This window comes from Ruegeria sp. CDSB013 (assembly GCF_059611165.1).
In genome coordinates, this window is the sequence record NZ_JBXWPA010000012.1 from 1 (window position 1) to 112,360 (window position 112,360).

Annotated in this window: 116 protein-coding genes (1 of these 116 cut by a window edge); 46 read left to right on the plus strand and 70 right to left on the minus strand. The window is 56.5% G+C overall.

Going from position 1 to position 112,360, the window contains the following annotated elements; translation table 11 throughout:
* Positions 1–104: 104 nt before the first annotated feature.
* Complete coding sequence (locus tag AC2FJF_RS18365; RefSeq protein WP_496726648.1) at positions 105–695, minus strand: YceI family protein; 591 nt, start codon at positions 693–695, stop codon at positions 105–107.
* Between the two features lie 124 nt (positions 696–819).
* Here AC2FJF_RS18365 and AC2FJF_RS18370 point away from each other — a divergent pair, with 124 nt between their 5' ends.
* Positions 820–1,401: a TetR/AcrR family transcriptional regulator gene (locus AC2FJF_RS18370; protein ID WP_496726649.1), complete on the plus strand. Its 582-nt coding sequence runs from the start codon at positions 820–822 to the stop codon at positions 1,399–1,401.
* 520 nt (positions 1,402–1,921) lie between these two features.
* Here the strand turns inward: AC2FJF_RS18370 and AC2FJF_RS18375 are convergent.
* Positions 1,922–2,794, minus strand: a complete 873-nt coding sequence (locus AC2FJF_RS18375) for a bile acid:sodium symporter family protein (protein ID WP_010443188.1) — start codon at positions 2,792–2,794, stop codon at positions 1,922–1,924.
* Between the two features lie 194 nt (positions 2,795–2,988).
* Between AC2FJF_RS18375 and AC2FJF_RS18380 the strand changes: the two genes are divergently transcribed.
* The 4 genes from AC2FJF_RS18380 to AC2FJF_RS18395 all read left to right on the plus strand — a co-directional run bounded on the left by AC2FJF_RS18380 (position 2,989) and on the right by AC2FJF_RS18395 (position 6,268).
* Positions 2,989–3,999 carry an AraC family transcriptional regulator gene (locus tag AC2FJF_RS18380; RefSeq protein WP_170686482.1) on the plus strand — a complete coding sequence of 337 codons (1,011 nt, stop codon included), beginning with the start codon at positions 2,989–2,991 and terminating at the stop codon, positions 3,997–3,999.
* A 161-nt stretch (positions 4,000–4,160) separates the two neighbouring features.
* Entirely contained in the window at positions 4,161–5,027 is an 867-nt protein-coding gene (locus AC2FJF_RS18385; protein WP_058282012.1) for a cysteine hydrolase family protein, read from the plus strand.
* A 48-nt stretch (positions 5,028–5,075) separates the two neighbouring features.
* Complete coding sequence (locus AC2FJF_RS18390; protein WP_496726650.1) at positions 5,076–5,561, plus strand: YHS domain-containing (seleno)protein; 486 nt, start codon at positions 5,076–5,078, stop codon at positions 5,559–5,561.
* 137 nt (positions 5,562–5,698) lie between these two features.
* Positions 5,699–6,268 (plus strand): carboxymuconolactone decarboxylase family protein, encoded by a 570-nt coding sequence (locus AC2FJF_RS18395; protein WP_496669818.1) that lies wholly within the window; start codon positions 5,699–5,701, stop codon positions 6,266–6,268.
* A 19-nt stretch (positions 6,269–6,287) separates the two neighbouring features.
* Here the strand turns inward: AC2FJF_RS18395 and AC2FJF_RS18400 are convergent, their stop codons facing one another.
* Positions 6,288–7,253 carry a LysR family transcriptional regulator gene (locus tag AC2FJF_RS18400; protein ID WP_246097326.1) on the minus strand — a complete coding sequence of 322 codons (966 nt, stop codon included), beginning with the start codon at positions 7,251–7,253 and terminating at the stop codon, positions 6,288–6,290.
* Between the two features lie 82 nt (positions 7,254–7,335).
* Between AC2FJF_RS18400 and AC2FJF_RS18405 the strand changes: the two genes are divergently transcribed.
* From AC2FJF_RS18405 to AC2FJF_RS18420, 4 genes are all read left to right on the plus strand, one after another.
* Complete coding sequence (locus tag AC2FJF_RS18405) at positions 7,336–7,962, plus strand: pyridoxamine 5'-phosphate oxidase family protein (RefSeq protein WP_281995598.1); 627 nt, start codon at positions 7,336–7,338, stop codon at positions 7,960–7,962.
* A 60-nt stretch (positions 7,963–8,022) separates the two neighbouring features.
* Entirely contained in the window at positions 8,023–9,003 is a 981-nt protein-coding gene (locus tag AC2FJF_RS18410; RefSeq protein ID WP_281995597.1) for an alpha/beta fold hydrolase, read from the plus strand.
* A gap of 18 nt (positions 9,004–9,021) precedes the next feature.
* Entirely contained in the window at positions 9,022–9,969 is a 948-nt protein-coding gene (locus AC2FJF_RS18415) for a PhzF family phenazine biosynthesis protein (RefSeq protein WP_496699576.1), read from the plus strand.
* A gap of 408 nt (positions 9,970–10,377) precedes the next feature.
* The gene (locus tag AC2FJF_RS18420; protein ID WP_496726651.1) at positions 10,378–13,746 is read left to right on the plus strand and encodes a DEAD/DEAH box helicase family protein; all 3,369 of its coding nucleotides are present in this window, start codon (positions 10,378–10,380) and stop codon (positions 13,744–13,746) included.
* On the opposite strand, the gene AC2FJF_RS18425 is transcribed toward AC2FJF_RS18420, so the two are convergent.
* The 4 genes from AC2FJF_RS18425 to AC2FJF_RS18440 are packed head-to-tail and all read right to left on the minus strand — an operon-like array spanning position 13,743 to position 19,107.
* Positions 13,743–15,572 carry a TniQ family protein gene (locus AC2FJF_RS18425; RefSeq protein WP_496705834.1) on the minus strand — a complete coding sequence of 610 codons (1,830 nt, stop codon included), beginning with the start codon at positions 15,570–15,572 and terminating at the stop codon, positions 13,743–13,745. The two genes, AC2FJF_RS18420 and AC2FJF_RS18425, sit on opposite strands and share 4 nt — an antisense overlap.
* The gene (locus AC2FJF_RS18430) at positions 15,544–16,524 is read right to left on the minus strand and encodes a TniB family NTP-binding protein (protein ID WP_496726652.1); all 981 of its coding nucleotides are present in this window, start codon (positions 16,522–16,524) and stop codon (positions 15,544–15,546) included. The genes AC2FJF_RS18425 and AC2FJF_RS18430 overlap by 29 nt, the downstream gene beginning before the upstream one ends.
* Positions 16,505–18,457, minus strand: coding sequence for a transposase family protein (locus AC2FJF_RS18435; RefSeq protein WP_496705836.1), 1,953 nt, complete (start codon positions 18,455–18,457; stop codon positions 16,505–16,507). Before AC2FJF_RS18435 ends, AC2FJF_RS18430 begins: the two co-directional genes overlap by 20 nt.
* A complete protein-coding gene (locus AC2FJF_RS18440) occupies positions 18,454–19,107 on the minus strand; it encodes a hypothetical protein (RefSeq protein ID WP_496726653.1) in 654 nt (217 codons plus the stop codon). The genes AC2FJF_RS18435 and AC2FJF_RS18440 overlap by 4 nt, the downstream gene beginning before the upstream one ends.
* Positions 19,108–19,231: 124 nt before the next feature.
* Here AC2FJF_RS18440 and AC2FJF_RS18445 point away from each other — a divergent pair, with 124 nt between their 5' ends.
* A complete protein-coding gene (locus tag AC2FJF_RS18445; RefSeq protein WP_170746949.1) occupies positions 19,232–20,053 on the plus strand; it encodes a hypothetical protein in 822 nt (273 codons plus the stop codon).
* A gap of 357 nt (positions 20,054–20,410) precedes the next feature.
* Here AC2FJF_RS18445 and AC2FJF_RS18450 read toward each other — a convergent pair whose 3' ends face one another.
* The 4 genes from AC2FJF_RS18450 to AC2FJF_RS18465 all read right to left on the minus strand — a co-directional run bounded on the left by AC2FJF_RS18450 (position 20,411) and on the right by AC2FJF_RS18465 (position 24,284).
* Entirely contained in the window at positions 20,411–20,791 is a 381-nt protein-coding gene (locus AC2FJF_RS18450; protein WP_170337130.1) for a hypothetical protein, read from the minus strand.
* Positions 20,792–20,905: 114 nt separating this feature from the next.
* Entirely contained in the window at positions 20,906–22,084 is a 1,179-nt protein-coding gene (locus AC2FJF_RS18455) for a carbohydrate porin (protein ID WP_170337128.1), read from the minus strand.
* Positions 22,081–22,845, minus strand: coding sequence for a DUF3299 domain-containing protein (locus AC2FJF_RS18460; RefSeq protein WP_010442447.1), 765 nt, complete (start codon positions 22,843–22,845; stop codon positions 22,081–22,083). Before AC2FJF_RS18460 ends, AC2FJF_RS18455 begins: the two co-directional genes overlap by 4 nt.
* Positions 22,846–22,871: 26 nt before the next feature.
* Positions 22,872–24,284 (minus strand): metal-dependent hydrolase family protein, encoded by a 1,413-nt coding sequence (locus tag AC2FJF_RS18465; protein WP_037321800.1) that lies wholly within the window; start codon positions 24,282–24,284, stop codon positions 22,872–22,874.
* Between the two features lie 117 nt (positions 24,285–24,401).
* Here AC2FJF_RS18465 and AC2FJF_RS18470 point away from each other — a divergent pair, with 117 nt between their 5' ends.
* Positions 24,402–25,409: a helix-turn-helix domain-containing protein gene (locus AC2FJF_RS18470; RefSeq protein WP_260027311.1), complete on the plus strand. Its 1,008-nt coding sequence runs from the start codon at positions 24,402–24,404 to the stop codon at positions 25,407–25,409.
* Between the two features lie 378 nt (positions 25,410–25,787).
* On the opposite strand, the gene gyrB is transcribed toward AC2FJF_RS18470, so the two are convergent.
* Positions 25,788–28,205, minus strand: coding sequence for a DNA topoisomerase (ATP-hydrolyzing) subunit B (gyrB, locus tag AC2FJF_RS18475; RefSeq protein WP_058272964.1), 2,418 nt, complete (start codon positions 28,203–28,205; stop codon positions 25,788–25,790).
* A 125-nt stretch (positions 28,206–28,330) separates the two neighbouring features.
* The gene (locus AC2FJF_RS18480; RefSeq protein WP_496726654.1) at positions 28,331–28,903 is read right to left on the minus strand and encodes a TetR/AcrR family transcriptional regulator; all 573 of its coding nucleotides are present in this window, start codon (positions 28,901–28,903) and stop codon (positions 28,331–28,333) included.
* 99 nt (positions 28,904–29,002) lie between these two features.
* Here AC2FJF_RS18480 and AC2FJF_RS18485 point away from each other — a divergent pair, with 99 nt between their 5' ends.
* On the plus strand, positions 29,003–29,569 hold the full coding sequence (locus AC2FJF_RS18485; RefSeq protein ID WP_108861618.1) for a carboxymuconolactone decarboxylase family protein: 567 nt from the start codon (positions 29,003–29,005) through the stop codon (positions 29,567–29,569).
* Here the strand turns inward: AC2FJF_RS18485 and recF are convergent.
* The 6 genes from recF to mutM all read right to left on the minus strand — a co-directional run bounded on the left by recF (position 29,566) and on the right by mutM (position 36,189).
* On the minus strand, positions 29,566–30,663 hold the full coding sequence (recF, locus tag AC2FJF_RS18490; RefSeq protein WP_496726655.1) for a DNA replication/repair protein RecF: 1,098 nt from the start codon (positions 30,661–30,663) through the stop codon (positions 29,566–29,568). The two genes, AC2FJF_RS18485 and recF, sit on opposite strands and share 4 nt — an antisense overlap.
* 59 nt (positions 30,664–30,722) lie before the next feature.
* On the minus strand, positions 30,723–31,844 hold the full coding sequence (gene dnaN / locus AC2FJF_RS18495; protein WP_496726657.1) for a DNA polymerase III subunit beta: 1,122 nt from the start codon (positions 31,842–31,844) through the stop codon (positions 30,723–30,725).
* A 228-nt stretch (positions 31,845–32,072) separates the two neighbouring features.
* Positions 32,073–33,458 (minus strand): chromosomal replication initiator protein DnaA, encoded by a 1,386-nt coding sequence (dnaA, locus tag AC2FJF_RS18500; protein ID WP_496726659.1) that lies wholly within the window; start codon positions 33,456–33,458, stop codon positions 32,073–32,075.
* 540 nt (positions 33,459–33,998) lie between these two features.
* Entirely contained in the window at positions 33,999–34,262 is a 264-nt protein-coding gene (gene rpsT / locus AC2FJF_RS18505) for a 30S ribosomal protein S20 (RefSeq protein WP_496726660.1), read from the minus strand.
* Between the two features lie 232 nt (positions 34,263–34,494).
* On the minus strand, positions 34,495–35,271 hold the full coding sequence (acuK, locus tag AC2FJF_RS18510; RefSeq protein ID WP_496726661.1) for an acryloyl-CoA hydratase: 777 nt from the start codon (positions 35,269–35,271) through the stop codon (positions 34,495–34,497).
* 66 nt (positions 35,272–35,337) lie between these two features.
* Positions 35,338–36,189 (minus strand): bifunctional DNA-formamidopyrimidine glycosylase/DNA-(apurinic or apyrimidinic site) lyase, encoded by an 852-nt coding sequence (gene mutM / locus AC2FJF_RS18515; RefSeq protein ID WP_496726662.1) that lies wholly within the window; start codon positions 36,187–36,189, stop codon positions 35,338–35,340.
* A gap of 86 nt (positions 36,190–36,275) precedes the next feature.
* Between mutM and ubiE the strand changes: the two genes are divergently transcribed.
* Both ubiE and ubiB read left to right on the plus strand, forming a co-directional pair.
* Positions 36,276–37,028 (plus strand): bifunctional demethylmenaquinone methyltransferase/2-methoxy-6-polyprenyl-1,4-benzoquinol methylase UbiE, encoded by a 753-nt coding sequence (gene ubiE / locus AC2FJF_RS18520; RefSeq protein ID WP_058272973.1) that lies wholly within the window; start codon positions 36,276–36,278, stop codon positions 37,026–37,028.
* On the plus strand, positions 37,028–38,557 hold the full coding sequence (gene ubiB / locus AC2FJF_RS18525; protein ID WP_496726663.1) for a 2-polyprenylphenol 6-hydroxylase: 1,530 nt from the start codon (positions 37,028–37,030) through the stop codon (positions 38,555–38,557). The genes ubiE and ubiB overlap by 1 nt, the downstream gene beginning before the upstream one ends.
* 96 nt (positions 38,558–38,653) lie before the next feature.
* On the opposite strand, the gene AC2FJF_RS18530 is transcribed toward ubiB, so the two are convergent.
* Positions 38,654–39,829, minus strand: a complete 1,176-nt coding sequence (locus tag AC2FJF_RS18530; protein WP_496726664.1) for an acetyl-CoA C-acyltransferase family protein — start codon at positions 39,827–39,829, stop codon at positions 38,654–38,656.
* Between the two features lie 118 nt (positions 39,830–39,947).
* On the opposite strand from AC2FJF_RS18530, the gene AC2FJF_RS18535 reads away from it, so the two are divergent.
* The 5 genes from AC2FJF_RS18535 to AC2FJF_RS18555 all read left to right on the plus strand — a co-directional run bounded on the left by AC2FJF_RS18535 (position 39,948) and on the right by AC2FJF_RS18555 (position 44,622).
* Positions 39,948–40,511, plus strand: coding sequence for a helix-turn-helix domain-containing protein (locus tag AC2FJF_RS18535; protein WP_496726665.1), 564 nt, complete (start codon positions 39,948–39,950; stop codon positions 40,509–40,511).
* A 110-nt stretch (positions 40,512–40,621) separates the two neighbouring features.
* Positions 40,622–41,806: a glycine C-acetyltransferase gene (locus AC2FJF_RS18540; protein ID WP_496726666.1), complete on the plus strand. Its 1,185-nt coding sequence runs from the start codon at positions 40,622–40,624 to the stop codon at positions 41,804–41,806.
* A 14-nt stretch (positions 41,807–41,820) separates the two neighbouring features.
* Complete coding sequence (gene tdh / locus AC2FJF_RS18545) at positions 41,821–42,849, plus strand: L-threonine 3-dehydrogenase (protein ID WP_496724273.1); 1,029 nt, start codon at positions 41,821–41,823, stop codon at positions 42,847–42,849.
* A gap of 45 nt (positions 42,850–42,894) precedes the next feature.
* Positions 42,895–43,791, plus strand: coding sequence for a tryptophan 2,3-dioxygenase (locus AC2FJF_RS18550; RefSeq protein ID WP_496726667.1), 897 nt, complete (start codon positions 42,895–42,897; stop codon positions 43,789–43,791).
* A 3-nt stretch (positions 43,792–43,794) separates the two neighbouring features.
* A complete protein-coding gene (locus tag AC2FJF_RS18555) occupies positions 43,795–44,622 on the plus strand; it encodes an alpha/beta hydrolase (protein ID WP_496726668.1) in 828 nt (275 codons plus the stop codon).
* 154 nt (positions 44,623–44,776) lie between these two features.
* Here the strand turns inward: AC2FJF_RS18555 and AC2FJF_RS18560 are convergent, their stop codons facing one another.
* The 9 genes from AC2FJF_RS18560 to pip form a co-directional block, all read right to left on the minus strand.
* Positions 44,777–46,114, minus strand: coding sequence for a metal-dependent hydrolase family protein (locus AC2FJF_RS18560; protein WP_496726669.1), 1,338 nt, complete (start codon positions 46,112–46,114; stop codon positions 44,777–44,779).
* A gap of 269 nt (positions 46,115–46,383) precedes the next feature.
* Positions 46,384–48,867 carry a translation initiation factor IF-2 gene (gene infB, locus AC2FJF_RS18565; RefSeq protein WP_496726671.1) on the minus strand — a complete coding sequence of 828 codons (2,484 nt, stop codon included), beginning with the start codon at positions 48,865–48,867 and terminating at the stop codon, positions 46,384–46,386.
* A gap of 8 nt (positions 48,868–48,875) precedes the next feature.
* Positions 48,876–49,499 carry an RNA-binding protein gene (locus AC2FJF_RS18570; RefSeq protein ID WP_058272981.1) on the minus strand — a complete coding sequence of 208 codons (624 nt, stop codon included), beginning with the start codon at positions 49,497–49,499 and terminating at the stop codon, positions 48,876–48,878.
* A gap of 22 nt (positions 49,500–49,521) precedes the next feature.
* A complete protein-coding gene (nusA, locus tag AC2FJF_RS18575; RefSeq protein WP_496723469.1) occupies positions 49,522–51,129 on the minus strand; it encodes a transcription termination factor NusA in 1,608 nt (535 codons plus the stop codon).
* Positions 51,129–51,719, minus strand: a complete 591-nt coding sequence (gene rimP, locus AC2FJF_RS18580) for a ribosome maturation factor RimP (protein ID WP_496726672.1) — start codon at positions 51,717–51,719, stop codon at positions 51,129–51,131. The genes nusA and rimP overlap by 1 nt, the downstream gene beginning before the upstream one ends.
* Before the next feature lie 164 nt (positions 51,720–51,883).
* A complete protein-coding gene (locus AC2FJF_RS18585) occupies positions 51,884–52,054 on the minus strand; it encodes a hypothetical protein (RefSeq protein ID WP_496726673.1) in 171 nt (56 codons plus the stop codon).
* A gap of 9 nt (positions 52,055–52,063) precedes the next feature.
* Positions 52,064–52,942: a hypothetical protein gene (locus AC2FJF_RS18590; RefSeq protein ID WP_496726674.1), complete on the minus strand. Its 879-nt coding sequence runs from the start codon at positions 52,940–52,942 to the stop codon at positions 52,064–52,066.
* A gap of 132 nt (positions 52,943–53,074) precedes the next feature.
* Positions 53,075–53,896, minus strand: coding sequence for an ABC transporter substrate-binding protein (locus tag AC2FJF_RS18595; protein ID WP_496726675.1), 822 nt, complete (start codon positions 53,894–53,896; stop codon positions 53,075–53,077).
* Entirely contained in the window at positions 53,893–54,870 is a 978-nt protein-coding gene (gene pip, locus AC2FJF_RS18600) for a prolyl aminopeptidase (RefSeq protein ID WP_496726676.1), read from the minus strand. Before pip ends, AC2FJF_RS18595 begins: the two co-directional genes overlap by 4 nt.
* A 48-nt stretch (positions 54,871–54,918) precedes the next feature.
* Here pip and ubiG point away from each other — a divergent pair, with 48 nt between their 5' ends.
* Positions 54,919–55,665, plus strand: a complete 747-nt coding sequence (ubiG, locus tag AC2FJF_RS18605; protein WP_472722371.1) for a bifunctional 2-polyprenyl-6-hydroxyphenol methylase/3-demethylubiquinol 3-O-methyltransferase UbiG — start codon at positions 54,919–54,921, stop codon at positions 55,663–55,665.
* Positions 55,666–55,737: 72 nt separating this feature from the next.
* On the opposite strand, the gene AC2FJF_RS18610 is transcribed toward ubiG, so the two are convergent.
* From AC2FJF_RS18610 to AC2FJF_RS18630, 5 genes are all read right to left on the minus strand, one after another.
* Positions 55,738–56,121: a hypothetical protein gene (locus AC2FJF_RS18610; protein WP_496726677.1), complete on the minus strand. Its 384-nt coding sequence runs from the start codon at positions 56,119–56,121 to the stop codon at positions 55,738–55,740.
* 382 nt (positions 56,122–56,503) lie between these two features.
* Positions 56,504–56,944, minus strand: a complete 441-nt coding sequence (locus AC2FJF_RS18615) for a MarR family winged helix-turn-helix transcriptional regulator (protein WP_496726678.1) — start codon at positions 56,942–56,944, stop codon at positions 56,504–56,506.
* Positions 56,945–56,958: 14 nt separating this feature from the next.
* Positions 56,959–57,789: a carbon-nitrogen hydrolase family protein gene (locus AC2FJF_RS18620; protein ID WP_496726679.1), complete on the minus strand. Its 831-nt coding sequence runs from the start codon at positions 57,787–57,789 to the stop codon at positions 56,959–56,961.
* Positions 57,789–58,046 (minus strand): glutaredoxin 3, encoded by a 258-nt coding sequence (grxC, locus tag AC2FJF_RS18625; RefSeq protein ID WP_058272991.1) that lies wholly within the window; start codon positions 58,044–58,046, stop codon positions 57,789–57,791. The genes AC2FJF_RS18620 and grxC overlap by 1 nt, the downstream gene beginning before the upstream one ends.
* Before the next feature lie 37 nt (positions 58,047–58,083).
* Entirely contained in the window at positions 58,084–58,812 is a 729-nt protein-coding gene (locus AC2FJF_RS18630; RefSeq protein WP_496726755.1) for a ComF family protein, read from the minus strand.
* Between the two features lie 16 nt (positions 58,813–58,828).
* On the opposite strand from AC2FJF_RS18630, the gene AC2FJF_RS18635 reads away from it, so the two are divergent.
* Both AC2FJF_RS18635 and hemH read left to right on the plus strand, forming a co-directional pair.
* Positions 58,829–59,659: a methyltransferase domain-containing protein gene (locus AC2FJF_RS18635; RefSeq protein WP_496726680.1), complete on the plus strand. Its 831-nt coding sequence runs from the start codon at positions 58,829–58,831 to the stop codon at positions 59,657–59,659.
* A gap of 57 nt (positions 59,660–59,716) precedes the next feature.
* Positions 59,717–60,766 (plus strand): ferrochelatase, encoded by a 1,050-nt coding sequence (hemH, locus tag AC2FJF_RS18640; RefSeq protein ID WP_496726681.1) that lies wholly within the window; start codon positions 59,717–59,719, stop codon positions 60,764–60,766.
* Positions 60,767–60,842: 76 nt separating this feature from the next.
* Here hemH and AC2FJF_RS18645 read toward each other — a convergent pair whose 3' ends face one another.
* Together AC2FJF_RS18645 and AC2FJF_RS18650 are read right to left on the minus strand one after the other, a co-directional pair.
* Positions 60,843–61,025 (minus strand): hypothetical protein, encoded by a 183-nt coding sequence (locus AC2FJF_RS18645; protein ID WP_496726682.1) that lies wholly within the window; start codon positions 61,023–61,025, stop codon positions 60,843–60,845.
* Positions 61,026–61,165: 140 nt separating this feature from the next.
* Positions 61,166–61,765, minus strand: coding sequence for a L,D-transpeptidase (locus AC2FJF_RS18650; RefSeq protein ID WP_108861642.1), 600 nt, complete (start codon positions 61,763–61,765; stop codon positions 61,166–61,168).
* 169 nt (positions 61,766–61,934) lie between these two features.
* Here AC2FJF_RS18650 and dalA point away from each other — a divergent pair, with 169 nt between their 5' ends.
* Positions 61,935–62,450, plus strand: a complete 516-nt coding sequence (gene dalA / locus AC2FJF_RS18655) for a divisome-associated lipoprotein DalA (protein ID WP_496726756.1) — start codon at positions 61,935–61,937, stop codon at positions 62,448–62,450.
* Positions 62,451–62,511: 61 nt separating this feature from the next.
* Here the strand turns inward: dalA and AC2FJF_RS18660 are convergent, their stop codons facing one another.
* From AC2FJF_RS18660 to AC2FJF_RS18690, 7 genes are all read right to left on the minus strand, one after another.
* Positions 62,512–62,976 (minus strand): PTS sugar transporter subunit IIA, encoded by a 465-nt coding sequence (locus AC2FJF_RS18660; RefSeq protein WP_058273066.1) that lies wholly within the window; start codon positions 62,974–62,976, stop codon positions 62,512–62,514.
* Between the two features lie 60 nt (positions 62,977–63,036).
* Positions 63,037–63,600: a ribosome hibernation-promoting factor, HPF/YfiA family gene (hpf, locus tag AC2FJF_RS18665; protein WP_058273067.1), complete on the minus strand. Its 564-nt coding sequence runs from the start codon at positions 63,598–63,600 to the stop codon at positions 63,037–63,039.
* A gap of 253 nt (positions 63,601–63,853) precedes the next feature.
* The gene (gene lptB / locus AC2FJF_RS18670) at positions 63,854–64,612 is read right to left on the minus strand and encodes an LPS export ABC transporter ATP-binding protein (RefSeq protein WP_058272996.1); all 759 of its coding nucleotides are present in this window, start codon (positions 64,610–64,612) and stop codon (positions 63,854–63,856) included.
* Positions 64,612–65,103, minus strand: coding sequence for an LptA/OstA family protein (locus tag AC2FJF_RS18675; protein ID WP_496726683.1), 492 nt, complete (start codon positions 65,101–65,103; stop codon positions 64,612–64,614). Before AC2FJF_RS18675 ends, lptB begins: the two co-directional genes overlap by 1 nt.
* 3 nt (positions 65,104–65,106) lie before the next feature.
* Positions 65,107–65,706, minus strand: a complete 600-nt coding sequence (gene lptC / locus AC2FJF_RS18680) for an LPS export ABC transporter periplasmic protein LptC (protein WP_058272998.1) — start codon at positions 65,704–65,706, stop codon at positions 65,107–65,109.
* Between the two features lie 15 nt (positions 65,707–65,721).
* On the minus strand, positions 65,722–66,684 hold the full coding sequence (locus AC2FJF_RS18685) for a KpsF/GutQ family sugar-phosphate isomerase (protein ID WP_496726684.1): 963 nt from the start codon (positions 66,682–66,684) through the stop codon (positions 65,722–65,724).
* Positions 66,681–67,295, minus strand: coding sequence for a ribonuclease D (locus tag AC2FJF_RS18690; RefSeq protein ID WP_496726685.1), 615 nt, complete (start codon positions 67,293–67,295; stop codon positions 66,681–66,683). Before AC2FJF_RS18690 ends, AC2FJF_RS18685 begins: the two co-directional genes overlap by 4 nt.
* A 134-nt stretch (positions 67,296–67,429) precedes the next feature.
* On the opposite strand from AC2FJF_RS18690, the gene AC2FJF_RS18695 reads away from it, so the two are divergent.
* The 8 genes from AC2FJF_RS18695 to AC2FJF_RS18730 all read left to right on the plus strand — a co-directional run bounded on the left by AC2FJF_RS18695 (position 67,430) and on the right by AC2FJF_RS18730 (position 74,448).
* The gene (locus tag AC2FJF_RS18695) at positions 67,430–67,693 is read left to right on the plus strand and encodes a metal-sensing transcriptional repressor (RefSeq protein WP_496726686.1); all 264 of its coding nucleotides are present in this window, start codon (positions 67,430–67,432) and stop codon (positions 67,691–67,693) included.
* 3 nt (positions 67,694–67,696) lie between these two features.
* Positions 67,697–68,929, plus strand: coding sequence for an MFS transporter (locus AC2FJF_RS18700; protein WP_496726687.1), 1,233 nt, complete (start codon positions 67,697–67,699; stop codon positions 68,927–68,929).
* Positions 68,930–68,963: 34 nt separating this feature from the next.
* Complete coding sequence (locus AC2FJF_RS18705) at positions 68,964–69,392, plus strand: Lrp/AsnC family transcriptional regulator (protein ID WP_109311283.1); 429 nt, start codon at positions 68,964–68,966, stop codon at positions 69,390–69,392.
* Positions 69,393–69,465: 73 nt separating this feature from the next.
* Entirely contained in the window at positions 69,466–70,155 is a 690-nt protein-coding gene (locus AC2FJF_RS18710) for a lytic transglycosylase domain-containing protein (protein ID WP_496726688.1), read from the plus strand.
* A 9-nt stretch (positions 70,156–70,164) separates the two neighbouring features.
* On the plus strand, positions 70,165–72,252 hold the full coding sequence (gene flhA, locus AC2FJF_RS18715; RefSeq protein ID WP_496726689.1) for a flagellar biosynthesis protein FlhA: 2,088 nt from the start codon (positions 70,165–70,167) through the stop codon (positions 72,250–72,252).
* A complete protein-coding gene (locus AC2FJF_RS18720; RefSeq protein ID WP_496726690.1) occupies positions 72,249–73,022 on the plus strand; it encodes a flagellar biosynthetic protein FliR in 774 nt (257 codons plus the stop codon). The genes flhA and AC2FJF_RS18720 overlap by 4 nt, the downstream gene beginning before the upstream one ends.
* On the plus strand, positions 73,019–74,104 hold the full coding sequence (gene flhB, locus AC2FJF_RS18725) for a flagellar type III secretion system protein FlhB (RefSeq protein ID WP_496726691.1): 1,086 nt from the start codon (positions 73,019–73,021) through the stop codon (positions 74,102–74,104). The genes AC2FJF_RS18720 and flhB overlap by 4 nt, the downstream gene beginning before the upstream one ends.
* A complete protein-coding gene (locus AC2FJF_RS18730; RefSeq protein WP_496726692.1) occupies positions 74,104–74,448 on the plus strand; it encodes a hypothetical protein in 345 nt (114 codons plus the stop codon). Before flhB ends, AC2FJF_RS18730 begins: the two co-directional genes overlap by 1 nt.
* Positions 74,449–74,485: 37 nt before the next feature.
* On the opposite strand, the gene AC2FJF_RS18735 is transcribed toward AC2FJF_RS18730, so the two are convergent.
* Genes AC2FJF_RS18735 through AC2FJF_RS18775 form a run of 9 tightly spaced genes read right to left on the minus strand, consistent with a single transcriptional unit; the run spans position 74,486 to position 79,054 of the window.
* Positions 74,486–75,013, minus strand: coding sequence for a flagellar basal body-associated protein FliL (locus AC2FJF_RS18735; RefSeq protein ID WP_496726694.1), 528 nt, complete (start codon positions 75,011–75,013; stop codon positions 74,486–74,488).
* Between the two features lie 12 nt (positions 75,014–75,025).
* Entirely contained in the window at positions 75,026–75,757 is a 732-nt protein-coding gene (gene flgH / locus AC2FJF_RS18740) for a flagellar basal body L-ring protein FlgH (RefSeq protein WP_496726695.1), read from the minus strand.
* Complete coding sequence (gene flgA, locus AC2FJF_RS18745; protein WP_496726696.1) at positions 75,757–76,173, minus strand: flagellar basal body P-ring formation chaperone FlgA; 417 nt, start codon at positions 76,171–76,173, stop codon at positions 75,757–75,759. Before flgA ends, flgH begins: the two co-directional genes overlap by 1 nt.
* Positions 76,173–76,958: a flagellar basal-body rod protein FlgG gene (gene flgG, locus AC2FJF_RS18750; RefSeq protein WP_496726697.1), complete on the minus strand. Its 786-nt coding sequence runs from the start codon at positions 76,956–76,958 to the stop codon at positions 76,173–76,175. The genes flgA and flgG overlap by 1 nt, the downstream gene beginning before the upstream one ends.
* 21 nt (positions 76,959–76,979) lie before the next feature.
* Positions 76,980–77,690: a flagellar hook-basal body complex protein gene (locus AC2FJF_RS18755; RefSeq protein WP_496726698.1), complete on the minus strand. Its 711-nt coding sequence runs from the start codon at positions 77,688–77,690 to the stop codon at positions 76,980–76,982.
* Positions 77,690–77,962, minus strand: coding sequence for a flagellar biosynthetic protein FliQ (locus tag AC2FJF_RS18760; RefSeq protein WP_496726699.1), 273 nt, complete (start codon positions 77,960–77,962; stop codon positions 77,690–77,692). Before AC2FJF_RS18760 ends, AC2FJF_RS18755 begins: the two co-directional genes overlap by 1 nt.
* A gap of 4 nt (positions 77,963–77,966) precedes the next feature.
* The gene (fliE, locus tag AC2FJF_RS18765; RefSeq protein WP_113789169.1) at positions 77,967–78,257 is read right to left on the minus strand and encodes a flagellar hook-basal body complex protein FliE; all 291 of its coding nucleotides are present in this window, start codon (positions 78,255–78,257) and stop codon (positions 77,967–77,969) included.
* An 11-nt stretch (positions 78,258–78,268) separates the two neighbouring features.
* Complete coding sequence (gene flgC, locus AC2FJF_RS18770) at positions 78,269–78,655, minus strand: flagellar basal body rod protein FlgC (RefSeq protein WP_496726700.1); 387 nt, start codon at positions 78,653–78,655, stop codon at positions 78,269–78,271.
* Between the two features lie 12 nt (positions 78,656–78,667).
* Positions 78,668–79,054, minus strand: a complete 387-nt coding sequence (locus tag AC2FJF_RS18775; protein ID WP_496726757.1) for a FlgB family protein — start codon at positions 79,052–79,054, stop codon at positions 78,668–78,670.
* 86 nt (positions 79,055–79,140) lie between these two features.
* Here AC2FJF_RS18775 and AC2FJF_RS18780 point away from each other — a divergent pair, with 86 nt between their 5' ends.
* The 6 genes from AC2FJF_RS18780 to AC2FJF_RS18805 all read left to right on the plus strand — a co-directional run bounded on the left by AC2FJF_RS18780 (position 79,141) and on the right by AC2FJF_RS18805 (position 86,380).
* Positions 79,141–80,478: a FliI/YscN family ATPase gene (locus AC2FJF_RS18780; RefSeq protein WP_496726701.1), complete on the plus strand. Its 1,338-nt coding sequence runs from the start codon at positions 79,141–79,143 to the stop codon at positions 80,476–80,478.
* 84 nt (positions 80,479–80,562) lie between these two features.
* Positions 80,563–81,399 (plus strand): flagellar motor protein MotB, encoded by an 837-nt coding sequence (locus AC2FJF_RS18785; RefSeq protein ID WP_496726702.1) that lies wholly within the window; start codon positions 80,563–80,565, stop codon positions 81,397–81,399.
* 98 nt (positions 81,400–81,497) lie between these two features.
* Positions 81,498–82,793: a flagellar hook protein FlgE gene (locus AC2FJF_RS18790; RefSeq protein WP_496726703.1), complete on the plus strand. Its 1,296-nt coding sequence runs from the start codon at positions 81,498–81,500 to the stop codon at positions 82,791–82,793.
* Between the two features lie 34 nt (positions 82,794–82,827).
* Positions 82,828–84,279, plus strand: coding sequence for a flagellar hook-associated protein FlgK (gene flgK / locus AC2FJF_RS18795; protein ID WP_496726704.1), 1,452 nt, complete (start codon positions 82,828–82,830; stop codon positions 84,277–84,279).
* 2 nt (positions 84,280–84,281) lie between these two features.
* The gene (locus tag AC2FJF_RS18800) at positions 84,282–85,289 is read left to right on the plus strand and encodes a flagellin (RefSeq protein WP_496726705.1); all 1,008 of its coding nucleotides are present in this window, start codon (positions 84,282–84,284) and stop codon (positions 85,287–85,289) included.
* Positions 85,286–86,380, plus strand: a complete 1,095-nt coding sequence (locus AC2FJF_RS18805; protein WP_496726706.1) for a flagellar basal body P-ring protein FlgI — start codon at positions 85,286–85,288, stop codon at positions 86,378–86,380. Before AC2FJF_RS18800 ends, AC2FJF_RS18805 begins: the two co-directional genes overlap by 4 nt.
* A 62-nt stretch (positions 86,381–86,442) precedes the next feature.
* Here the strand turns inward: AC2FJF_RS18805 and AC2FJF_RS18810 are convergent, their stop codons facing one another.
* The 8 genes from AC2FJF_RS18810 to AC2FJF_RS18845 are packed head-to-tail and all read right to left on the minus strand — an operon-like array spanning position 86,443 to position 93,781.
* Complete coding sequence (locus AC2FJF_RS18810; RefSeq protein ID WP_496726707.1) at positions 86,443–87,087, minus strand: DUF1523 family protein; 645 nt, start codon at positions 87,085–87,087, stop codon at positions 86,443–86,445.
* An 11-nt stretch (positions 87,088–87,098) separates the two neighbouring features.
* Positions 87,099–87,365, minus strand: a complete 267-nt coding sequence (locus AC2FJF_RS18815; RefSeq protein WP_496726708.1) for a hypothetical protein — start codon at positions 87,363–87,365, stop codon at positions 87,099–87,101.
* Positions 87,366–88,703 carry a DUF6638 family protein gene (locus tag AC2FJF_RS18820; protein ID WP_496726709.1) on the minus strand — a complete coding sequence of 446 codons (1,338 nt, stop codon included), beginning with the start codon at positions 88,701–88,703 and terminating at the stop codon, positions 87,366–87,368.
* A complete protein-coding gene (locus AC2FJF_RS18825) occupies positions 88,703–89,329 on the minus strand; it encodes a hypothetical protein (RefSeq protein ID WP_496726710.1) in 627 nt (208 codons plus the stop codon). The genes AC2FJF_RS18820 and AC2FJF_RS18825 overlap by 1 nt, the downstream gene beginning before the upstream one ends.
* On the minus strand, positions 89,326–91,257 hold the full coding sequence (locus AC2FJF_RS18830; RefSeq protein WP_496726711.1) for an AAA family ATPase: 1,932 nt from the start codon (positions 91,255–91,257) through the stop codon (positions 89,326–89,328). Before AC2FJF_RS18830 ends, AC2FJF_RS18825 begins: the two co-directional genes overlap by 4 nt.
* A 22-nt stretch (positions 91,258–91,279) precedes the next feature.
* Entirely contained in the window at positions 91,280–92,398 is a 1,119-nt protein-coding gene (locus tag AC2FJF_RS18835; protein WP_496726712.1) for a hypothetical protein, read from the minus strand.
* Positions 92,395–92,709: a hypothetical protein gene (locus AC2FJF_RS18840; RefSeq protein WP_496726713.1), complete on the minus strand. Its 315-nt coding sequence runs from the start codon at positions 92,707–92,709 to the stop codon at positions 92,395–92,397. Before AC2FJF_RS18840 ends, AC2FJF_RS18835 begins: the two co-directional genes overlap by 4 nt.
* Positions 92,702–93,781, minus strand: a complete 1,080-nt coding sequence (locus AC2FJF_RS18845) for a coiled-coil domain-containing protein (RefSeq protein WP_058276579.1) — start codon at positions 93,779–93,781, stop codon at positions 92,702–92,704. Before AC2FJF_RS18845 ends, AC2FJF_RS18840 begins: the two co-directional genes overlap by 8 nt.
* Before the next feature lie 283 nt (positions 93,782–94,064).
* Here AC2FJF_RS18845 and AC2FJF_RS18850 point away from each other — a divergent pair, with 283 nt between their 5' ends.
* A complete protein-coding gene (locus AC2FJF_RS18850) occupies positions 94,065–95,540 on the plus strand; it encodes an NAD-dependent succinate-semialdehyde dehydrogenase (protein ID WP_496726714.1) in 1,476 nt (491 codons plus the stop codon).
* 128 nt (positions 95,541–95,668) lie between these two features.
* A complete protein-coding gene (locus AC2FJF_RS18855) occupies positions 95,669–97,852 on the plus strand; it encodes an esterase-like activity of phytase family protein (RefSeq protein ID WP_496726715.1) in 2,184 nt (727 codons plus the stop codon).
* 924 nt (positions 97,853–98,776) lie between these two features.
* Here AC2FJF_RS18855 and AC2FJF_RS18860 read toward each other — a convergent pair.
* The 6 genes from AC2FJF_RS18860 to AC2FJF_RS18885 all read right to left on the minus strand — a co-directional run bounded on the left by AC2FJF_RS18860 (position 98,777) and on the right by AC2FJF_RS18885 (position 104,987).
* Positions 98,777–99,244, minus strand: a complete 468-nt coding sequence (locus AC2FJF_RS18860) for an Hsp20 family protein (protein WP_170565179.1) — start codon at positions 99,242–99,244, stop codon at positions 98,777–98,779.
* 122 nt (positions 99,245–99,366) lie between these two features.
* Entirely contained in the window at positions 99,367–100,182 is an 816-nt protein-coding gene (locus AC2FJF_RS18865) for a trypsin-like serine peptidase (protein ID WP_496726716.1), read from the minus strand.
* Positions 100,179–100,973, minus strand: a complete 795-nt coding sequence (locus tag AC2FJF_RS18870; protein ID WP_496726717.1) for a trypsin-like serine peptidase — start codon at positions 100,971–100,973, stop codon at positions 100,179–100,181. Before AC2FJF_RS18870 ends, AC2FJF_RS18865 begins: the two co-directional genes overlap by 4 nt.
* Positions 100,974–101,091: 118 nt before the next feature.
* Entirely contained in the window at positions 101,092–102,408 is a 1,317-nt protein-coding gene (glcF, locus tag AC2FJF_RS18875) for a glycolate oxidase subunit GlcF (RefSeq protein WP_496726718.1), read from the minus strand.
* A 4-nt stretch (positions 102,409–102,412) separates the two neighbouring features.
* Positions 102,413–103,513 (minus strand): FAD-binding protein, encoded by a 1,101-nt coding sequence (locus AC2FJF_RS18880; RefSeq protein WP_496726719.1) that lies wholly within the window; start codon positions 103,511–103,513, stop codon positions 102,413–102,415.
* Between the two features lie 25 nt (positions 103,514–103,538).
* Complete coding sequence (locus tag AC2FJF_RS18885; protein ID WP_496726720.1) at positions 103,539–104,987, minus strand: FAD-linked oxidase C-terminal domain-containing protein; 1,449 nt, start codon at positions 104,985–104,987, stop codon at positions 103,539–103,541.
* A gap of 80 nt (positions 104,988–105,067) precedes the next feature.
* Here AC2FJF_RS18885 and AC2FJF_RS18890 point away from each other — a divergent pair, with 80 nt between their 5' ends.
* Together AC2FJF_RS18890 and AC2FJF_RS18895 are read left to right on the plus strand one after the other, a co-directional pair.
* Positions 105,068–105,778, plus strand: a complete 711-nt coding sequence (locus AC2FJF_RS18890) for a DUF599 domain-containing protein (protein WP_496726721.1) — start codon at positions 105,068–105,070, stop codon at positions 105,776–105,778.
* 35 nt (positions 105,779–105,813) lie between these two features.
* Complete coding sequence (locus AC2FJF_RS18895) at positions 105,814–106,161, plus strand: hypothetical protein (protein ID WP_496726722.1); 348 nt, start codon at positions 105,814–105,816, stop codon at positions 106,159–106,161.
* A 3-nt stretch (positions 106,162–106,164) separates the two neighbouring features.
* On the opposite strand, the gene AC2FJF_RS18900 is transcribed toward AC2FJF_RS18895, so the two are convergent.
* The 4 genes from AC2FJF_RS18900 to AC2FJF_RS18915 all read right to left on the minus strand — a co-directional run bounded on the left by AC2FJF_RS18900 (position 106,165) and on the right by AC2FJF_RS18915 (position 109,043).
* Positions 106,165–106,650 carry a flavodoxin family protein gene (locus tag AC2FJF_RS18900; protein WP_496726723.1) on the minus strand — a complete coding sequence of 162 codons (486 nt, stop codon included), beginning with the start codon at positions 106,648–106,650 and terminating at the stop codon, positions 106,165–106,167.
* A 1-nt stretch (position 106,651) separates the two neighbouring features.
* Positions 106,652–107,122: a 23S rRNA (pseudouridine(1915)-N(3))-methyltransferase RlmH gene (gene rlmH, locus AC2FJF_RS18905; RefSeq protein WP_496726724.1), complete on the minus strand. Its 471-nt coding sequence runs from the start codon at positions 107,120–107,122 to the stop codon at positions 106,652–106,654.
* 44 nt (positions 107,123–107,166) lie between these two features.
* Complete coding sequence (rsfS, locus tag AC2FJF_RS18910) at positions 107,167–107,526, minus strand: ribosome silencing factor (RefSeq protein WP_209599225.1); 360 nt, start codon at positions 107,524–107,526, stop codon at positions 107,167–107,169.
* A 164-nt stretch (positions 107,527–107,690) separates the two neighbouring features.
* Entirely contained in the window at positions 107,691–109,043 is a 1,353-nt protein-coding gene (locus AC2FJF_RS18915; RefSeq protein WP_496726725.1) for a mechanosensitive ion channel family protein, read from the minus strand.
* 102 nt (positions 109,044–109,145) lie between these two features.
* Here AC2FJF_RS18915 and AC2FJF_RS18920 point away from each other — a divergent pair, with 102 nt between their 5' ends.
* From AC2FJF_RS18920 to AC2FJF_RS18940, 5 genes are all read left to right on the plus strand, one after another.
* Positions 109,146–109,244: an isopropylmalate isomerase gene (locus AC2FJF_RS18920; protein ID WP_108861670.1), complete on the plus strand. Its 99-nt coding sequence runs from the start codon at positions 109,146–109,148 to the stop codon at positions 109,242–109,244.
* A gap of 52 nt (positions 109,245–109,296) precedes the next feature.
* A complete protein-coding gene (leuC, locus tag AC2FJF_RS18925; RefSeq protein ID WP_496726726.1) occupies positions 109,297–110,700 on the plus strand; it encodes a 3-isopropylmalate dehydratase large subunit in 1,404 nt (467 codons plus the stop codon).
* 37 nt (positions 110,701–110,737) lie between these two features.
* Positions 110,738–111,292 (plus strand): HdeD family acid-resistance protein, encoded by a 555-nt coding sequence (locus AC2FJF_RS18930; protein WP_109311305.1) that lies wholly within the window; start codon positions 110,738–110,740, stop codon positions 111,290–111,292.
* Positions 111,293–111,334: 42 nt separating this feature from the next.
* Complete coding sequence (gene leuD, locus AC2FJF_RS18935; RefSeq protein ID WP_496726727.1) at positions 111,335–111,940, plus strand: 3-isopropylmalate dehydratase small subunit; 606 nt, start codon at positions 111,335–111,337, stop codon at positions 111,938–111,940.
* 331 nt (positions 111,941–112,271) lie between these two features.
* Positions 112,272–112,360: the start of a hypothetical protein gene (locus tag AC2FJF_RS18940; RefSeq protein WP_496726728.1), read on the plus strand. The gene runs 742 nt beyond the window's last position; only the first 89 of its 831 coding nucleotides appear in the window; the start codon lies at positions 112,272–112,274; its stop codon lies beyond the right edge, outside the window.

The window sequence follows — 112,360 nt, forward strand, 5'->3', positions numbered from 1 at the left end:
CGTTACAGCAACCGCCAATGTTCTCAGGAACACATTCATCGCGTTGACCATCCGCCAAAATTTAAGAATAAGTGCTCAGCGCGGTATCGGTGCCCCTGCACGCATCATTCAGCTTTTAACGCTTCGATATTGATCAAGAGCTCTATCTCGTCGCTCACCGCAGGTGCAAAGGCCCCAAGTCCGAATTCAGACCGCACGATAGTCGCCGTGGCAGCCAGCCCCAAGGTCGGCGTGCCCTCTTTTGGGCCAAACGGGTATGGCGCTGACTTGTTAAGCGTTGTTTCCAGAACAACAGGCTTGGTGACGCCGTTCATGGTCAAGTCGCCAGAAATATCCGCGGAATTGTCCCCGGTCACTTCAATGCTGGTTGAGGCAAATGTGACCACGTCACCGTCGCTCGCGCTGAAAAAGTCATCGGACATGAAGTGTTGCAAACGGGCATCCCAGCCCGTGATCATGGATTTTACAGGCATAGACACTGTGACAGACGACGCAGACGGATCATCTTCGTTGAACTCTATCTCGCCGCTAAAACCTGAGAACATTCCAAATGTTTCTGAGAACCCGATGTGGTCGTAGCTGAACAATACCTGGCTGTGTCCAGGATCCAGCTCGTAGGTGCCACTCTCGGACAATGCGGTTGTCGCACCCATCGATAAGAGTACCGCCAGCGGGGTTGCTGCCACTTTGAACATTGATACGCTCCCATTTTGACAAGACTTGTTTGCGGAATTGAGTATTGAGCTTTAGTTTTTAGCTGATCACACTTATAGAACAAAATGTTCTATAGCGCAACAAAGTGTTCTACAGGAGGGGCGATTGAAAGAAGATCCTAGGCTGATCGCCACACGACAGACTGCGATTGATGCGGCGCAAAGGATACTGAGGGATGAGGGCGTGTTGCACGTAACTCATGGCGCAGTTTCGAAGGCAACTGGCATTTCGCGCAGTACACTTTACAGGCACTGGCCAGATGCGCGCAGTCTGCGTGATGCAGCGTTCAGGCGCATCGCAACACCGCCGAACATACCACCCAAAACCGATGGCCCGCTGCGATCTGACCTGCGCTGGTTACTCGGCGTACTGATGGGAGCCTTGAATGACACACCATGGGGCCAAATCGCGCCTCAGGTGGTCGCTGCTGCGTCCACCGACGAAGAAGCGCGGTTGGTGATCACTGAATTCATGAAAGACAGGTTCGCAAGTGTTGAAGCAGTATTTGCAGCCGCAATAGACCGCGGTGAGATCGCCACGAATGTTCCGGTTGAACAGCTTATAGAACTAGCAGTCGCGGCACCTTATTTCCGCAAGCTCATACGTCACGAAGCACTGGACGAGGATTGGTTGGATCGACATGTTGATCTGCTTTGCAGTATCGCGAAAACCAATTCGGGACAGTGACCATCGCCTGACTTTGCAATCAAAGCGACCTGCAACAGGCGCGAGATTTCGGCAGAGCAGCAGATTAGATCAAAAGCATATCCAGCTAGTTCCCAATAGCGGTTGCTCCAAAAGGTCTCGGCAAAGACTCGCAATGATCGTTCTTCGAATTTTGCAAAGTCCGCGTTCTGCGCATTTCTGTAATTCGGGCAACGCGCGGCATCGGCCAAAGTGGGCTCGATGCGGCCATTCTCCGCGGCTTGCATGTTTGGCAGGTCCAGCCCAATCCGGACACTTAATCCAAGACTTTGCAATTCCGACTTGCGGACAAAACTGACCTTGGCGTCTACACCTTCGCTGACGCAGGATCCACCGCACTGGCAGCAACAGCTCTTCCCTTCAACAGGGAAAATCGCCAAAGCGGCCGTTCCACAACGGGCTTTGGAGCTCCTTGATCGCTCTTTGACCAGACGGCGCTCTGGCATGGAAACAAAGGGGCTTGGCTCAGCGCATAACCAAAGCTAGCGAATAGGCGTCAGGATCATGAAATTGGGCTTCTTCGCGCAAGCAGGGCGAAGACAGGCAACATTGTTACGATCCAGACCACGCTATAAATTGCGGATGGTATGGCATATTCGCTTAACCCATTGGTGTTAGGCAACAGCAAAGTGGCAATTGCGATTCCCAAAGCTCCGTTTTGAACGCCGGTCTCAATTGAAATCGTCTTCGCCTCGATGTCTGTGCATCCGAGCATCCCTGAACTCATGATGCCAATAAACGTGAGTGACGCACCTACAACAAAAAGTGCGGGTCCAAGCCTAAGGTAGTTATCCGCGACCACCACCCAGTTTGAAATGATAGCGCCTCCGATGACCATCGCAAAAAGTAGCATAGAGACCTTGCTAAAGATTGGTTCGACCGCAGCTACAATTCGCGGCGCCAAGGATCGCGCGATCACCCCGGCTAGGATCGGTGAAGCTGTTAAAAAAAACATTGCTAAAGCCGTCGAAGAAATGTCGATAGCGGGCGCAGTTGCCCCCATGAACATCTGCATCGAAAACCCCAGGATGAGCGGTACGGTAACGACACAAGTCAGACTGAAGACTGCTGTAAGAGTAACGGACAAAGCGACATCCCAATTCGAAAGCTTGGTCACGATGTTACTGATCGCCCCGCCCGGACAGGCCGCTAAAATCATGATGCCAACGGCTGCCTCAGCGGAAATCCCAAAGATAAAAGTCACCATCAAAGCGATGCAAGGCAGCAAAATGATCTGGTTGAGAGCGCCGACGCAAAAGGCCCGTGGACGTCGTCCGATACGTTGAAAGTCAGCCGCTGTGAGTCCGAGGCCAAGGCAGAACATGATGACAACAACTGCGAGCGGCAGCAGCACAGATATGAAAATTTCGCCCATCTACCATGACCTCTATGGCTGCATGCTTCCGCACGCTTTCGGACGATACCGTTCAGAAAACCTGATGACGAGTGTTATCAGTTTGGCGCATTTATCCTCAAGCGCCCGAAGATCGAGGCTGTCTCTATTTATTATACCTATCACAGGGTTGGACGATCTGGCGTGAAAGAGCTTTCCAGTGCTAATCTCACTGTATGGCAAGTGTAACTTACGCATTCGCCCGCGCGATGGCCAACGCCGCCGGGATGACGCTAAACGACGATGGCGCCCTGATTTCGAATGGCGCTGTCGTGCTGCGTCTACCAGAAGCTCAAGACGGCCAATTGGCGGATGATGCGTATTTCGATCTGATCGATTGGATTCGTGCGCAACAAGCGGACGAGGCCGCGTTGGTTGAGGCCTATGCGAACGCGATTGCAACCGATGATCTCGGCGTCCTTGGCCTAGCCGTAAAGACAGCTCCGACCTTGCGGCAATCTTTGCAACGGATCGAGCGTTATTTTCGTCTCGTAACGGACACCGCAGTTTACAGACTTGATGAAACCGGCGATCCGGTCCTTTGGATTTTTGAGGGACAAACATCACATCGCGCTGCCTTGGAGCTGCGCAACGAATGCGCGCTTGCGGCCTTTGCGAGGAACATGCATCGGTTTGTGGGTGATGGGTTGTCGCTTGCATATGTCACGTTTCAGCATCCATGCAGACAAGAACCAGAGCGTTACGCCGAATATTTCGGGTGCCCGGTTCGATTTGGGAGCGCCCACAACGCCATTGCTATGCGCCCTGCTATGCTGGAAAGCGAAAATCGTCTTGGCGATCCGGGCTTGTCAGATTTCATGACGAAGCACCTGGATGAGGAGTTCAACTCTCGCGATGACGACACCTCACTGAGCCAAGCAATTGTCCACCGGCTTACACCGGCCTTGAGTAACGGCGCGCCGCAAGCAGCGCATGTCGCACAAGAGATGGGAATGAGCGAGCGCACGCTTTACCGCAGGTTGGCCGAAGAAGGGCTGACCTATCGCGACGTTCTTGGTCAGGCACAAGTTGCACTTGCTCGTGACCTGCTCCGTGACGGTAAGGCTTCCATAGCCGAGATCGCCTTTATGACCGGGTTTTCGGAACAGAGCACGTTCAGCCGCGCCTTCAAGCGCTGGGTTGGCCAGGCTCCGGCACGATTCAGGCAGCAAGCGACCTCCGACTAGGCACACACCTCAAGACCACATGGCAGGTTCGGCCAAAAACTTGGCAGGGCGGGCCGATACCTCAATCGATGTGGTGCATAACTTCTTCTTTGTCAGATCCACCTGGGGCGCTGCCGAGTAAAGCAAACCCATTTGCCCCTCTCAGACAAAGGAAATTTGCAATGAGCAATCATGACCACAAACATGGAGCAAGCTGCGCTTGCGACGTCACGCCCGAACGCGTTGATATGGCGCGCCGGCGACTCTTGCAACAAGCCGCCGGTGCGGCCGCGGCAGGTACAACAATAGTGGCTGGCGGGCAGGCCCTTGCCGCGACCGACGAAGCACGCGCCTACTATGCTGACCCGGAAAATCCAGGCCTTCCCCAAATCGACATGACCATCGAGCCGGGGCGTACTGCGCTTGTGGTGACCGACCCCCAGATTGATTTTTTGTCAGAGGACGGTGTGACGTGGGGCGTCGTTGGCGAAAGCGTGACCGAACAGGGCACGGTCGACAATATCGAACGGCTTTTCATTGCCGCCAAGGCTGCGGGGATGCCGGTCTTCATCTCGCCCCACTATTACTACCCACATGACCACAAATGGGAGTTCGAGGGCACTCTGGAAGCGACGATGCACAGCATCGGCATGTTTGACCGCCTGGGACCGCTCAATTTGGACAACTTCGAGGGCTCAGGTGCCGACTGGATGCCGCAATACAAGAAGTACATCGAGGATGGCGAAACCATCATTTGCTCGCCACACAAGGTTTACAGCCCTGCTCAGAATGACCTGAACCTGCAATTGCGTAAACGCAAGATCGACAAGGTGATCCTCGCGGGGATGTCGGCGAACCTGTGTACGCAGGCGCATCTCTACGAGCTGCTGGAGCTGGGCTACGAGGTCGCTGTCGTTCGCGATGCCACAGCCGGGGCCAAGGTGCCTGAAGGTGACGGGTATCTCGCCGCCATCATCAACTTCCGCATGGTCGCCAACGGCGTCTGGTGGACCGACGACGCGGTTGAGCGCATTGGCCAATCGGCCTGACCCAAATCGATCTTCAAATTTGATCCTAGCATCCTGAAAGGACATATCATGACACGCATCTTTACATTTCCAGCGCTTACAACAGCGTTGACTCTCGCCCTGGCGGCGGCGGCATTGGCTGACGATGAATACAACGTTTCGAACAGTCTTACCTTGACTGGGCAGCCCCTCGGCATGCATGGCGTCGATCCTGTATCGATGTTTGAAGCCGAAATACCCGAAATGGGCAACGCCACTTTTACATCGGCCCATGATGGAGTGGACTACTATTTTGCGTCGCAGGCAGCGAAAGCCACATTCGAGGCGGATCCGACGGCACATCTGCCTCAATTCGGCGGGTTCTGCGCCTTTGGTGTCTATGTAGGCAAGAAGCTTGATGGCGATGTTCGGTATGCCGATATCGTGGACGACAAGCTCTATCTCTTTGTGAATGAGGAAATCTTCAAGAAGTACCTTGGGGACAAAGAGACCGTGATCCAAGGCGCCCATGCCAAGTGGGCAGACATCCACCACACGCCTGTCGGCAGCCTTTGATCGAGGAATTTGGTGGCTTTTGCCGGTCGGAGCCACCGCTGCCTCTCCCCTCCCCAAAAGGCCGGCATTTCTCCAAGACGCCCTGTCCGCAATGACAATTTGCGTGCGTCGAAAACTCTTCCCAAAGGAAACCAGACATGACTGATTTTGAGACCTATACAATCGCCTCAGCCCCTGATGCCGCGAAACCAATTCTGGAAGCATCGCTGAAAGGATATGGTTTTGTGCCCAACCTTTATGCGGCCATGGCCGAAGCGCCCGCAATTTTGGAAGGCTATACGACACTTTCCAACATCTTTGGAAAGACCAGCCTGTCAGAGACTGAGCGCCAGATCATCCTTATGACTAACAACCGGTTGAACGGGTGCAAGTACTGCATGGCCGCCCATACCACTCTTTCACAGATGGCCGGTGTCCCCGAAGACGTGATCGCAGCGTTACGCGATGGCAGCCCTATCGCCGACCCCAAATTGGAAGCACTGCGCAAATTCGCCATCGTGATCAACGAAAGCCGAGGCTGGCCCAGCGACGCACAGGTCGAAGCGTTTCTGACGGCTGGTTACACACGCCGATCTATGCTGGAAGTCATCCTCGGCACAGCGTTGAAAACCCTGTCGAACTATACGAACCATGTGGCGGAAACCGCGTTGGATGATGCCTTTGTGCCAAATGCATGGATCGCCTCGGTCGCGGCAGTGGCTGAATAGCGCGACGCCCGCCCATTTGTTAATCTTGCTTTTGGACCTGTGTTTGATTCCCGACAAGAAGGGGATCTGATTTTAGACGTCCGACAGCAAAGTCAACAAAGGTGCGCACCTTCGCAGACACGGTTCGTCCCTCTTGATGCACAAGATGGATGGGGACTTCGGGTGGTTCATACGACTTTAGAACAGTCTTGAGCCGCCCATCTGCAATGTAGGGTGCGACTTGATAGGACAGAAGCCGCCCGACACCATGACCTTGCAAGGCCAACTCGATCACAGCGTCATTTGTGTTCATGCTGATGCGTGGGCTCATGCGTTTGGTGACAGTCTTTCTGCCCCGTTGAAAATGCCATTGGGCCGATGCATTCAAGGCAGTTGAATTAATGATTGCATGGCAGGATAAATCATCGGGCGTATCTGGTTCGCCATATTGGTCAAGATATTTACGGGAAGCAAACGCGACCTGCCTCACCGTACCACACCTGACAGCCATCAAACTGGAATCAGCGAGGTTGCCAATTCTGATCCCGACGTCGAGACCCTCATCAATCAGATTGACCACTCGGTCCACATAGAGCGTGCGCGCTGAGAGCTTTGGATACAGATCCAGAAATTCGCCCAAAATTGGAGTGACGAACATACGGCCAAACAGGACAGATGCAGTAACACTAATTTCCCCGGTCGGTTCGGCATAGGAACCGACAGCGGCGCGCTCGGCCTCTTCAAGGTCAGCCAGAATACGTCTGGCATCCTCAAAAAACCTTTGCCCGCTATCAGTCAGCATCACTGAGCGCGTTGTGCGTACAAAAAGACGTAGCCCGAGGCTGTCCTCAAGCATAGAAACCATTCGGGTCACTGTCGGTGGTGACATGTTGAGGTCGCGGGCCGCAGCAGCGAAACCTTTTAGTTCGGCGACCTTCACAAAGACTTTTAACGCGTGAAATCTGTCCAAGATATTATTCCATATTTTTGAATAATATATTGCCAAGTATCCAAATTCCGCAACTTGAAAGCTCCAATTAACTTCACCTCAGTCCCAGGGCATCGCCCAGGCCGAGATGGAGAATTCAATGGCACGACCCTTTGCAGAGATCAGCTTCACGCCCTCCGTTCGCGAAACGCAGGCCAAAAACGGGTCAGCTAACGGCTACGCGAAGTTTCTGGACGGCACGCGTCAGGAGGACTCAATCAGCCCGGTCGAGGCCAGGTTCATCGGGCAAAGAGACGGCTTCTATCAGGCAACAGTCTCGGAAACCGGCTGGCCCTATGTACAATTTCGCGGTGGACCAGCGGGTTTTCTGAAAGTGTTGGATGAACGGACACTTGCCTACGCCGATTTCCTCGGCAACCGGCAATATCTCAGCACTGGGAATCTGCTGGGCAATGACCGAATCTCGCTGATCCTGATGGATTATCCCAATCAGCGACGCCTCAAGATCTGGGGTCGGGCGAAACTCATTGATGCCAATGCCGATCCGGCGCTGATGCAACGCCTGAGTGAGCCGGGCTATCGCGCTCATCCTGAGCGGGCGATTGTGATCAAGCTTGAGGCGATGGACTGGAACTGCCCGCAGCACATCCCCCAACGCCTGACCCTTGAAGAATTTGAAGATTACCTCGTCCCGCTTCGCACTGAGCTGGAAGCACTGAAAGCTCGAAACGCAAGGCTCGAAGAGGCACTGGGTCAGCAAAACTGACCGATATCAAGCCCCGCGCGTTCAAGAACGCACGCCGTAACCTGAAGAAAGGAAACATCCATGTCGCGCAATCTGAAATCCGTCCTGAGCGCCAGCATTCTCGCACTTTCCATTGCTGCGCCATTTACACCGGCGCCAGCAATCGCCGCAGAGACTGGAATTGAAGCTACGCAGGCTGTCAGCTTCCGCACGGAAGAAATCGGCGACATCGCTATCGCCTATCGTGAAGCAGGAGATCCAAACAGACCTACTGTCCTGCTGCTTCACGGCTTTCCGACCTCATCACATATGTTCCGCAACCTTATCCCTGAACTGGCCAAGCACTACCACGTGATCGCACCCGATTTTCCCGGATTTGGAGCGTCGGAGATGCCAAAGGCCGAAGGCTTCGAGTATTCCTTCGCGAACATCTCCGAAATGATGACATCGCTGCTCGACCGGAAGGGAGTCGAACAGTACTCGGTCTATTTGATGGACTATGGTGCCCCGGTTGGTTTCCGAATGTTTGCGGAACAGCCCGAGCGGGTAACCGGCTTCATCATTCAAAACGGGAATGCTTACGAGGAAGGGCTGCGCGAGTTCTGGGATCCAATCAAAGCCTATTGGGCCGAGCCATCGCAAGAGAACGGCGACCAGCTTCGTGGATTCCTCACTCTGGATGCAACCAAATGGCAGTTCACCCACGGCGTTAAAAAACCGGAACTGATCAGTCCCGACAATTATTGGCATGTCCAATACCTGCTCGACCGCGAAGGTAATCAAGAGGTGCAACTTGAACTCTTCCTAGACTACGGCACCAATGTTGCCGAGTACCCAAAATGGCAAGCGCTGTTTCGGAAGCATCAACCCCCGGCGCTACTGATGTGGGGTAAGAATGATCACATCTTTCCGGTCGAAGGCGCCTATCCCTATGAACGCGATCTGAATGATCTCGAGTTTCATCTGCTCGATACGGGTCACTTCGCGCTGGAAGAATATGGGCCCGAGATTGCGGCGCAAATGACCGCCTTTCTGAACCGCATCACCGCCGCCAGCAACTGACGTAAAACTGGCCGCACCATGCTCAAAGGTGCGGCCGACGCATGGAGAAAACCAATGAATACGCAAGCAAATACTGTCAGACAGGTAACGGTTGAAATCGTACACGGCTTTGTCGACGGTGGCGCCGGTGGAAATCCCGCAGGCGTCGTCCTGGATGCTGATGAATTGGGCGAACAGGATATGCAAACCGTCGCGGCAAGGGTTGGATTGTCCGAAACGGCCTTTGTGTCGCAGTCCAAGACAGAGGGCTTCAAACTGGATTTCTTCACACCGAACAGGCGCATCGCTCATTGCGGTCATGCAACAATTGCCGCCTTCTCTCACCTTGACGCGCTGGGCCGGATTCCCAATCCCAACACCTCGAAGGAGACAGTTGATGGGCCAAGGCGCATACTAATGAAAGAGGGTGCCGCCTATATGGAACAGCTGGCCCCAAAATACGCGATACCAGAGGACTGGGTGGAAAAAGGTGTAAGCATCGACGATGTACTGAACTCCCTTGGGATCAACAGACATCATCTTGATCAGGAAATACCACCGGTTTTAGTCAATACCGGTAACAGTTTCATTGTCATCGGCCTCGCTGATGCCGATGGTCTTGCCAATGTGAAACCAGATTTTGCCAAAATCACGCAAATCAGCGAACGACTGGATTTGATCGGCTACTACGTCTTCACAAGAGACCCATCGGCGACCGACCGAGACGCTACAACCCGCATGTTTGCGCCCCGATACGCGATTGAGGAAGAAGCCGCGACGGGGATGGCTGCGGGGCCCTTAGCATGTGTATTGCACGACTTTGTCGTATCATCTCAACGATCATTTCAAATCGAACAAGGGGTGTTTATGAACCCGGCGAGTCCGAGCCTGATAAAAGTCGATCTGGAAATCGACAATGGAACAATCTCTGGCCTCTTGGCAGGTGGTTTCGGCAAGGTCATGTGCTCGCGTCGAATTAGTTTCTAGCGTTGCGCTCGCGGCGAATGGCTGGCTTGGCGGGCCGCACCGCAGCAACGACGCCCATCGGGCCACGTCCGAATTGGGCCGTCCGCTGAATTTTGCAAAGTCCGGATTCCTGCGCATCGCTGACCTTACGGCACGGACAAGCACTTTGTGTTCTCGGCTCAACGCTACAACTGATCTAGATTTCACGACTGACCGTTGTTCGGGTGCAGCAGGTGGTTGGCTGACGAGAGCGAAAACGCTGCATAATCGCGACTTATGTTAAATCTCGAAATCCCGGCTTTCTGCCACAAAACCGGTGCGAATTTCCGACAGTTTCAGGAAAACGAATGTTTCTTCCGGTGACGTCTTGAAGGACGATGCCCGCAGTATCACTATTAGACTAAGTGTCCTTAAACCAAGACTTGTTCATTGTTTTCACTCCCTGATTGGCTGCGTTCCAAGCCAAAGCAGCTCACCGAAGCAAATCAAAAGCCCGCAAGCGAGCTTGATGCCGAACCGGTTGCGAAGGTCGGCACCAATATCGACCGGCCGGTCATCAATCTTTATCGACCCCACATCACCTCCGGGGATTGTCTGATTGTCACCGGGTATCAGGACTTCTTGTCTTCGCTGTCGATTTTGATGAAGGAATTGCCCGAGCTGAGGGATCTGGAAAACGACAGCGATATCCGGATCCGGATATCGTTCGGGATCGACACGGCTAATACCAAAAGACTGACAAACCCCAAACCAGTCACCCAAGAAATGAAACTCTACTGGCTGGAGCGCTCCGGGCTTCAAGTGGAAGAGAATCACGATCTCATCGCAGTGCTGGCAAAACACGCCATCAAAACCGGGAAAATTGATCTGCGTGTCTTCGATCCGGAGCTCGCCAAACGCAAGTTGGGTATATCTGGGGATCGGCGGCTACACTCAAAAATCGTCAGTTCCCCAAAAGGTGCCGTCGCCGGGTCCGCAAACTTTTCCTACTCAGGGCTATACAGAAACATCGAGTATGCCGATGACCTGGATGCGGGCACGCATGAACTTCAGGTCGAACGCACAGAAGCCGCCGAGCAGGCTTGGGATGTGTCTGTCGATTGGAATACCGAGGCGCTGGAGATACTCGAAAAGCTTATCAAACCGGTGACCGCTGAAGACGCGATGGCGCGAACAATTTCGGAGCAAAAGGGGTTTGAACCCTGGCTCACTGGCGCCCGAAAAGAGATCACGAGCCATACGCTGTTTGGGTATCAACAGGAGCTGACCTATGAGGCGTGTTCCATCGTCTATGACCATGGCATCGCCTTCGTAGAAGCGCCAACCGGTTCAGGAAAGACAGAGATCGGCTGTCACCTGGCCGAAGCATTGTCAGAAACATTCTCAGAAGTCGTGCCCCGCTCCCCCGTCCATGGCGTTGCGCGAAAAAATGCGGCTGTAATTGCCCCGCCCAAAGTTATTCCCAGTTGGCGCAAGTATTCGACAAACTCGCTCCAACCTGTCGCGAATAGCAAACTTGCCAAACAACACCTCCGCGGCGCTGGCGATGAAGAAAAATCTGGGCTCAGGCTCGATCAATTTGGCATTCTGATAATCGATGAAAGCCACACGGTTACACCAGGCTTTGAACAAGCATCTCAAATGGCTTCAGCCATCGAACTTGCCCCACCAAGCTGGAATGTCTGTCTGTCGGCAACGCTGCTCGGGAACCGGGATGTCGACTGGTTGACCCATATGCAGGAGAAGCGGGCGTCCATTTTCATGACCCCAACCTTCATTCAGGCCATGGGTGAGTTGTTCGAGCGCGAAACCCACGTTCCCAAAGATATCTTCAACCAGGATGCACAACTGGCCGTTTTGTCAGAACCCGACACGACGCTCACGCGAGAGGCTCGCACCGAACTCGCGCAACTTGTTTCTCCGTTTTTGACACGCAGACAAAGGCGATGCATTGGCGAGGACGAAGATCCCAAGAAGCACAGTTACCCGAAACTTGAAAACCACGGGCGCCCAAAGAAACTTAAGGTGACAAAGCCTCAGCAAACACGCCTGGATGAGATTGTGGCACTCTGTAAAGAACTTGCGCCTGGCGGTAGGGTGACCGCTGTCGAGAAAAGCCGGTTCGGGCATGTCAGCACGCAACAAAGCACCCAGGACCAACTCTACATCCGCAACCTTTTGAACATTCTGCGCGTGAGCGCCGCCCAGGCCCATTGGGAGATGTCTCATGGAGCTATTGGCAAATCGCTTCGCGACTTCGAGCGTGGTGGGAAATCGAAGAAAAAGGTGCCCCACCGCGACCAGTCCGACATGTTCGAAGCATTGGGAATAGAAGCGCCTGAACCCACAAAGAAATGCGACGCGCTAAACCAAAAACTGGGTCTCAGTGTTCTCAAGGAGCTTGATGAGAAGCGGTATGAGGCATGCCTGAGAATACAAAATGAAAAAGACAGAGTCGTCTTTCTCGCAGAACGGACGGACACACTAGAGATTTTTGCAGAAGCACTGTCGCGCATAGGCCACCACACCAACTATGTCGTGGGAAACCAAACCAAGGGTGAAGATCGCGCCGTGAAGGCGATCTTTGGAGGTGGCCCCGACAGCTTCAAGCGTATCACACAGGGCAAGTCCGTTGAGTCTTACTTCCGACCTGGAGGAAAGAACGAACCAAAAGGATCTGCCTCGGTTTTTCTGACTTACAAAATGGCTGAAGGTATCAACCTTCAGTCGTCAGACACGCTGGTGTTGCTTGGCCTGACCTCGAACCTGAAAGAGCTCATCCAAGGTCTTGGTAGGATCGACAGGATCGATAGTGAGTTCGGGGTCGTCAATTACCACCTTATTGACGTGCCAGTAGGTCAGTTTGCATCTGACGAAAAAATCGCCCAGCGCATAGAGAACTATAGAACTTTGGCTGGGGAAGAGCTGATCGACGCCGTCTTAGAAGAAAGCACCGAAGACGCAGAACTGATCCTCGATAGTGTTGTTGAATATCTGCGATCCCCACGGCGGCTTCGCGACAATAACTTTCACGACGTGCTGGAACGCACCAAGCAAACAATCCCCGAAGACCGCTACAAACTCATCGACAAGGCCAAAATCCAGGGCACCTGGGGCGCCGAGTTGGCGCTCCTATCGGCCCGTGAGAAATTCACGGCGCTACATCTCAAAGGGCTTAGCAAGAGCAATAGCTTCTTTCCGCCTCGCCTGCTGCTTCTTAAGGATACTGCGCCAGGCCTTATATTGGAACGCGACCAGCTAGCCTGTGTCCAATCGCTGGAGACTGCATACGAACGGACCAGAAGCCTTGGCATGGAGCACGCCCACATGTCTCTGAAAGATCTCTCTGAAGCGCTAGAGACGATTTCAGAGCAGATCGGCAAGCTGACCGAGTGGGACTTGCGCCCGGCGCGCGTTGAGAGCCTCATGAAAGCCTGCGCCGAGTTCATGGGACGCAAAGGTGGTGTCGAACTCAGTGATCAAGAATGGTTTGGCCATCTTTCACTACCGGCCGTGGAAATGGTGTGCGAAGCGTGGAGCCGTGAGCTTGATCCCTTCTGGGAACAAGCGAAACACGAAGTGCGTGACAGCTTCGCCTATGAGGGTCTTCCCAAGGGGTACATCGCGCTTCAGGTTATCTTGGAAAAGCTCGAAAGTGATCATCAGGCGTCCGTTGAGATCCATGAAAAGATGGTCCGGGTCATCGAAGAAGCTGATCAGGTTTCACGCGGCCACGAACCCGCAATTGGACAGCGCATTTCAGTGGTGTTCTTTTCGGATGGCGCAGGCGAGCACTAGGCAGCCTCAGACAGCAGCGAAGCCAGATCACTCAGTTTTACCAAGTGTCCTCGCGTCGTCTTACCTTCCATTTGCGCACCATGGGTCTCAATCCCTTTGCTCTCAAAATCAGACAGGAGTTTTCGGGACGTAGTTCCTCTTGACCTAGCCAGTGTACCTACCGGCAAGTACTCGCTTTGAAAGATCGCAAGCTGCTGCGGTCTGACCAAGAAAGACTCGCTTGGGCCATGCGGAACTTTGCGTGATCCGAGCAGGCCCAGCTTGCACCAATGTGTCACCGCCTGAGCCTTCCAACCCGTCAACTTTGCGACATCATTTGCGGTCCAGTCTTTTGACAACCGCTGCGTCCCAAGTTCGCGGTCGATGTCGGAAACTGAAAAATGAAACTCACCAAGTCGCATGTTTTCTTCCGCAACAACAGGTTTGATAACGCCTGTGGAGATTTTCTGAAGAACATGCATCAAAGCAGCTCGATCAGTTGTCCGCCTCAGGTTGAGCTGATTGAACGGAATAGTTTCTCCCGCTTGAACTTTAGTGCAGTTTCGAATGTTTGTTGTGAGCTCTTTTAGGCTTTCACCGTCAATGCAGCCATCAACAAGTGGAGGACGGTATTCAGCAGCAACCTCGTGGATCAATTCTGACGCGCGAAGCAGATCAAATTGCTTTCTTGTAACACCAAGGTAGTCTCTGGCCTGCAACCCATCCCAATACCGCTTCCTATCCAGATAGATGTTCGAAATTTCGAAGCGTGGAATCATCGTATGCCGGTGCCCATACCCGCTACGGGCTTGCTTTCCGGCAATTTGACCTGACTGAACCTCAGCCACCAAGCGCTGTGCAGAAATTCCCAGTTCCTTGGCCGCTTGTTTAGCCGAGACCCATTCCCGAGCTTGCAACGGCGTTAGCTTTCCCAGGTAGGTTCCCTTGAACTCGGTTGAAGCAGCACGCGACACTGCATCTCTGAAAGGCTGGTACGCATCATCTTCGAACTTCATAAGTCTTTGATACCAGCTTCCGAGCATGGACGGCACAGAGTTGGATTCTGAATTTCCTGCCAGTATCAACCCTCGAACGTGTTCTTCGAACCCATTTGGCCAATGGTCAAATACAGTTGCCAACGGCTCAATCAGTTCCAACGAATCTGCAACGCTTTTGGGTGTTTGTGTTTTCCCAGACTTGCCCGTGCGGTTCTGAGCGAAACCACTCGCTAGGAAATTAATAAAAGCGCCAATGTCTTTTGGGACCTGACGCCCTCCTGCAAGGTCAAGAAACCGCTTGCCAACCGTTGAATCTCCCGCAATCAAGGCGGAGATGATCACTTCGTGGTCCTTTGCTGCCACCCGTGGGAAATTGGAGTAGCTAAAGCCACATCTGCATTTATCAAAGCCGCCGGACGTCGGACGCAATGTGGTTTTGCAGACAGGGCAAACATCTTGAAGACGCGTTTTGTGATGGTGACAGGCTGTCACCAAGTAATGACGCCAAGTTTGTTGAAAGGGTAAGCCATCGGCAAGACATGAAGGGCAAATCGGATCGCTATGATGCCGCTCGAAACGCCAGTTTAAGCTGGGTGACTCAGGTTTGGCAGAAGGGGAGATAGTAACCAACAAACCTTTCTCTAAGCCCATCTCTTGCTCAAAGTGCTCGATGTTCTCGACTAGAATTCGCCCATACTTCCGCCGGAACCGTGTCAAAAATTCAGAGACATCTCTGTATCCATTTACATGGGCTAGACGACGCAAGTATCCGATAAGGCTCTCGCCTTTCAATGGTGGTACTGCAAACAAACCCGGCACCTCATACACCTCGCATAATCGCAAGCTCATGCGACGTCATAGGCTCTACTTCGAGACCAGCATCTGCCATGACTCTGATGTATGACCTGATCAGCTCAGTATCCGATGGTGGTTCTTCTTGAAAAAACGACTGATACGGATCTCGCTCCAGGCCTGAATCCGTCGCTGCCCTGGCAATCGTTTTGGTGCTGTATTGTGAATTTTGGGCACCCAATGCCAGGGGCGCGCGCAGCACTTCCAACGCCACTGGCACACGTCCGCCGGAAACACCGTACAATCGCCGTACCATATCGTCTTGGTCAAACTCCAAAAGGATGCCGGACTCCTCAAGACAATAGAAGGCAGCAAAGATTGCATCGCAGAACGCGATACGATCAGCCTCAACGCTCCACCAATAGGGGTTCATTCGAATGGTGTTCAAACAGCGTCCCGCAAACTGCTCGTTGCTGTCCATAACCGCTTCGAACATTGGCAACCCAGCTAAAATCAGAGCGACTGAGGTTTCATCAACAATAGTCTTGAAGTGATCAGCGGCTTGTCGACGCGAGTGCCTAGTCAGAGTTTCGGCGCAATGGTTCACTTCGTCGATAATGATTGTTTGAATGCCGTGCTCAGCTACGAGCCGAAAGAGACGTTCTCGAATTTGGGCAGGTCGCTCTCGTTCTACGAAGTCAAAGCCCATGCTTCGCAAGCAGGAACCGTAATAATCCCGCTCGGAAGGCCGTGGCGCAAGTCGGCCCAGAATGACATCTGAAGATACCAGAATAGCACTTGGGCCGTGGCGGTCATTTTCAACTTGTGCCTTCAAGTCCTTTGTCAGTTCTGTCTTTCCACATCTCGTCGGCCCCAAGATTGGTATGATCCGTCCACCCTCGGTTGCTGCAATATTCAAAAGACGTTTTATCTCCGAGACAGCCCATTCGTGGCGGCTATGTCGGATGAATGCACCTTGCAGAGCTCTACTAGTTGTTTGGTCCAGCATCTTTTCTTTCGACCCTTGGCAAGTTCTTTGATCTCGTAACTGCGAGCTTGTTGTGACCAACCTCTGACCGTATTTGGTCAATTAGTTGTGGTTCTTTCAAACTTCTGTTCTGCATATCAGCGGCCCGCAACTTGTCGATTTCCGCAGAGCGGTTCCTTTGCAGTTTAGTTTTTTTGCCCTGCTTATACGTCCTGCGCGCTTGGATATCTTTGTGGATCTCCAAAGCCGTTTTGATTGGTCCGTTGTGTTTCGCCTTGGGTGACCGGCATTCTCTTAGCTCACGATAAGAAAGTGCTGCCAAGTCTTTTGCTTTGTTGGACGCGCGCACCAACTCGCCTGTATGCGGATCCACGACCAAAATTTCCCTAGCATCAAGTGGAGCATAGCGTATTTCAACACGCTGGCGCGGGCCTAGTCGTCGGTACAGCCTTGCCAAGTCTTCAGAGTTGTATTGCATACTCTCGAATTCGATACCGTAGTGCCACAGAGTTCGAGATTCGGATTGGATCATCAGCGCTGCGTGATGCTCGTCCAAAGACGGGGGTTCTGGCACTATGTGTTCATCTGCCAATCTGTCCCAAGCGGCGCTAGGTGTTTCACCCCGTTTAAAGATGTCTTGGACTTTTCTCCTCGGAGTTCTTCCATATTCGTCGTAGCGCCAGCGTTGCATTATTGAATTGAACACTCTTAGCGTCAGACGGGCTTCATCCATTGCTTTTTTGGTTCGATCCCGGTCGGGATATGCCTTTGACTTAGTCGCACCCGGAAGCTGGCTGACTTTGCTTCGAACTGCCCCGAACAAGTTTTCGATAAACGGCTTTTCCTGGGGTTTTCGAGGTTGCGCCCAATGGCCATGGACACCAGCAACTTCGATAAAAGCATCGATGGGTTCGCCCACGTTCTCTGAACCCTGATCCATTACAACCACTTTCGGCAGTGCGGCGATTTTTTTCCTGTTTACAATTTCGTGCTGTTCGAAAAAGTCTTCCTCTGGGTAGCTAATCATCTCCTTTAGAGCTTTGGCCACATGTTCTGATGATGGATCTGGTAGGAAGACCTGAAATGCGACAATCCAACTAGTAGCACAGTCAATCGCTGCACAAATCCACGGCCGACCTATTACCTCCCCGCTATCATCAACCAGCATTATGTCAGCTTTTGTGCAGTCCAATTCTATTTGATCGTAAGGTGCTGTTATATCATAGTATTTTTGGGCAATTCGCATGTGTTGGCGCGCCTCGTTACTGCCCAGTTGCCACTTTAGAACGTCAAAATGAGGGATTGTGTGCACAATCGCTTCGACTGCCTTGCGTCCGCAGCACCCAGGTTTTATGCCATTCTCATGGCAAACCAACTGGTATTGATTATAAGCGTCGCTAGACAGACTTGTTAGATTTTGTCTGTCCGACGACGTATATTGCATTTCCAATAGATCGAGCACTATCTCGTGGAAAACGCTGTCAAACCTTGGCATACGATTTCCTGAATTGCTGTGCTTGGGCAAAAGCGCTTCCGGCCCGCCGCGCCGATACAATTTGACCCAATTCTGAACAGTCGATTGCCTCGGAAAACGGTTACCCTTGATTTTGCAGGTGGGTTCTTCGGCGAACTCGCGTTGAAGTATCGGTATGCGTTTTGCCCAATGAACGCCTTCCTCCCCAAGCTTTAGTGCATTTTCCACAATGCGTAGTCTGAGCTGAGCTTCACGTGCATCTTTAGCGGTTACATTACGAGGACGTTTGTCGAAGCCTTCTTCCTTCACTAGCCCATCGTGCACATGGTCTCGATATTCTTGTCCAGATATCTCAAAAGGATCAACTTGGGAGTTCGATATCTGATATGCATCCCGCCCAGCTATCGCTCCATCGACAGCATAGGTTTCTCCCCTATATTTGATGGTTCTCTGGTGCCGCCTTTTGACAATCTGCTTCAAAATTCGATTACCTCCAGATGTCTTCGGTCGCGGTTCGCAGTATTCAGGTTCGTGGATGGCCCAAGAGCTTCACATGAAAAATCGAACACCAGATAGCCATCAAGAATAAGGCGAAGAATCTTCGCTTGGGGGATGCCAATGTTCTCTCTTAGTTCTTTGAACGTCACACGTTGCTGTTTGAGACACGCTATTTTGCTTGCAAGTTTAGGGGCGGTCTCTTCGGCTTGTCCTTGCAATAGCAGCCAAGCATTTCGATCAATCGGCCCCTGCAATAAGGACTCAGTTACAATGACAAGCGAGAGTCCGACTTCGGCAAGAAGTGAAGGATAGTCCAGGTACTCAGGTTTCTTATCTATGTGAGCGCTGTGCTTGGCGTCCAAGTAGAACAAACGGCCGTCGACAAGTGTGACTTCTAGGTCTGGTGTATAAAGCTTAGGCCTGTACCGACGCCCTTCATAAGCCTCTAGCGCCGCTTCTTTGTTTGCAAATGCTCTTCCGGTTCCCATGTCGATTGTGCAAGGCTGTGGCTTAAGCGAGACCACACGAGGGTCGACCTGCATGCAACGAACCAGTGCTGCTTCCATTTGGCTTTCGAGCTGAATGACGCCTGGGAACTTGACGCCAGACATTTTGCCAGCGCGTTTTTTCATTCCGCGCTTGTGAACGCGTCGGGCCGTCGGGGGTGCGTGTCGATCTATCCTCATACGGGCTCTATACATGCATCCATTCGCATTGGCAATGGTCTCGATGCGAATAAAATGATTGCGACCGATGATGACTGAAGACGAATTTCAAGATTTGGCCAAAACTGAAAACTGGATTGCCCTCGGAGCGTGGCTGAATCGCGTTGTCCAAGACAGCCAAGCCTGCGGGTACGCGTTTCCGGACGATGCACTCCAAAGCGTTGCCGCTATTAGAGGCACAAAGCCTGCAAGCCTTCGCAATCCGATGTCCGCGGCGAAATGGTTAGAACAGAACCGACCCGATCTTTTTGAATCAAAGCCCGACTGGCTGGCCATGATGCAAGTTATTTTGCTTTCAAGGATAGATCGGTATGACCCTAGGAAATCCAAAGAGATAGCTGATGCCGTTCTTTCAGGGGAGTTATCTCAGGCGGAAACTAAGTCTATTCTTGATGAAGTTCGATTGGCGGAGAAGCCTGCGGTCGTGATTGCTAGAGGTGGTTTTGGCGGCCAGCGAAGAGCCCGAGACTTCGAAGTAAACGCAAAAATGCTTTTCAAACAGAACACTAGTGACATCTTCAATGTGGAAAATTTGACTGTTCGAGAAGGCAGAACGTTCGAGCCTCTTGCCACAGACTTAATCGTATACAAAGGCTCGGAGCCTTTTGCGGCGATTGAGATCAAAGGCCCGAGGAATAGAATTGATCCTGGCTACTTGATTGACCAACTGGCAAGAGCAGCACTTCTTTTGAGAAAGGTTCCTCAAGTACTATACGTTGTTCCTGAGCAATCTGAGTACAAACTGGGTGAACTTGTAGCGATACGAGACAAACTCGAAATCGAAGGAATTAAATTTGGGACATTGCCGGAGAAAAGTCGGCTCGCACCAAAAGATCTAAAAGTTCTGGGATGATGCACTCTCTAATGTTGGGTGTTATGCCGTGCGCGAAGGTCTGCAATGCGCAGAAAGCAGACTTTGCAAAGTCCGGTTGACCACATTGTCCACCAAAGGCGACAGTTCTGCTTCGCGACTGGGCTATACATAGCCCTCAAAGCGTATTGTTTGCGGGACTTCAGTTGCACCGTTTTCCTGAGCGAGTAGGGCGCGTGCTGACGAAAAGGTAGCAAGCGCAAAAAGAACAAGAAGGGCCTTTATCATCGTAGCGCCTCGGATCCGGGTTTTGAACTTGGGCCGGGGTTCACAAATGATCGCCCCGGCCAGCGTCAGGGCAAACGAGGTAGTTCTTGCCCTGAAACATCGTACTTTCGCCTAATTTAGAAGATCACCGACGATGCCGACGGCATCGACCACGGTAGACAGGTCATTCGTAACTTCGAGGACTTCGTCATCGACCAGAATGTAGCGGTTTCCTTTGCCCGGCTCCCCAAGCTTCCATTTGGAAAGGTCCCCAATATCCTCGAACTCCAGGTCAGATGGGAGCTTGGCACCGCGCGTGTAGCGCTTGATCTGTCCAGGTGGTACAGCTTTTGGGCCTTTGCCGGGTTTGTCTTCTATCTGAATGCTGACATCACCGTTCTTGCCCCCCTTGTTCGGCTTTTTACCCTTGTTGTCTTTGGCATGGGCATCGCTGCCTCCAAGGATGAAAAACACAACTGCTAAGGCTGCAAGAATTCCGTATGCAATCTTCATAGATTGTTCCTTTGCTTCCCAACTTCATTCGACCGGCGTTGAAAATTCCGGCACGCGCTTGATCTCTCTTAGTTGCCCTTTGGCACACCCCTTAGTGACTGCCTTCACCCCGCATTAGAAAACGATCCGGGTTCTTAGACCGAACAGGGTAATCCGGTCCTGATCGGGATTTAGAAGCGGGTCGGAAATGAATTGTACCGATGGCGTGATCTGCAGTCCGGGTGAGATTGAAAAGCGGTAGAAAGCTTCAAGCGTGAACTGATCGCCATCTATGCCTCTTGCTTCGGCCCAGTTTAGGCCCAGACCGGCCAAATCGGTGTTGCGACCATAGTAACCGAGACCGGCAGAAATCGACCGTTCATAAAGCGCTGCGGTTCCCTTCGAGGCCCCTGCACGGAAGAACGGCATCCATTTATTGTCAACAAACCATGCGGCGGAAAACGCTGCGCCGTAATCTTCTGCTCGACTGCCATCGTCAGCCGCATCCGCATGCCAGAGGGTCAGATGGATATTGTCGAAGTAGATGCGATCAAAGCCGGACGTGTACCCAAGTTCGAGCGACTTGAAGAGATTGCCGTCGCTAAACACATCAAAGTTTGGATCGGACGGGTCGGCGTTTGCGTCTGATACGCTGGCAACGGCGTAGAGGTTCTCGCTCAGCTTTACCCCACCGGCAATACCAAGGCCTTGGTTGGGCGTGTTGATTGTCGGGTTGGTATTGAAAGACAGGTTTTGAAAACCACTGTAGGGGCTTACCAACCCGTAGATATCCACAAAGTCCGTTACATCAATCTGGCCGACTTGCAGCGCCCACGACCCATTCTCAGCCCTTTGGGTCCAGAACAAATTGGTCAGAAGCAAACCGTTGTCATTGAAGGCTGTTCCCGTGATTGAAAGGGCTCCGCCATCCAGCCCGAGAAATTGCGGAGCAACGTCAGTATAACTGTGCCTGTCTTCGATCTTGAATGTCAGAGACCCCCGTTCAGTTGCCTGCCAACTGCCGTAGAACCGCGCAATTCCGCTGGCTGCTTCGCCGGTTCCCAGATCAGCATCCGTGGTTTGGCCCAATGCCAGGTAGTCAATGTTGAACCGAAAACCACCCTCAGCCAGTCGGTCTTTCCACTGAAACCAACCCGGTGCGATGTTGCGTGGAAAATCGGAACGATATTGCGGATCGGTGAGCCCGTCTCCGGGCGCAAGATCGGCTTCGACTGAAGATGGCCCGGATAGTCCCTGAGCCGACGCTGCGCCAGCAAATGCAATGCTCAATGCGGCAACCAGAAGTCTTATCATTTTGACGCCTGTGCCCCACCGGTCTTGCGATTTCCTGCCGCGCGGATGCGATCAGCAGCACGCTGCTTCCATTCCAACCTGTCTGCCTCGGTTTCCAGAGTTTCGACACGTTCCGCCTCTAGCTGGAAAGTCGCATTCATAGGCATGAGGCCATCCACAACCATCATATTATGAACGGAAGGATCGATAGTCAGCGTGCCTGTCAGCCGAACGGGTTCGTGGAAATAGCTAGGCGCCCAGTCCCCGTTCAACCGCACACGGATCATCTGGTTAGGCGGAGGTGGAGGCATGTGGCTGCACATCCCTCTTTCTGGCACCAAATACGCCACAGGCCGGCCGTCCGGATCGCTTGGAGCAGGAATGGCAAAGCCCGCGAGTGTGATTGTTCTGCCGTCGAATTGCGGGTTTCCGCTCGTTCCAGCCTTTCTTCGACGTTCAGTCACAACCTCGCGCTGATCGAGTAACCAGTCGACGTCAATTCCGTCTGACACCAAGGCGTCTTCGGTCTCTGCTAAAAGCAATTGCCATTTCTGCCGTTCTTCGGCGCTGCCAACCTCCTGCTGCAACCTGCCGCGTATACGCACAACGAAAAGAACATCGTCGAACTGTTCGGGGCTGAGTTCACGATAGGGGTCATCAAAGACCTGCGCGGACGGGTCAGGCAGGTCAGACCAGTCCAACGCGGTTCCTGGCGTCGCCATGACAGGATGACCACACCAGACCAACCCTGCGAATACTAAGGAGCGGAACCAATGGTGCATAAATACTCTCCGGCTGTTGAGACAGGTCAATCCAGTGTGTTTTTGTAGATGACGCCGTCCTTCATGATCAGTCGGATCGTATCTGGGCTTTCAGGCCTCGGGTCGGCACCGAACCACTGATCACCCGTGCCAACAACCGAGAAGTCTTCAAGTGGGTTACCGTCGATCAGCAGGATGTCCGCATAGGCTCCTTCCTCAATCACACCCAGATTGCCCTCGGGATAGGGGTTCATGAATGGTCCGGACAAAGCGGCGATTTCACCGCCAGTAGATGTCATTGCGACCAACGAGGCGTGAGAGCCAAAGAACTCATTATTGAGATGTTTTTCATAGGCAATTTGAATATTGCAGGCGGCTACAGAACCTACGCAATCCGTGTGAAACCCTCTTTTAGCTGGGCACTCATTCATGTTTTTTATGTAGTCGCCAAAAGCCTGCGTAGCTGACTGTGCCTTTCGTAAGCTGGCTGGGACATCTCGAATGGCAGGAATATCGAAGAGATTTGGATCAAATGCGGTGAGATTGGTCGTGATGTAGGCTCCTTTCTCTTCCATCAGCGCTGATATTTCACAATCAAACATGAACCCGTGTTCAATTGATCGCACACCAGCATTCAGTGCCGCCATGATCGTTTCCTTGCGGTAGGAATGGGCCATGACGTAGCTTTCGTATTCGTTGGCAACCTGCACGGCCGCTTCTAACTCTGCCGTCGATCCTGCCAATAACTGCCACGGGTCAAACACTGAAACTACACCGCCTGATTGCATGTACTTCAGTTGTGTTGCTCCCATCCGGAAGTTGTTACGAGCAAACTTGTACATGTCAGAGACGCTGTCGACTTCTTGGGCCATATTCAGACGGCTGAAGTTCGAAGACTGGCCAACAGGCGCCGTAAAGTTGGCGAAATCAGCATGGCCACCACGCGTACTTAGAAAAGCAGCCGCAGGGTAGAAACGCGGCCCGGCAATGGTCCCGGTGTCGATTGCGCGGCGAAGACCTCCATTAGCGCCACCTGCATCTCTTACGGTGGTAAAGCCTTGCATTAAGTACATCTCAGCCATTTGAGTGCCGTGAATCGCGAGGTCTTCCCAAGTGCTGTTGGCTTCCATTGCGGGCAACGTGGGTCCTGGCAGCATCAGGTGTGCGTGATTTTCGATGAAGCCGGGGGTCAGTGTCCTCCCTTCTCCGTCAATGACCGTAGCGTCGGGGGCATCGATTGCGTCGGTTGATACGGCCTTAATCAGATTGCCCTCGACCAATACGCTGGCATTCTCGATGCGCTGTTCACTCACTCCATCGAAGATGTGCACGTTGGTAAACAACGTTTGGGGTTCTTCTTGATCCTGAGCCTGCGCGGACGCTGAAAAAGCAAGTCCTGCAGCGACAATTACCGTCGAGCAAAGCGACATTCGTAGACCGGACATAAGTACTCCCTTCATATTCATGTTTTGCCAACTATAGTCTGGAATTCATTGGCTCGGTTGCCCCTTTTGAATTAGGATGTACGAATGTGACTGCAAAAATGGCCACTTCTTAAAGCTAATCCAACAAGGGTTATGAGCTTGCCTTTCAACTCCACCTCCCGAGAGCATAGCGAGGGCTTTGTTCGCCTCTCTTTAGCCGCTCCCTTTCTGCAATATCTCACCGAACGTAAGATCAATCCGCAACCAGCATTGGATCAGGTCGGCTTGAAAGCTGAACTGATGACTAACCCATCCGTGTTCGTTCACTCCGAGTTGGTTTACGGCTTGGTAAATGCTTTCTCAGAAGTATCAGGGGATCGATACCTAGGACTGAATGTAGGGGAAGCGTTTGACCTACAAGGATGGCCGCCCTTCGCTCAAGCCTTGCAATCTACAAAAACGCTGTTCGAGTTTTTCACCCGCTTTGTTGAGCTCGTGCCGCAGGAGTCCAATTCTGTGCGGCACAGCCTTGTCATTGAAGCAGACAAAGCGACTTATCGTATCGAGAGGCAACAGGAACCAACCGTCCCACCCATTCAGGTGACCGGTTTTGGTGCCGCAATCTATGTACGCCTATTGCAGACCGTCGTCGGAGAGTCCTGGGACTCTTCCCGTGTGCGATGGGAAAGCAGATACATCAATGGGCTGCCTATCGACTACAAAGGGATCGAGGTTGGCCTTGGGACTGATCCCGGAATGCAAATTAGTTTTCCTGTGGAATGGTTGTTTTTGCACCACGTCTCTGAGGGTTCTGCCAAGCCCATAGCATCACTTCGACAAGATGAAGAAGTAACCGTGGTGGCAGCTTTGCGATCTGTCTTACGCGACAAACTGTATGAAACCGATTTGGGACCAGAGATGGTGGCTGGAATGCTGGGAATACAACCGGAACGGTTTCTGAAAGCGCTTCAAAAACAAGGCACAACGCTACCGCGCGAAATCAAACGGCTGCGTATCGATGTCGCCAAGGAGCACCTCAAACAAAACCAGATGACAATTGCAGAGATCGGACTGATGCTCGGCTATTCTGACAAGTCCCATTTCACTCGCTTTTTCCGAGGTCAGACCGGAATGACACCGACCAAGTTCCGAAGCAAGTAAATGTGGTCGAGCCAAATGAACGCTTCGAAGATTAGGTCCTCGTGGGATCAGTTCGGAGAAGTTGTAGTGCGACGTTGAACAGGTTAGTCGACGACATGAATGGTTGGTTGCCACCGCCGATACAACCTCTGCAACTGGCCGTTTCGTTGTGTATTTCGGAGTTAGCAAAGCTTGGTTGCGAAGGTCCGCTTCGGGCTGGAAGCGGCCATCCGAAAACCTTCCCCGGCAATACGGCGATGGCGCGAAACAAGCAAAGAATGAGACCCGAAGATATGGAGCCTCGAACCAAGAAAGTTGAAGGTTAATGCGCCCAAAGTTTTGGGCTAAAAATGCAACTCTTTGGGCGAAATGCAAAGCTATGGGCGCACCTACAAGATCCTAGAAATCCAGGTTCTCCACGCTCAGGGCATTTTGCTGGATGAACTCGCGGCGAGGTTCCACCACGTCTCCCATAAGCTTGGTGAACAGATCATCCGCTTCGACCATGTCGTCCACCCGCACCTGCAAAAGCGTACGTGCGTCCGGGTCCAGCGTCGTTTCCCAGAGCTGATCCGGGTTCATCTCACCCAGACCTTTGTAGCGCTGCAGCGACAGGCCCTTTTCACCTTCTTCCAGAATGGCGCGCAGCAGATCAAGCGGGCCGTGAATTGCCTGTGACCGGTCGCGACGGACCAGCGTTGCCGGGGTGTTGTAGATCTCTTGCAGACTTTGCGTGAAGCTGCCGGTCTTGCGCGCCTCACCCGAACGCAGCATCGGACCGTCCAATGTACGCACCTCTTCGACACCGCGCAAAATACGGGCCAGACGAATTCCGTGATCCTGTGTGATCCGGCCTTGCCAGCCGCGTTCGTATTCCAGCGCGATGAGGTCGAGACGCGCGGCGACTTTGTCTGCAACGCCTTGCAAATCCGCATCAACCGCGCCTGGCACAAAGGCACCTGCAACAGCGGCTTGTTCCAGGATATGGCGTGGATAGTGGGTTGGAAAGGCGTCCAAAACGCGCTTCAACTGACGCGCTTCGTCGACAATGCGCGTCAGATCCTGACCCAGGATCTCTTCGCCAGAACCGAGCTTCAGCACTGCCCCTTCGACACCCTGATTGACTAGGTATTCATCCATCGCCGCCTGATCCTTCAGGTACACTTCGGATTTTCCGCGCGCCACTTTGTAAAGCGGCGGTTGGGCGATGTAGAGATAACCGCCCTCAATCAGCTCAGGCATCTGCCGGTAGAAGAACGTCAACAGCAATGTCCGGATATGCGCACCGTCAACGTCCGCATCGGTCATGATGACGATTTTATGATAGCGCAGTTTTTCGATATTGAACTCGTCTCGCCCAATCCCGGTGCCCAACGCCATGACGAGGTTGCCGATTTCCTGAGATGACAACATTCGGTCAAACCGTGCACGTTCGACGTTCAGGATTTTACCTTTGAGAGGCAAGATCGCCTGAGTTTGCCTATCGCGGCCCGTTTGCGCTGATCCGCCTGCGGAATCACCCTCAACCAGAAAGACTTCGGTTTTGGTCGGATCCTTTTCCGAACAATCCTTGAGCTTGCCAGCCAGAAAGTTCACATCCATCGCCGTTTTGCGGCGGGTCAGCTCGCGCGCCTTGCGAGCGGCTTCACGGGCCAAAGCGGCCTCAATAATTTTGCCGACAATAATCTTGGCCACGTTCGGATTTTCTTCGAACCATTCAGCCAGCTTTTCGTTCATCAGACCTTCGACTGCAGGGCGCACTTCGGATGACACCAGCTTGTCCTTGGTCTGGGACGAGAATTTAGGGTCGGGGACTTTGACCGACAACACACAGGTCAGACCCTCGCGCGCATCGTCGCCGGTAAAGCTGACCTTTTCCTTTTTCGCGATCCCGCTGGTCTGGGCGTAATTGTTGATCGTCCGGGTCAACGCACCGCGGAAACCGGCAATATGGGTTCCACCATCGCGCTGTGGGATGTTGTTGGTGAAGGGCAGGACTGTCTCGTGATAGCTGTCATTCCACCACATGGCGATTTCGACACCGATATCGTCGCGCTCACCCTTGATGTAGATCGGTTCGGGCATCGCGGAGGTCTTGGAGCGATCCAGGTACTTGACGAATTCCTTGACGCCGCCTTCGTAAAACAGCTCGGTCTCCAACCGCTCTGCCGGGCGTTCATCAATCAGAATGATCCGCACGCCCGAGTTCAGAAAGGCCAGTTCGCGCAGACGCTTTTCCAGCGTCTCGAATGAATATTCCAGGTTTGAGAATGTATCCAACGACGCCAGAAACCGCACTTCGGTTCCGGTCCGATCACCGCATTCAGCGACAACTTTCAGATGCTCGACCGTCTCACCACCTTCGAACCGCGCAACGTGCTCCTTACCATTGCGCCAGACTCGCAATTCCAGCCAGTTGGACAGTGCGTTCACCACCGAAACGCCCACGCCGTGCAGACCGCCGGACACCTTGTAGGAATTGCTGTCGAACTTGCCGCCAGCATGCAGCTGGGTCATGATCACTTCGGCTGCGGACACACCTTCTTCGGGGTGAATATCGACTGGAATTCCGCGACCATTATCGCTGACCGAGACGCTGGAATCCGCGTGGATTTTGACGGTTACATGGTCCGCGTGACCGGCCAGCGCTTCGTCAATCCCATTGTCAACGACCTCATACACCATATGGTGCAGACCCGAGCCATCGTCCGTATCCCCGATATACATACCAGGGCGCTTTCGAACTGCCTCTAACCCTTTGAGAACTTTGATGGAATCTGCACCGTATTCCTGGGGTGCCTGTGCGTCTTCGGACATGCCGTCAGTACCTATATTATTTTGGTAACTTATACGTTTTCTGGGGGGGATTGTCACGCGCTACCCCAACATTTTGTGTCGGTCTTGCGTGATTTAGTTTCTTTCGGCAGCTGACTGCCGAATCCCTATAAACGGTCGATATCGGCCGCTATATCCGCTGCGATTTCATGGGCGTCGACATCACTGCGCTCGGCCGACAACCGCAGCCCCAAAAGGTCGGATTGATAACGCGTCGCCAGCCGGTTCGGATCGTGGTTTGGGGCAATTTCTCCGGCCTCTTGCGCCTGACGGAACAGATCTGCAAAGCAGGCCTTCATCTCGGACATGAGAACACCCGCCCGACCGGCGAGCTCGTGATCCTTGGCCTGCAATTCAGCGTAGGTCTTGGCCAACATACAAGCCTTCGCGGGCGCTCCGCTTGCCTCAATAACCAAACGCGGCTGCGCCTTTAAAGCCCCGAGCGGACCTACCCGGTCAGCCAATGCCCTCAGCCGCGCGACACCCTCTTGCGCGTAGCGGTCCAACGCCAGCCCGTAAAGCGCATCCTTGGACCCAAATGCCGCATAGAAACTGCCGGGTTTCAACTTCAACTCGCGCTCAAGGTCTTTCAGGGATGTGCCAGCCCAACCCTGACGCCAGAAGATATCCCTGGCCCGGGCAATCAGGTCATCACGGTCATATTCGGGTTTGCGAGGCATCACCTTCACCAATTCTTGAACGATTGCTCAAATATATACTTGAGTGATCACTCAAGAAAGACTATTTCTGCCTGAACGCGCCAGAAAAGGAGTTCCGACATGGCCAATTTCCCGTCACATGATCTCGAATCCGCCCCCGAAGGGTCCAAACCGTTGCTGGAGAAATCGCAGGCCGCTTTTGGTCGCCTGCCCGGCCTGCACAAGGTCATGGCCGAAAGCCCCCAGCATCTTGAAGGCTATCAAGTTCTGCACGGCCTGTTCATGCAGACCGATTTCGACAACGACGAAAAAACCGTCGTCTGGCAGACCATCAACGTGGAAAACGAATGCCACTATTGCGTACCCGCACATACCGGCATCGCCAAGATGATGAAGGTTTCGGACGAGATCACCGAAGCCCTGCGCAATGAAACCCCGCTGCCGTCGGCCAAGCTTGAAGCACTGCGCACCTTCACCCTGCAAATGATGGAAACCCGCGGCAACCCGACCGAAGCACAGCTGCAGGCGTTCTTTGATGCGGGCTACTCGCACCGCGCAGTTTTGGATGTGGTTCTCGGCCTGGCGCAAAAAACCATGTCGAACTACGTGAACCACATGGCAAAAACCCCGGTTGACGAAGTCATGCGCGGCTTCCTGTGGGAACGTAAGGTCGGCGAGCCGGCCTAAGCGGACACGACCGAGCCCTCAAAGCCATCACTCACGATCAATGTTTGGGCCCGGTCGCCCAGTTCCGCAAACAGCTCAGGCCCGGTGCCAGTCATCCAGGCCTGAGCGCCCAGCGCACAAATCTCATCATACAGCGCCGCGCGCCGATCCGCGTCCAGATGCGCCGCCACCTCGTCCAACAACACGATCGGGGGTGCGCCGATCATACTCGCCAAGGCCCGTGCGTTCGACAGGATCAATGAGACCAACAAAGCCTTCTGCTCACCGGTCGAGCAATCCTTGGCCGGGACGCCCTTGGCAGCGAACACCCCGTACACGTCCGACCGATGCGGCCCCACCAGTGTACGTCCAGCCGCCAGATCCCGGAACCGGCTTTCACTAAGTGCTTCGCGCAGATCCGCTTCCGTTTCCGGCATCGCACCTTCGGTCTGTACCAGCTCCAAGTCCGCCGATGGAAACGCGGTTTCCGCCTGATCCTGCGCCGCGCGCAGATGATCAAGCGCCGAAAGCCGCGCCGCGTGGATGCGGTGACCAGTCTCCGCCATCTGCCCTTCAAGTGCGGCATACCAATGCGCATCCCGCACCTGCTCTTTCAGCAGGCGATTCCGTTCGCGCATGGATTTTTCGTAAGTCAAAGACGCCTCAGCATGGGCTGGGTCGAAACTCAGCGCGATCCGGTCCAGAAAACGCCGACGTCCTTCGGCCCCCTCGATCCAAATCCGGTCCATTGACGGGATCAACCAGACAATCCGCGCCAGCTTGCCCAGATCAATCTGGCTGGACGCCTTGCCATCAATGCGAACCTGCCGCGCGACACCGCCCTCGGACCAGGTTTCTATCTCGTATTGTCGCCCCTGCGCCTGCAGCACCCCGGTCAGTTTCCAACCTAGCGCCTCGGGGCGTCGGGTCATCTCGGCCGCGCTGGCCCGCCGCATTCCGCGACCGGGAGAAAACAGGGACACCGCTTCCAGGATGTTTGTCTTGCCCGCGCCGTTCGGCCCGTGAATCGCAACAGGCCGACCATCCAAAGATAGTCGCGCCAGCTTGTGGGACCGAAAATGCGAGACGGTAAGCTCGGTCAGGGCCAAACCCATGACCCCTCCCTTCATCTTTTCAAAAATACTCCCGCCGGAGGCATCGCACGTCCGTGCGATCAGACGCGCATCGGCATGACGACGTACACGGCGCTCTGGTCACCGCCCTCGCGCATCAGGGTCGGGTCGGCGGCTGAATTGAACAGGAAAACGGCGTTCTCACGATCCACCTGCGAAGCGATTTCCAGCAGGTATTTTGCGTTGAACCCGATCTCCAGGCGCTCATCACCATAAGCGACTGCCAGTTCTTCCTCGGCCGCGCCGCTGTCTGGCGCGTTGACCGACAGCACCAGCTTATCGGTATCCAGCTGCAGCTTTACGGCACGAGACCGTTCGGACGACACTGTCGCAACACGGTCCACAGCCTGTGCGAACTCGGCCGCGTCAACTTCCAGCTGGCGTGTATTGCCCTGCGGAATAACGCGTGTGTAATCCGGGAACGTGCCGTCGATCACTTTTGAGGTCAGCGTGATATCCGGGGTTGCAAATCGCACCTTTGTTTCGCTGACCGACACAGCGATATCCATCTCATCGTCGTCCAGAAGCTTGCGCAGTTCGCCCACGGTTTTGCGCGGTACGATCACACCGGGCATGTCTGCAGCGCCATCGGGCAGATCCGCATCGATGCGCGCCAGTCGGTGGCCATCGGTGGCCACACAGCGCAGCACCTTGCCGCCTTCGGATCCGTCGGCCACATGCATATAAACGCCGTTCAGATAGTAACGCGTCTCTTCGGTCGAGATGGCAAATTTCGACTTATCGAACAACCGGCGCAGCAAGGCTGCCGAGGCCGTAAAGTTCGACTGGTATTCCGAGGACGCCATCACCGGGAAATCTTCCTTCGGCAGCGTCGCCAATGAGAAATTCGACCGGCCTGCTTCAACCGTCAGACGACCTGCGGCGCTGTCGGCCGTCAGTGTCACCAAGGCACCATCCGGCAGTTTGCGCACGATCTCATGTAGCGTGGTTGCCGCAACAGTGGTGGCCCCGGCCTTTTCGACCTGCGCAGGCGCTTTGTCGACCACTTCGATATCCAGGTCAGTCGCCCGGAACATCGCCTGATCGGCTTCGGCTTCGATCAAAACGTTGGCAAGTATGGGAATGGTGTTGCGACGTTCGACAACAGATTGGGCCTGGGAAACGGCCTTGAGAAGGGTGCCGCGTTCGATGCTGATCTTCATACCCTTAATTCCTCTGACTTGCGTGCCGAAATGGGCGGGACTGGCACGTTAGCGGTTCCGCCCTGAGGCACAAGGATTTTTTATGGATTTCTCGGTCGGATTGCCCAAAGCGTCAAGGGCCGCGTGGCCCAGCGGGCACAGTTCATTTCCATCCGTGGAAAATAGCGCACAAGAAAACGCCCCGGGCGTGAGGGTCCGGGGCGTTTCTAACGTGATATGGGTAGGAGCTCAGGCTTCCAGCGCGCGCCGCAGCATTTCCACATCTTCGGCAATCTGGCCGTCTGTGGTTTTCAGCTCTTCGATGCGTTTTACGCCGTGCATGACAGTCGTGTGGTCACGTCCTCCGAACCGGCGGCCGATTTCCGGCAGCGACCGGCTGGTCAGTCGCTTGCACAGATACATCGCAACCTGACGCGGGCGGGCATAAGACCGCAGGCGTTTAGGCCCAATGATGTCGGACAGGCGGATGTTGTAATAGTCTGACACTTTACGCTGAATCTCTTCGACAGTGATCTTGCGCTCGGATGCGCGCAGCACATCGGCCAGGCAGTCCTGCGTCAGCTCCATGTCGATCTCGCGCCCCACCAACGAGGCAAAAGCGAACAGACGGGTCAGAGCGCCTTCCAGCACGCGAACATTGGTTGAGATCCGGTGCGCCAGGAACTCCAGGACGCCATCGGCAATTGTCAGGTCGGGATATGTGCTGCTGTATTGCTGCACCTTGTTTTGCAGGATGCCCAGTCGCAGCTCATAGTCGGTTGGGTGCAAATCGACCACCAGACCACATTGCAGACGCGATTTCACCCGATCCTCAAGGTCTTTGATCTCACCCGGGGCGCGGTCGGCCGAGATGATGATCTGCTTGTTCTGGTCTACCAGCGCATTGAATGTGTGAAAAAACTCTTCCTGTGTCGAATCTTTGCCGGCGATAAACTGCACATCGTCCACCATCAACACGTCAACCGACCGGAACAGATGTTTGAAGTCCATCATCCGGCGTTCGCGCAAGGCCTGCACAAAGCGGTACATGAACTGTTCCGCCGACAAATAGAGCACGTTCAACTCGGGGTGCTTTGTTTTCAGCTCCCATGCAATAGCGTGCATCAGGTGCGTCTTACCCAGACCAACGCCACCGTAAAGAACCAGCGGGTTGAAGGTCACAGGACCACCTTCAGACACACGACGCGCCGCGGCATGGGCCAGTTCGTTGGGTTTGCCAACGACAAAACTGTCGAAGGTAAAGCGGGAATCCAGCGGCGCGGCCTGCAAGGACTCAAATGCCCCATTCGCGGCTTCCATCTGCGGCGCAACAGGTGCATCCCGCACAACTGTCGGCTCGGATTCGGCCTCTGCCTTAGGGCGCGCCGGTGAGTTGGCAGCGACGCGAAAGGTCAGTCGTTGAACCGTTTCCCCTGCGGTGTTCATCTCATACAATATGAGATCCGCAAAGTTCTGACTGACATAGTTGCCCATGAAATTTGTCGGCACGGAAAACACCGCTACACCGTCCTGCAGCTCTTGGAATTCAAGAGGTTCGATCCAGGTCGTGTAGTTGTTTTTTCCGATGGCCTTGAGCAACTTGTTACGTAGTAGTCCCCATTTCTCTTGTGTCATTAAGCGCCTCACGCATCCCATTCTTTATTGGCCTGTCGGCCTTATTGCTATTTTCCGGTTGCCCGGATTAAGCTTTCACACGCAAAAGGGTAACCAACGCCAAACCGCAGAAGTTTGGCGGGTGTGTTTTGGAAAGTCCGCACATCCCTATATTCCGGCGCTCCATACCCGGAACGCCCTGAAAACAGGGTTGCGCAACGCAATCTCATATTCGACAGGGCTTGGTTCCCTGGTGACCCAAGGACCGCAGCAGATTAGCAAACCAGTTGCCAACATTCGTTCCTGACCGTCCTGATGCCCGTCAGTCTAGTCGTTGGAACAGCCTGTCCCCCCAAGCGAGTGAATCGCTGTAACAGTGGTAGCAAGAGGCCAAGGCATCCGGCAACGAAACTCTGATATTGACTCGTATCTTTCGCCGAAAGAATCTCTCGGGTTTGTGAAGGCGCGGCTTTCCGGCAACAGCAAAAAAAAAGCGCCGCAGGACGCGGCGCATTTTCTATCATTTCACCTTGTTTGGTTGACCCAAGGTCAACCCAGATCTTAGCCCAGCGCTTTTACACGAGCCGACAGACGCGACATTTTACGCGACGCGGTGTTCTTGTGGAAAACGCCTTTTGTGACGCCGCGCATCAGTTCAGGCTGAGCTGCGCGCAGTGCTGCGGTTGCAGCGTCCTTGTCACCGGATGCGATCGCTTCTTCTACCTTACGCAGAAAGGTGCGGATGCGCGAACGACGTGCTTTGTTGATTGCGAAACGGCTCTCGTTCTGACGAGCGCGTTTTTTTGCTTGGGGCGAATTAGCCATGTGTGTCTCTGACCTTTGGTTCGGTACGTTGTCTAGGGTTGCGCGCCACGGAATATCCGCACCGGATCAGAAATCACGAGTGTGAGTCGGGCCAAGCGGGCCGCACGCGCATGTATAGCGGCGGTTACTACCCAAGTTGGCCGGGTTTGCCAAGCCGATTCTTTTGATGCGGATAGCTGGTATGAAAAAGGCGGGCAAAGGCCCGCCGGTTTCGATTTGATCAGGGCACCGATTACTTGTCTCGGAATTGCGCGGCGCGTTTTTCCAGGAACGCGGCCATGCCTTCCTTCTGATCCTCGGTCGCGAACATCGAATGGAACACACGGCGTTCGAACAGCATGCCTTCGCTCAGCGGCAGCTCATAGCTGCGGTTTACCGATTCCTTGGCTGCCATTGCGGTCAACTGCGATTTTTCGGCGATCTTCTGGGCTGCGCCCATCGCCTCATCCATCAGTTTCTTGGCGGGAACAACACGACTGACAAGACCAGCGCGTTCGGCTTCTTCTGCGTCCATGAAACGGCCGGTCAGGTTCATGTCCATGGATTTGGACTTGCCGACAAACCGCGTCAGGCGCTGGCTGCCCCCAAGCCCGGCAATGACGCCAAGATTGATCTCGGGCTGGCCGAATTTGGCAGTGTCCGCTGCGATGATGAAATCGCACAGCATCGCCAGTTCACACCCGCCGCCCAACGCATATCCGGCAACGGCTGCAATGATTGGCTTACGGATCGCGCACACGCGGTCGTTCAGAGCACCAAACAGGTTCGAGCTGTAGACATCCACAAAGCTCATCTCGGACATTTCCTTGATGTCCGCGCCTGCCGCGAACGCCTTGTCCGACCCGGTGATGACGATGCAGCGCACTTTGTCGTTGCTATCCGCATCTTCCAATGCGGTGCACAATTCCTGCGCCAGCTGTGAGTTCAGCGCATTCAGCGCATCGGGCCTGTCGAGCTTGATAAGGGCGACGTGGTCTTCGATTTCGACGATGATCGTCTCAAAAGCCATGAGATGAGAGTTTCCGGTTGTTCCGTTCAGGTACGATTCCTTACCACGCGAATTCGCTGGATCAAGCTATCTTTGGCATTGCGTACAGTAGAAGGATGAGCGACCGGACTGGGTGATTCTTTTGATCGGGGTACCACAACCTTCGGTCCGGCAGGGTTCGCCCTCGCGCCCATAGACGTCAAAGCTGTGCTGAAAATATCCAAGTTCTCCATCGGCTTGGCGGAAATCGCGTAGGGAAGATCCACCTGCTTCGATGGCGTCCTGCAATACCTTCCGGATGATTGGAACAAGTGCTGCGACTCGGGTCGCAGAAATTTGACCGGCTTTGCGACGTGGCGACACACGACCGCGATAAAGCGCCTCGCAGACGTAGATATTACCCAGTCCGGCAACGATTCCCTGATCTAAAAGTGCGGATTTGATCGGAGTGTTCTTTCCCCGAAACGCATCGATCAGATGTTGTTCGTGAAAATCATTACCCAGAGGTTCCGGCCCGAGGACAGACAGCAGCTTGTGATCGTCCGCAGTTGCTGTCTGCAACAGGTCCATCGCACCAAACCGGCGCGGATCGTTGAACGTGACACGTGCACCATTGGCCATGTGAAAGACCACATGGTCATGTTTTTGGGTCATCGGATGTTCATGCGCGAATTGCCCCAGCGGATCGCCGGATACGGTCATCCGGCCTGACATGCCCAAATGAATCAGCAGGGTTTCACCGCTGCTGAGATCGGCAAGAATGTATTTCGACCGTCGACGCAATCGCTGAACCGTCTGCCCGGTCAACCGCTCGGCCATCCGCTCAGGGAAAGGCCAGCGCAGATCAGGGCGATTCACTTCTGCCCGGTCGATCGCCACGCCTTCCATCGCTGGGCTCAGGCCGCGTCTTACTGTCTCGACCTCGGGCAATTCCGGCATTACACGGCTCCTATTCCAAAGGGCCGCATTGTGCCCCGGTTCCAGAGCCCTATAACAGAGGCGAAATTCGAAAAACGGCAAGGCAAATGTCCGACAACAGCGACAAGACCACTCATTTTGGGTTCGAAACCGTGCGTGAGGCTGAAAAGGCCGGGCGTGTGCAGGGCGTGTTCAACTCGGTCGCCTCGAAATACGACGTGATGAACGATGTCATGTCGATGGGCATTCACCGGGTCTGGAAGGACGCGATGATGGACTGGCTTGCGCCGCGCCCAGGCCAGCGCCTGCTGGATGTCGCAGGTGGCACCGGTGACATCTCGTTCCGATTCCTGAAACGCGCAGGCTATGGCCATGCCACCGTTCTGGATTTAACCGAACCCATGCTGGTCGAAGGCCGACAGCGCGCCGAGGCCGACCAGATGGCCGACAGCCTGAACTGGGTGGTCGGCGACGCGATGGCTCTGCCCTTCGACGACAACACATTTGACGTCTATACCATCTCGTTTGGCATCCGGAACGTGACCCGCCCGCAAGAGGCCCTGAACGAAGCATTCCGTGTGTTGAAACCCGGAGGCCGCCTGATGGTGCTGGAATTCAGCCAATTGCCTAATGACGGGCTGCAAAAGCTCTACGACCTCTACAGCTTTAACGTCATCCCGCGCATGGGGAAACTCATCGCCAATGACTACGACAGCTATCAATACTTGGTCGAATCGATCCGCAATTTCCCGGATCAGGAAACGTTTCTGGGCATGGTCCGCGCGGCCGGGTTTGAAAATGCCAAGTACCGAAACCTGAGCATGGGCATCGCCGCGCTGCATTCCGGCTGGAAAATCTGATGCGCGGACCACACAACATCATTCGCCTGATCCGCACAGGCGCCACTCTTGAGCGCACAGGCGCCATGAACGTTGTGCTGGACGCGTTCGAGGCTCCGCGCGCACTGCGGTTTCTGGCGCATGCTTTGGGAAAACCGTTCCAATGGCTAGGTTACAAAGGCGATCCCAACATGCCCCCCGCCACACGGGCGCTGACGGCGCTTGGACCGGCATACATCAAGTTTGGTCAGGTTTTGTCGACTCGTCCCGATGTTGTCGGGGATGAGTTGGCCGAACAATTGCGCGTGCTGCAGGACAAGCTTCCCCCATTCTCCAAAGCCGAAGCCATGGCCGAGGTTGAAAAGGAACTGGGCCAGCCGGTATCCGAAATGTTCAGCGAGTTCAGTGAACCCATCGCCGCGGCCTCGATTGCTCAGGTCCACAAGGCCAAGCTGGTTAGCACCGGCGAAGACGTCGCCGTCAAAGTTCTGCGCCCAAACATTGAACGTGCCTTCCGCAAGGATGTAGACGCATTTTATTTCGCCGCCCGCATCGTACAGCTATTCGCCCCCGGCGCGCGCCGCCTGCGACCGATGGAGGTGATCGAACATTTCGACGGCGTGGTCCGCGGTGAGCTCGACCTGCGGCTGGAAAGCGCAGCCGCGTCGGAATATGCGGCCAACACCAAGAACGACGCAGGCTTCTGGCTGCCCCCGGTTGTCTGGTCGCTGTCCGCCCGCCGCGTGATGACGCTCAGCTGGGCTGATGGCGTTCCGCTGGGCGACAACGCTGCGCTGGACGCCGCCGGGCACGACCGCGGCGATCTGGCGGAACGCGTGCTGCGCCTGTTCCTGCTGCACGCACTGCGTGACGGTTTTTTCCACGCTGACATGCATCAGGGCAACCTGAAAGTCGCGGCCAACGGGGACATTATTGCCTACGACTATGGCATCATGGGTCATATCGACGAATATACCCGCCGGGTTTATGCCGAGATCCTCTTTGGCTTTATTCGCCGCGACTACAAGCGCGTGGCCGAAGTGCATTTCGAAGCTGGCTATGTCCCTGCCGACAGGGACGTCGACGAGTTTGCCCGCGCCCTGCGCGCGGTCGGAGAGCCTATCTTTGGCATGGATGCCACCCATATTTCGATGGGACGCCTGCTGAATTACCTGTTCGAGGTGACAGAACGGTTCGGCATGGAAACCCGCACGGAACTGATCCTGCTGCAACGGACAATGGTGGTCGTCGAAGGCGTGGCGCGGTCACTGGACTCGCGCATCAACATCTGGGAAGTCGCCCGCCCGGTTGTCGAAGATTACATCAAGCAATCCATCGGCCCCCGGGCTGCACTACGGGATTTTGGCAAAACCGCTATGGTGCTGGCCCGCTTTGGCCCGCGCCTGCCCGCTTTGGTGGAAAATGCGCTGATCGCGCAGACGCAAAAGGACGACACTCAGAACAAAGGCCTATCGACGGCCATTCTTCCAGCAACCATCGGCGCCGCTGCGGGCGCCGCAATCGTCCTGATCCTAACGGCCTTTACGTAATGCCAATCCGCCAGCTTCATCTGGCCAAAAATATCCTCGGGGGCGCGCGCCGAAGGGCGCGATGGGGGCAGATAGCCCCCCTCTGCCCGATCCGGATCAGATCCGCTCGAAGGCAATGGCGATGCCCTGTCCGCCACCAATGCACATGGTGACCAGGCCCTTGGATCCGCCGATGCGTTCCAGTTCATACAACGCCTTAAGGGTAATGATCGCGCCTGTAGCGCCCACCGGGTGCCCCAAAGCAATTGCCCCCCCGTTTGGATTCACCTTGGCGGCATCCAGCCCCAGTTCTTTGTTTACGGCCAAGGCTTGCGACGCGAAGGCTTCGTTGCTTTCGATCACGTCAAAATCCTCGATCGACAGGCCCGTGCGCGCCAACAGGTTCTGCACGGCCGGAACCGGTCCGATCCCCATGACCTCGGGGCGAACACCGGCGTGGCCATATCCCAGAATGCGCGCCTTGGGTTTCAGACCTGCTTTCTCAGCAGCCTCTGCCGTAGCCAGAACCATCGCGGCGGCACCGTCATTGATGCCGGACGCGTTTCCAGCCGTCACCCGGCCGTCCTTCTTGAACGCCGGGCGCAGTCCTGCCAGCGCCTCGGCCGAGGTCTGCTTAGGGTGTTCGTCGACCGTGAAATTGACCATGTCGCGTTTGACTTTGACCTGCACCGGTGCGATCTGGCTTTCGAAGTAGCCGGCACCAATCGCCGCTGCCGCACGGGTCTGGCTGGCTAGGGCAAACTCATCCATTTGCTCACGCGTGATCTGATGTTCGTCTGCCACGTTTTCGGCCGTCACACCCATATGCCCGGTCCCGAAAGGACAGTTGAGCGCACCCAACATCATGTCCAGAGATTTGACATCCCCCATTTTCGCACCCCAGCGCGCCTGAGGTACGATGTAGGGGCTGCGCGACATGCTTTCGGCACCTCCGGCCACGGCAAATTCTGCATCACCCAACATCAGAGACTGCACAGCGGACACAATCGCCTGCGCTCCCGACCCGCACAGGCGGTTCACATTCATCGCAGGTGTTTCGTTCGGAATGCCCGCTTGTTTTGCAGCGGCGCGCGACAAGTACATATCGCGTGGCTCGGTGTTGATCACGTGGCCAAAAACAACGCTGCCGATCTGGGTCGGTTCGACCCCTGAACGTTCCATCGCCGCTTCCGTCACCACGGTCGCAAGATCAATCGGCGCGGTTGATGCCAGCGCCCCGCCAAAAGTACCAATCGCGGTGCGGGCACCATCAAGAATCACGATGTCTTTCATGTCTCTACTCCTCCGGACTTTGACGGCACTATGCATCTGCGGCATCAGGCTGTCCCATGGAACGTACCGTCACAAGCAGAATTGACATATGACGGACAAACGCGCATGAGATTCCGTCATGACGGAAAACCCAGACGATATCCTGACACGCCTGCCTGCCCGACTGAAAGAGGCGCGCCGCGCCAAAGGCCTTTCGCTTGAAGCCGTGGCAAATCTTAGCGGCGTATCCAGATCGATGGTCAGTCAGATCGAGCGGGGCGAAAGCAGCCCGACAATCTCGACCCTGTGGAACCTGACGCGTGCGCTGCAGGTGGATTTCGCCGGTTTACTCGAAGACGCGAACAACACGGACCAGATCGAAGTCCTTAGGAAATCCGAAGTGCCCAGCATCGACAACATGGGCCAAAACTGCCGGATTCGCATTCTGTCGCCGCCCGAGGAAGCAGGTGGTCACGAAGTCTACGACATTCAGTTCGACAAAGACGGCGCACTGAACAGCCAGCCCCACGCCCGTGGAGCACGCGAGCAGTTGACCGTGCTGGAAGGCGCGGTTCGTGTGACTTCGGGATCTGCCATCAGCGACTTGAAACAGGGTGATACGGCGCGTTATTCGGCGGACATCGCGCATTCGATCGTCGCCAATGGGCCTGCGCGGGTTTTCCTGATCGTCAAAAACGCCTAATTCCAGCGAAATTCCGTCTTCGCGGATTTTTTTCTCGTATATTGTAATTCCCCCATTTGGGAATTATGTCCGTTATGTTAGATATGCGACTCAGACAAACGGAGACCGCCATGGCTGATGCATTCCTGTCCCACATCACGGACACCCTCGCGCAGATCGAATCTGAGGGTCTGTATAAACGCGAACGAATGATCACCTCGCCTCAGGGTGGTGAGATTACGGTGGGCGACAAACAAGTCATCAACTTGTGCGCCAACAACTATCTGGGTCTGGCCGATCACCCCGCTCTGATCGATGCCGCCAAAGGCGCTATGGAACCCAAGGGATTCGGCATGGCCTCGGTCCGGTTCATCTGCGGCACGCAAGACATCCACCGTGAGTTGGAACAGAAGCTGGCCAAATTCCTGAACAAGGATGATTCGATTCTGTTCGCCGCCTGTTTCGATGCCAATGGCGGACTGTTTGAGCCTTTATTAGGGCCTGAAGACGCCATCATCTCGGACAGTTTGAACCACGCCTCGATCATCGACGGCGTGCGCTTGTGCAAGGCCAAGCGCTATCGGTACATGAACAATGACATGAACGATCTTGAGGCTTGGTTGAATCAAGCGCGTGAGGATGGTGCGCGGCACATCATGATCGCGACCGATGGCGTGTTCTCAATGGATGGCTATCTGACCAACCTGCCAAAAATTCGCGAGCTGGCGGACAAATACGATGCCATCGTCATGGTGGATGACTGCCACGCCACCGGCTTCATGGGGCCAAACGGGGCGGGCACGTCGGATCACTTCGGTGTCGACGTGGACATTCTGACGGGAACCTTGGGCAAGGCACTAGGCGGGGCAATCGGCGGTTACATCGCCGGGCCGCAGCCAGTGATTGATCTGCTGCGGCAGCGGGCGCGGCCCTATCTGTTCTCAAACTCGCTGCCACCCTCCATCGTCGCCGCCGGATTGGAAGCAATCCGCCTGGTCGAAGAGGGCGACATGCTGCGCGCGCAACTGTTCGGCAACGCGAAATACTGGCGTGCAGGATTGGAAAATCTGGGCTTTGACCTCCTGCCCGGTGAGCATCCAATTATCCCTGTCATGCTGGGCGAGGCGCAACTGGCGCAAGATATGGCGTCGCGCCTGTTCGACGAAGGCGTCTATGTTTCGGGCTTCTTTTTCCCAGTGGTCCCACGTGGACAGGCACGGATCAGAACACAGATGAATGCGGCTCTAACAAAGGACGAATTGGACCGTGCGCTGACCGCCTTTGGCAAGGTCGGCAAAGAATTGGGAGTGATCTGATGCGCCCCAACACAATGAAAGCTTTGGAGAAATCCAAACCCGAGGAAGGCCTGTGGATGGTGCAGGCTCCGGTGCCCGAAATCGACGCGGACGAGGTTCTGATCCGCATCAACAAGACCGGCATTTGCGGGACAGATATCCATATCTGGAACTGGGATGACTGGGCTGCAGCCACCGTGCCGATCCCGATGATCACGGGCCACGAATTCGCGGGTGAGATCGTCGAAATCGGGCGCAATGTCACCGGTCTGGAGATCGGCCAGCGCTGTTCTGGCGAAGGTCATCTGATCACAACCGACAGTCGCCAAAGCCGCGCGGGCAAGTTCCATCTGGATCCTGGTACACGGGGCATCGGTGTAAACGAACAGGGGGCTTTTGCCCAATACTTGAAACTTCCTGCCTTCAACGTGGTGCCTTTGCCTGAAGACGTACCTGACGAAATCGGAGCCATTCTCGATCCTTTGGGCAACGCCGTTCATACTGCGCTCAGCTTCGACCTGCTGGGCGAAGACGTTCTGATCACGGGCGCAGGCCCTATCGGTATCATGGCAGCCGCTGTCGCCCGGCATGCAGGCGCGCGGCATGTGGTGATCACCGATATTAACCCGGATCGTCTAAAGCTGGCTGAACACGTCGTGCCCACCGTGCGGTCCGTGGATGTCAGCAAGGAAGACCTGCAAGATGTCATAACCGAGCTTGGTATGCAGCAGGGGTTTGACGTCGGCTTGGAGATGTCCGGTTCGCAAGCCGCACTGGACCAGATGGTCGAGGCACTGGTGATGGGCGGCAAAATCGCCTTGCTGGGCATTCCCCCCGGAAAATCCCCGGTGGATTGGAGCCGTATCGTCTTCAAGGCCATCACCATCAAAGGTGTATATGGGCGCGAAATGTTCGAAACCTGGTACAAGATGATCGCCATGTTGCAGAACGGTCTGGACGTCAGCCGGGTCATCACACACCAGATGAAGGTCGACGATTTCGCCGCAGGTTTTGACGCGATGAAATCCGGCCAATCAGGCAAAGTTGTTCTGGACTGGACTTAACGCTCTGGAATTGCGCGGGACCAGACCCTAAACAGGGGTGAAATCATGCGTTTGGAGGAGCAAATGGGCGACAAGGACCGGTATCTGGAACGCGGGATCGAGGACACTCTGGTCACCGATTTCGCGGAAACCCATCGCAAAAGTTATGGCGACTTCCTGCAGCTCAAGACCTTGCTGAACCTGCAAAAGACGTTTCAGGACCCTGCGCAACCGGATGAAATGCTGTTCATCATCATCCATCAGGTCAGCGAGCTGTGGCTGAAACTGATGCACCACCAACTGGTCGAGGTGCGCCGGTTCTTGCAAAAGGATGAATTCGGGCCTGCGATGAAGAACCTCGACCGGGTCAAGGCGATTCAGCGCCAGCTGATCTCGGCTTGGGAGACGTTGCTGACCATGACGCCGGCCGACTACATGACCTTCCGCGAGGCATTGGGCAGTTCGTCGGGCTTCCAAAGCTACGGCTATCGTCAGATCGAATTTATTCTGGGCAACAAAGATGCCTCGACCCTGAAGGTTCACGCACATGATCCCGAAGTGATGGCGATGCTAGACGCCGCACTGACGAAACCGTCCTTGTATGACGAGGTGCTGCACATGTTGTCCCGTCAGGGTTTCGATGTGCCCGATGATTTACTGAACAGGGACTATGCGCAGCCTTATTCCGGCGACAACCGCGTGGTGAAGATATGGGGGCAGGTTTTCCGCGATACGGACCAGTATTGGGACCTATACGCGCTAGCCGAAAAGCTGATGGACGTCGAATCCCTGTTCCAACGCTGGCGTTTTGACCATGTCACGGCTGTGGAACGTGTCATCGGCAACCAAACTGGCACGGGTGGATCCAGCGGCGTGTCCTTTCTGCGCAAGGCCCTGAATTTACGCTTCTTCCACGACCTCTACGATGTGCGCACCGAATTGATGTATGCGGGGCAGGAGTAGGCGATGCTGTATCGAGGGTTCCCTAAGGATGAGCTGGAGCGTGAATACTCCCCCAGTTCGATGATCGGTGGCGATCTGACGCCTTATCTGGACAGCTACACCGCACTCAGCGCGCAGCACCGGGCGAGGATGGACGTGAAGGAAAACGTCGCCTATGGCGAATCGCCGGCGCAAGTGCTGGATTTCTTTCCCGCGAAAGGAGCAGGCGCGCCTCTGCACGTTTTTGTTCACGGCGGATATTGGCAAGCGCTCAGCCAGCGCGAATCAGCGATGATGGCCCCCGCACTGATTGAGGCCGAGCAATCCTTTGCCACGTTGAATTACACGCTGGCCCCGGATGCGCGGCTGGATCAGATGGTCAACGAATGCCGCGATGCCCTGCTTTGGCTGGCAGAGAACGCGTTCAATTTGGGCTTTGATCCGTCGCGGATCACCCTATCGGGACACAGTGCTGGCGCGCATCTGGTGGCCATGGTCATGGCGACCTCGGCGGATGCGTTGGCCCGCGCAGGATTGCGCGTGCGCGATGTTATTCTGATCAGCGGCGTCTATGATCTGGAACCGATCAGCCTGACCTCGGTGAACGACCCGCTGCAGTTGACCCCGGTCGAAGTGCACGATCTGTCCCCGATCCTGCACCTGCCACCCCCCGGCCCACGCTATCACGTGACAGTGGCGGAACGGGACACGCCGGAATTCATCCGCCAAAGTCGTGATTATGCGGAAGCTCTGCGCAAAGGCGGGCATTCGGTCAGTTTCGATTTGCAAAAGGGCATGCAGCACTTCGATATCATCATGCATCGAGGGACGTTTTTGCCGGCAAATCGGTAGTCAAAGGCATCAAAAATCAACTGATTTGATATTTTCCCGGGAAATTAACACAACCATTACAAACCTTACCTTTGTAGCCAAGCTTCGAACGCCCGGATCGAGCCCAACGCAGTCGTTACAAAATTGGCTTTGAGCAAAGGACTTCATCTGGAACTCAGTCCAGCGTATTCTTGTAGACTTTGCCGTCTTTCATGATCAGATCGAAATTCTCATGCGGGTCTGCGATCAGGTCGATATCTTGCAGCGGATTGCCGTCCACCAGGATTAAGTCGGCATAAGCGCCCTTTGCGATCACACCCAGGTCACCTTGTTGATAAGGGTGGCGCGGGCCTGAGAGTTTGAGCAGTTCAGCATTGGTTGAAGTCGCCATTTTCAGCACCTCGTATGGCGTGTACCAGCGCTGCAATTTGGCAAGGAACGCACCCTGACGTTCGGCCAGTTTGGGATCGAACAGGATATCGGTGCCAAAGGCGACTTTCACACCAACATCTTTCGCAGTTTTATAGGTGAAATCTGTGCCGTTGGTGACGTCGATCCATTTCTGCTGGCTGACAGGGTCGTCGAAAGAAAAGCCATCCTCGTCATCCAGAAGAGGCTGCACAGACAACCACACGTCGTTGTCGCGCATCAGTTCCATCGTTTCGCGGCTCATCAAAAAACCATGCTCGATGGACTTAACGCCAGCGGCAACGGCAATTTCCACAGCCTCGTCCGTGAAGACATGAGATGCAACATAAGTGTTGTAGGTGTCGGCCACCTCTACAAAAGCCTCGATTTCGGCCTTGGTGTATTGGCGTACATCCAGAGGATCATAGGTGGATGACACCCCGCCACCGGTGGAAATCTTAAGTTGGGTTGCACCCATGCGCATGATCTCACGCGCGCGTTTGACCACTTCCGGAACACCATCAGCTTGCGCCATCAAACCAACGCTGTACCAGTACCATTGCGAATCCGCGCCGTTCGTCGGAACCGCTTGGTAGGGGCGATAGTCAAAGTGGCCGCCGGTTTGTGTCACGGGTGGGCCGGACGGCAGGATACGGGGGCCTTCGATCTCGCCTGCGTCAATCATCCGTTTTATGGCAAATGAATTGCCGCCAACGTCGCGCACCGTTGTAAAGCCGCGCATTAACGTGCCTTCGGACCCGATGGCACCCCGCACCGCGACCTCAAGAATATCGCCGGTCACAACCACACTCTGCGGATTGCAACAGTAAAGCGTGTGCCAGTGTACGTCGATCAGGCCCGGCATCAACGTTCGCCCGCCGCCATCGATGACGATACCATTGGCGACGGCGAGGGGTTCTGAGGACACATCTGTGATCAGATTGTCGGTTACAACAACATAGGCATTTGTAATCATTTCCTCATTCACACCATCAAACACGTTGACGTTTGTGAACAGTATCGGCCCCCCATCCTGGGAGAGCGCTTGCGAACTGGCTATAGTGAGAAAAATCGACGAAACCGCCGCAAGTTTGGGAAAATGCATTCTAAATTCCTCAGAAAATTCTGTCGGAGAAACCATCCCAGCGGAAGCAAGCTTTTTCAAGGATTCCCTCACTTTTCTGCAAGGTCGGCTTTGTCCGCATAGCCGACCTTGAAGTCAGACTCATCTCATAATTAGGGCAGGATTGTAAAACGCACCGTCTGACTGGATTCAGAGAATCTCATACGCACAATCAAAGGCTTGCAATCATTCACAAAAATAAAACAGCGGCCCGAGTGAGCCGCTGTTTTTTGTTTTACTGTACTACCGGATCAATCCAGCGTGCGGGTGACCTCTTCGCGCTCGAAGATTTCGATCACGTCGCCTGCACGGATATCGTCGTAGTTCTCGAACGCCATCCCACATTCCTGACCTGACTGAACCTCGGCCACTTCGTCTTTGAAGCGCTTCAGCGTCTTCAGCGTGCCTTCATGGATCACCACGTTGTCGCGCAGCAGGCGGACGCCTGCGGAACGACGCGCCACGCCTTCGGTGACCAGACAGCCAGCAACCTTGCCGACGCCGGTAACTTTGAAGACTTCGCGAATCTCGGCATAACCGATGAACTTTTCGCGAATCTCGGCGCTCAGCAGGCCGGATGCGGCGGCTTTCACGTCGTCCACAAGGTCATAGATTACCGAGTAGTAGCGGATTTCCACGCCCTTCTGATTCGCGGTGTTCCGCGCCGACGCATTGGCACGCACGTTGAAGCCCAGGATCGGCGCACCGGATGCTTCGGCCAGGCCGACATCGGTTTCGGTAATCGCACCTACGCCCGAGTGCAGCACGCGCACGCGTACCTCGTCGTTGCCGATCTTCTCCATCGCCTGAACGATGGCCTCAGCCGAGCCCTGAACGTCTGCTTTCATCAGAATTGGCAGTTCGTTGACGTTCTCGTCTTCCTTGGCTTTCTGCATCAGCTGCTCAAGGGTCGTTGCGGCGCCAGCGGCAGCGCGTTTGTCCTTGGCGGCCTGTTCGCGGTATTCGGCGATCTCGCGGGCCTGCGCTTCGGTCTCGGTCACGTTCAGAACGTCGCCAGCCTCGGGCGTGCCGTTCAGACCCAGAACCTCGACAGGAACCGAGGGGCCAGCTTCCTTGACGCGTTCACCCTTGTCATTGATCAGCGCTCGGACTTTACCGTATTGCTCACCCACGACGAAGATATCGCCCTGACGCAGCGTGCCGTTCTGAACCAGAACAGTAGCGACGGGTCCGCGACCCACGTCCAGCTGTGCCTCGATCACGGCACCTTGGGCAGCGCGATTCGGGTTGGCTTTCAGCTCCAGAATCTCGGATTGCAGCGCGATGGCTTCCAGCAACTCATCCAGACCCTGACCGGTGATCGCAGAGACTTCGACGTCCTGAACTTCACCCGACATTTTCTCGACGATGACTTCGTGCTGCAGCAGATCGGTGCGCACCTTGTCCGGATTCGCGCCTGGCTTGTCGATCTTGTTGATCGCCACGATCATCGGCACTCCGGCCGCTTTTGCGTGGTTGATCGCTTCGACCGTCTGCGGCATCACCGCGTCATCGGCGGCCACAACCAGAACCACGATATCCGTGACTTGAGCACCGCGCGAGCGCATCGAGGTAAAGGCCGCGTGACCCGGCGTATCCAGGAAAGACAGCGTGGTGCCGCTATCGGTTGTTACCTGATAGGCACCGATGTGCTGGGTGATGCCACCCGCTTCGCCTGCCACAACCCGCGCATCGCGGATCGCATCCAGAAGCGAGGTTTTGCCGTGGTCAACGTGACCCATGATCGTGATGACTGGCGGACGCGATTTCAGATCGGCTTCGTCGTCCTCGACCTCTTTGATGACGTCCTCGACATCCGAATCAGAGACACGGGTCACTTTGTGACCGAATTCTTCAATGATCAGCTCGGCGGTATCGGCATCAATGGTCTGGTTCTGCGTGACCATCATGCCCATGTTCATCAGCGATTTGACAACGTCTGCCACACGCTCGGCCATACGGTTGGCCAGCTCTGACACCGTGATCGCCTCGGGCAGCTGTACGTCGCGGATTACCTTTTCGCGCTCGACCGTACCACCCATGGCTTTCTGACGCGCCCGCTCCTGCTTGCGCTTCATCGCCGCCATAGAGCGGTGCCGATTACCTTCGCCGCCCGTTGCCTGACCCAGTGTCAGCTTGCCGGACCGGCGGTTGTCATCACGGCCTTTGCCACGATTTCCGCGCTGTTCACGCTCGCGATCGTTTTTCCGCGGCGTTGCAGCCGGTGCAGGCTTGTTGGCCGGGCTGCGCGGAGCAGCCGCCTTGGGCTCTGCTGGTGCAGCCGGAGCAGCAGCGCGTTGGGCCGCAATTTCAGCCTCTTTGCGCTTGCGTTCATCTTCTTCGGCCTTGGCACGTGCACGTTCTTCGGCCTCACGCTGTTCGCGTTCCTTAGCCTCTTGCTCCGCACGACGACGGGCGCGTTCTTCTTCACGCGCTTTTTCAGCTGCCTCACGGGCGGCGGCCTCTTCGACCTCGCGGGCTTTGGCAGCCTGCAGCGCCTTCATCCGGCGGGCCATCTCCGCATCGGAAATCCCGGCAGGGCGGCGCGACGGATCACCCGAGGGCGTTGCTCCGCCACCCGGCTTGCCGGCACCCGGCTTGGGAACCACCACGCGCTTGCGTTTGGTCTCCACCACGACATTCTTGGTACGTCCGTGGCTGAAACTTTGTTTCACATTTCCGGGGCGTGCCCCGCCACGAAGACCCAATGTCTTTTTGCCGTCATTATCGCTCATAAAGCTTCTTACCCTTCCGCGCGGCCCCTGCCGCCGTCATCCGTTTCGCGCAAGCCACGCAGGCGCTGCGCTTCCTCTACAACACGTTTGGCGAGTCCGCCAGAGGCGAGCGCCGCATGAATCACGGTTTGGCGCCCAAATGCCTGTCCCAGCTCGTCCGCCGTCAGCCAGCCGATGTATGTTCCGAAGTGCGGCGTGCTCAGTTTCGACTTGCCGCGCCCCGATCCATCAGAGGCTTGTATCAGTACCTGGGCCTCTTCCCGGTCCAGCCACGTCTTGACCTTTTCGTAACCGGCGATCGCGTCACCGGATTTGCGCGCAAGGCTCACCAACTCGATCACACGGCGCGCAATCTGACGCTCAACTTCATCCGCGAGATCGTTAGGCACGCTGACTTGCGCCTTGAAACCACGTGCAAACAGCTTTTTGCCCACGGCCTTGTCCAGCGCGCTGCGATCCGCCGCGACATAGACGCCACGTCCCGGCAGTTTTGCCGCGACATCCGGAAAGACCTGACCATCTGGCCCCGTCACAAAGCGGATCAACCCATATTTAGGTTGAACCTCGCCCGTGGCGATGCACTTGCGTTCAGGCCCTTCGGACCGATCCTTATGGACGCCACCGCGACCCATTTGCGCCACCCGAAGCCCGAGATCAGGCCTCGGCCTCCTCTTCGGTAACTTCTTCTTCGGCCTGCTCCAACTCAGCAGGATCGACCCAGCCCAGCATGATCCGAGCTGTCATGACCAGATCCTGCGCCTCTTCCAGCGTTACACCGAAAGGTTCCAGAACACCGTCATCTTTGATTCGCTGGCCGTCGACCGTGGTCCAACCACCGGCCAGTTCCCAGTCAGCGCAGGTGGCGAAGTCTTCCAGGTTCTTCACATCGTCCTTGGCCAGCGCTTCAACCATCTGGGGTGTCAGGCCTTCGAATTCAATAAGACTGTCTTCGACACCCAACGCGCGGGCGCTTTCCAACGCTGCCTTGGCCTGTGCTTCCAGGTGTTCGCGCGCCCGTGTTTGCAGCTCCTGCGCGGTGCCTTCGTCAACGCCGTCAATCACCAGCAGTTCTTCGATCTCCACATAGGCTACCTCTTCGAGGTTGGTGAAGCCTTCGGACACCAGCAACTGTGCAAAGAACTCATCCAGATCCAGGCTGTCCATGAACAGCTGGGTGCGGGCTTCGAATTCTTTCTGACGACGCGCCGATTCTTCGGCCTCGGTCATGATGTCGATATCCAGATTGGTAAGCTGGCTGGCCAGACGCACGTTCTGACCGCGGCGACCGATGGCAAGCGAAAGCTGTTCCTCGGGAACCACAACCTCGATTTTGCCGGCTTCTTCGTCCAGAACCACCTTGGACACCTCAGCAGGCTGCAGCGCGTTCACCAGGAAGGTCGGCTGATCTTCGTTCCACGGGATGATGTCGATCTTTTCACCCTGCAGCTCGTTCACAACGGCCTGCACGCGGCTGCCGCGCATACCAACGCAAGCACCAACAGGATCGATCGAACCGTCATAGGAAATCACGGCGATCTTGGCGCGCGAACCGGGGTCACGGGCAACAGCTTTGACCTCGATGATGCCGTCATAGATTTCCGGCACTTCCATCTTGAACAGCTCGGCCATGAATTCCGGCGCGGTGCGCGACAGGAAGATCTGGTGGCCACGAACTTCGCGACGCACTTCCTTGATATAGGCACGCACACGGTCATTCGGACGATAGCTTTCGCGACCGATCTTGTCATTGCGGCGTAGAACGGCCTCAGCACCGCCCAGATCGACGATGACATTGCCAAACTCTTCGCGCTTGACCGCACCGTTGATAATAGTGCCTGCGCGATCCTTGAAATCTTCGTACTGACGGTCACGCTCGGCTTCGCGCACCTTCTGCAGGATCACCTGCTTTGCGGATTGTGCCGCGATACGGCCCATTTCAACCGGCGGCACTTCTTCGACGAAGACGTCACCAACCGAAGGCGTTTCCATATACTGCTTGGCCTGCTCGACGGTCATCTCAGCCTGATAGTTTTCCAGCTCTTCATCCTCGACCACGGTGCGGACGCGGGTGAATGTCGCTTTACCGGTCTTGCGATCGATGCTGACGCGGATGTCCATCTCGGCGCCGTAACGGCTCTTGGCGGCGCGGGCGAGCGATTCTTCCATCGCTTCGACAACCAGACCGGGGTCGATCATCTTTTCGCGGGCCACGGCCTCGGCGGTCTGCAGCAGCTCCAGCTGGTTGGCTGAGGTGATTGCCATCAGTTCGTCTCCTCTTCGGACCCTTCGGTCTCAATCTCGTCGAAAGCGTTTTCGTTCAGGGCACCGGCGTCTTTGCGCTGGCGCAGCATTTCCTTGATCAGGTCATCGGTCAGGACCAGCTTGGCATCGCTTAGCCAGTCGAATTGCAGTCCGATGGTGATCGTCTCGTCCCCCTCGGCGAGATTGATCAAGACCTCATCTCCCTCGATCCCGGCCAGCTCACCCTTAAAACGACGGCGCCCGTCGATCAGTTCGGCGGTTTCGATCTTGGCCTCATATCCTTCGAACGCCTCAAAATCCTTAAGACGCGTCAAGGGGCGGTCGATGCCGGGGCTGGACACTTCCAGCGCATAGGCGTCAAGGATCGGATCCTCGACATCCAACGTGGCGCTGACCGCGTTCGAAATCTCGGCACAATCATCCACTTCGATACCGCCATCAGGCTTGTCAGCCATGATCTGCAGCGTGGTTTGTTTGCCGCTCATCAGGCGGATACGCACAAGCTCATACCCCAGATCCTCGATCACGGGGGCGATGATCTCGGCCAGTCGCCGGTCGATGGCTGCTTTGGCTATCAGGTCATTTGTCATCTGGTACTCTACCCTGTCAGTCGGGCACAAAAAAACGGGCGCGCGGCCCGTCGATCTTTTCCGGTGGAGCCCCGGACCGAAGCCCGACACGCCGCTGTTAACGGCCATATAGCCAAGCGACTGCAAGATTGCAAGCCCAAGCGCCCGGATGGGCAATCACAATATCAGTCTGACAGAATCCACTCGCCATTTTCACACAGGTAAGGACCAACGCGGTCCCCGTCTTCGTAGACTTCGCCGTCAAACAGGCATTGACGTCCCTGGGCATGTGCCACGCCTGACAGAGCGACGGTCACAAGTGCAATAGTGGCAGCGAGAACAGCAAGTTTATTCATGGAAAGCTCCTATTCCGCCGAAGATGCAAAAAGCGCAGGCTGCGTGTTGCGTGGGTAGATAATCACCGAAAGAGTGCCCCTGCCCTGAAACTGCTCGGCATTCGCCGTCCGCGGTGGGAAGAGTTGATCAAAGGCCACCCGGTTCAGCCCCAGCTTCATTTCCGAACCCGACAAAAACTCGAACGGTGTCCGCGCGGCACAGGCATGAAAAACAGGATCTTGCCGCACCGTGAACTGACGCATGATATTGGATGACCCGCCGGTCGGTTTGATCAGGACGGTAATCCCCGGTTTCAAAAAACTGTCAGGGCAGGTGTACACCATCGGTTTTTCGTTTCCGTTTGCGTCATGCAATAACACACCCTCGGCCGTTACCTCGTGCTTGAAGGGGCTGAACACGGTCTCTTGCTGAATGAAGTTGGTGTAAAGCGTCGCAAATAGCTGGCTGTCACCACGCGGTTCCGACTTTATACCCTCGTACAGATCAGCGATGGCCTGCCACATCCTTGAATCCGCCCCACGCAGTGTTCCGGGCAGCGAAAACGGACCTTCCAGATCATACAGCACGTCGCGCAGCCCGGCCGACAGGGGATCCTCCTTTTCCAGCGCTCTAATCTCGTGAACCAGATCCGAATCGTTCAACGCATAGTAACCATGCGACTTCAGCGTGCGGGTCAGAGCCCGCATATCGGACAGTTTCCGCGCTGTCGTCTCTGCACTATCTTCGGGGTTCGCCTCTACGGCCTCAAAACCCTTGTCCAGCAACTGAGTCAGCGACTGCCCTTCGCGGGCATCCAGCTCTATCGTCCCGTTTTTGCTGACTTTTACGGTAACGTCTTTACCTGATTTCAGGGCAAACACCGCAACAACCGCCAATGCTACGGACAAAATGGATATTGATATATTCTTTAAGCTTTCAACCCTCATGGGAATTATCCCATTTTCGAAAAAATTAAGCTAATACAGCGCGTACAATAGCAAAATTTTGCACAAAGTAGAAGTCAGGCGAATTTTCGGCGTTTAAATCAACCACCAACGCTCGGCAACGCGGCCATCATCCAGGGGGCGATCCGTTCCGATCTGACGGGGCATGCCGACATGCCCTGCTACAGCCAGCGCCATATCGGATTCGCTTGGAAAAAAGCGCAATCCGCGGTGCGGGCTGAACCCTTCGCCCTGCGGCAGTGCCGCGATATCCACAAAGCCGTCTCGCAGCGCCTCGGTACGCACGCGAGCGTCGGGAATCACGATAACTTCCAGGGTTTCGGCCCAGCCAGCCAATCCATCCTTGTAGTGGCCCGCCACACGGCGCCCAAGGAAATGACGATCATCCTCCGCCCGTTCAACTCGGTAGCATCCGGTGCCGTTCGCCGCCTGCAAGGGCGTGACACCTTGCCCGTTGCGCGTAATAACGAACCTGCTGTCGGCCAAAAGGAAGGGTAGACCCGGGTTGGCCTGAGCCAACTCCAGACGCACGCGATTATCTGACAAGGCGTCGACCTGCCCGACATCGCCCAGAACCGCCATCACATCCCTTACATCAAGGACTGCGCCATCGTGAAAACGAGCGCTCTCGCGCAGATCAAAGCTCCAGATGCGGGCTTGGGAATCAGTTTGCCAACCGGTCGCAAGCTCTCCGCGCAGGGTGCCGTCAGGTGCAATCTCGGTCAGGGTGTCGAACACGGCCCCACGGGCCACCTGCTCCAAACTGTCATCGCGGGGCACGGCAAGGCGCAGCGTACCACCCACTTTGGGCGTATCCGCCAGCGAAGCGCCCGTCGCCGCCAACAAGGCGGCAGCAGCACCAGACGCAAACAAAGCGCGACGGTCGATGCGTGTCATAATGCGCCCTCCGCCACGCGGTCCATGATGCGAACCAATTCCGCGCTAATTCCGGGTTCGGACAGCGCATGCCCGGCCTGACGCACCATCTTCAGCTCGGCATTGGGCCACTGCTGGGCAAGGTTCCACGCGGCCTGAGGCGGACAGATCATGTCATACCGACCCTGCACGATATGGCCGGGGATATGTGCGATTCTGTCCATCTGGTCCAGAATCTGCCCGTCCCGTTCAAGGAACGCGCGGTTGATGAAATAGTGATTCTCAAGCCGCGCAAAGGCGCGCGCGTATTCTCCGGGGCTTTCCCCGGTTGCACCATGTGAATGGATTGAGGCCAGCGCATTTTCCCAACTGGACCAGGCCCGGGCATACAGGATCTCGGTCGCACGGTCCCCCGAAAACAAGCGCTTGTTAAATGCGCCTATGGTGTCACTCAGCTCATTGTCGGACAGCAGAGCGGTGAACTTCGCCCATTGCTCGGGCCAGAACTTGCCCGCGCCGCCGCCGTAAAACCAATCCAACTCGGCCTGCGTCGCTAGGAACACACCGCGCAGCACCAGGCGATTGACCCGATTCGGGTGGGACTGCGCATAGACCAGCGCAAGCGTTGCCCCCCAGCTGCCGCCAAAGACGATCCAGTCGTCGATATCCAGCAAGGTCCGCAGACGTTCGATATCGTCCACCAGATGCCAAGTGGTGTTGTCCGTGACCGACGCATGGGGCCGCGACCGACCACATCCGCGCTGATCAAACAGAATCACCCGGTAGAAGTCCGGATCAAAATAACGCCGCATCGCGGGGCTGCAGCCACCGCCCGGCCCACCGTGCAGAATCACCACCGGAACACCGTTGGGATTGCCGCATTGTTCCATATAGATACGGTGCCCGTCGCCCACATCGACCATGCGCTGATCGAAAGGATCGATCGGCGGGTACAGATATTGAACTGCGCGCTTTTGGTCCGGGTACTTGTCCATTATGGCCCTATATAGTCCTTAAGCGTAAAAGAGCATACGGAGACAGGAATGCAAGCGCATCCGAACACGGTTGACCCTTCTGAGATCGCAAAATTCGAAGCGATGGCCGCAGAATGGTGGGATCCTCACGGAAAATTCAAACCACTGCACATGCTCAACCCCTGTCGGCTGGATTATATCACACAGCAGATCGCGGGCGAATTCGATCGCGATTTGAAATCGCCAAAGCCGTTCGAGGGCCTGCGTTTGCTGGATATCGGCTGCGGCGGCGGGCTGCTGAGCGAACCGATGGCCCGCCTTGGGGCCGAAGTGGTCGGAGCGGATGCCGCCGAAGGCAACCTGCCCGTCGCGCGCATCCATGCCGAACAATCAGGGCTGGAGATCGACTACCGCCACACCACAGCCGAGGACATGGCCGCTGCGGGTGAACAATTCGACGTGGTGCTGAACATGGAGGTGGTAGAGCACGTCGCCGACCCCCTTGGCTTTCTGACCGCATCGCAAGACTTGCTGAAACCGGGCGGATTGCTGATCTGTTCCACCATCAACCGCAACCCGAAATCTTATGCGATGGCCATCTTCGGGGCCGAGGTCGTCATGCGCTGGCTGCCGCGCGGCACGCATGAATGGAACAAGTTCATCACCCCCGATGAACTGTTCGACCTGCTGCGCCAAGCCGGGCTGGACCCGGTGGACCGCAAGGGTTTCGTGTTCAACCCGATCCTGTGGAGTTGGTCGATCTCGGACCGCGACCTGAGCGTGAATTATGTGACGGCGAGTGTGAAGCCGGGGTAGGATGGCTGCTTGCAGCCATTATTCCAACGACAATACAGACGCGATGGGTACAAGCACCCATCCTACGATTTCTTAAAACTCTAAACGGGTCAGTCCAAAAGCAGGGCCAAAACCAGCAGCTGTTAGCTCGCTGCCAAGTGCGTCACTAAGGAAAAAATACCTGAACATATTGGGATCAATCCAGACTGCTGGACCATTTACCGATCTGGTATCCGGCACAAGGCAATCAGCAAGTGAGGCATCAGGCTTAGGCTTAAACACCTCGCGCCCAGGCCACACATGCACAACATCGCTCTTTGCAATATCGATTGCATGACCTTGATTCTTGAAAATTAGAGCATATGCCACATAATCAGGCGGGGCTTCTGTATCATTACCAAAAAGTTGTTTTTTTTGCAGGCGTGCCTGGCCCAAATCATAGTGCTCAAAAATCTCCGCAACATCCGCACGCAACATTGGGTGCCCTGCACTGAACACCGGAAGTATAGTGCTCGGTGGTGCCTCGCTTAGGTTCCAATAGAGTTCATTCGGCACTGCTTCTGAGTCGACATGCTCGCCACGGGCATTCTTCTTATTTCCGTCACTATGTTTCTTAGCGATTTCGACATCTTCGTCGCGAAACTTGATCGAAGTGATCTTGTTTCACATTGGTTCAGTGACAAAACCAATGCTGAGCTCATGTCTTTGGTAAACATCGCTAACCCAGATTGCGCCACTCGGTTTTGAAGTCTTCAGGTGAGATCGATTTTGTTGATCTTCGTTAGCGGAGGTTGGCGAAGTCACGTTCTCTGAAAGCACACTGGATTTCCGTCGCTTCCTAAACCAACGCATGACCTTCCTACTCCCCCTCCAACTGCAACCGCAAATCCCGCAGCACGGGCAGTGTGCTGCGGACACGCTCCAGCCCAAGCTCTCCGACCACGCGGTTGATCAGTGGGGCGATTGACGCAATCGCCTGATCGCGCGCTCTCCGGCCAGCCGGGCTGATCGCCACCATCTTGCGGCGGGCGTCGTCCCAGTCGGGGCGGATGTGGATGTATCCGGCCCATTCCAGCTTGGCCAAAGTGTTGGTCATCGCCCCTCGGGTCACGTGGAATGTGTCCGCCAGTTGGGCCGGGCTACGCTCATCCCCAACAAAAACCAGATGGTTCAGCACCGAGAAATGCGAAATCTCCATGCCCTTGGGCAACACCCGGCTAAGCCGGTTGCGCAACAGCTGATCGGCGGTCAGGATTTCGCTGAACAGCGTGACCGCAAGGGCATTGTGTTCGTCAGTCATGGTCCGGTTCTGGATCAGGGTCCGTCAAAGCGACGGGTGTGAGTAAGTGAGGGCACCCGTCGGCGCGCCTCAGACACAGAACTATCACGCAAATCGAAAATGTGAATGCCCGGATCGGTCCCTGCGTCGATGACAACCTCTCCCCAAGGGGCAATTACCATGCTGTGGCCATAGGTATGGCGCGTTTTTCCTCGGGTTTTCGGATGTTCGCCGGTTTGCGCCGGGGCCAGCACCCAACAGCCGGTCTCGATCGCCCGCGCACGCAGCAGCGATTCCCAGTGCGCAGCCCCGGTCACCGGCGAAAACGCCGCCGGAACCGTCAGGATACGCGCACCCGCCTGCGCCAGCGCCGCGTAAAGCGCCGGGAACCGGATGTCGTAACACACCGTCATGCCAACCTTGCCAAAATCGGTGTCGGCAATCACCGCCTTGTCGCCGGGCCGGTAGTTTTTCGATTCGCGGAAGGTCTCGGTTTCGGTAACCTGCACGTCAAACATGTGAATCTTGTCATACCGCGCCACGATCTGCCCCTGCGGGTCAATCATGAAGGATCGGTTGGCAAACCGCCCGTCCGCGTCATGGGTCTTGATCGCTAAAGACCCGATCATCAGCCAGACACCCAGCGCGGCGGCCTGATCCCGCAGGCCCGCCAACGTCTGGTCGTCTTCTTCGTGCTGCAGAACCTCGCGCTGCCGCGTTGTGCTGGTGGACACGCAGTTCGTCACCTCAGGCGTCAGGATGAACCGCGCGCCTTGTGCCGCAGCCTCGGCCATCATGGCGCGCACCCTGTCCAGGTTTTCGACCGGATCGTCCGACGAGGTAATTTGCAGCAGCGCGGTCTTCATCAGGCCGCGAGCAGGCGATCCAGCTTACCCTGACGCTCCAGCTCATAAAGTTCGTCACAGCCGCCCACGTGCTGCGCACCGATAAAGATCTGTGGCACGGTCCGTTTGCCACCCGCGCGCTTGATCATCTCGGGCTTGCGCTTGGGATGCATCAGCACGTCGACTTCCTTGAATTCGACGCCTTTCTGTTTCAGCAGGCGTTTGGCCGCGTGACAAAAACCGCACAGCGGCGAGGTGTATATTTCTACCGGTTTCATATTCCGTACCTTCGCGTTTCGCATAATCTTGGGCGAATTAGGCATCCTTGGCAACGCGCGCTAGGGTCAACACGGAAATATGATTTGCTCCGGATGTAAGGCAGACACGCGCACAAGCCGCCAGTGTTGCGCCGGAGGTCATCACATCATCCACCAGCAGGATATCGCGCCCCTGCATTTGGTCTTGTCGTTTTGGATGGGCGATGATCGCATGCTCAAGGATTTTAGCCCTCTCGGTGGCCGTTTTGCCGTCCAGAACCGGTGTCTTTCGGTGGCGAAGCAAAAGGTCTGGGCAAACCTCAAGCCCGACCTCTTTCCCAAGATGCTGCGCCAGCAGGGCGGATTGGTTGTACCGGCGTTTCAGCAACCGGGACCAGTGCAGAGGCACAGGCGCGACCAGCATGCCGTCCCGAAACAGGTCTTGCCCGGCCCGTGCCAGCCAGCGTGCCGCAGGGCGCGCCAGTTCGGGCCTGTCACCGTGTTTCAAAGCCAGGATCAACGACCGCGCCTTGCCATCATACAACAAGGCCGAACGCCCTTCCCGCCAAGGTCGGGGGGCAGCCATGCAATCATCGCATTCAATCCGATGCCCGTCTGCCATCCCCGGCAACGGTACTCCGCAGCTTTCGCAAACAACGCCGCCGATAAATGGTGTTTCTCGCCAGCAGGATCCGCACAGGCCGAAATCCGTCTCGGTCAGATCACCGCATCCCAGGCAGCGCGGCGGGTAGATCAGAGAGACAGCGGTTTGAATCCGCTGCCACATGCGATAATTGCGCCCTATGAAACTGCCTGAAGCCAACGCACCCTCTTTGTTTGATCGCCGGGCCCTTGCCCTGCATCGCGCCCGTGCACAGGACGAAGCCCTGTTCCTGCATCGCGCTACAGTGGACGAGGTTCAGGATCGGCTCTCCATGGTTAACAAAACCTTTACGGCCCCAGCGATCGTGACGCCGTTTGCGCATATCTGGCGCGAGGTGATCCCAGAGGCTGAATTCGTACCTGATGATGAGGTGCTGGCTCTGCAACCTGGCACGCATGATTTGGTGATTCACGCCATGGCGCTGCATTGGGCCAACGATCCTGTTGGACAACTGATCCAATGTCGCCGTGCTCTGCGCCCCGACGGATTGCTGTTGGTTGTGTGTCTGGGCGGTGAAACCCTGCACGAGCTGCGCGCCGCACTGGGACAGGCCGAAATCGAAGTAAGCGGAGGCCTCAGTCCGCGCATCGTCCCAATGGCCGAGCTGCGCGATCTTGGCGGGTTGCTGCAACGGGCGGGGTTTGCGCTGCCGGTCGCCGACACCGCGCGCCTGACGGCGGAATACCGCGACATGCTTCACCTGATGCATGACCTGCGCGCCATGGGTGAGACCAACAGCCTGTCCGGGCGCATGAAACAACCCACCAAGCGGCAGGTCTTTGCCCGTGCGCAGCAGGTTTATGCCGACAACTTCTCAACGCCTGGGGGGCGGTTGGCCGCCACCTATGAATTGATCTGCCTAACCGGCTGGTCGCCAGATGACAGCCAACAGAAACCATTACGCCCCGGATCAGCCAAAGCGCGGCTTGCGGATGCGCTGGGCACAAAAGAAGGCAAACTGTCCAATTGACGACCGGGCTTTTCCGGTTATCTCAGGCCAGTACAGAGAAATCTCAGGAAGCATCAGATGTTTGACGCCACTCGCCCCGATCATGCCCCAGCAGACCACCCCAAGGTCAAAATGGGCCGCGTCGGCATTCTGTTGGCCAATCTTGGCACACCGGATGACTACAGCTATTGGCCGATGCGCCGGTATCTGAACGAGTTTTTGTCGGACCAGCGCGTAATCGACTATCCCAAGTGGAAATGGCAGCCGATTCTGCAAGGCATCATCCTGTCCAAGCGCCCGTTCAGTTCGGGCGAGGCCTACAAGTCGATCTGGAACCATGACAAGAGCGAAAGCCCGCTGATGACGATCACCAAGGATCAGACAGCAAAGCTGCGCGACGCGATGCAGGAACGCTATGGCGATCAAGTGATGGTCGATTTCTGCATGCGCTACGGCAACCCTTCGACCAAATCCAAAGTGCGAGAGATGGTTGCCGCGGGCTGCGACCGCATCCTGTTCTTTCCGCTTTACCCGCAATACGCTGGCGCGACGACCGCCACGGCAAACGATCAGTTCTTTCGTGCGCTGATGGACGAAGCCTGGCAACCTGCCGCGCGCACTGTTCCCGCCTATTTCGACGAGCCAGCTTATATCGACGCTTTGGCCGGGTCAGTGGAAAAAGCCTATGCCGCGCTGGAGACCAAACCGGATATCCTGGTTTGTTCTTATCACGGCATGCCAGAGCGCTATTTGCAGCAGGGCGACCCCTATCATTGCCAATGCGCGAAAACGAGCCGATTGCTGAAGGAACGGCTGGGCTGGTCGGACGATCAGCTGGTCTCAACCTTCCAATCGCGATTCGGTCCCGAGGAATGGCTGAAACCCTATACCGTGGATCACGTGGCTGATCTGGCGCGGCAGGGAAAGAAGAACATCGCCGTGATAGCGCCCGCGTTTTCCGCCGATTGCATCGAGACGCTTGAAGAGATCAACGAAGAGATCAAGGAAAGCTTTGAAGAGGCTGGCGGTCAGACCTTTATCTATATCCCCTGCCTCAATGACGATGATTCGCACATTGGCGCACTGGGCAAGGTAATCGAAGACAATCTGAAGGGCTGGCTCGACTGACCGATTCCCACCAAATAAATATGAAAAAAGGCGGTGGATCACTCCACCGCCTTTTCTCTAGATTTAGCTCGTCAAATTAGCTTGCTGCAACAGCTGCGGCAACTACGACCAGCAGGACCAGCGGCAGGATGATACCCTGCGACGAACCCTGAGTTTCCTCTACAACAACCGGTGCTTCAACAACCGGCTCTTCCAGGTTACCGGCATAAGCGGTCGAAGCAGCAGCAGTAAATGCAGCGGCGAGAACGAGTTTTTTCATATTAACCTCCAGAGTTTGCACGGCTCCATCAATCGGATCCGCACACCTAAGACTTACCTCGTGGTTTTTTTCTAATCAGCTATATGGCTGGAATGCAATTGCAACTTGAGCCACAAGCGGGTTCGTGCGCGAAAATGTCGTCATATTAGCAACACTTGCGTGCCGACCTTCGCCATCGAGAACAGTTCAGCGATATCTTCGTTGAACAGGCCGATGCATCCGTTCGACGACCGGCGACCGATTTTGCGCGTGTCATGCGTTCCGTGAATCCGGTAGTATTTCCAACTCAGGTATAAAGCATGTGTTCCCAATGGGTTATCCGGGCCCGGTGGAATATGGTCCGGCCATTCGGGATTTCGCTTCTTCATAGAAGGTGTCGGCGACCAACTGGGACCTTCAACTTTGCGGATGACGCTGGTGCGGCCCCGGCGGGTCAATTCTTCGGTCAGCGGAACGGATGAGGGGTAGAGTTTGTAAACAGATTGATCATCTGACCAATAATGCAGCGCTCGAGACACCGTATCAACCAGAATGGCCCCATTTCTCGTATTCGAGAAATAAGGCTGCCAATCCAGGGCGCGGAACCCCGAGACATTGCGACGCACGTCTGGCTCGGCCTCGGGTGCGGGGCGCAATGGGTCACCTGGAATGTACTGGGCAATCGCCGGCGATGCCAGCAGGGCCGAAGCACCGGCCAGAAATCCTCGGCGGCTTGATGAGAGAATGGGTTTCTTGACCATAGTGAACGGTCCTTTGCGAAAGATGACCTGAAATTTTCACGTATTTTATTGCCAGAATGCGTCAATCGCAAATCAAACCGGCAGAAACATGCAAGAATCAGCCATTGCAGGTTTGCCCAAGGCTGCATGGCGCGCTATGCCGTATGTCGACACAATAATCAGGTCGATCATGACGCGTATTATCACATTACTGTTTCTTTGCTTTGTTGCGCTGGCTGCATGTACCCCAAGCGGCACCCCAACTTACGGATCAGATGGCCGTCCACTGCCATCGGTCTACAAGATTCGCGGCAACCCCGAAAAGCTCCAGTTCCGTATGCTGGATTCGGTAAATGCCTTGCGCCAGGCTCAGGGTTTGCAGGCGGTGCAGCTGAACTCACAGCTGAATGCTGCGGCCGCGACCCACTCCAAGGATATGGCGCGCCAGAACCGCCCATGGCACTTCGGTTCGGACGGATCGTCTCCCATAGATCGCGCGCAACGCGTCGGTTATTACGGGACTTTCCTGGGTGAGGCGATCTCGGAAACCTATGAGACCGAAACCGAAACCTTGGCCGCCTGGATGCAGGAACCTGGCCCCCGAGCCGTGATCATGGACCCCAAAGCCTCACAAATGGGCTTTTCCTGGCATCAGGAAGGTGGCGGGAAAATCTGGTGGACACTGGAAATGGGAGCAGGCGGGTAACAAAAAGCCGCCTCGAAGAAAAAAGCCCCCAGCTTTCGGGGGCTTTTTTATTTCAGCAAGATCAGGCGGCCTGCATGGACTGCGCTTCGGTCAGAATCGCGTAAAGCTTGACCGGATCAGGGTTGGCCCGCAGCTTTGTGCAAACAGACGTGTCGCGCAGTGTACGCGACACCAGCGCAAGCGCCTTAAGGTGATCGACCCCCGCCTCTTCCGGCGCAAACAGTGCAAAAGCGATGTCCACCGGCTGCCGGTCGACCGATCCAAAATCAATCGGTTTTTCAAGCATTACAAACACACCCGAAACAGAGTCCAGATCTGTCAGCCGAGCGTGTGGCAAGGCGACACCGTGTCCAACCCCGGTCGGTCCAAGGCTTTCGCGCTCCAACAAGCAATCGACGACAGTCTGCGCATCCAGATGCAAAGTTCCGGCGGCAACATCGCCAATTTCCTGAAACAACCGCTTCTTACTAGAAGCGGCGGACAACACACGTACTGCTTCGGGCTTTAATATGCTCGAAAGCTCCATCATCACGCTCCACGGCGGGGCCCCTGCATTTGCAGGGGCGTGCCTTGCTAGTCTTGCCTGTTACGGATCAATCCAGCCGATATTACCATCTTCGCGACGGTACACGACATTCAATCCGTCCTTGTTTTCGTTCCGGAACACCAACACCGGCGCACCGGCAAGTTCCATCTGCATGACCGCCTCTCCAACACTCAGCGATGGGATCTTGGTTTCCATCTCAGCCACGATCATGGGCTGCAGAGTATCGGGCTCGTCAGCCGTCTCTGATTCGTCAGAGGCGAGGATATAAGACGACGCTCCGAAGAGTTCAACAGGCTCGGACCGATCCTTGTGGTGGTCTTTCAGGCGGCGCTTGTAGCGGCGCAGTTGCGTTTCCATCTTGTCGCAGCATCCCTCAAACGCCGCGTAAATCTCGGTTGCATGTGCCTTGGCCTGAGCGGTCAGACCAGTGGAAAGATGCACTGTGGTTTCGCATACATATTCATGCGCTGAACGGGAAAAGACGACGTTGGCATCTGTCGGACGTTGGGCATATTTGCCCACGACCTCGCCCAGTTCGGTCTGCACATGAGTCTGCAGGGCCGCACCGATGTCGATCTGTTTTCCGCTGATTTGGTAACGCATGTGATCTCCTTCACAATTCACACCCATTTCTGACGTCACGTAATGCGACGCGCTTGTTTTTATCGGGTGGGGGACATCGGCAAATCCTGCGGTAACCGCACCGGCCCCCCTTCCAGGAAGGGGCGTCGTGATCCAGTCGGGAACCGAAGAAATGCCATAGTCTAATTGAGGCAAGAGACGGCGGGAGAGTCAATCAAAACAGGCGTGTATATACGTGATTTCCGCTATGCGCCCGGCGAAAATCTGCGCAAGCTCATGAAATACGGAAGTTTTCGCCTAGGTAAACCCGGCGCACGTTTTCATTTTCGACCACTTCATCGGGTGTGCCGGACATCAGGACCTGACCGTCATGCAGGATGTAGGCACGATCCACGATCTCTAGTGTTTCGCGCACGTTGTGATCGGTGATCAACACGCCGATTCCACGCTTTTTCAGGTCCGCAACCAGATGGCGGATATCCCCGACGCTGATCGGGTCGACCCCCGCAAAGGGTTCATCCAACAACAAATATTTCGGATCTGCTGCCAAACAGCGCGCGATCTCGACCCTGCGGCGTTCACCGCCCGACAAGGCCAGCGCGGGTGCGCGGCGCAAGTGTTCGATCGAGAAATCGGACAACAGTTCTTCCAGCCGCTCCTTTCGGCGGTGAGCATGGTTGACGGTGATATCCAGAACGGCGGCGATATTGTCCTCGACGCTCATGCCACGGAAAATCGACATCTCTTGCGGCAGATATCCGATCCCAAGTCGCGCACGGCGATACATAGGCAGCGTTGTGACAACCTGACCGTCAATCGTAACAGTGCCGGCCTCAGGAAACACAAGGCCCGCGACCGAGTAGAATGTGGTGGTCTTGCCTGACCCGTTCGGACCCAGCAGCGCCACCACCTCGGATCGACCCAAGGTCATGGAAACGTCGCGTATCACCGTCTTTTTTCGGTAGGACTTGCGAAGTTTTTCGATTTTCAGGCCGGACGCGCCTTCGGCTACCGTCAGGTTTGGCTGAGCCATCAGTTGGCCCCCTGCTGCAGGATGGTCTTCACGTTGCCGGTCATCGTCGCTTTGCCAGTGGTCAGGTTGGCGTTCATCTGGTCGCCGCTGATCGTGCTTGGCCCCTGCAACAGCAGAACGTTGCCCTTCATGACGATCTCACCTGAATCGATGGTGTATTCCGCCCAGTCGCCTTCGGCCGCATCCGGAGGGCTGACCAGAATCACATCCTCGGTCGCTTCCATCCGTTCGATGCCTGAACGGTCCTCGTTATAAATGACAAGCACGCGTTCCGCCGTCAGCCGCATTTCGCCCTGAATGACGATCACGTTCCCCAGAAACTCGGCCGAGCCGTCTTCCTGATTTACGTTCAGCTTTTCCGAGGTTACCTCGACCGGCAGGCTTGGGTCGGCATTGGCCGAACCGAAAGCAACCTGAGTTTCCTGCGCTGTCGCAGAGATCGCACCAATTACCAGAGCAGCGCTTACAAGGGCTAATCGAAAATAGAACACAGGTTATCTTTCTGCTTTTTGAGGCTCATACACCAACTTCACGCCATCTGTAAAAATAATATGGACCGGTCCATCTTTTTTTTCAGTCCCAAATGTCATTCTGCCCGCGGTAAAATCACCAATAATACCGGTTCCGTCGACCTGACCGGGCGTGTCGCCCTGAATTTCGTCCAACGCGGTGTTCAACAGATCCGTTGTGACGACGATGCCGTCCGTTGTTGTTATAACCACATCCCCGACAAAGGTAGCCGTATTCTTGTCCGGACGGATCATGCCAGAGTTGGAATCCAAAGTGATTACGCCGCCATTCAGCAGGCCAAAGCGGCCCCGAAATTCGGCCGCTGTTGGCGCTTCGCCCTCAGTACCCTGCGTTGCCCGGCTTGCCTCGATCTGAACGTCTTCACCTTTGCGGGTCGTTCCTTGGTAGTTGGGCTGCGTCACCACCTGATCCGCCAAACGTTCATCGATATCCTGCTGGTTGAAGGGCACGGACACATTGGTTTCGATGCTGCGCGACAGTAGGAACACGGTCGACAGCATAGCGATAGCCACCAGTGGCAGCACCACCTTGAAGAACTGTACCCTGCGTGAGTGTCCGTCCACCGCACTACCCTCCGCTTAGCCCAATCCGACGCGCAGGCAGTCGTGGATATGCAACAGCCCCTCGGCTTGGCCCTGTGTCTCGGGGTCTACCACGAACAGCGAAGTGATCTTGCGGTCGTTCATGATCGCCACCGCCTCTTCCGCCATTGCATTCGGGGAAATGGTCAGCGGATTGGTGGTCATGACCTCTTTGGTGGTCTTGTCCAGAAGGCCGTCCATATTCCGGCGCAAATCGCCGTCAGTCACGATGCCAATCAGGCGGCCCGTCTCATCCGTCACGCCGACAACGCCAAAGCTTTTCTGGCTCATGACCAGCAGCGCCTCGCTCATTGGGGTACCCTCAGACACAACTGGCAGATCGGCGTGCATCAAATCCCGCACGGTTGAAAGCTGCGCGCCCAGCTTGCCGCCGGGGTGGAAGGCGCGGAAGTCCTCGGGCTTGAAATCACGGTACTTCATCAACGCAATGGCCAGCGCGTCCCCCATCGCCAAGGTCAAAGTGGTCGAGATCGAGGGCACCATGCCAAAACCGCAAGCCTCGCCCAGCGACGGGATCAGCAGATGCACATCCGCCTGCGTCATTAGCGTGCTTTCCGGTTTGCTGGACAAGCCGATCAACGGAATACCAAAGCGGCGGGTAAAGGCCAGCAGATTGACCAGTTCCGGCGCTTCGCCCGAGTTTGAGATGGCCAGAACCACATCGCCTTTCGACACCATGCCCAGATCGCCATGGCTGGCCTCGGCAGGGTGTACGAAATAGGCCGGCGTGCCGGTGCTGGCCAGCGTGGCGGCAATCTTGTGGCCAATATGACCCGATTTGCCGATACCGCTGATGATGATGCGGCCCGGAGCATGCAGGATCATCTGCACAGCATCAGCAAAATCTTCATTCAGGCTTTCGGCCAGCACGTCCAACGCGCGGGCTTCGTCGGTGATGACCTGACGTGCGGTTCTCAGGAATGCTTCGGTATCGGTCATGAGTGCGCAAAAATATCCGTTTCGGGCCAACCGGCGAGGTCCAGTTTCGCACGCATCGGCAGGAATTCAAAACAGGCCTGCGCCATTTCGGTGCGGCCTTCGCGGGCCAAGCGCCCGTCCAACGCCTCGCGCAGCTGATGCAGGTACAGTACGTCCGAAGCCGCATAATCCAGCTGCGCATTTGTCAGGGCTTCGGCACCCCAGTCGCTCATTTGTTGCTGTTTGGAGATATCGACACCGATCAACTCCTGACACAGGTTCTTCAGCCCGTGGCGATCCGTATAGGTTCGCACCAACCGGCTGGCGATCTTGGTGCAATAGACCGGAGCCGCCAGCGCGCCAAACGCGTGGTACATCGCAGCGATATCGAAACGCCCAAAGTGGAACAGTTTCAGCACGTCGGGGTTTTCCAGCATCGCACACAGGTTCGGGGCCTCGGTCTGCCCCTTTTCGACCTGGACGATGTGGCTGTTTCCGTCGCCGCCTGACATCTGGATCACGCACAGCCGGTCCCGATGCGGATTCAGACCCATGGTCTCGCAGTCGATGGCCACAACAGGGCCCATATCCAACCCGTCCGGCAGGTCGTTTTTGTAAAGATGATTTGCCACGGGGCTTGTCCTTTGTCCGGTATCGTCCCCGAGATAGGAGGTTTGGTCCCTAAACTCAACGCCATCCATAACGGGGCGGCAGGGACCCGTACGATACGTTGACCATATCCCTATGGGGGGGATAGGGTTATTACATGACACAGCACAAACACGAGTCGCACCCGCAGATCCATGCGCGTTTGAAACGGGCGCACGGACATTTGGCCAGGGTAATATCCATGCTCGAAGATCAAGACCCCTGCACCGACATCGCACAGCAGCTTTTTGCGGTTGAAAAGGCGATTACCAACGCCAAACGGGCCTTGATCCACGATCATATTGATCATTGCCTGTCGCCAACCACCGCAGCCAAAGACCCGGAAGTGGAAGACTTCAAAACCATCACAAAGTACCTCTGACCGATGCTGAGCGTCCTGAAGAACCGTGTCTATCGGCATTTACTGGCGGCTCAGGTGGTCGCGTTGATGGGAACCGGGCTGGCGACGGTTGCCTTGGGGTTGCTCGCCTTTGATTTGGCCGGTGACGCGGCAGGTATGGTTCTGGGAACCGCCCTGACCATCAAGATGGTGGCCTACGTGGTTGTCGCCCCGCTCGCCGCTGCGTTTGCAGAACGGCTGGACCGACGCAAAATGTTGGTGGCGCTGGATCTTGTGCGTGCCGCCGTTGCGCTTTGTCTGCCGTTCGTGACCGAGATCTGGCAGATCTATGTGTTGATCTTCCTGCTGCAATCGGCCTCTGCCGGCTTCACCCCTGCCTTTCAGGCAACGATCCCGGATGTTCTGACGGATGAGCAGGACTATACCAAAGCCCTCTCGCTGTCCCGGCTGGCCTATGACCTCGAAAGCCTGCTCAGTCCCGCTCTGGCTGCAGCGCTGTTGTTGATCATGAGCTTCGACAGCCTGTTCTGGGGCACAAGCTTTGGGTTCATTGCATCGGCAATCCTTGTCGTGTCGGTCGCCCTGCCTTCGCCCAAACCGACGAAACGGAGGGGGATTTACGACCGGACGACCCGTGGCATCCGCCTATACCTTGGTACGACACGGTTGCGCGGCTTGCTGGCGTTGACCTGGACGGCCGCGTCAGTCAGCGCGATGGTTATCGTCAACACTGTCGTAATCGTGCGCGCTGATCTTGGGCTGTCGGAAAGCGCTGTGGCCGTAGCATTGGCCGGGTATGGGGGCGGCTCGATGGTGGCGGCCTTCATCCTGCCGTCTCTTCTGAACAACTACGAGGATCGCAGCGCTATGCTGGCTGGTGCAGCATTCGGGACACTTACGATGGCCGTTGCAGCGGGGTTGTTCGCCTCGACCCAGATGACTTTGTGGGGGCTCGCAGTGTTATGGGCAGGTGCTGGCTTTGGCTATTCAGCCACTCTGACACCCTCCGGCCGTCTGCTGACACGCACGGCCCGCCCGGAAGACCGACCAGCAGTTTTCGCCGCGCAGTTCACCCTGTCCCATGCCTGCTGGCTGGTACTGTACCCGATGGCCGGGTGGCTGATGACCACCAAAGGAACCGAACAGACATTGATCTGGATGACTGTGGCGGCCCTTTTGGGGCTTGGTGTTGCGCTTCTGATCTGGCCGCGCTCCAGGCAGAAAATCACGTCGGGCGAACACGCTGACAAACCTTGAGCATCCCAAGGTATTTGCACTACACCTTGGCCCTATGGATCAGCTTGACCGCCGCATCATCACAGCCCTGCAGCACAACGCCCGCGAATCTACGACTAAGATCGCGGCGAAACTCGGTGTGGCCCGGACCACCGTGCATGAACGCATCCAACGGATGGAAGAACGCGGCGTGATTGCCGGGTATTCGGTGGTTCTGAGCGAGCCCGAAGACGCCCCGCGCGTTCAGGTCGTTGTCTTGCTTGAGGTTCAGCAAAAAGAGACCAAACGTATTATCAAGCGGCTGGAAACTTATCCCGAGGTCAAACTCTGCCTGTCGATCAATGGGGAATTCGACCTGCTGCTGTCCGCCGAAGCCCCCAGGATCGAGGATCTGGACATTCTGGTCGACGAATTGGCAAAGATCCCCGGGGTTTTGCGAACCAACACCAGTGTCGTGTTCGGCCGCCGGATCGACCGAAACTGAGCGGCCGATAACCCTCTGTAAACCCTGACACAGCTAGCTTGGCCCGGACTGATCAGAATCCCGGACCGGCAGAATGCCATATCGAACGATCTTAGGACTGACCTTGGTGACGCTGTTGGCTGCGCCGCAGGGTTTTGCCATGCCCGACACCCGAACAGCCCGCATCTGCGACCACGCCGCCCAGCGCGCCGCCCGGTCCGAAGGTGTGCCACTAGATGTCATGCGCGCCATTGTCCGCGTTGAAACGGGCCGCACAGCTGACGGGGCACTGCAACCCTGGCCCTGGACGATCAATGTTGAAGGAAAGGGCATTTGGTTCACCTCAGAGTTCGAGGCAAAATCATATGTGTTCGACATCTTCAAAGCAGGCAAACGCAGCTTTGATATCGGGTGCTTCCAGATCAATTACCGTTGGCACGGCAAGGCGTTCCGCTCGATCGACGCCATGTTCGACCCAGATGAAAACGCCACATATGCCGCGCGGTTTCTGAAAGATCTATATGCCGAGCTGGGCTCGTGGAAAGCTGCCGCCGGGGCCTATCACTCGCGCACACCCGCTTTGGCGAACGCCTATGTGGCGCGTTTTCAAACCGTTCTGGCTCAGTTGGATCAGCAAACTCCAAACGCATTTGCGACGCGCGATCCGTTTACCGGGGCTGCCGATCCATTAATTCCACGTCGGGCAGAGCCTGCCAACACTGGCGCGATGGGATCGCTAGTACCGGTGGCTGGTGCCGCGACGGCCTTCATACAGTTCAACTAGGAGCTTTGTGTGCCCAAGATCGACGCCCGTTCGCTTTTCTCTCCGACCGTGCTGCTGGCGCTGGCGTTGATGACTGTCATCGTAATGATGATCCTGCCTATGCCCGCATGGGTTCTGGATGTTGGCCTGTCCGCCTCATTCGCGCTGGCGATTCTGATCTTCACACTGACGTTGTTCATCGAACGCCCGCTGGATTTTTCGTCATTCCCAACCATCCTGCTGGCCTCGCTGATGCTGCGACTGTCGCTGAACGTGTCCTCGACCAAGCTGATCATCGGTCAGGGGCATACCGGCCCTAACGCAGCCGGAGATGTGATCGAAGGCTTTGCGAACTTCGTCATGGGCGGCAGCATCTTTCTGGGCCTTGTCGTGTTTGGTGTGCTGCTGATCGTGAATTTTATGGTCATCACCAAGGGCGCGGCCCGCATGGCCGAAGTCGGCGCGCGATTTGCTCTGGACGGAATGCCCGGCAAACAGCTGGCCATCGACAGCGACATGTCCGCCGGGGCCATTGATCATCAACAAGCGAAAGAGCGCCGCGAACGTGAACAACAGGAAACCACGTTCTTCGGCTCGCTCGACGGGGCCTCGAAATTCGTCAAAGGTGATGCGGTTGCCGGGCTGTTGATCACGCTTCTGAACCTTGTGATGGGCCTGATTATGGGCGTGATCGTGCAGGGAATGCCCATCTCTGCCGCGTTTGAGACCTATGCCATTCTGACTGTTGGCGACGGACTGGTCTCGCAAATTCCCGCCGTGATCATCTCGATCGCTTCGGCACTTTTGCTGGCGCGGGGCGGAACCCAGGGTGCGACCGACAGCGCGATCTTCTCCCAACTGGGGCGCCACCCTGCGGCGCTGGGCACAGTGGCGATGCTGATGGTGTTATTTGCGTTGGTGCCCGGCCTGCCCTTTTTGCCCTTCATCCTTGGCGCAGGCGTTCTGGGCTATGCGGCCTATTCGGTGCACCGCAAACAGAAGGCCGAGGCCGACGCGGAACATGCGCCCTCGACGCAGGATGAGACCCCGGTTTCCCAAGCCATCGGGGACATTCTGGATCTGGACGACGTCCACCTGGAATTCGCCCCTGATCTTGTCAGCATGGTTCTCAACCCTGGCACCGGGCTGGACGCACGAATTGCCAATATGCGCACATATGTCGCCTCAGGCTTTGGACTGATCCTGCCTGACATCCGCCTGACCGACCGGGCGGAACTTCCACTGGGAACCTATGTGATCAAGGTACAGGGGGTCGAACAGGCACGCGGTGTTCTCAACCCTGATCTGGTACTGGCGCTGGTGCAGGACGGCCATGACATGCTGCCTGAAGGCAATGATGTGACCGAACCTGTTTATGGCGCTCCGGCGCGCTGGATTCTACCAAAGGATCAGGAAGCCGCGGCGCTGAGCGGCGCGACCATCGTTTCTCCCCCCGAGATTTTGGCGACACATCTGCTTGAGATCATCAAACAGAACTTCGCGCGGCTGCTGACTTTGAAATGCCTGCGCCGCCTGCTGTCCGAGATGACACGGCTTAGCGATCCGGTTCGGGCCGAAGCGAACCGCAAGCTGCTGGACGAGCTGATCCCGGACAAGGTGCCAATCGACACGTTACATTCTGTTTTGCGCCTGCTGCTGGAGGAAAAAGTCTCGATCCGTAACATGGCCCTGATCCTTGAAACTGTGGCCGAGGCGCGCTTGACCACGACGCAACCCGAAGGGATTTGCGAGTTGGTCAGGCAAAGATTGGGATTCCAGTTGGTTGCCGACATGAAGCGGGGGGACGGTTCCATTCCGCTGATCCAGCTTGCGCCTGAATGGGAAGACACGTTTGCCTCGTACCAGATCGACGCGCCCAACGCTGGATTGGATGTCGCCCTGCCGCCGAACCTGTTCAACAAACTGGCAGATGGTGTCGTCGAAACCGTCTCGCAATCCGCCGATCACGGGGTGTTCCCGGCAGTCGTAACCTCAACCCGCCGACGTCGATTGCTGCGCACGATCATGCAGGCGCGGGGGGTGTCGAATCCGGTCCTGTCCTTTGAGGAAATCGGGCTCGAGGCCAGACCCGCATTGGTCGGAACGATACCCGCATGATCGCTGTGCCTCCAGCGTTGCTGCCGGAACTGGCAGATGGTCTGTGGCACCTCTTTGCCGTCTTCCTGCGCGTGTCGGCGCTGGTATCGCTGTTACCCGCCTTCGGGGAACGCAGCATTCCAACCCGCGTCAAGCTGGGGATCGCCGCGGCATTTACACTGATCGTGACGCCCGCCGTTCCAGCGCCTGACCACGGGCAAGGGTTATTGCCTTTGGCGCGGATGATTGGCTCCGAAACACTTGTCGGGCTGGCACTGGGCATTGGACTGCGCCTGTTCGTGCTGGCCTTGCAAACTGCGGGGTCCATCGCGGCACAATCGGCATCTCTGTCGCAGATTCTGGGCGGGGCCGCTGTCGATCCTGTTCCTGCAATGGGATATCTGTTGACACTCGCAGGTCTGACATTGGCGGTTCTGCTAGGCCTGCACATCCGCATCGCGCAATTTCTGATCCACAGCTACACGCTGTTTCCAATGGGCGTTGCTCCGCTGGCACCGGATATGTCGCAATGGGGCGTGAAACACATCGCGCGCAGTTTTGGTCTAGCGTTCAGCCTGGCCATGCCCTTCGTCATCGCGTCGCTGATCTATAACCTTGCGCTTGGGGTCATAAACCGGGCGATGCCTCAGTTGATGGTGGCCTTTGTCGGTGCCCCCGCGATCACCTTCGCGGGTTTGTTTCTGCTGTTTGCTGGCATCCCTTTGATCTTGTCAGTGTGGTCCGATGCCTTGTTCGCCTTCATTGTGAACCCGCTTGAGGTCAAAAGATGAGCGGTCAGGACGACGACAGTGACAAGTCCTTTGAGGCGACACCGCAAAAGCTGCAGAAAGCGCGCGAAAAAGGGGAAATCGCCAAGTCCAACGACCTGAACGTTGTGGCGGCCTATGTCGGTTTGCTGGTTGCTATGCTTGCTGCGGGGCAATTCGCGGTGCGCAACATAGGAACGTTGTTTGTCGGGTTGATTGATCAGGCAGATGATTTTGGCCAACTGCTGACAACAGGTTCGGCGTCCAGCCCCGTCGGGGGGATGCTGCAGACGGCTGCATTGTCTGTTTCGATCCTGTTTGGCCTGCCCGCCGCCGCCGTCCTGCTCAGCCTGATTTCACAACGTGCGCTGGTTTTTGCGCCCACCAAGCTGAAACCCAAGATGTCGCGCATTTCGATACCGTCCAATGCCAAGAACAAATTCGGGCGCAGCGGCTTGTTCGAATTTGCCAAGAGCTTTGCAAAACTGGTGATTTACTGCACATGCCTGGCGCTTTTCCTGCGGGCCAACCTCAGCGAGATTCTGTCCGCAAGCGCGACTCAAGCCCAGTCTTCAGTGATGCTTATGATGAATCTGCTGTTTCGGTTCATGTTCATCGTCATTGCGGTGGCTCTGACCATCGGTGTGGTCGACTACATCTGGCAATACGCCGAACACATGCGCAAGAACCGGATGTCGCGCAAGGAAATCCAGGATGAGACCAAAGATGCCGAAGGCGACCCGCATGTAAAACAGCAACGTCGTCAGCGCGCCCAGGATATCGCAACCAATCAAATGATGGCCGAGGTGCCAAAAGCCGATGTCGTGATCGTGAACCCAACCCATTTTGCCGTCGCGCTGAAATGGTCCCGGACCGCCGGATCGGCACCTGTTTGCGTGGCCAAGGGCGTGGATTCCGTGGCCGCCGCGATCCGCGAGGCCGCCGGGGCGTCTGGCGTCCCGATCCATCCCGATCCGCCAACGGCACGTGCGCTGCACGCCACTGTTGAGATCGGGCAGCAGATCTCGGAAGAACACTACCGCCCCGTTGCCGCCGCTATTCGGTTTGCCGAGGCGATGCGCAAACGGGTGAAGGGGCAAATCTGATGCAACGCACACAGCTGCGGGATCTGGCCAAAGTGACCGAAGCCTCGTTTCAGCGAGAATACCAATCCCTGCGCCCGCTGCTGGAGGCCGAGGCACGGGTACAACAACAATTGGCCCGACTTGACGCCCAAGTCCAACAAACCCGGCAAGAGACAGCGTCTGCAGAAAGTTACCGTGTTACCGGCACAGATGTTCTCTGGAACGGGTGGGAATCGGCGACACGCAGGCAGCTCAACATGCAACTTGCGCGGTTACGAGCACAAAAGCTGACAGCCCTTGCGAATCTGCGCGTCGCATTCGGGCGCAAGCAGGCGGTTTCCAACTTATGCAAAAAACACCAGTAAGGACCTGCCAGTGATCCAACCAGGGCCCGCCGACCCGTCACGTATCCTGACGGTTCACACTCATGATCAAAACCTTTGAAACATCGTCCCCCAGATCCTTGCGCGCCTCATCCAGCAACGCCTCGCGTAAGACCCCCAGGTTATCCGAGCGGGTGAAGTTCCCGTCAAAACCACCGGTATTGGCGTGGTCGAACAGTACCTGTAAAAAGCGGTCACGCAGTTTGGGTTCCGAGGCATAGAACGGCTCGGCCATTCCAGGTGTGACCTCAAGGCTTAGCGACATGGTGACAAGTGCAGCAATCCGATCCGATTCCACGATCGGAACCACGAATTGCTTGGTCAGCTTCAGATACTCATAAGAACCCAAACCGTCCTTTTTGTCCGCTTTGCCGGATTTTTTTGCCGTGGCTTTCGGGTCTTTCTTCTTAGTCTTGTTTTGTTTTGACTCGACGTTCATATCTTTGGCACCTTCTGCCTTTTTGTCCGAAGGGGCCAGAAACACGCCTGCCGCAATGCCACCACCCAAGCCCGCGAAAAGAAGGACGACCGGGATCAGTTTTTTCATCACTCCCTCCCCTCAGAATGGCAAAATTGAATCCAGGATTTGCTGCCCGTAACGGGGCTGCTGAACGTCAGAGATCTGACCGCGACCACCGTAGGACACACGCGCCGACGCGATCTTGTCGTAGGTAATCTCATTCTGGCGCGAGATATCCTGAGGGCGCACGTAGCCCGCGACCAAAAGTTCACGCAGCTCAAAGTTGACGCGCAATTCCTGCGACCCCGAGATCGAAAGCACCCCGTTTGGTAAAACATCAATCACGGTTGCGGCCACCCGCAGGGTCAGCTTTTCCTTTCGCTTTACTGACCCTTTGCCTTTGCTGGTCGACGAGGAATCGATCGAAACAGCTTCGTCCAGGGATGCGCCGTTTGGCAGGTGCTCGGCCGCGCGTTGCGGTAATCCAAACAGTCCCGGCACCTCAAGACTTTCCGAGCCGCTACGGGATCGGTTGGTGTCATTCGATATCTCGGCCTTTTCGTCCAACTCGATCACGACCGTCAAGATGTCCCCTTTCTTGATCGCGCGCTGATCTCCCAGCAGGGACTGCTGACCTCCGCTCCAAAGCGAGGATTTGTCAACGTTGCGCGCCGACTGCGTATGCAAGGGCAAGCCGGGCCAAAGCATCGCCACATGTTCCGGCGATTCATCATTGGGCGTAAAGCTTGGCGGTTTGCCAAGGTGATCCACGCGGCCACAGGCCGACACGATGAGAACGGCAACCAACAGAGTTTTTGAAAGTGCAGACATCATTTTACCTCAATCTGGCCGTTCGGCCGGATACGTCCGGTGACGGTTGTGCGTGACGACAGGTTCATGACCCGGATACTATCCCCGACCGCGCCGCGGCCCAATGCGCGACCTTCGGCGGTGATGGACAGGGGGCGGCGGTCAAAAACAAGAACGACAAGATCGTTTCGATCCACAATTGCCGGCGGACCGAAATCGCCCTCACGAATAGGACGCCCGGGGTAGAGGGCGACGCGCGCCTCTTGTCCGATCAGAAAGTCCGCATTGCTCACCGCGTTTGGAACCATCTGATCCTTGGTTTCCAGGTCAGTGGCTGAAATGATTTCCTTGGCCCGGATGGTACGTTTCGACACCACAATTTCAGCCATTGCCGGGATCGGAGCCGCCAAGGCCAGAACAAAACTCAGAACCCGCATCACCGCACCTGCGTCGTTGCGCTCATCATCTGATCGACAGCGGATATGACCTTGGCATTCATTTCATACCCTCTTTGTGCCTCGATCAGTTCGGTGACCTCGCGCACCGCATCGACCGAACTGTCCTCAAGATAGCCCTGCCGCAGCGTGCCCACCCCATCCTCTCCAGGTGCGCCAACCACAGGCGCGCCCGAAGCTTCGGTTTCCTTGAACAGGTTGCTGCCAATCGCCTCGAGCCCCTTGGCGTTGGAAAAACTGGCCAGGGTGAACTCTCCCAGCAGTTGCCCCTCTGGCGCGTCGCCGAAATAGGCATAAACCTCGCCCGCTGGGTTAATCGAGATCGACCGCGCATCGTCAGGAATGGTAATTTCGGGTGCTACGGCAAACCCGTCCGAGGTTACGATCAACCCCTCGGCGGATCGTTTCAGGCTGCCATCGCGGGTATAGCCGGACTGTCCGTTGGGCAGCGTCACCTCCAGATAACCGCGCCCTTCGATTGCAACATCCAGATCGCTTCCGGTGGCTGAAAGGGCGCCCTGCGACAGCTGCGCGGTCACCGCAGCCGGGCGCACCCCTAGGCCCAACTGGATACCCGTTGGCAGAACCGTGCCGTCATTGGCATTGACCGCACCCGCCCGTGCCACCTGCTGATAGTGCAGATCTGCAAACTCGGCTCGCCGCGCGTTGTAGCCCGTAGTGTTCATGTTCGCGAGGTTGTTCGATATCGTCTCGACCCGCAGTTGCTGCGCCGTCATTCCCGTTGCCGCAATTTTCAAAGCTCGCATGTCAAATTCTCCTTGTCCAAATCAGCGCATCAGCGCCTTGAGCGCGCCGCGCACCCGTTCGTCTTCGGTTTCCAGAAAGCTCTGACCCAATTCATAGGCGCGCTGGATTTCGACCATGCGCGAGACCTGCGCTATGGCATTCACATTCGATCCTTCGAGAAAACGGTGGATGACCACGGGTTCTTCGACTGGTTCAATGTCGCCCTCGGCCCGGAACTGCGTGCTGCCTTCACGCATCAGCGTTTTGGGATCGGCAACGCGGTAAACCCCGATTTGGCCCAGCAATTGCCCGTCGACACTCAGCGTACCGTCGCTGCCGACATCAATGGATGCCGCGTCCGGCGGGATAAAAACGGGCGCGCCATTGCTGTCCAGCACGCGGTGCCCATCCATGGTCACCAGATCCCCGTCCGCGTTGGATGAGAACGCACCGGCACGGGTCAGACGGTTGCCCGCGGGGGATTCAACCATAAAGAACCCATCCCCTTCGATGGCGAAGTCGAACTGCCCTCCGGTTTCGGTCAGCACGCCTTGCTGCAGCGAGGTATTGCGCACTTCGGCGCGGCTCATGGACAGGGACGGGTTTCCGGGCATATCGCGTACGAATTCCGAGAAAACCAAACCTTGCGCGCGGTAGCCGGTCGTGCTGGCATTGGCGATATTGTTCGCCACCAGGCGCATTTCGTTCATCAGACCCGATTGCCGGGACAGGGTGACATAGGCAGTATCCATCAGCGACCTCCTGCGATTAAAGGGATGAGTGTTCCTGCGAAGAACGTGACCAGCGTCTGGGTCATGAACCCCATCGAAATCCAGAACACGATGACTATGGCGATCAGTTTGGGCACGAAGGTCAGCGTCATCTCCTGCACCGAGGTCAGCGCCTGGAACAGACCAACGATCAGGCCCGAAACCAGCGCCACCGCCAGGATCGGAACCGAAGTGATGACTGCGACCCAAAGCGCCTGACGTACGATGTCATAGAACAGACCTTCGCTGAGCATTGCGTCAGACCGGCATCCGCAGGATTTCCTGGTAAGCCTCGACCACCTTGTTGCGCACGATCACAGCTGTTTCTACCGCCAGTTCGGTCTGCGCCAGCGCCTGCACCAAGGCATGCGGATCGGCCTGCCCGGTCATTGCGGCCTGCGACATCTGCTCGGACTGTTTCAGCGTCGCGGCAAAGTCCTGAAACCCTGCCCGCAGCCCCTGGGCCATTCCGGCATGGTCTGGGTCAGCTTGCGTTGCGGGGCGCGCGCCCGCATAACTCTGGGCGGCATTGATTGCTCGGATATCCATTCTGGTGTCCTTTACTTTCTGAGGAGGTCCATAAGGCTCGACGACATCTGACGAGTCTGATCGAACATCTTTAGGTTGGCTTCGTAACTGCGTTGCGCCTCGCGGGCGTCGGCGATCTCGATCATCAGATCGACGTTCGAGCCACGATAGTGACCCGTGTCATCGGCCATCGGATGACTTGGGTCGTAAATGCGAGACAGCGCACGGCGGTCCAGCTTGACCCGCCCAGCCTGCACCATTTCGTTGCCGCCTTTGTTCACGGCCTCAAACGGAACTGTCTTGCGCCGATAACCCGGCGTATCCGCGTTCGAGATGTTTTCGGACACATGGCGCAAACGCGCGGCCTGTGCGCGCAAGGCGCTGGCAGAGGCGGTCAGGGAATGGGAAAAGTCACTCATCCTATGGCCCCCTTATGCCCGGCCGACGCTGCTGCGCAGAATGTTCATTGAAGATTTGTAGATCGCCAGGGCGCGATCATGCTGACGCTTGACCTCAACGCCCTTTAGCACCTCTTCCTCGACGGAAACGCCATTGCCGTTTGGGTCACCCGAAGGGGTGGCTTCAATCTCAGCCCAGGGCTTTGGGCCACCAACACCATTCAGATGTCCCGCCCGCGTGGCAGTCATGGCGACCTCACGACCCGCGCTTTCGAATGCTTTTTGAAAGGCCTCGATATCGCGGGGCTGGTAGCCTGGCGTATCCGCGTTGGCCATGTTTCGTGCAATGACGGATTGCCGTTGCCCGGCATGGGTTGCCATTGCGTACGCGGTTTTAAAGACGTTCAGGTCATAGAACATCGGGGCTTCTCCCTCGATCAATTTCAATCAAGGCTTAACCCCGATTCCTTTAAAAACCGTTTTCAGAAACCGTTGGAGAACCCACGATGTCCGATCTCGACCCGATGCTTTTGAAATGTGAAATCGACCGCCTGACTGCCACACGCCATATGGGGCATGTGGCCAGCGTCGCGCGCGGGGTTATAGAAGTTGAAGGCCTCGCAACGCATGCGCGGATCGGGGATCATGTGACCTTACGCCGACGCAATGGGCCGAATCTAGCAGGCGAGATATTGCATGTCGAATCGGATCTGATTCACATGCTGCCCGCCACGGCACCGGACGGGGTCTGCCTTGGTGACAGAGTGATTCTGAACCAAACACCAGCCTTTGCGCCGGGAATGCATTGGTTGGGACGAGTGGTTGACCCGTTTGGCAATCCATTGGACGGAAAACCGCTGCTGTCGGGAATTCAGGAGCAGGACATAATGCAAGCGCCTCCACCTGCGGTCGATCGCAAACCTTTGGGTCAACGAATGGAGACTGGTCTTGCGATGCTGAACACTATGCTGCCCATCGTTCAGGGTCAGCGCATTGGACTGTTCGCCGGCTCTGGCGTGGGAAAGTCCACGCTGCTAGCAACGCTGGCGCGGTCGATGCAGGCGGATGTGGTTGTCGTGGCGCTGGTCGGTGAGCGTGGGCGCGAAGTGAACGAGTTTGTCGAACACGCGCTGGGTGCTGAGGGGATGAAGCGGTCGGTCGTGGTGGCCGCAACGTCTGATCAATCCGCCCTTGCGCGCCGCCGTTGTGCCTGGTCCGCGATGTCGGTGGCGGAATACCTGCGCGACCGGGGGCTGAACGTGCTGTTTCTGGCGGATTCGGTCACTCGGTTTGCCGAGGCGCATCGTGAGATTGCCGTGGCCATGGGCGAACGGCCTTCGCTGCGCGGATTTCCCCCTTCTGTAACCCCTTTAATTGCCGCCCTGTGCGAGCGGGCCGGGACAGGCACGGAAGAGCAGGGCGACATCACAGCCGTGTTCAGCGTTCTGGTTGCAGGATCTGATATGGATGAACCCATTGCCGATATCCTGCGTGGCGTTCTGGACGGCCACATTGTCCTGAGCCGTGAGATCGCCGAACGCGGCCGGTTTCCGGCCATTGACCTGAGCCGCTCGGTCTCGCGCAGCCTGCCGAGTGCGGCCACGGCGGAAGAGAACCTGTTGATATCCCAAACCCGCCGACTGGTTGGCAGCTATGAGCAATCCGAAGTTATGATCAGGGCCGGGCTTTACTCCGAAGGCGCGGACCCACTTCTCGATCAGGCGGTACGTGTTCATGATGATCTGGACGGCTTTTTCGCCAAACCCGAAACGGAAGACATCCAGAACAGCTTCAACCACCTGCAGCTGATCCTGCGTCGGGCAGGAACCGCTTTGGCGCAGTAGAGATATCTCGACAGTTTTAAACGTTAAGCCTGCCTTAAGACCTGCGCTGATACCTTGGTATCGGGTGATAAAAAGGTGGTGGAGATGGGTGCGCAATCCAATGCGGCGCCAATCATCATCAAGAAGAAACGTGTGTCCGGTGGCGATGGTCACCACGGTGGCGCGTGGAAAGTCGCATATGCCGACTTTGTCACGGCCATGATGGCGTTCTTCATGTTGATGTGGCTGCTGAATGCAACGACGGAAAAACAACGCAAAGGACTGGCGGATTACTTTTCTCCGACAATCCCCGTGAATCCGGTGTCTGGCGGCGGTGACGGCGCCTTTGGCGGCAACAATATGTTCTCGGAAAAGACCATGGTGATGGATGGTTCGGGCGCCAGCCAGAAAAGCCCAACCGTTGCGCGGCAGGCACGTGGTTCGGTTGGCGTGAACGCCGAGGGCGGCAAGGAAAACCTCGAGGATTTCTCGACGCTTGAAGCCAAGCTTTTGGGGCGCACCGGTGAAAGCCTGGTCTCGGACAAGGTCCTGAAACACATCGTCACGCAGGTCACAGATGAAGGTTTGGTTGTCGAGCTGTTCGATACCGAGGATCAGCCGCTGTTCGAATCGGGGACCGATAAGCCCACCGCCATGATGCGCGCACTGGCGTTGCTGGTGGCGCGGTCTTCGGACCTGGTGCAGAATGCAGTCGCCGTCGAAGGACATGTGCGTGCATCGCCGGTTGTCCTGGCGCAAAACCCGGCCTGGGATCTGTCGACGGCCCGCGCGCAGGCAGCGCGTCAGATGCTGCAAGGCAAGGGCTTGGCCGCCGAAAGGCTGGATCGGGTCACGGGCCACGCAGACCGTGAATTGACAGCCAAAAACCCGATGGCCGTTCGCAACAACCGGATCGAGGTCATCTTTCTGCGCACGCCCTAGACCCAAAAGGATAGAACGCATTTTACCTGTTAGCGTGCTGTTAAGGGCCAGTACGTTAGCTGTTGCATCACGTTTTGACGCAACAGAAGGGCGTGCCAATGACAATTTCCTCTTCGCTGAATGCCGGTGTGGCCGCTTTGAAGGCCAACGCGAACCGGCTGGCGACCATCTCTGACAATATCGCCAACTCGTCCACCTTTGGCTACAAACGGGTTGAGACCGACTTTCACTCGATGGTCACCTCCGGTCAGGGTGGAAGCTATTCGGCAGGCGGCGTCAGAACCACGAGTCAACGCATGATCGACCAGCGTGGATCGCTGGTCACAACGAACAATTCAACCGATTTGGCAGTGCGCGGCCGTGGCCTGCTGCCCGTGCGACCCAGCTCTCAGGTGGCGTCAAACTCGAATGAGATGCTTCTGACCACAACTGGCTCGTTCCGCACCAATGAGCAGGGTCATCTGGTGACGCAATCGGGGCTTGTTTTGTTGGGTTGGCCCGCTGGCCCCGACGGATCGATCCCTAATGTGCCAAGGGATACGCCAGCTGCGCTGGAACCCGTCAAACTCAGCGTCAACCAACTAACCGGTTCACCGACCACAAGCATGAACCTTCGCATGAACCTTCCGGCCACGGCGACGGATGCCGGCGCACCGGGTGACGCACAGCCTTTGTCTGTTGAGTATTTTGACAACCTCGGAAAATCGGAATCCGTGAATATTGAACTGGTCCCGACCGTGCCCGGTACGGGCTCCAGCAATGAATGGACGATGACACTGCGCGATACCGCATCTGGCGGTGCGGTGATCGGAGAGTACCGCCTGACCTTCACCGACAGCCGAACCGCAGGCGGCACGCTGGCCAGCGTGACCACCATATCGGGTGGTGCTTACGATCCGGCAAATGGCAGTTTTGTGGTGAACGTGGATGGCGGGCCGATGGAGATTAATATCGGTCAGATTGGCGACAAAGATGGAATTACCCAGCTGTCGGATACATTTGCCCCCGTATCGATCACGCGCGACGGTGCCCCCGTTGCAACGATGACAGGCGTGAAGGTGGATGAAAACGGGTATGTCTACGCGCAATACGACAGCGGTGTCAGCCGGCGCGTGTACCAGATTCCGCTTGTCGATGTTCCCAATCCCAATGGGTTAACGGCGCAGGATAATCAGACCTATGCGCCATCCCGCGACAGCGGAACGTTCTTCCTTTGGAACGCGGGCGATGGGCCGACCGGCGATCTGGTATCCTTTGCACGCGAGGAATCCACGACCGATGTCGCAACTGAACTGACCTCGATGATCCAAACGCAGCGGGCGTTTTCCTCCAGCGCCAAGGTGATCCAGACCGTCGACGAGATGCTGCAGGAAACCACAAACATCAAACGTTGATCCGGGGCTTTGAGCTAGGGAAAGGACCTGTCCGATGAACATGACGACAGCATTGAACAACGCGTTGGGAGGCCTGACCGCCGCAAGCCGCGGGGCCGCAGTTGTCTCGGGCAATATCGCCAACGCCCTGACACCGGGCTATGCGCGTCGCTCGCTGGAATTGGCAACAAGTCCGATCTCAGGCAACGGCGTGCGCACCGTCGGTGTGACGCGCCATCAGGACCCGGCCCTGATCGCCAACCGGCGCGATTCCGACGCAAATCTTGCCGGTACAAGCGCAATCTCAGAGTTCTACACCCGTTTTGAAAAGGCCGTAGGTTCGGTTGATGACCCCAAATCCTTTGCCTCTCGGTTGACCGAATTTGAGAACGACATGACAACGGCCGCCAGCTTGCCCGATTCCAAAGTGCGGCTGGATCAGGTGGCCCGCGCTGCCCGGGATTTGGCGGACAGCCTTAACGCGGCATCCGAAGGTTTACGTCAGGCGCGGTCGGACGCAGACAGGACCATCGGCAAGCAGGTCAACCGCCTGAACCAGTCCTTGCAGGATATCGAAAAGCTGAACAATAAGATCCCCAGCATCAAGAACTCCGGCAGCGATATCAATGCCTTGCTCGATCAGCGCCAAGTATTGATTGATCAAGTGAACGAGCTGATGCCGGTCAATGTCGTAGCGCGGGATAACGACCGTGTGTCGCTATATTCAGACGGCGGCCTGATCCTTTTAGAGGGGCAGGCAGCAGAATTCAGTTTTACGACTACCGGCGAAACCAAGCCGCACATGACATTTGCCAACAGCCTTTTGTCAGGTCTTGAAATGAACGGGCAGCCTGTGCGTACCGGCGGCAATAGTGCGCAGCTTAGGGGCGGTGCGCTGGCGGCTCAGTTCGAGATTCGCGATGAACTGGCGGTTGAGGCTCAAGTACACTTGGACACCGCCGCTCAAGACCTGATCGAACGGTTCGAGACCGCCGGTCTTGATCCGACCGTCGCGGCAACTGATCCCGGCGTGTTCACCGATGATGGCAATCGCTACGACGCAACTGCGGCAATCGGATTGGCTTCGCGCATACGCTTGAACGTGGCGTTGGACCCCGATGCTGGTGGTGACAGCTGGAAATTGCGGACGGGCCTCGGCGCCGCCACTCCGGGGGATCCAGGCGATGCAACGCAGCTGAGGGCCTTTAGCGCGGTCCTGAACGATGCCCGTCCTGTTGCCGGGGGGTTATATGGCACCGGCAACATGCGAGCTGCGGAAATTGCCGAGGCACTGCTGTCTAAGGCTGGGGCAAACGCCCATGCCGCCGAGGGGCGCATGACATTCGCCAAGCACTCGCAACTGGAAATGGCCAAGATCGAAGCTGAACGTGGCGTGGATACCGACACCGAACTGCAAAACCTGATGCAGATCGAAAAGACATACGCCGCGAATGCGCGGCTCATCTCGACCCTGGATGAGATGATGGACACTTTGCTGAGGTTATGACGATGAATTTGACATCCATTGGTGATCTGGCGCGTGGTTTGACGCTGAGAACCCGGTCAACCGAGATCAAAAACCAGATCGAAACACTGTCCTACGAATTGTCATCCGGACGGGTTCAGGACTTGTCTGGCCATCTGGACGGTGATTACTCTCATCTGCTGGACCTGGATCGCAGCCTGTCCAGACTGGATGCGTTCAAAGTATCGACCGCCGAAGCCGGGTTGTTCACGGATGCGATGCAGCTGAGCCTGAATAAAGTTGCCGGCGCTGTTGAGGGGATTACCGCCTCACTTCTGTCCTTTGGCACCTCAAATCAGGCGGTGACCCACGAAAACGCATCGGCTCAGGCCAGAAACGAACTGGACGCGATCGTATCTGCGTTGAACACCCGCGCCGGAGGGCGCAGCCTTTACTCGGGCACCGCAACGGATGTCTCTCCGCTTCCGTCCGCTGACACGCTGATCACCGCGCTAGAGGCCGAGTTGACGGGCGTAGCTACTGTCGCGGACATCCGGCAGAGGGCAGAGGATTGGTTCAACGATCCTACCGGGTTCGATGCGGTAATTTATCAGGGATCCGGCACAAAACTGGCCCCCATGCAGATATCCGAGAATGAAAGCGTTTCAATTCCTGTGACAGCGACCGACCCAGCCATCAAAGCTGCACTTCGCGACATCGCGGTCGCAGCCGTGGTCGCGGACAGCGGTCTGAATGTCCCGATGCAACAAAGAACGGCCGTGTTCAAACAATTGGGCGTCGATCTGGTCAACGCCAAGGATCAGTTGGTGGGACTGCGCGCCGATGTCGGCGCGACCGAGGCCCGAATCGAACAGGCGCAAACGCGAAATAATGCGGCGCGGACTAGCCTACAAAGCAGCCGAGGCACATTGATCGCGGCGGATCCCTATGAAACCGCCACTCAGTTGCAAACCGTGCAGTTCCAGCTGGAAAGCCTGTATTCGGTCACCGTTCGCAACGCGAACCTGTCACTAGTGAATTTCCTGAGATGAGAGTTCTTGTTTTTCTTCTGATGTTGCTTCCTGGCCTGGCCTCCGCCGGCGCGATCCGACTGAAAGATCTGGTGGACTTCGACGGAGTCCGCGGAAACGATCTGGTCGGTTACGGTCTGGTTGTAGGGCTGAATGGAACCGGTGACGGGCTAAGAAATTCACCCTTTACCGAAGAGATCATGTCCAACATTCTCGAAAGGTTGGGCGTCAACGTCAACGGTGAGGATTTTCGCCCCAAAAATGTGGCCGCCGTTCTGGTGACAGCAAGCCTGCCGCCTTTCTCACGTGTTGGCGGGCAAATCGACGTGACGGTCTCTGCCATCGGAGATTCCAAAAGCCTGTTGGGTGGAACGTTGATAATGACCCCATTGAACGCCGCCGACGGGCAGATTTACGCTGTTGCGCAAGGCACCGTTTTGGCAGGCGGCGTGTCGGCTGAGGGAGAGGCTGCCTCGGTGGTGCAGGGCGTTCCCACATCCGGCGTGATCCCCTCCGGGGCAAGGGTGGAACGTGAAATCGATTTCGAACTATCGGCGCTTACCCAGATGCGCCTTGCTTTGCGAGAGCCTGATTTTACTACGGCAGGCAGGATCGAGCTTGCCATTAATTCCGAATTCAACAGCGCAGTGGCCATCATGCGGGATTCCGGGACAGTTGAGCTGAACATAGCGGCAACGCGGGCAATTTCGACTGCCCACGCTCTTGGGCGAATCGAGAACATTCTGGTCGAACCCGAAACCAAGGCCCGCGTCGTGGTCGATCAGCGTTCGGGCACGATAGTGATGGGGCAGGAAGTGCGGATATCCCGCGTGGCGGTCTCGCAGGGCAATCTTACACTCACGGTTGAAGAGGCGCCGATTGCGGTTCAACCCAACCCCTTCGCGCGCGGTGAAACCGTTGTGGTGCCTAGAACAATCGCTGGAATAGAAGAAGAGGAAGGCACCGGGCTGGCTGAAATACCCGAAGCGGCAACCCTGTCCGAAGTCGTGGCAGGCCTGAACGCGCTAGGGGTGTCGCCCCGGGACATGATCGACATTCTGAAGACGATCAAAGCCGCCGGAGCGTTGCACGCCGAGTTTATCGTACGCTGAGGAACTCAGCCCAACAGGTCACCGCCAAGGCTGACGGAGGGGCCAAATGGCCCCGCCAAAACCTATTTGGATTTCCAGCTGTTTAGCCATTTTCTGAACCTGCTGCCCTGCTCTTCTATGGCGTCGCCGGCGGCATAAAGGCCATCTTCCATATTCTCGATCACGGGATCGACCCGCGCCTCGCGAAACCGGCGCCAACGGACCCAAAGGGCCCAAACAATCGCGAAGAAAACGGTCAGAAAAATGATGTTGAACCAGGGAATGATCCGAATGTCTTGGCTGTCTACCGACCAAATCTTTACGGCATTCGGGAAAATCGACAGGAACTCACTGCGCCAACCGTAGTGGCGAACAACCACCCAGCGAGGCGCTTCGGTTGTTGATTTCAAGTCTGCTGCTTCGGCCTGCAGGTTCGACGAGTTTAGTTTAAAATAAGGTGGCCAGCCCCAGCCGGTGTCTTCGTTCCGATAAACCATGACCTTGCCGTTGGTCTTGCGGGTCTGAATGAAAAACACATCGCGGTTTGGTGTTGTCGCATCACTGCCGACGTCATGAACCGACCAGAAGATGCTGTTCTCACCGGGGTCGATCCGTTTCTCATAGGTATCCGAAATCCGAACCACATCGTGCTGCGGAAGGGTGTAATTCAACACCGCCGCAATTGTGCCCCAGAACAGGATGATGATAGCCCATTTGACGTAACGCATCAGCGAAACCCTCACATGAAGTTCGTAACATAAATCAGGATTCCGATCAGGCCCAGCGGCACCACGTAAATCCCAAGGATCAGTTTGCGGCGAAACGATCCGTCGTATTTTTTTAGTCCGCGCTGGACAAAGGCATCGCGGTCGCCGGTCAGACCCTTTTTCTCCCAATGGGCGATCAGTTTGCCACGTCGAACCCGACGGGAATAGATTGATACGCCCACGTAAATGACCGTCAGAACGACCAGCAACGGGATCAAAAAGCGCAGTGCGACGAACATTTAACTTCTCCCTACTGCGCCCCAAGGGCCGACGCGTGCGATGATGTCTTCGCTGACCCGGTCGTTGCCGTTCATATCCGGTTCGTGGCCGAATAGTGCGGCCCGGGCGCCAGCCTTATCCACCTGATACTCGCGCGCAAGGAAGTCGGCAACATAGGCTTTCTTGGCCTCGGGCCATGTCGCATAGGTGCGGTAGAACAGCTCCTTATGGCAAATGAATACCTGACGCGGGTCCAACGGGGCCAGTTCCGCCAACAACATGTTCACCAGATCGCGGTTCGGTGTGTTGGTTGCGCGCAGCGTATAGAAATAGGCCGGGTGATCTGACGTGATGCGCGGCCACGGCCCGCCATCCTTTGCCCAGCGCAGCAATTGCGCCAGACCGTGATAGGCGTCGGGCAGACGATCCGAATGGTTTCGCGCCAACCTTCGCATATCGCCACGGTCCAACCCTGTTAGGTCAACGCCTGCATCGGCTGCGGCATCCACGGTCAGGAAGTCCATTTTCTGCTGCAGGATTGCAGCGGAATTGACACCGCGCGCCTCGATGATCGTTTCGACTAAGTCGTTTAGCCCGAGGAACTTGGCAATCTGGTTCCGCTGAGATGGGTCAAAAACGTATTTGATCGGCATATCGTCGGGTCTGTCGCCCATACAGATCACCGCCGGATGATCCAGATCGGGGAATAGGTAGAGCCCGTCGAAGTGCGCCGTCCAGAAGTTGCGCTGCTCAAATGCGGTATGGCGCAAGCGAACCGGGTTGCGGGTGACGTCGCCGGTTTCTTTGGCCGTTTCGATCATCCTGGCGATCAGCACATCGTCGAACCAGGCATCCTCTTCGGTCTTGAACCGTTCGACCATGCCCGCCAGTTGCTGTGCCTTGCGCAGGGTGCCGCCAGCGGTGTCAGCCTCAACCTCGATCTTGCGCAGGTTCAGCAGATCGCGCGGGGTGGTGAGTTTGATGACCGAGTTCACCAACTCTCCGGCCACTGCATCGGTGGCGGTCAGGGCGAACAGCTGCGCCTCGTTCATTTCGATGAATTCGCGCAGGATATCGCGCGAGGTCGAGAATTTGACGTTCAGCAGAGGCGCGCGTTTCTGCTCGGTCGTCAATAGGATGAACTGTCGGTTGACCCCGTTGGGGTTGAGGTAGAGCTCATCCTCCAGCTCAATCCCCACCTCTGGTGAATAGCCCGAGATATCGACATGGAAATCCGTCAGCGCCGTGGTCTTGCCCGCCAGATGCTGCAGCGCGCGGTTATACCGCTCGACCAGAGCCGGGCTGGAGATGTGGACGAGGTTGCCGAACATCAGGCCTTTTTCGATAAGGCGGATCATCAGCTCAACTTCTTTCTAAGCTTCGCTTCGATTTCTACTAAAGCTTCCTGATATCGATTTCGGAACTCATCATCGTCGGAAAATCTGGCATACATTACTCGCCAATCCTTCCAATAACTTCTCTGTGCGATATCTCGATCCTCAGTCGATAATGAAGGGTTTTTCGCTCTCAAGTGTTCCTGGATTACTCTCCGCAATTCTGCTTCAAGTTCGAAAATTGGATTCAACAAACTGCTGTAGGCCGCTCCCCAAACGGCATCTGCTTCAAGCGACAATGGATAAAGCTCTGATCGAATTTCTACGACTTTCGCCCATCTCTTCTCATACTCTGCTGCCGCTTGACGGTAGCGATTGAGTTCAATCTCACTTTGGTTTGGATGCGAGTCACTGTTCTTCGAGGCAAAAGTTTCACTGTAATCAAACGCAGGGTGTCTCGCTTCTTCGACTGCGTCTCTATGCCTATAAATATGTTTCAGAATCGCTGTTACCAGATCGTGGTTGGTTTGGAATGTTATCTGGGATTTCCAGGTTCGCAGCCCACGACAAGCGGCAACAGATGCCACTATCGCTGCTATCGCCATTATAATGTTGGCCACCGCAGAAATTTCTTCTGACACAAATGTCACTCCTTCCCCTCCAGATACCGCCGCTTGGCCTCTTCCATCCGGCCCATCTCACGCACCGCGTTCTCAATGGCGACCTCGTCGCTCTTGTCGGCATAGCGGAACTCGCTGTCGGCGTAGCGGTTGATCTCTTGCATCACCATTTCCACTGTGATCGGCTGGCGCAGGTCTTCGATCATGGCCCTCTTAGAGTCGTAGTCGCGGAACAGGAACAGGTCGGGGTTTTCCATCCATTCGTCGGGCAGTTCGAAATCCATCGCGCGGACCTTGACGGCGTCGGTAATGTTCTTGATCGCGCGGCCGGTAAAGCGCTCATCCGCCTGCTGGATTGCCTTGAGATAGGTGCCCATCTTGGCAATCGTATCCATCTGGCCGATATCGCCGGAGACCCGGTCATAGACCTGCAGAAGAGCCTCTTCGTGCGGGCGGGAATGACTTTCGAAACTGGCAGCGACAGCCTTTTTGATTTCCTGCGCGGCATAGGCCTCGTGTTCGCCCAGCGGGATGTCGTGGTTGCGGCCCATCAGCAGGTGCAGGATGTCGATGTAATCCTCGCGCGTCTGCGGCCCGTCGACCAGGAACCGAGCGCCCGCCCGCTGGCGCAATGCGTCGTCCACATTCTCGGGGTAGTTCGAGAACATGCCAAAGGTGCAGTTGCCGCGCACGACGGTGTTGGCACCCGCAAAGCTCTCCATCAACACGGCGGTGATTTCCAGCTGCCCGGCCGAGGACTGCCGGTCGCCGCGTTTGCCCGCCAGCTGGTCGATATCGTCGATGGTGCCGAAGCCGATGACCGAAGGGTCAATGATCGTGTTGATGAAGGCCTTGGCGTTTTGGCCGGATTTGCCCTGATAGCTGTCGATATTGTCGGTGCTCAGGTTCTGGTAGCGGAACGGATAGCCCGCGTTCTGGCAATAATCGTTGATCAGCCCGGCCATCATCTGGATCAGGGTGGTCTTGCCAGTGCCCGGTTTGCCGTCGCCCATGAAGGTGAAGATAAACCCGCCGAGTTCCGCAAACGGGTTCAGGCGGCGATCGAAGTCATAGGCCATCACCATCTTGGCCAGCTTCATCGCCTGATATTTGGCGATGTGGTTGCCCACCACTTCGTTTGGTTTCTTGAACGTCATGGTGAGGGTGGTGGATTTGGCTTTTGAGGCCGGCTCAAAACCACGGATCGTCAGATCATCGGCCTCAACATGCCAGGCGGCGTTATGAAACGGGGCCAGGTGGCCCGCTGACTGGGCGCGCAGGGCGGCCTTGTCCATTAGCTGCTCGGCATAGGCGCTGGTGGCGGCGATCAGGTGCGCGTCGTCTGGGGCGTGTTTGGCCAGCGTCTGATCCATCTCCCACAACGCACCGTGCAGGGCGAGCTGACCATTGTCGGTCAGGACCTCTTCGATCTCGCCGATATCGGCAGTCGTCTCACCCAGATGCGAGGACATCAGATAGGCCAACGCATTGCCGAAGGTATGAGAGGTAATCAGAGCCTCGGCCGTCAGCAGTTCCGAAAATTCGGTCTTGCGGGCGGCCGGTAGATCCCCAGCCAGATTAGCGCGTTTGAGGTCGGCCAGCGGCGTCTGTTCGCCATAAGTTTCGGCCACCGCTAAAGCGATTGCGATGGCGCGGCGGATTGCCTGCTGCGTTGTCGCCTGAGGTGGCGAGACCAATGCATCCCCATCATCCGAGGCCTCGATCCGTTCAACCAGATGCACTCCGTCAGCGCGCACCGTGCGCCGCGTCACCAACCCCGGTGTCGTCGACCGGAACCGCCGTCCGGTCGATACACCCGGTGACCGTTCAACGGCGGCCTCCACGGGTTTGGCAATCCGAGGCGCATGTTCGAACCCGTTCAGCAAGGCGGTCGCTGCCGGATAATGCTTGCGAATATCGTCTTCGCGCAATTCCATCTGATCTGACGTCAAACTCATTTCAAAATTGCCTTTGCTGTCTTCAATATCTCAATACCTGCCCGGATTTGCTGACGACGAATTTGCGCACGTCGGCAAAGCCCGGCGGATTGCGCTCGGCCAGTACCTGAAACGGGCGCTGGGGCAGGATGATGGAACGCTGGGTGCGCGTGGCTCCGGTCTCGGCCCCCTGCCCGCCGAACGGGTCCAGCGCAAAAACCTCACGCTCGACGGTTGAGAACCAACCGGCGCGTTCTTCGATCACCTCTTCGCTTTCCAGCTCTTCCGTGGTCCAGGCCAACGCCCAATCCTGACTTTCGGGCGCCTGCGCGTCCTCTAGCACCTGCCGCAGGGGGCCGGATTGCTCGGTATAGGCCGAGGAATACATCGGCCCCACATGGATCCGGCGCAGGTGCTTGGGGTGCAGGTCGTCGAAATCCTGATCGAAGCCTTTGGCGATGGTCACCAGTTTCAGACCGCCTAAGCTTTGCGCCATCAGATGCGCCTGAACTTCGGGCCAACGACGTTGGTCCTTGGGCAGGGCGGTTTTGCCGCTGTCCTCCAACTGCATCAGGTAGATGACCGGCAGGTTGATCTGGCTGTCATAAACCGCCCAGTGGATCATGAACTTGCGCCGCTCGCCCTCATTTCCGATCCAGTGGCATTCGGGATCATTGCGGGCCCAAAACAGCTGACCGTTTAGCAATTCCTTGTAATAGAGCCTTTGCGACAGGGCGAATTGCAGCTTGGTGGGGATTTCCTGATCGCCAATGATCGTCCGCACCATGTCTGTTTTCAGATCATCCTCGGACGGCATATTCGCCAGATGCACCTGCGCCTGCTGCGCGTCATTGGCCATGGTCAGCAGCTCGGCCGCCACCGGAAATCCGCTGTCACGCTTGTCCATGGCGAGGCTGCCAAAGAACCGGCCCGTATCGCGCCCGACCAGCAGGTATTTCATGGAGAGCGCCCGGAAGGTGTAGAGCAGCCCCGAAAGGTAACGCGACACGATCCGCACCTCTTGTTTCGAGATCGCGCCCTCAGCCTCCATCGTCGCGGCCACGCGCAACAAGTGAACGGTGATCACCTCGAATTTTCGAAAATAGCGGCGCGAGGAGAAGGTGTCGGTTAGTCCCACATGGTCTTTAGTGGGGTCAGTCATGCATCACCGCCACCAAAACCACCTAGGTCCGGGCCAGGTGACTGACTGCCGTCGCTTTGGACATTAGTTGGCACACTGTTAATTCCTTGCGATCTGCGAAACATTTCCAGTCGGTAGCCCGACCACAAAGCACCGAGAACACCAACGCCACTCATAAAGTAAAACCCATTCGCCATCATCGTCAGAAAATAGATGAGGAAAACGAGGCCAATTGCACCCCAAACAAGCTCACCGTTCCGTTCTACCCAAGTCTTGTCTTTGTCTTGCTCTAAGAAAAATGGCATTCGTCGCAACCACTCTTTTTTACCCACCATACAAATTCTTATCATGCTTCTCGACAATCGAGGCGAAGCGACGGGCAAAGCGTTCATCCGCCTTGGCCTTTTTCTCCAGCACATCACGGGCAAAGACCATGTGGTCCTCATGCGCCTCAAGCATGTCGGCCATCTTCTGGTTGGTCGCGGTGCCGATGGCGGCCATGGCGGTCTGCGCCTCCTGGTCCGTCTGCACGCCGATCTCGTTGATGCGGTGGGCCACGTCCTGCTGCTGCGCGGTTTTCAGCGATTTGGTCAGGGCGTCATACAGAACCACGCGTTGTTGCGTGTCTGTCTGCAGCTTGTTGATCAGCACCATTTGCGTCGCGGCCTGGTTCTGTAGGGAGTCGACCCAGGTCTTGCCCTTTTCGATATAGCGCTCCAGCGTTTGTGACTTGGCCAGCTTGACCTGCTCTTCCTGTACCTTGGCGTTGTATTGCTTGTTCAGCTCGGCCAGTTCAGTTTCCAACTGGGTTCGCGCGGCCGCGTCCTGTTCGACGCTGATCTTGTTTTCCAGAGTTATGATCGTCGGATCCATATCCTGAATCTCGGCGCGCAGGGCTTCCAACTCGGCCACGGTGGCCTCGCGGTCGTCCAGCGTACCGGTCAGGTTTTCCTCGACCTTTACCCGCTGCTCTTCCAGCACCGACAACTGCCCTTGAAGCAATTGCACGATCACATCGGATTTGGCGATCAGGTCCTGCAGCTTATCGTCGATATTGGCGGTGCGCATGCGCTCCTGCCGCATCGACTCGGACTTGCCTTTCGAGAAGATGCCGACAAACGTCTCCCACCCGGATTTCGAGCGCATCTCGTCGAAGTCCTTGGAAAAGGCGCTGGTGACGTCGTCCAGACCCATGATCAGCTCGGCGATATTGGCGTTCATCACCTCGGTATGGGCGTGCACGTCCTCAAGCGTGGCGTTTTCGATGTCGATGTCGGCCTCGGCAGAGCCGATCTTAGAACGCGCGGCTTCAATCCGGGATGTCAGCCCTTCGATCTGAGACTGGCTTTCGCGCACTTTTTGCTGCGTTTCCTCAATCAACGCATCAAACTGCTGGTTCGACATCTGTCCTATTCCTTTTTTAATTATGCACCCAAAAAGATAGGAGATGTTACGATCATTTACATCCCCTTGGGCATCCAATCCTGTGGAACTTTGGCAAACTCCGCCAAAAAAAGATAGGCGGGTTGACACTTTGGCCTCAGATCGCATGAATGCGCCCCGGTAGGCAAAAAACGTCACGTTTACCATACGAAAACTGGATTGATCTGACCCCACGGGTGGCCATAGACAATCCGGGAGGCACATGTTTGAGTGCTAACAAATTTTTATTGCCGGAGGCTGACCCATGCTGGACGCGACAACCGACCTGAAATCAATCCTGAAAAACCCCGATCTGCTTGTAACCAAAGCCTATATCGGCGGTCAGTGGGTCGACGGGGATAATGGCACCTTTGCCGTGACCAACCCGGCGCGAGGCGACGTCGTAGCCGAAGTCGCAGACCTGAGCCGCGCGCAGGTCGCCGGCGCGATCGCACAAGCTGAGGCCGCGCAAAAGGAATGGGCCAAGCTGACCGGCAAGGAACGCGCCGTGATTCTGCGTCGCTGGTACGACCTGATGATGGAAAACGCCGAAGATCTGGGCAAGATCCTGACCGCCGAGCAAGGCAAACCGCTGGCCGAGGCCGTTGGCGAGATCGGCTATGGCGCGTCGTTCATCGAGTTCTTCGGCGAAGAGGCCAAGCGCGTTTATGGCGAGACGATCCCGGGCCATCAGCGCGACAAGCGGATCATGGTGCTAAAGCAGCCGATCGGTGTTGCGGCCTCGATCACGCCGTGGAACTTCCCCAATGCGATGATCACCCGCAAGGCCGCCCCGGCGCTGGCAGCGGGCTGTGCCTTTGTCGCGCGCCCGGCCAAGGAAACTCCGTTGTCCGCACTTGTAATGGGCGTACTGGCGGAACAGGCTGGCATCCCAGCGGGCGTGTTCAACGTGCTGCCATCCTCCAGCGCCAGCGAAATTGGCAAGGAATTCTGCGAAAACCCCGGCGTGCGCAAGCTGACCTTCACCGGCTCGACCGAAGTGGGGCGCATCCTGCTGAAACAAGCCGCTGATCAGGTCATGAAATGCTCGATGGAACTGGGCGGCAACGCGCCATTCATCGTGTTCGACGATGCAGATCTGGATGCAGCCGTTGAAGGCGCGATGATGTGCAAGTTCCGCAATAACGGCCAGACCTGTGTCTGTGCCAACCGCATCTATGTTCAGGCCGGTGTCTATGACGAATTTGCTGCCAAACTGAAAGCCGCTGTCGAGGCGCTGAAAATAGGTGATGGTCTGGCTGAGGGCACAACAACCGGCCCGCTGATCAACGCCGAAGCAGTGCTCAAGGTCGAAGAGCACATCAAGGACGTCACCGACAAGGGCGGCGCGGTTTTGACCGGAGGTCTGCCGCATGATCTGGGCGGCACCTTCTTCCAGCCCACCATCGTGACCGGCGTGACGCAGGACATGATGGTGGCGCAGGACGAGACCTTTGGCCCGCTGGCGCCCCTGTTCAAGTTCGAAGACGAAGATGACGTGATCGCCATGGCCAACGATACGATCTTTGGTCTGGCTTCATATTTCTACGCCAAGGACCTGAGCCGGGTGTTCAAAGTGGCCGAGGCTCTGGAATACGGCATCGTCGGCGTCAACACAGGCATCATCTCGACCGAGCTTGGCCCGTTTGGAGGTGTCAAACAATCCGGCCTGGGCCGCGAAGGCAGCCATCACGGCATGGAAGATTATCTTGAAATGAAGTACGTCTGCCTGTCGGTCTGATCTGAAAAGGCCCCGGTGCTGCGTGCCGGGGCCATTACGTTTGTCACAAAACTGCAAACAAACCGTCACATCCCTGCAATGACCCGCGTTCATCCCCCTCTCATCCAAGTGAGAGAGGATTCCACCCGATGTCATTGCGCTGTGTCTGCCTGACATCTGCCCTTGCCCTGACCGCCGGTCAGGCAGCGGCAGAAATGAATTTCAACCGAATTGCGTCTTTCCCCGTCGTCAAAAACATGGCCGAGGGGGCGGATACCACCCGCGAAACCTCGCCCGAGATCATCGCAGCGACAGCGGACGGCATGACGCTGGTCTATACCGACAGCCCGTTGGGCATGATTGGCATGGTCGATATCACCGACCCCGCGAACCCCGCGCCGCTAGGTGCGATGGACGTGGGTGGTGAGCCGACATCCGTGGGGATCGTTGGCACGACGGCTTTTGTGGGTGTGAACACATCGGAAAGCTATACTGCCCCTTCGGGCAAACTGATCTCGGTCGAGATTGCGGGCAAGGCCGAAACCGGTGCCTGTGATCTGGGTGGTCAGCCCGACAGTGTCGCGATTGCCCCGGATGGCAGCTTTGTTTCCGTCGCCATCGAGAATGAGCGTGACGAAGACCTGAACGACGGGGTCCTCCCGCAGCTGCCCGCAGGGTCGCTGGCGCTGGTGCCGCTGAAAGACGGCGCACTGGATTGCGCGGGCATGAAGATGGCTTCGCTGACAGGTCTGGCCGACGTTGCCCCCACTGATCCCGAGCCTGAGTTTGTCGACATCAACACCCTGGGTGAAACCGTCATCACCCTGCAGGAAAACAACCACATCGCGGTTGTCGACAAGGATGGCAATGTGGTCAACCATTTCTCGGCAGGCAGCGTGGATCTGGAAGGCATCGACGCCACCGATGAACGCGGTGCGCTGATCTTTACCGAAAGCCAGCCAGGTCGCCTGCGCGAACCGGACGCGGTGAAATGGATCGACGACAACCATTTCGCAACCGCCAACGAAGGTGACTACAAAGGCGGCTCGCGCGGCTGGACGATCTTCCACAAGGACGGCACCGTTGTTTACGAGAACGGCACCGATTTCGAGAAAGCCATCATCCAGATCGGTCACTATCCCGACAAACGCTCGGACGCCAAAGGGGTTGAGCCTGAAAGTGTTACCGCAGCGACCTTTGGTGACACACCAATGATCTTTGTAGGAGCCGAGCGCGCCTCGGTCGTGGGTGTATATGACGCCACCGATCCGGCCAACCCGGATCTGAAACAGCTGCTGCCTTCAGGCGTTGGTCCCGAAGGTTATGTTGCGATCCCGGAACGTAACCTGCTGATCTCGGCTAATGAAAAGGACCTGATCGAAGACGGTGGCCCGCGTGCACACGTGATGATCTACGAATATCAGGACGCCCCGGCCACCTATCCGCATCTGACGTCCGCAGGCACGGATGAGCTGATCGGCTGGGGCGCGCTGTCCGGTCTGGTGTCTGATGAGGACGGCATGATCTACGCGGTCAACGACAGCTTTTATGGCTTCCAGCCTTCGATTTTCAAGATCGACCCCAGCCATAAACCGGCCCGCATTGTGGATGTGATCCGCATCCACCGTCAGGACGGCAACCCGGCACAGAAGCTGGATCTGGAGGGCATCACGCTGGACAATAAAGGCGGGTTCTACGTCGCCTCCGAAGGGCGTACCGACCGTGTTATCCCGCATGCGATCTACCACGTGTCCGCTGATGGCCTGATCAAGGGCCGCAAAGGCGAGATCGGTCTGCCACCTGAGCTTTTGGCCGTCGAAAAGCGCTTTGGTTTTGAGGGCATCACCCGCGTTGGCAACACCCTGTGGATGGCCGTTCAGCGCGAATGGAAGGACGACCCCAAGAACCACGTGAAACTGGTCGCCTATAATCTGGACACCAAGGAATGGGGTGCTGTGCACTATCCCAAGGCGGAGCCGGAAAATGGCTGGGTCGGTCTGTCGGAAATCGTGGCCTTTGGCGACCACGTCTATGTCATCGAGCGTGACAATCAGCATGACCACCGCGCCGTGACCAAAAAGATTTATCGCATCCCGCTGTCAGAGATTACCCCGGCCCCGCTGGGCGGCCCTCTGCCCGTCGTCAGCAAGCAAGAGGTCCGCGACCTGTTGCCTGACCTGACCTCGACCGGTGGCTACGTTCTGGACAAGATCGAAGGTCTGGCCATCCTGCCCTCGGGCGAAGCGTTTGTGATGACCGACAATGACGGTGTCGACGATGCCTCGGGTGAGACGATGTTCTGGTCGATCGGGTCGGTGACTGGTGGGAACTAAACTCAACAGGAAAAACACAGAAGGACCCCGCACGAAATTGTGCGGGGTCATTTAACTTCAGACGTCAGATTTGAGCCCACTTTGACCGACGCTGCAAGTTGATGGAAGGTCCGCTTTGTGGGAAGTACAAAGAGCTACTGAGCAGAAATAAACTGTCGTTGAAGCGGTTCCAAATCGAAGGTTGAGACGATTATACGAAAAGGCACGTTGTAGAAAATTGGCAAGAAACACTGGCAATCCACCCAAAGTAAGCATTCCGCGAATTGGTGAGCTTCCGACATGGTGGTCAAAGATTATCGGTATTAAGTGCCCGGAATGCGGTCGCCCTCAGCCACCACGAATGATGGCTTCAACTAATCCCCATCGCGGGCTCAATAAAACCGACTTCCACATGTGCGGAAGCTGTGGGAAACTTCTCTATTTGACTGGTAGGCGGCGTGTTCGGCGGTATTTCCTACTGGTGTTGCCCACATTTATCGGAGTTGCGGTTTTGGGGTTTTCTGTTCTTCGAAACATCGAAGGCCTGAACATTTATCGTGAGGCAAGGGAAGCTTATGAACCAAACTTCTTGGGTTTTCTTTTAATGTGTGCCGCGATTTACATCGCTGTGAGTCTGCTATCGCGATTTGAAAGTGTAGGAGTTGCTGAATCGTCAGAAACGGAAGTGGAACAACCGCGATCCACCCGTTAAACTTCGAGTAATCAAAGCTGCGACGCGGACATTTCTGAGTCCGAGAATACCCGTTACTCCAAGACGCTATACATCAATTGCAGACCTTGGGTCTGGCGCAGCGAATTCACACTTTGTCCCGCATTGCGGACCTTCTGGTACTACAAAAAAACAACGCCCCGCGTCTGGAGGAACGCGGGGCGTATGGTGCGACAATCCAGAGAGGAACGATTATCGCGGCGTTTTAGGTCGCCTTAGTTTACAGCTTTGGCGTCGACCACATCCTTTTCGATGGCATTGGCCGAAGAGATCTCGATCCGGCGCGGTTTCAAGGCCTCGGGCACTTCGCGCTTCAGGTCGATGTTCAGCATACCGTTTTCGTGGTTGGCGCCAGTGACACGCACGTGATCGGCCAGCGCAAAGCGGCGCTCGAACGCGCGGGTGGCAATGCCACGGTGCAGATAGCTGCGCTCTTTGTCTTCAGCGGCTTTCTTGCCGGCGACGATCAGGGCGTTTTCTTTTACTTCGACCGACAGGTCATTTTCCGAAAAACCGGCGACTGCAACCGAGATGCGATACGTGTCGGCATCGGTCTTTTCGATGTTGTAAGGCGGGTAGCTCGGCTGAGCCACATCATTGGTCAGCACGCGATCCATCATATCGGCGATCTGGTCGAAACCAACGGTGGCGCGGTGCAGGGGTGCAAAATCAAAACTACGCATGTGTCATATCCTCATATCAGAGCGATCTGTGTTCTGCCCTCCGTTCGGACGGGCATCTGGTTGATACGGGCCCCATTCGTGGCGACCCGATACAGTTCACATGGGTAGCATTTTGATCGAGTTCAACCCCCGCCCGAGCTGATGAATTTTGCGCCGGAATTCGACTTGTCGGACCCGACCTGCAACCGGCGGATCGTTGCCTGTGGGCGCGGGGCATCGCGCCGCAAGTCCGCCTTGAGTTCGGCAACAATTCCAGATAGTTCCATCCCGTATCCGGCCACGCGACCCCCGTAGGTTCCGATTGCTGAGACAACCGACAGGATCTGCCAGCGCGGGCCATTTCTGGCCAGCAATGCCGAACCGGACGAGCCAAAAGTGATGTCGCAGTTGAAGGTAATCAACCCTTGCTGGCGACCCAGGATACGGCAGGACCTTTCCCGCGTGATCGCCTCGGACCGGCCGCGCCCGTATGAGGCTAAGCTGACCTCGGTTCCGGCAACGCGCCCTGTGTGCAAGGCAAACGGATTGGCGATAGAATAAGGGATCGGCTGTTCCAAACGCATCAGCGCAACATCGGCGCGGACATTATTCGGTGACAGCGGGGCATTGCTGACATATTCCGGGTTCACGGCAATCTGCGTGACTTTGCGATCTGCCAGCGCCTCACCATGGCTCAAACCAGCGCGGAACGTCACCTTTCCCGGCTCGTAGGGTTTGCCGCTGGCCTTGTCCACCGCACAGTGCGCAGCAGTCAAAACCAGATCCTGCGCAATCAGCGTGCCGGTGCAAAACCCCTGATCGCCGATGTCCAGGCGTCCAACCGCCTCCCATCCGTAAAGGTCATCGCGATCCGTCAGCTTTCGCTTGGCGGTTTGGGCGTAAGTTGCGGTGGCGGAAATTGAGAGGAACAAAAGAAAATTCAGAAGTAAACGACTCATGGTTTTATGAACCTTGCTCCAATATTGCGGCGTGCCCCACCTTGAGAGGAAGACACGCCAAATCCGCGCCCGGCCGACAACTCTGCCTGCAACAGTTCGAGGGAATTCTCGACCGATGTACCAATCGCCACGCGCTGTCCGTTGAATTCGGCCTTGGCCGCGACGACCGACACGATGCGTGGCCGGTCCCCGTCAAAGGAAAAGACCGGAGCTCCTGACGACCCGAATTCGACATCACACGACAACACCAAAACGTCTGATGTGCGCGTCATGACCGAGCACACTTCTTGCAGCGAGGGGGCCTCGGCCCGGTCCTGCGCGTATGACACCACCCCAACTTCAGCCCCTCGATCCGGGCGCTCTCCGGTTTCGAATGGGATTACGCTGGTGTTGCGGATCGGCTGCCACAGTTCGATCAGCGCGATGTCATTGTACAGCCGAGAAGCCGTCGCCTCGGTGCTGAATTCATACTCGGGATGCACAACGGCCCGACGCGCAGCCCGATAAGCAGATGCGCGTCCGAGACGCCAGGCAGCCAAAAATTCAACCTCGGCCAGATCAACCCGCTGACCAGTCATTCTGTCGAACAAACAATGAGCGGCCGTCAAAACAAGCGTCGGAGAGATCAGTGTTCCAGTACAAAACCCGGCACCATCTTTGAAATCCAGGCGCCCGACCGCCATCCACGCGCGCCCGGCATCGGTGGTGTCCAGACTCTTCAACCCGGTATCCTGGGCTGCGGCGGACAACGGCATCAAAGCCAGCGCCAATGCTGTGATCCAATTTCGCAAATGGCACTCCGGCTTTGCTGTTGGCGTATTCTCCTACCCCTCCGGTGCGGCAAAAATAGGGCGATGACGCCAGCGTCCGTTTAACGTGACGAGTGGTGCGCAGTTGCATCAGCCTTATCTATTTGAGGATCGGAACCCCGGATCCACTCCGGTCGCCCAATGCCCGCGGCACAGGCCCGCCGGTCGCCCAATCCAAAAGCTCAACAGTGTGCAGCACGGGAAGGCCCGTGCCAGAGCCGATTTGCATCATGCATCCGATATTACCCGCCGCGATCATGTCCGGCTTTTTGGCTTCCAGCGTTTTGACCTTGCGGTCCTTCAGCTTGCCCGAAATCTCGGGCTGCATCAGGTTGTAAGTCCCCGCGCTGCCGCAGCACAGGTGGCTATCTGTAGGCTCTAACACGGCGAAACCAGCCTGTTTCAGCAGAGTTTTGGGATGAGCTTTGATCTTTTGACCGTGCTGCAGAGAACAAGCTGCATGATATGCAACGGTCAGGCCCTTGTCTTCGCCCTGCGGCAGCTCCAGCTGGATCAGCAGTTCGCTGATATCCATTGCAATCGACGACACCCGCGCCGCGTCTTCGATTATGGGATCGTTGCGAAACATATGGCCATAATCCTTGACCGTCGTGCCGCAGCCCGAGGTGTTGATGACAATGGCGTCCAGCCCGTTGCCGTTCATTTCTGTGGTCCAGGCCCTGATGTTGGCTTTTGCGGCCTCATGGCTTTCGCGGGTTTTGCCCATGTGATGGGTCAGCGCGCCGCAGCACCCTGCCCCTTCAGCCACGACGACCTCGCATCCCATCCTAGTCAAAAGTCGAATAGTTGCGTCGTTAATGTCAGTATTCAAAGCTTTTTGCGCACAACCCGTCATCAGCGCAACGCGCTTGCGCTGCGGTCCTTTGGCCGGAAATCTCTGCGGGTCGTCATTGCGACTGACGGGCGGGATATGTTTGGGCGCCATGTCCAGCATGGCACGCAACCGGGCGTCGGGCATCAGAAAGCGGAATGGCCGCCCCAGCTTCGCCCCGATCAAAGCCCAGCGAAACCGCATCGGATAAGGCAGGATCTGTGCCAGTACCCAACGCAGCGCACGATCCGAGAAGGGGCGTTTATAGTTCTCTTCGATGTATTCCCGCGCGTGATCGACCAGATGCATGTAGTGCACGCCAGATGGACACGTGGTCATACAGGCCAGGCATGACAGGCAGCGGTCGATATGCTTGACCGTTTTCTCATCCGGCACACGCTCGTTTTCCAGCATGTCCTTGATCAGGTAAATGCGCCCCCGTGGGCTATCCAACTCGTCCCCCAGCACCTGATATGTCGGGCACGTGGCTGTGCAAAACCCACAATGGACGCAGTTTCGCAGGATTTCATTTGATCTTTGGATCGCGGGATCTTGCAACTGCTTTTCGGTGAACATCGTCTGCATCGGCTTACCCCATCAACCCCGGATTAAACAAACCGCGGGGGTCGAATCTTTGACGAATACCCTTGGTTAGAGCCGCAATACCGGGCGCCTCCGGTTGAAAACGCGCCAGTTCGGCAAGTGTATCTTGTCCTGCCCGCACGATATTTGCGTGACCGTCAAACGCGCCTAACTGCGCCCGCAGATCAGTACCAACCGGCACCAAGGCCCAAATCAACCCGCCGCCCCAATCAAACAACGTCCGCTCTGCCCGGATGCGCGCAACGATGTCCGGCGCATCCGTTGGTTTTACTGAAATGCGCCAGACATCACCGCTTTGTTCTTGGAAACCGGCTGCATCACGCAAGTCGGCCCACAATGTGTTGGGCTGGTCAAGTTCGGCAACCTCGCCGAAACCAGACAGTAGGGATTTCAGTTGGTCCGACCGGTATGTCACCGAACCCGCAAATCCTTCGAAGCGCAGTAAGGCGCTTCCCATATCCGGGTCGTACGCCGCTCCGCTGACGTCAAACGGGGATTTTAATGCGGCGGACAGCGCCGCAATTGCGGTGGTCACATCGGGCACCTGAACGGACAGCGTAGCCGAGACTTCGGGCTTGGGTAGTACTTTCAACGACACTTCGGTCAAAACGCCCAGAGTGCCCCAGGATCCCGCCATTAGTTTGACCAGATCATAGCCGGTGACGTTCTTCATAACCCGGCCGCCATTCTTGACGACCTGCCCCATGCCATCGACATAGCGCACGCCCAAAAGGAAATCACGGCATGCCCCTGCCTGTATCCGCCGGGGCCCAGATATGTTGGCCGCCACAACACCGCCTATGGTCGGTGTGCCACTGGTGCCCAGCAATCCCCGGTGATCCATCGGCTCAAAGGCCAATTGCTGACCTTCTGCATCTAATGCGGCCTTGATCTCTGCCACCGGCGTGCCGGCTTTCGCCACCAGCGTTAGCGCACCGGGTTCGTAAAGTGTGATGCCGGTTAGTCCGCTTGTTTCAATCTCCGCATCCGGTCCCGCAACTCCGCGCGTACCGCCTCCCTTGATGCGGACCGGTTCGTCCAGCCCGGCCACCATCTCGGCCAGTTCGGCTTCTGTTTTTGGTTTCATGACAATTCTTCTTTGTTAGAGCCGATTATTCAGCGGCAATCTGCGCGATGCGTCGGGATTCAGACGTATTCAACGGAAAAACCTTGGCGGGGTTCAGCAACCACTTTGGATCGAACACATCCTTTACGGCCATCTGCGCCTCAAGGTCCGCAGGCGCGTATTGATGGTGCATCAGATCGCGCTTTTCGATCCCAACCCCGTGCTCACCTGTCAGGCAGCCACCCACATCAACGCAAAGCTTCAGGATATCGGCTCCGAACGCCTCACATTTCTCCAGATCACCCGGCTTGTTGGCATCAAACAGGATCAACGGGTGCATGTTGCCATCGCCTGCATGAAACACGTTGCCGACCGGCAGGCCGTATTCTTCGCTCATTTCACCAATCCGGCGCAGCACTTCCGGCAAGGACGATACCGGGATCGTGCCGTCCAGGCACATGTAGTCGTTCAACTGCCCCATCGCACCAAAGGCCGACTTGCGCCCCAGCCAGATTTTCGCGCTTTCCTCAGCCGATTGGCTTTCGCGCAGCTCCACCGGGTTATGGCGCTTGGCGATGTCGATGATTTTTGACAATTGATAGTCCATCTCGGCCTCGGACCCTTCGACCTCGACAATCAGCAAAGCGGTGCAGTCGGGGTAGCCTGCATGGGCGAAGTTTTCGCAGGCCTTAATGCACAGGGTATCCATGAATTCGATTGCAACCGGCAGGATGCCCGACTTGATAATGTCCGAGACGCATTGCCCGGCAACTTCGTTGTCATCAAATCCCATGAGCACGGGTCGTGCACCTTCGGGTTTTCGCAATATCCGCAATGTGGCTTCGGTCACCACGCCCAACTGCCCTTCTGACCCGCAGATGACTCCCAACAGGTCCAAGCCGCCAGAGTCCAGGTGCGCGCCGCCAATCTCGACCACGCTGCCATCCATCAGCACCATCTTTACGCCCAACAGGTTGTTCGTGGTCACGCCGTATTTCAGACAATGCGCCCCGCCCGAATTCATCGCGATGTTCCCGGCAATGGCACAGGCAAGCTGTGAGGACGGATCCGGCGCATAAAAGAAGTCGTCTTCCTCGACCGCTCCAGTCACACTCAGGTTGGTGCGGCCTGATTGAACGCGAATGAAACGGTTGTCATAATCGACCTCCAGCACCTCATTCATCCGGGCGACGCCAAGGATGACGCAATCCGCCGTTGGCAAGGCGCCACCGGCCAATGACGTACCCGAACCGCGCGGAACCACAGGAACACCTTCTTCATTACAGATGCGTAATACGTCCGAGACCTCTTGCGTGGTCGACGGCAGAACCGCCAGCATCGGAGGGCACCGATATGCCGTCAGCGCGTCACATTCATAAGCACGAGTCTCGGACGGTTCGTGAATCACCGCGTCCTCGGGCAACACTTGCAACAAACGTTGTAGAACCACGGTCTTGCGGCGCAGAATGTCAGGGTTTGGCGTTGGCATTTCCATGGCTGATCCTCTATTTGGTAAAATAATATTACCAATTTCCCCATTTGGCAAGTTCTCATGTCTGGCCCTAAGGTCGCAGCATGACTTGGATTGATCGCGCACAACTGTTTTCACCGCTGGATTATGCGGCCATTGCCGTGTTGCTGATCACTTGGCTGTGGATCGGATGGCGGATCGAAAACCCGTCACCCAACAAGCATTCCGTCACAGTGATGATGGATGACTATCGTCGAGAATGGATGCGGGAAATGGTCACCCGGCAACCCCGAATGTTTGACGCGCAGGTGGTCGCGGCGATGCGGCAGGGCAGCACATTTTTTGCCTCGACCACGATGATCGCCATCGGGGGCGGATTGGCCCTGCTGGGCAATACCGAAAGTCTTGCCGGCGTCGCCAATGATCTGGCCATCGGTAGCGCACCGGCCATGGTGTGGGAGATCAAGATCCTGATCATCATCCTGCTTCTGGCCAATGCATTCCTGAAATATGTGTGGGCGCACCGGTTGTTTGGCTATTGCGCGGTTCTGATGGCCTCGGTGCCCAATGAACCGTCGGACCCACAAGCCTATCCGCGCGCAGCACAAGCGGCCGAGATCTGCGTCACCGCGGCGCGCAGCTTTAACCGCGGTTTGCGCGTGACTTATTTTGCCCTGGCATCCGTTGCTTGGATACTTGGCCCCGTGGCGCTGATGCTGGGCACGGCGATCACATTTGGTGTCCTATACCGGCGCGAGTTTGCGTCGCATTCCCGGCTGGTCCTGCTGTCCCAACCGCGCGACACGGATTCGTGATCGCGAAGCCGACGGACACAGCCTAGGATCGCCTCATGCGGTATTTGATTCTCAGCCTTTTTCTCGCCAGCCCAGCGCTTGCCGACCCTTCTATGCTTGAAAACGTGGCGGCCAGCCAAAGCGGCGACACGTGGCGATTCGACGTGACGATCCGCCATCCCGATACCGGGTGGGATCACTATGCCGATGGCTGGCGTGTTCTGGACATGGACGGCAATGAACTGGGTATGCGCGTATTGCATCACCCGCATGAGAATGAGCAGCCCTTTACACGCTCACTATCCGGGGTGGCGATTCCAGATGGCGTGTCTCAGGTTCAGATTCAGGCGCGGTGCAGTGTCGATGGCTGGGGTGACGAGACGACGTTGGTCACACTGAACTGATCTTCAGAACACACCCAGCGCCAGACCCGCACCCAACGCAGCCCCAATATCACGGCACTCATCCAGTTGGTTTTGCGGGATGGTCTTTTCGGCCAGAATAGCCTCGGGCGTTTGCGCATGGGTGCAGATGATCAGCGGCGACTGAACCTCTTTCAAGCGCCACCCAATGGCAATCCGCGCGGTTTGGCGGGCCGCATTCTCGCCATCAGACCCGGCACAGATCATCTGGGCATAGGGCCGTCCTTCGATCTTGCCCAGAACAGGGTAGTAGCAGCGATCAAAGAACTCTTTCATTAAACCTGAAATCGCAGCCAGATTCTCGGGCGCGCAGAAGATAAACCCATCCGCGGCCAGCAAATCCTCAGGGGTCGCCTGATCTGCAGTTTTCAGAACCGTTTCCGCTTCGTCCCGCGCTCCTGCCGCGGCGGCTTGGGCCATTTGACGGGCGCCGCCGGTGCGCGAATGGTAGACGATCAAAAGCTGCGCCATGTCAGACCCGGTGATAGGGACCGCCCGACAGGATGGTCGCGGCCCGGTAAAGTTGCTCGGCCAGCATCACACGGACCAGCATATGCGGCCAGACCATCGACCCGAATGAGATGGAAAAATCAGCCTCAGCCCGCAGATCAGGGTCTATTCCGTCCGCACCGCCAATGATCAATGCCAGATCCTGCCGCCCGGCATCGCGCCAGCCACCCAGTTTTTTTGCAAAATCAGGCGAGGACATCACCCGCCCGCGTTCATCCAGTGTGCAGATCACCGCACCTTTGGGCATCGCCTTGCGCAGTAACGCGGCCTCGGCCCCCATCCCTGCGTTTTTTTTGTCCTCAACTTCGATCACCTGTGCAGGACCAAGGCCCAGGCTACGGCCGGTCCGGTCAAATCTGGTCAGATAGTCGTCAAGCAGGGACTTCTCCGGTCCGGCACGCAATCGCCCGACCGCACAAATGCTTATACGCATATTTCTCTCGCCTCCGGCCTGTTAATGCAGGCCGGGATAGCGCCTCAGTTGGCTGAGGCGCTGCCGCCCTGAGGCAGCCACATCTTTTCCAGCTGATAGAATTCACGCACTTCGGGGCGGAAGATATGGACGATCACGTCGCCCGTATCGATCAGCACCCAGTCGCCGGTATCCTTGCCTTCGACCTTCGAGGTGAAGCCGAATTCCTGCTTGATGCGATCCGTCAGCTTTTCCGCCATAGCCGAGACCTGACGTGTCGAACGCCCGGACGCAATGACCATGTGATCCGCGACAGACGACTTGCCTTGCAGGTTGATCTGCACGACATCTTCGGCCTTGTCATCGGAAAGTGAGGAAAGGATACGCTCAAGCAGCTTGTCGCTGATTGACTGAGAGTGGGCCATTACATTGGCCCCATCATCGGCGGGCAAACCCGCCTGTGTATGTAGAGACAGGACATAGTCCTCCATTGTTGCGCGCCGCCAAACCCCGGCGCAGGGGTACTAATAAGGTAACAAGGGGAATGCAACATTTCAATGAACGGGCGCTTTTGCGGCCGCACGGGTGCTCACTCTTTGGCGATCTGTTGCGAGTCTGCGCCGTCGGGCAGCAGCCGAACCTCGCGCTGGGGGAAAGGAATCGATATCCCCTCGGCCTTGAAAGCATCCCAAAGGGCGAGGTAAACATTGCCCCTGATATTGGTAAGCCCCTTGGTCGGATCGCTGATCCAGAACCGCAGCACATAGTCCACGCTGCTGTCGCCGAACCCGGTTATATGGCAGACCGGCTCATGTGAACCGCCGCTGAGAACACGTTTCACCGATTTAACTGCCTGGATCGCGGTTGCGCGCACCTGATGCGGGTCGTCGTCGTAACTGGTGCCAAAGTCCAGATCCAGACGCACATAACGGTCCGAATGCGACCAGTTCACCACCTGATTGGTGATCAAGTCTTCGTTCGGGATCAGGTATTCACGCCCATCCCGCGTGACCACCGATACATACCGCGCGCCCAGCGCGTTGATCCATCCGAATGTGTCACCCAACGAGATCACGTCGCCCGGTTTGATCGAGCGGTCCATCAGGATGATGATCCCGGAAATCAGGTTCGACACAACTTTTTGAAGACCAAAACCGATGCCCACGCCGATCGCGCCTGACAACAGCGCGATGCCAGTCAGATCAAACCCAAGCGTGCGGATGGCCGCCATAAAGACAGCTCCGTACAGCAGAACTTGAATGCCTTTGGCCAACAGAACCTGCATCGAAGGCGTGATGTCGTCGTTCCTCTGCAATCCCCGCTCGGCCGTGCGGGTCCCGATGCGGGCCAACGTCAGCAGCACGCCGATCAGCAATGCGGCCTTGAGAATTCCCAGTGCCGAGATGTGCAAATCACCGATGGAGATCGCTACGCCGTCCAGAAACTCGGCTACGTCATCGGTCAAATTCAGCGCAACCAGCGTTGCATAGACCCACATCGCCCATTTAAAGATCCGCCGCAGCGTACGGTTGCGGACAAGTCGCGCCACCAGCGCGATCGCCAGCCAAGCGGCGGCCAATGTCGCGATCACGCCGATAATGTAACTGTGCGACGGCCAGGTCACATTCTGCATGAACAGGTACAGCGTCCAGGACAACAAAACGAAATAGACCAGTGTTAGGCGCTGCATCAGCTGAACCAGAGTGCGCAGCCGCCATTTGGGCCAGCCGGTGCGGGCACGTGCCCAGGTTTCCCACCGGTTTTGCGTGACCAGCTTGAGCACATATGCCAAAGCCCACAGAGCGAGAATGATGATCAACTGGTGCCGCCGCCAACCCGGCGTGACGATCAGATCAACAAGTTTGCCGAACTGCACGGAAAACCCCGCGACCATGTTTTCATAGAGTTCCGACAGCGAGCTGGGGATCAGGTCTTGGTTCATACAGGTCTCCTGACACGCAGCTTGGACAGCAACTCGGGGTGATGCAAGCCCGAGGCCGGATTGAACCTTGATTGACGGGCACACGCGATATATCTGAGGCGCATGAGAGTCTATTTGGCCCCTGCTCCGACACTGCAAGACCGCACACGCCTGCGTGAACGGTTCTTTGGGGCCGCCCGCACGGTTCTGGCCCGCCTATAAGCGGCGTCCAGCCACTCGCCAGCTATTTCTCATTACATACGGGAGAGGACCGATGTCCCCCAAAACACTCTATGACAAGATCTGGGATGCCCATGTCGCGCACGAAGCCGATGATGGCACCTGCCTGCTTTATATCGACCGCCATCTGGTGCACGAAGTCACCAGCCCACAAGCCTTTGAAGGCCTGCGGATGGCGGGCCGTCCAGTACGCGCGCCGGAAAAGACCATCGCCGTGCCGGATCACAACGTTCCGACCACTGCGGATCGGGTGAACGGCATTGAAAACCCCGAATCGCGCATTCAGGTCGAAGCGCTGGACAAGAACGCCAAGGATTTCGGCATTCACTATTACCCGGTGAATGACGTTCGTCAGGGCATCGTGCACATCGTCGGCCCCGAACAGGGCTGGACCCTGCCCGGCATGACCGTTGTTTGTGGCGACAGCCACACCGCCACCCATGGCGCGTTTGGTGCTTTGGCCCACGGCATCGGCACGTCCGAGGTTGAACATGTTCTGGCCACGCAAACCCTGATCCAGAAGAAATCCAAGAACATGAAGGTGGAAATCACCGGCAAACTGCAGCCGGGTGTGACCGCCAAGGACATCACTCTGGCCGTGATTGGTGAGACTGGTACGGCTGGCGGCACCGGCTATGTCATCGAATATTGCGGCGAAGCGATCCGCGATCTGTCGATGGAAGGCCGAATGACCGTCTGCAACATGGCCATCGAAGGCGGTGCCCGCGCTGGCCTGATTGCGCCGGACGAGACCACCTATGAATATGTCAAAGGCCGCCCCCACGCGCCGAAAGGTGCCCAGTGGGAAGCCGCTCTGACCTGGTGGAAAACGCTGTTTACCGACGAAGACGCGCATTTTGACAAGGTCATTACCCTGCGCGGCGAAGACATCGCGCCGGTCGTCACATGGGGCACCAGCCCCGAGGACGTTCTGCCGATCACCGCAACCGTGCCGAACCCCGAAGATTTCGAAGGCGGCAAGGTCGACGCGGCCCGCCGGTCTATCGAATATATGGGTCTGGAAGCCGGTCAAAAGCTGAGCGACGTCGAGATTGACACCGTTTTCATCGGGTCCTGCACCAATGGTCGCATCGAAGACCTGCGCGCCGCTGCCGAGATCCTGAAGGGCAAAAAGGTCAAGGACGGCATGCGTGCCATGGTCGTACCCGGTTCAGGTCTGGTTCGTGCGCAGGCTGAAGAAGAAGGTCTGGCCGAGATTTTCAAAGAGGCCGGGTTCGAATGGCGGCTGGCAGGATGTTCAATGTGTCTGGCGATGAATCCGGATCAGCTGCAGCCCGGCGAACGCTGTGCCGCGACCTCGAACCGCAACTTCGAAGGCCGTCAGGGCCGGGGCGGACGCACCCATTTGCTGAGCCCGGCGATGGCTGCCGCAGCGGCAATCACAGGACGGCTGACAGACGTCCGTGAATTGATGTAAGGTCCCCTCATATCTAGATATTTGAGGGATTAAAAACATGAGTGACTGGGTCAAATGGCTCCTGCTGGGGCTTCTGTCCATAGCGTTCGGTATCTTTGTACTGGGCGCGCCAGTTGTGGCATCCGTCGCGGTGACGGTGGTAACCGGTGTGTTGCTGCTGATATCAGGCGCGCTGCAGGTTGTTGGCGGCTTTACGGTTGAAGGCACCGGCAACAAAATTCTGTCACTCATCATGGGTGCGGTGATGCTGTTTCTGGGCTGGTCCTTTCTGGACCACCCGCTGCAGGGAACCCTGACACTGGCAACCGTGATGCTGATCCTGTTCATGGCAGGCGGCATCGCGCGGGTCATTCTGTCGTTCCAGATGAAAGGAACACAGTTTTTCTGGCCCACGATGATCTCGGGCATCTTGTCGATCGTCCTTGCCGGTATCATCTGGACATATGTAGGAAGCGATCCTCAGGTGCTGTTGAGCATTTTGGGTATCTTCCTGGGCATTGAGATGCTGTTCAACGGGTTCGGCCTAGTCTTTATGGCGTTCTTCATCCGGAACGCACCCAACGACGCAACAACAGAAGCGAAACAAGCTTAAACGCGGGACACGGGCGCGGCCCTCTCCTGCAGGAGTGTAGACATGGAAAAGTTTGACAAAGTCCACGGGGTGGCCGCCCCAATGCCGCTGATCAATATCGACACCGATATGATCATTCCGAAAGTGCACCTGAAAACCATCAAACGGTCCGGCCTTGGCGTCGTGCTGTTTGATGAGATGCGTTATCATGATGACGGGGGCGAAAACGAAGAGTTCGTTCTGAACAAACCCGCCTATCGGCAGACCGAAATTCTGGTCGCGGGCGACAATTTTGGCTGTGGCTCGTCGCGCGAACACGCGCCCTGGGCGATCAAGGATTTCGGCATCAAGGTCGTGATCTCGACCAGCTTTGCCGACATCTTCTTTAACAACTGCTTCAAAAACGGCATTCTGCCCATCGTGGTCGAGGAAGAGCACCACGCGATCCTGATGGAAGATGCCCACAAAGGCGAAAACGCTCGCATGACCGTGCATCTGGAAGATCAGCAGATCACCACCTCAGATGGCGTTGTGATCGAGTTCAGTGTCGACCCACATCGCAAGCACTGCTTGCTGAATGGTTTGGACGATATCGGCCTGACGATGGAGAAAGATCATCACATCGACAAATTCGAAGATCACGCAAGCCAAGCCCGCCCCTGGGTGTGATTCCAAGAGCGAATCTGAGGATACTCAACCTATCGGGGTCGCCTAGGCGGCCCCTTTCGCGTTCTTGGGGTTGAAGTCCCGGCAATCACAACATGTAGCGGCCACCCTCCAATACACGCCTAATTTGCGGCGCGGATGATGCAAAGGTGCACCAGTTTTGCCATCATTTTGCCCAAAATCACATGTTTTCTACGCCTTGGCTTGAGCGGATTGTCGCTTATCGTCAATGTTGGCGGTAATGGTGGTCTCCGGCAAAAAATGTCGGATGCAAGATGGGACAAAGCCGTCAAAGAAATAGAAACGGTCAATCCGTTTTGAAAGGGTTTGGATAGTGATTGCGCGCACAACAGGGGCGGCGATTCGGGGAGTTTTGGTCGCACTACTGGTGCTGACACCTGCGTTGTACCTGCCAGTAACGTC

Excerpts from the sequence above, each read along its gene's own strand:
- AC2FJF_RS18700 (WP_496726687.1), top strand. The coding sequence starts at position 67,697 with ATGCTGAGCGTCCTGAAGAACCGTGTCTATCGGCATTTACTGGCGGCT.
- ubiE (WP_058272973.1), top strand. The coding sequence starts at position 36,276 with ATGTCCGACAACAGCGACAAGACCACTCATTTTGGGTTCGAAACCGTG.
- recF (WP_496726655.1), bottom strand. The coding sequence starts at position 30,663 with ATGGGTTTGGCCCTGACCGAGCTTACCGTCTCGCATTTTCGGTCCCAC.
- leuC (WP_496726726.1), top strand. The coding sequence starts at position 109,297 with ATGTCCCCCAAAACACTCTATGACAAGATCTGGGATGCCCATGTCGCG.
- AC2FJF_RS18900 (WP_496726723.1), bottom strand. The coding sequence starts at position 106,650 with ATGGCGCAGCTTTTGATCGTCTACCATTCGCGCACCGGCGGCGCCCGT.
- tdh (WP_496724273.1), top strand. The coding sequence starts at position 41,821 with ATGAAAGCTTTGGAGAAATCCAAACCCGAGGAAGGCCTGTGGATGGTG.
- hemH (WP_496726681.1), top strand. The coding sequence starts at position 59,717 with ATGTTTGACGCCACTCGCCCCGATCATGCCCCAGCAGACCACCCCAAG.
- AC2FJF_RS18410 (WP_281995597.1), top strand. The coding sequence starts at position 8,023 with ATGTCGCGCAATCTGAAATCCGTCCTGAGCGCCAGCATTCTCGCACTT.
- AC2FJF_RS18735 (WP_496726694.1), bottom strand. The coding sequence starts at position 75,013 with ATGAAAAAACTGATCCCGGTCGTCCTTCTTTTCGCGGGCTTGGGTGGT.
- AC2FJF_RS18710 (WP_496726688.1), top strand. The coding sequence starts at position 69,466 with ATGCCATATCGAACGATCTTAGGACTGACCTTGGTGACGCTGTTGGCT.
- AC2FJF_RS18780 (WP_496726701.1), top strand. The coding sequence starts at position 79,141 with ATGTCCGATCTCGACCCGATGCTTTTGAAATGTGAAATCGACCGCCTG.
- AC2FJF_RS18555 (WP_496726668.1), top strand. The coding sequence starts at position 43,795 with ATGCTGTATCGAGGGTTCCCTAAGGATGAGCTGGAGCGTGAATACTCC.
- rpsT (WP_496726660.1), bottom strand. The coding sequence starts at position 34,262 with ATGGCTAATTCGCCCCAAGCAAAAAAACGCGCTCGTCAGAACGAGAGC.
- AC2FJF_RS18635 (WP_496726680.1), top strand. The coding sequence starts at position 58,829 with ATGAAACTGCCTGAAGCCAACGCACCCTCTTTGTTTGATCGCCGGGCC.
- AC2FJF_RS18785 (WP_496726702.1), top strand. The coding sequence starts at position 80,563 with ATGGGTGCGCAATCCAATGCGGCGCCAATCATCATCAAGAAGAAACGT.
- AC2FJF_RS18485 (WP_108861618.1), top strand. The coding sequence starts at position 29,003 with ATGGCCAATTTCCCGTCACATGATCTCGAATCCGCCCCCGAAGGGTCC.
- ubiG (WP_472722371.1), top strand. The coding sequence starts at position 54,919 with ATGCAAGCGCATCCGAACACGGTTGACCCTTCTGAGATCGCAAAATTC.
- dnaN (WP_496726657.1), bottom strand. The coding sequence starts at position 31,844 with ATGAAGATCAGCATCGAACGCGGCACCCTTCTCAAGGCCGTTTCCCAG.
- AC2FJF_RS18810 (WP_496726707.1), bottom strand. The coding sequence starts at position 87,087 with ATGCGTTACGTCAAATGGGCTATCATCATCCTGTTCTGGGGCACAATT.
- AC2FJF_RS18615 (WP_496726678.1), bottom strand. The coding sequence starts at position 56,944 with ATGACTGACGAACACAATGCCCTTGCGGTCACGCTGTTCAGCGAAATC.
- AC2FJF_RS18800 (WP_496726705.1), top strand. The coding sequence starts at position 84,282 with ATGAATTTGACATCCATTGGTGATCTGGCGCGTGGTTTGACGCTGAGA.
- AC2FJF_RS18570 (WP_058272981.1), bottom strand. The coding sequence starts at position 49,499 with ATGGGTCGCGGTGGCGTCCATAAGGATCGGTCCGAAGGGCCTGAACGC.
- rimP (WP_496726672.1), bottom strand. The coding sequence starts at position 51,719 with ATGACAAATGACCTGATAGCCAAAGCAGCCATCGACCGGCGACTGGCC.
- leuD (WP_496726727.1), top strand. The coding sequence starts at position 111,335 with ATGGAAAAGTTTGACAAAGTCCACGGGGTGGCCGCCCCAATGCCGCTG.
- AC2FJF_RS18535 (WP_496726665.1), top strand. The coding sequence starts at position 39,948 with ATGACGGAAAACCCAGACGATATCCTGACACGCCTGCCTGCCCGACTG.
- AC2FJF_RS18860 (WP_170565179.1), bottom strand. The coding sequence starts at position 99,244 with ATGCGTAGTTTTGATTTTGCACCCCTGCACCGCGCCACCGTTGGTTTC.
- AC2FJF_RS18760 (WP_496726699.1), bottom strand. The coding sequence starts at position 77,962 with ATGCTCAGCGAAGGTCTGTTCTATGACATCGTACGTCAGGCGCTTTGG.
- flgC (WP_496726700.1), bottom strand. The coding sequence starts at position 78,655 with ATGAGTGACTTTTCCCATTCCCTGACCGCCTCTGCCAGCGCCTTGCGC.
- dnaA (WP_496726659.1), bottom strand. The coding sequence starts at position 33,458 with ATGACACAAGAGAAATGGGGACTACTACGTAACAAGTTGCTCAAGGCC.
- AC2FJF_RS18790 (WP_496726703.1), top strand. The coding sequence starts at position 81,498 with ATGACAATTTCCTCTTCGCTGAATGCCGGTGTGGCCGCTTTGAAGGCC.
- AC2FJF_RS18440 (WP_496726653.1), bottom strand. The coding sequence starts at position 19,107 with ATGAAAAAACGCGCTGGCAAAATGTCTGGCGTCAAGTTCCCAGGCGTC.
- AC2FJF_RS18405 (WP_281995598.1), top strand. The coding sequence starts at position 7,336 with ATGGCACGACCCTTTGCAGAGATCAGCTTCACGCCCTCCGTTCGCGAA.
- flgA (WP_496726696.1), bottom strand. The coding sequence starts at position 76,173 with ATGCGGGTTCTGAGTTTTGTTCTGGCCTTGGCGGCTCCGATCCCGGCA.
- grxC (WP_058272991.1), bottom strand. The coding sequence starts at position 58,046 with ATGAAACCGGTAGAAATATACACCTCGCCGCTGTGCGGTTTTTGTCAC.
- AC2FJF_RS18595 (WP_496726675.1), bottom strand. The coding sequence starts at position 53,896 with ATGACACGCATCGACCGTCGCGCTTTGTTTGCGTCTGGTGCTGCTGCC.
- rlmH (WP_496726724.1), bottom strand. The coding sequence starts at position 107,122 with ATGCGTATAAGCATTTGTGCGGTCGGGCGATTGCGTGCCGGACCGGAG.
- AC2FJF_RS18880 (WP_496726719.1), bottom strand. The coding sequence starts at position 103,513 with ATGAAACCAAAAACAGAAGCCGAACTGGCCGAGATGGTGGCCGGGCTG.
- AC2FJF_RS18480 (WP_496726654.1), bottom strand. The coding sequence starts at position 28,903 with ATGCCTCGCAAACCCGAATATGACCGTGATGACCTGATTGCCCGGGCC.
- AC2FJF_RS18850 (WP_496726714.1), top strand. The coding sequence starts at position 94,065 with ATGCTGGACGCGACAACCGACCTGAAATCAATCCTGAAAAACCCCGAT.
- AC2FJF_RS18805 (WP_496726706.1), top strand. The coding sequence starts at position 85,286 with ATGAGAGTTCTTGTTTTTCTTCTGATGTTGCTTCCTGGCCTGGCCTCC.
- AC2FJF_RS18550 (WP_496726667.1), top strand. The coding sequence starts at position 42,895 with ATGCGTTTGGAGGAGCAAATGGGCGACAAGGACCGGTATCTGGAACGC.
- AC2FJF_RS18650 (WP_108861642.1), bottom strand. The coding sequence starts at position 61,765 with ATGGTCAAGAAACCCATTCTCTCATCAAGCCGCCGAGGATTTCTGGCC.
- AC2FJF_RS18820 (WP_496726709.1), bottom strand. The coding sequence starts at position 88,703 with ATGATCCGCCTTATCGAAAAAGGCCTGATGTTCGGCAACCTCGTCCAC.
- AC2FJF_RS18365 (WP_496726648.1), bottom strand. The coding sequence starts at position 695 with ATGTTCAAAGTGGCAGCAACCCCGCTGGCGGTACTCTTATCGATGGGT.
- flgK (WP_496726704.1), top strand. The coding sequence starts at position 82,828 with ATGAACATGACGACAGCATTGAACAACGCGTTGGGAGGCCTGACCGCC.
- AC2FJF_RS18705 (WP_109311283.1), top strand. The coding sequence starts at position 68,964 with ATGGATCAGCTTGACCGCCGCATCATCACAGCCCTGCAGCACAACGCC.
- AC2FJF_RS18645 (WP_496726682.1), bottom strand. The coding sequence starts at position 61,025 with ATGAAAAAACTCGTTCTCGCCGCTGCATTTACTGCTGCTGCTTCGACC.
- AC2FJF_RS18530 (WP_496726664.1), bottom strand. The coding sequence starts at position 39,829 with ATGAAAGACATCGTGATTCTTGATGGTGCCCGCACCGCGATTGGTACT.
- AC2FJF_RS18755 (WP_496726698.1), bottom strand. The coding sequence starts at position 77,690 with ATGGATACTGCCTATGTCACCCTGTCCCGGCAATCGGGTCTGATGAAC.
- AC2FJF_RS18610 (WP_496726677.1), bottom strand. The coding sequence starts at position 56,121 with ATGTTGCGTGCGGATGTTGCGGAGATTTTTGAGCACTATGATTTGGGC.
- AC2FJF_RS18585 (WP_496726673.1), bottom strand. The coding sequence starts at position 52,054 with ATGAATAAACTTGCTGTTCTCGCTGCCACTATTGCACTTGTGACCGTC.
- gyrB (WP_058272964.1), bottom strand. The coding sequence starts at position 28,205 with ATGTCCGAAGACGCACAGGCACCCCAGGAATACGGTGCAGATTCCATC.
- AC2FJF_RS18695 (WP_496726686.1), top strand. The coding sequence starts at position 67,430 with ATGACACAGCACAAACACGAGTCGCACCCGCAGATCCATGCGCGTTTG.
- AC2FJF_RS18540 (WP_496726666.1), top strand. The coding sequence starts at position 40,622 with ATGGCTGATGCATTCCTGTCCCACATCACGGACACCCTCGCGCAGATC.
- fliE (WP_113789169.1), bottom strand. The coding sequence starts at position 78,257 with ATGGATATCCGAGCAATCAATGCCGCCCAGAGTTATGCGGGCGCGCGC.
- AC2FJF_RS18890 (WP_496726721.1), top strand. The coding sequence starts at position 105,068 with ATGACTTGGATTGATCGCGCACAACTGTTTTCACCGCTGGATTATGCG.
- ubiB (WP_496726663.1), top strand. The coding sequence starts at position 37,028 with ATGCGCGGACCACACAACATCATTCGCCTGATCCGCACAGGCGCCACT.
- mutM (WP_496726662.1), bottom strand. The coding sequence starts at position 36,189 with ATGCCGGAATTGCCCGAGGTCGAGACAGTAAGACGCGGCCTGAGCCCA.
- AC2FJF_RS18685 (WP_496726684.1), bottom strand. The coding sequence starts at position 66,684 with ATGACCGATACCGAAGCATTCCTGAGAACCGCACGTCAGGTCATCACC.
- AC2FJF_RS18560 (WP_496726669.1), bottom strand. The coding sequence starts at position 46,114 with ATGCATTTTCCCAAACTTGCGGCGGTTTCGTCGATTTTTCTCACTATA.
- AC2FJF_RS18380 (WP_170686482.1), top strand. The coding sequence starts at position 2,989 with ATGGCAAGTGTAACTTACGCATTCGCCCGCGCGATGGCCAACGCCGCC.
- pip (WP_496726676.1), bottom strand. The coding sequence starts at position 54,870 with ATGGACAAGTACCCGGACCAAAAGCGCGCAGTTCAATATCTGTACCCG.
- AC2FJF_RS18470 (WP_260027311.1), top strand. The coding sequence starts at position 24,402 with ATGAGCTTGCCTTTCAACTCCACCTCCCGAGAGCATAGCGAGGGCTTT.
- nusA (WP_496723469.1), bottom strand. The coding sequence starts at position 51,129 with ATGGCAATCACCTCAGCCAACCAGCTGGAGCTGCTGCAGACCGCCGAG.
- AC2FJF_RS18775 (WP_496726757.1), bottom strand. The coding sequence starts at position 79,054 with ATGTTCTATGACCTGAACGTCTTTAAAACCGCGTACGCAATGGCAACC.
- AC2FJF_RS18445 (WP_170746949.1), top strand. The coding sequence starts at position 19,232 with ATGACTGAAGACGAATTTCAAGATTTGGCCAAAACTGAAAACTGGATT.
- AC2FJF_RS18460 (WP_010442447.1), bottom strand. The coding sequence starts at position 22,845 with ATGCACCATTGGTTCCGCTCCTTAGTATTCGCAGGGTTGGTCTGGTGT.
- AC2FJF_RS18720 (WP_496726690.1), top strand. The coding sequence starts at position 72,249 with ATGATCGCTGTGCCTCCAGCGTTGCTGCCGGAACTGGCAGATGGTCTG.
- AC2FJF_RS18915 (WP_496726725.1), bottom strand. The coding sequence starts at position 109,043 with ATGAACCAAGACCTGATCCCCAGCTCGCTGTCGGAACTCTATGAAAAC.
- dalA (WP_496726756.1), top strand. The coding sequence starts at position 61,935 with ATGACGCGTATTATCACATTACTGTTTCTTTGCTTTGTTGCGCTGGCT.
- AC2FJF_RS18620 (WP_496726679.1), bottom strand. The coding sequence starts at position 57,789 with ATGAAGACCGCGCTGCTGCAAATTACCTCGTCGGACGATCCGGTCGAA.
- AC2FJF_RS18450 (WP_170337130.1), bottom strand. The coding sequence starts at position 20,791 with ATGAAGATTGCATACGGAATTCTTGCAGCCTTAGCAGTTGTGTTTTTC.
- hpf (WP_058273067.1), bottom strand. The coding sequence starts at position 63,600 with ATGCGTTACCAAATCAGCGGAAAACAGATCGACATCGGTGCGGCCCTG.
- AC2FJF_RS18395 (WP_496669818.1), top strand. The coding sequence starts at position 5,699 with ATGACTGATTTTGAGACCTATACAATCGCCTCAGCCCCTGATGCCGCG.
- infB (WP_496726671.1), bottom strand. The coding sequence starts at position 48,867 with ATGAGCGATAATGACGGCAAAAAGACATTGGGTCTTCGTGGCGGGGCA.
- flhB (WP_496726691.1), top strand. The coding sequence starts at position 73,019 with ATGAGCGGTCAGGACGACGACAGTGACAAGTCCTTTGAGGCGACACCG.
- AC2FJF_RS18390 (WP_496726650.1), top strand. The coding sequence starts at position 5,076 with ATGACACGCATCTTTACATTTCCAGCGCTTACAACAGCGTTGACTCTC.
- AC2FJF_RS18830 (WP_496726711.1), bottom strand. The coding sequence starts at position 91,257 with ATGAGTTTGACGTCAGATCAGATGGAATTGCGCGAAGACGATATTCGC.
- flgH (WP_496726695.1), bottom strand. The coding sequence starts at position 75,757 with ATGTCTGCACTTTCAAAAACTCTGTTGGTTGCCGTTCTCATCGTGTCG.
- acuK (WP_496726661.1), bottom strand. The coding sequence starts at position 35,271 with ATGGCTTTTGAGACGATCATCGTCGAAATCGAAGACCACGTCGCCCTT.
- rsfS (WP_209599225.1), bottom strand. The coding sequence starts at position 107,526 with ATGGCCCACTCTCAGTCAATCAGCGACAAGCTGCTTGAGCGTATCCTT.
- AC2FJF_RS18660 (WP_058273066.1), bottom strand. The coding sequence starts at position 62,976 with ATGGAGCTTTCGAGCATATTAAAGCCCGAAGCAGTACGTGTGTTGTCC.
- AC2FJF_RS18630 (WP_496726755.1), bottom strand. The coding sequence starts at position 58,812 with ATGTGGCAGCGGATTCAAACCGCTGTCTCTCTGATCTACCCGCCGCGC.
- AC2FJF_RS18430 (WP_496726652.1), bottom strand. The coding sequence starts at position 16,524 with ATGCTGGACCAAACAACTAGTAGAGCTCTGCAAGGTGCATTCATCCGA.
- glcF (WP_496726718.1), bottom strand. The coding sequence starts at position 102,408 with ATGCAGACGATGTTCACCGAAAAGCAGTTGCAAGATCCCGCGATCCAA.
- AC2FJF_RS18730 (WP_496726692.1), top strand. The coding sequence starts at position 74,104 with ATGCAACGCACACAGCTGCGGGATCTGGCCAAAGTGACCGAAGCCTCG.
- AC2FJF_RS18415 (WP_496699576.1), top strand. The coding sequence starts at position 9,022 with ATGCTCAAAGGTGCGGCCGACGCATGGAGAAAACCAATGAATACGCAA.
- AC2FJF_RS18885 (WP_496726720.1), bottom strand. The coding sequence starts at position 104,987 with ATGGAAATGCCAACGCCAAACCCTGACATTCTGCGCCGCAAGACCGTG.
- flgG (WP_496726697.1), bottom strand. The coding sequence starts at position 76,958 with ATGCGAGCTTTGAAAATTGCGGCAACGGGAATGACGGCGCAGCAACTG.
- lptB (WP_058272996.1), bottom strand. The coding sequence starts at position 64,612 with ATGGCTCAGCCAAACCTGACGGTAGCCGAAGGCGCGTCCGGCCTGAAA.
- AC2FJF_RS18920 (WP_108861670.1), top strand. The coding sequence starts at position 109,146 with ATGAGAGTCTATTTGGCCCCTGCTCCGACACTGCAAGACCGCACACGC.
- AC2FJF_RS18865 (WP_496726716.1), bottom strand. The coding sequence starts at position 100,182 with ATGAGTCGTTTACTTCTGAATTTTCTTTTGTTCCTCTCAATTTCCGCC.
- AC2FJF_RS18930 (WP_109311305.1), top strand. The coding sequence starts at position 110,738 with ATGAGTGACTGGGTCAAATGGCTCCTGCTGGGGCTTCTGTCCATAGCG.
- AC2FJF_RS18425 (WP_496705834.1), bottom strand. The coding sequence starts at position 15,572 with ATGAGCTTGCGATTATGCGAGGTGTATGAGGTGCCGGGTTTGTTTGCA.
- AC2FJF_RS18835 (WP_496726712.1), bottom strand. The coding sequence starts at position 92,398 with ATGACTGACCCCACTAAAGACCATGTGGGACTAACCGACACCTTCTCC.
- AC2FJF_RS18815 (WP_496726708.1), bottom strand. The coding sequence starts at position 87,365 with ATGTTCGTCGCACTGCGCTTTTTGATCCCGTTGCTGGTCGTTCTGACG.
- AC2FJF_RS18385 (WP_058282012.1), top strand. The coding sequence starts at position 4,161 with ATGAGCAATCATGACCACAAACATGGAGCAAGCTGCGCTTGCGACGTC.
- AC2FJF_RS18855 (WP_496726715.1), top strand. The coding sequence starts at position 95,669 with ATGTCATTGCGCTGTGTCTGCCTGACATCTGCCCTTGCCCTGACCGCC.
- AC2FJF_RS18845 (WP_058276579.1), bottom strand. The coding sequence starts at position 93,781 with ATGTCGAACCAGCAGTTTGATGCGTTGATTGAGGAAACGCAGCAAAAA.
- AC2FJF_RS18455 (WP_170337128.1), bottom strand. The coding sequence starts at position 22,084 with ATGATAAGACTTCTGGTTGCCGCATTGAGCATTGCATTTGCTGGCGCA.
- AC2FJF_RS18465 (WP_037321800.1), bottom strand. The coding sequence starts at position 24,284 with ATGAAGGGAGTACTTATGTCCGGTCTACGAATGTCGCTTTGCTCGACG.
- AC2FJF_RS18895 (WP_496726722.1), top strand. The coding sequence starts at position 105,814 with ATGCGGTATTTGATTCTCAGCCTTTTTCTCGCCAGCCCAGCGCTTGCC.
- AC2FJF_RS18375 (WP_010443188.1), bottom strand. The coding sequence starts at position 2,794 with ATGGGCGAAATTTTCATATCTGTGCTGCTGCCGCTCGCAGTTGTTGTC.